We start from the raw sequence: 89,999 nt of genomic DNA, 5'->3' as shown, positions 1-89,999 counted from the left end.
GCGTCGCTTTCGCGGCCAAGGGTTTTGGTCTCATCTTCGTTCCTTCGTCACTACGATGAGACCAAAACCCTCCTCTAAACGGAACCCTCAATCTGTCTCAAAGGCGCTGACGGCGGACAGCGTATGCGGCGCATCGACAATCTCTCGGTCGGCATCGGGTTCCCTCGCTCAAAAACGAGGTTCTCCGTAGCCCGGTCAGACTGTCGGTCGAGGCTCCATCATCCCCTCAGCAGGGGCGCCCACGATGCCGTGGAATCCGTGCCCACCATCGCGTGGAAATCGTGCCCATGATGCCGTGGAATACGCGCCCACGATGCCGTGGAATGCGCACAAATCGATCCGCAAACCTCTCAAATATGAGCAATCCTCAGATAAAAATGCGTCGAGGGAGACAATAGCGAGACTGGCGCGGCGTAACGCTGATCTGATGAAACATCGGCAAAAAGCATCGGCAAAAACGCGGCTTGGCGCCGCGAGAACATCATGTTCGCCGTCACTTATCCCGGTGGAAAGATCGGCAAAAAGATCGGCAACGAGGCCAAAGTTTACTCCCAAGCCGGGACTGCAGCCTTTGGACGGAAATGACGACATCCATGGCCCGCTCCGCTCCATCACGACTGTGCCGGTTCGGCGGCTCGTGGAGCCAACTCGCGCCTTAGCTCTTCGCCTAGCCCGAACCGAGCCGCGCTCCCCTCAAGCATAGCCATTCCGCGGCTGACCACCCTTTCATCGAAGCTTGCGAAGCCTAGAGGGACCGGAATACCGGATGAACCTCCGACAGGTGCGTGGACTACAGCGACCACGAAACTGCCCGGTGAGAGCAGCATCTCAAATCTCCCCGGGAACACGGCGCCCTGGCATTCCCGCCTGATGTTGAAGGCCTGCTTCACCCACGACTCCGCAGGCCCGGCGGTTAGGGCTACAGCCTCCACAGAAGGGAGGCCATCGCGAGTGCGAATAACAAGGTCTCGGAGCTGGTCCACCGCCTCGGCCATGATCGATGTGCTCCCCCAAAGGGACACCTGCGGCACCAGCCAGAACATAGCAGGGGAGGGATGCTTGGCGCGTCGCAGGCCATAGTTCGCGACCTCGACCAATCGGCGAGCGTTCTCTGGTGTAAAGAGACTACCGAGTATTGGGGTAGTTTTCCTGTCGGCCCGTACATCACCGTGACTGGTAAAGGCGTGCCGGTAATAGCGTTGAACGTTGAGACCGTCGCGCCGAAGCCATTCGCCGAGATACTCCGGCGCCATTTCTGCAAGCAAATTGTAGGCGTCGTGGTCGTCGTCGCGGTGGGAACAACTAAGCTTTTCGATGACCTTGAGAACCGAGCGGCCCACGGCTTCGCGATCGCTCAACTCGTGTTCAGAGCGCCAATCAGACAGGTCTATTTCTACCTGCATTGGCTTCATACCCGAGGAGATGAGCTTCACTCGAACTACGCTCGAAAAACGATCTTCAGCGCTAACCCCATCTATTGAATAAAGGGACCGTCGGGCGGCTGCGATTGAATCCATACGGGGGGCCAACTCGCGAAAGTGTCGTCGGAACTGAGCTGGCACCCTTTCGGTTGCGGCACTGACCTGCGCCGGGTCCGCAAGCGGTAGCTCCGGAAGGCACCGTTCGAAGATGCTGGTAGATCGCGTGTCGGCGGGCGCTAGAGAGATCAAGTCTAGGCCGATGCGAGCATTCTTACGCTCGACCTCAAAAATAACTGGATCGTCGCTACCGGGCTTGAAGAGCCCAAGTCCGTTCGCTGTGAGCGCTAGTCGCCCATCTGTGCGGTTCACATAATCCGCCTCTTCAACTTCGGCGAGGACGTAAGCCATCTCCCTACGGCTGTAGCCGAAAAACGCCTGCACCGCTTCCTCTGTGCAGCTTCCAAGTACTTTGACCAAACGCAGGAGGAACTCTGCGGTGACCGAGATCTTGCCAACCTCGGCGACGGTATGGTCCACCAGGAAGCGTCGGCATGGTAACGCCAAATCCAACAGCCCGAGTGTCAGTGGGCCGTCCTCGTCGTCGTCGATGAGCGTCGCTCGCTGCGGACGCAATGTTAGTTTGCTGCGGGGTTTTTCACTCACTTGCAGCTCTCCGCCGGCAGGTCCATCGGTTGCGCCGCAGTGGCGGCTACAGGAGACGGGTTTAGCAGTGCATTGGCGTCGATCACCCTGCCGTCGCCCGCTTCCACGCACTGCGCAAAAGCCTGGGCGATCTTGTCCATTGGACCTCCGGCCGCCCATCTGCTGCGGCTGCCTACAATCACTAGTCGATCCATGGCTCGGCTCATCGCAACGTTAATGCGGTTGGGCTTGGCTAGGAAACCCGGCCTGATGACTGCAGATCCATTGGCGCGAGTGCCCAGCCAATTGTTGCGGACGAGCGAGACGATGACGATCGGGTTCTCCTTGCCCTGGTAGCTGTCGATCGTGTCGACCTTGAGCGCCTCCCGAACCGTTTGGTGGACGGACGACAGTGCCAGCTTTCTTCTCACGAGATCTCGCTGCGCGGAGTACGCGCAGATGACGCCGATCGCATGGGCGTGGGCCGTCTGTGCGCTTAGCCAGATGACAAACTCTTCGCTGTCACCCAGTCGCTTTAGCAAGGCTACGATGGCATCAGCCTCGACGGTGTTGCTGAGGCTCTTTCGATGGTTTGGATCGCCCTGCCTTCCCCGTTCGCCGACCGGAGCCGTGTCGATCCAAACGACAGGGCTACTAAGTTCCAATGGCAAAATTGCGGGATCGATGATCGGCTTGTGCCTGCCATGCTCAAGCTTCCTTTCGTAGAAGGATCTTGAGACAATCTCTCCGATAGCTGGGAGCATTCGGTATTGTCGTCGCAATGTGTGGCCAGCCTCGCGGCCGTAGGCGGATTCAAAAACGCGCTCAAAATCGCTCCTCGCGACTTCCGCCTCGCTCACATGCAACTGCTTGGCCACCTTTTCGACAACTGACTCAGGGTGTTGTGGTTGAAGCTGTTCCTGATCGCCTACTAGAACGATCCAACTGCCGGCCTGCGCAGGCACGGCAAGTTCGCTGGCTGTGCATCTGGCTGCTTCGTCGACAATTACCAAGTCGAACGGCGTTGAGGTAAGCCCGAGTGACGAGCGGCCGAGGCCCACACACGTACCAGCCACGATTTGCCGGGTGCCGGCCAGGAAGGTTTCGAAGCTACGGTGTTCGGTAGAGACGCTACCAATGAAATCGCGGGCGATTGCAGCGACTGATTGATAGCGCGCGACCCGGTCTAGACTCGGCCGCTCGTCTGGCGGCATCTGCATGATGCAGGCGGAGACGATGTCACCGATAATCTGGTCGGCCTGCATTGCGGAGCCGACGGACGCATCCACCTGCAATGGCAAGAGTTGCTGGCAAATCGTTTCGCGCAAGGCAGCGACACGCTGTGCGTTAGCAGTATCGCCGTCGAGCTCCGAGATGCGAATAGCGACGGGCCGTATGGCATGTTCCACGTGCGCGAGCTTGTCCGCGAGTTCAGCCGGGATACCAAGAGCATTCGCGGCGACCCCGAGCCTTTCGCGCAGCTCCGCCCGGAACCGGTCCTTCTGAAGCTTTTCTACTCGTTCTACGTGGAACGGCAGGAGGCGGTCAGAGACTACTCCTTCGTTGCCTACTCGCAGGATGCTGGGCGCGTCTCCTGCCTTAGCGAACAGCTTCAGTACCGCTTCTGCGGCATTGTTGACCGCCTCGTGCGCTTGGCTTGAGAGCAACACATTGCGGGCGAGCCCATGTGTGAGCGCGGCGTGAACGAGGGCAGCGATGAAGACCGTCTTGCCCGTGCCCGGCGGCCCCTGAACGAGTGCTAGCGGGCGTGTGGCTAGCACCGCTGACAGAGCGGCGGCCTGCTTGTCGTTTAGTCCGTAGTTCTCCTTCAGAAGCTCGGGCGCTAAGCGGTTCAGAAGCATTCGTGGCTTCGCATCCGACCGGGGGTCGATCACGTGGATGAGATCGCGCGTTCGTGACGCCTTGCCGACGACGCGCTTGACCGCAGCCTGCCGTCGATCGAGGCTCTTCTGTTCCATGCGACTACGGAAACGCAGTTCCTCACCTTGCTCCACGAGCGGCGGCGCTCCTCGCGGATGCGGTCTAAAACTCTCTATGAAGATGAAGTCCGGCTTAGATCGCTGCAGGTCTAGGTGACCAATCGGTCGCCAATTTCCGTGCCGATCCTCGCGCTCCACCATCACGCTGTCGTTGCGATTGTAATCGAACGAACCGCTCAGCAGATCAAAGTGTGCCTTGTGCCGTGTTGTAGATGTGTCGAAACCGCTGTCCTCTGCGACCTGGCCGTAGGTCACAAGCTCTTCCTCTGCGTCGATCAGTGACTGCCATAGCCGGCCAACGTCGACTTGACCGGTCGGAACCGGTGCCGCAGCGATCGCTTCGATCAGGTCGTCTTCGGGTGGCTCTCCAGGCGTGCTTTCACGCTCGGCTGTCCGCTCCTCCTGGGCATCGGCCTCACTTGGAACAGCCGATCGGGGTGAAAGTGCCGCAACAACCTCTTCCCGCTTAAGCACTGCCGCTAGCTGGGCGAAGTCTACCGCAGGTGCCGCTTCAAAGAAAATCGTTCCCTCGAAATGGCCGAATTCGAAACGTGTCACAAAGCGGATGCGACTCTGATCCACCGCTCTGCGGAGGACGGAGACAGGCAAGTTGTCCGACCCCAACTTGACTTCAACCTCTTCGCAGGCACCGCGGATGATAATCCCCCGCCCCCATGGTGACTTCCGAAGATAATACCTTCCTTCGTCCGCAAGCACTGGCCCCGAGTCAACTTCCAATGTTCGCAGCACAATTCGTTCCATATTGGACGCGTTGCTGTCAGGTGCCCGTAGTGCATCTAATATTGGTAGTAAGGTCGCGTTCGGCGCGTCGGCCTTCCTTATCTCCTGGATCGCGTCCCTTACTCGCAGCGAGGCGATCGAATCGTCCGAGCTAAGCAGCTCCTCTGCGATAGCCGTGATCGCGAACCGGTCCCGTTCATAGCGGCCGCCTGACTCGGGAGCATATCTCTTGTTGGCGATCTCACCATCTGCTGCGGCCGTGAAATCAACCAGATCCACCACCATGGGGTTGTTCGGTGCCGAGGGGTCAACCAAGATATTGGCTGGCTTGAGATCGCCGTGGGCGATCCGGAGCGCGTGAAGCTTCTCGACCCGATCCGCTAACGCCCCTACCAACGTGAGACGTGCATTCACATCGTCAAGACCGCCGTCGGCAAGGACCGCTTCGAGATTGGGAAGGTCCACCCATTGCTGAACGAGCACTATTGCGTCGCCAAGCCAAATCCCCTGCAACACCGTCGGGCAGCCTTCGGGCTGCACGGAGGCTAGCTCCGACGTGCGGTCCAAGAAGGCGAGGATTTTGGGACCTTCGCGTTGCTGGTCTCCCCAAGTTGCCCGCTTCCACACCTTGATCATGACGTCGCCATCGCCGCAGCGAGAACGCCAGCGCATGCCAGCCTCATCGTCGCGCAGCATCCCGCCTTCCGGTGGGTAAGCCGTAAACAGCTGGTACTGACTCTTGATCGCATCCGTATGCCGTTGCAGGCCCTCGACGACCTCTGCCGGCGTAGGGCGCACAGCTGTCGCGGCGTTGAAGGCGGCAAGGGCCTCGCCAGCATCGCCATGCCTGAGTTGAGGGTCCCAAGCGAGTGCCTTCTCGAACCATTCATGCAACTCGATGAAGTCGGTAGCAACGTCTGCGGAGCTGCTCCATTCAGGGCAACCATCAGTTGCCTTGGGACCAGTTCCGAAAAGGATCCGGTGCGCGGCCGCCGCGGTGAGGAACACGTCGCGGCGCTTAGGGCTTCCCTCGTCGCCGAACACGTCTTCGGGTAGGCGTCCAGTCGATAGGAATTGAAAGCGTGACTCGCCGAGCGATCGAATGTCCGGGTAGCTTGCTGCCATGAGATGAGACAGCTTCACAGTCGAGGGCCGTTGCAGCCATATACTGTGTTGCCCTAGGTCGAGGTGAGTAGCTTCAGCCAAGTGAAGCGAATTGACTGCGGTGATAAGTTGTCTCGCAAGCTCGATGCGGTCAGCACGTCCAAGCTCGTTTAGTTCCGTTCCTGCGAAGTCTAGAAGGCGGTGTAGCCTGCGTCGCCGATCATAGACCTCCCAGTATTGAACGCTATATTCTGGATCGCGCACGCGACCATCGACGATTACGTTCTCGCAGTCGTCCGACCGATCCTGCAGGTATGCGATAACCTCCTGTTCTCGACCGGCGATCTCTCCGCGCCCAGACTCGGTCTGAAACCTGGTCTCAGCCATTGTAAAGTCCCAGAGCCGCAGGACGCCCAGCGTGGGTGACTGGCGCTCGTCGCTCGCCTCGAATTCGGCATAGACGCCGTTCGGGTGTTTAAACACAGGCTGGGGCGAACTCGCGTAGAAGCCGCCATACATCCGCCTTCCGGGGGTGAAGACGCCCTTTGAGACGTTGAAAAACTTTGAGAGCTGGGCCTTCCATTCGGGGTCGGTAAGGGGGACGTCGGGAGGCGCGGCACCAAACGTCGCGATGCGCGCGGGTACGCTCTTCAGCGTCGCCGTGAACGCGGCGACTGGCATGACACTCTTCACCTCGCTCTCTGCAATGCCGGCGAGGTCGCCTGTCTGTGTTAGAACCACCAGGCCCTGAACCTTCGGAATTTTATAAGGCTTGCCCTTGAGGTGCTTTTTCAGGTGGGCCTCGAGCTGGATGAAGATGTCACGCGAGTTCTGCGCGATCTTTTTTACAGGCGAGGGGCCATGATCATGGCCATTGTTGTACCAGCGTCCCTCCCGGCTTTCGATTGGTCCCTTCCAATCCTTGAGATCGACCACAAGGATGCGGTCCTCAGCAACGATGATTACGTCGATCTCCCGGCTGGCACCCGTCGCGATGGCGAGATCGAGATTTGTATAGGCAAACCAGTGCGACGGCAGACCCGCGAGAAGAGAAATACCGGTAATCTCGCGAGCGTGAATGCCCGTTCCGCAGTTGATGATCTTCAAGTAATGCCGCCCCCGTTATACCCACCCTTGGGCTAGATTTGACTGAAGTCTCTCCGGACACAATAGCGATCGAGCAGCCAGTTTTACTCGATAGGAGAGCCGGATGTCCTGAAGTTCCGGGCCGACAGGCCAAAGCTCGCACTGGCAGCTCACCAATAAATCGCGCTGGATCCGCGCCAGCGAGCCGCTTGTCCGTGGCGGACCGTCACTCTGCGGACGTAAACGGCGGAGCCACCAATCCAGCGGATTCAAATATTTCGAAGACCGGTCGGAACTGAGCACGGCGATTTCGTGTGCTGGCATCCGTCATGGAAACGAGCGCCAATAGGTTTTGTTGGGTGAGCTGCGCACGGCGACCAACTCGCCCCACGAAGTCGGCAAGCTGGAAGGGTAGTTCGGCGGCGTGATAGATCTGGCTGCTGCCTCCAACTACCTCGAATACCTGCTCCAACTGCTCGAGCAGTGCGGTATCCTGATATGGCGCGATATATCGCTCGAACCGAAACTCGGCACTCCGGTACGATCCCGATTGCGAGAAGATCGACAGGGCGGAGTCCCAGAATTCAGGAGCGGCAAGTTTCGCCAGCACAGCCGCCTGTGTGCCTTCGTCACTCGCGATAAATTTCTCAATCATCAGTGTGCGGAATGTGCTTAAGCGAACAGCCTCGAAGGCCCTTACGTCTTCTTCCGATGGCTCGAGGTTCTGCAGATACGCCGCGAGCCTTTCTAGAGCGTGCCCAGGCAAGGCGGCGTGCACATCCGAAAAGCTTGCCAAAAGGGCATAGCTATTGGGCAGGTGGATGTCGTCGGAGGTATCAATCAGCGTCACGAGGTTTGGGACGACCGTATCGCGCCAGGCCTCTCCATCAACTTCTCTGACCGCTTGCAAGGCCGGCGGTAGCAAGCCAACTTTGGACTCCCAACCAGTGGGGGCCCCCCTCAGCATTGCTTTCCCCAAGACCGTCGCCAGCGTCGCTGCGGCGCCTCGCCTTGCGTGTGCGAGATATCGTTCCCGCACAAATCGGGTGATCGCGACAGGCTGGGTCGGAAAAGAGAGGCTTCTGAAGTCGGAGTCGAATAAAGCCAGAAGCGTCTTGCCCTGTACTGGCCGTTGAGAAAGTAAGTTGCGGATCGCTTCTACGACATAGAGGCGGACGAGCTCGGGTTCAGGGGCAAAGAGCTCTCCGTCCGACGTGAATGCGGGGTGCGCACATAAATGGCGGTCTGCCTGCAGGCGCTCGAAGTGACGCTTGGTAATGGAGTCGATGAACCCGAAGTCGGTTTCTGCCTTGGTCAGCAGATCTCGCTCCATCGCGAGGAGCTTATCAATATTGTTGGCCTGAACATTTGTGTCCCAGGCGGTGATAAACGTTATGGCCTGTGGCTCGTTTTGACCCGCGAGCTCGCGGACCTTCGCAATGATGTCGAAAGTGAGCGCGACCCAAATAGCGACGATGGCTGCCTTGTAGCTGCCTGCGCGATAGGCCTTGATCGCCTCGTCCATATAGCTTCGACTGAGCGGGTTGCGCACTGTTAGCGCGAGGGCATCCAAGTCCGTCAGGCGTCCGTCCATTTGGTCCCCGCCCCCTGTAGCAACCACCGATGGTGGAGCTTTGCGCTTGTTAAAGCTGTTTATGGGCGTCGCATCAACCGGACGGCGGACAGCGGGGACAATTTGGCCCGGATACCTTCACGTCTTTGGCGAATGCCTAACCCAGTAGCATTGGCGGATCTCGTATCGAGTTAGCAATCCGCAGCGCCGTCTCACGGGCGCGCACCCCTGAGCTCAAGTCACACTCCCAAGCCACTAATACACGCCAGCCTAATCTCGTGAGGCTGGTAATAACTCGCTCGTCCCTATCCACATTTCGCTGGAACTTATCGAGCCAAAATTGTGTGTTGCTCTTTGGGGTGCTCGCGACTTTGCAGCTCTGGTGACGGTGCCAAAAGCAACCATGGACGAACACGATTGCATTGTGACGTGGAAAAACGAGGTCGGGCTTGCCGGGTAGTCTCTTGTTGTTGAGCGTGAAGCGCAGCCCGAGCTTGTGTAGTTCACGCCTCAAGATGCGTTCCGGAGAGGTATTTGACGATCGTATCTGCGCCATACGCTTCGAGCGTTCTTCTGGCGACAAGAAATCGGCCATTGTATCGTACTATGTATCTTCAACAATCTGATAGAATGGAAGGCCCCTTACAACTTGACCTGGGGAGTCGAAAGACTTGTAGAGGCACTGGTGGTTAGCCAGAGTCTTTATGCGCTCTGCCACTTCGGATGCGCCGTTGGCCAGACCTAAAGCCGAGAGTTCAGATGAGGTCAGGTTGGGGACCTTATGCACAAACCACGTTAGCAAGGGCTCCCTGTAATCAGTCGCATTCACTTTGAAATGCCTCAGGTACTGGGATGCCAAAATAACGCCGCAACCAAACTCTCTTCCTTGAAGAAGGAGTTTTCGCAGCACGTCAAATTCATACCGCATGATATTGTCGGCTTCGTCGACGAGTAGATATGAATCGATTGCCCGAAGTTGGGGGGCCTCGCCAAGGAATGGTCGCTTTGGCGTCTTCAACATATTCTCGTAAAACATGTTGAGCATGACCGCCACGAGCATGTTCTTGCTCCGGTCGTCTTGGCCAAAGGCGTCGAGCGAAACGACTACCACACCGTCCAGAAACTGGTTGAAGGGGATGCATTTCCCCGGGTCGCGCTCGAAAATCTCCATGTCGACCAAATCGTCGATGATAGCCATGGGTGAGTCAGACTTGCCCTCGAGCAAGTCTGAATAGGCCGCGTGGACGTCGTATATAGTCGGAGCTGCGCCGCCGGCGCCCTCGTACGCGCTGCGTACTGCCCGCTTGAGCTTGTCGCGCTGGACCGGACCGATCCCGCTGTAAATCTTGTCCAGCACGTCGGCAAAGAAACGGAAGCGATCAAGCCAAGGCGACATGGATTCTTCCATGTCACTGACATCAAACAAATTTAGGGGGAGCCGTTGCGGCTTTACGACTTTTGCCCCAGTCGCCGCGACAAAGTCGGCGCTGCTATAGTCCTTCTTGTAATCAAAGATCAACACGCGTGGACGAATGCCGCGATTCACCGGGGCGGAAGAGGCGATTTGATAGATTAGTGACTTTAGAAGTTGCGTTTTGCCGGTGCCGAGATCGCCAACTACACCCATATTGAGTTGATTTAGGCGTGTATCGGAGAGAACCAGCTCAAGCTCACGCTTTTCGAAGCCATCGATAGTTGTGCCCACGCGCAGGACGATTCCATCTGAAGCCTCGCCAGGATTCGAAACCGGCGGTTCTTCTTCGACCAATCGAGCTAGGTCGCCGGCGGCGGGACCCCGGGCTTCCCCTTGCAGGGCGTCGCTTAGAGAAGGATCTGGCTCGCTCCCTCGCGCTGCAACGTCGGCAGCGCCGGGCTTTGGCATAAGGTCCCAATCGCCGACCCTAGCTCTCACGCTATCGTAGAACGCGTGTGCATCGTTCCCGGCGATGAGGCCTGCGTCCTTCATTCTGATCACTATGGTTTCGGCAAATCCGTCACCGTCGCGGTCGATCGCATCGCTCATAGTCGAGTCATCGATCACGACGAGACGGCCGCGCTTGTCGATCGAAACGCATGCGTCGTCCGCTAGAATAGCCGACGCGATCCGCTCGTGGAGCAAAGACCAGTCGGCAGCGGATCCAGCGAGGTCTTCATGCTGGCTATAGACCCGCATCGCGAACCCGATGATCGAGAGCAAGAGATGCTGATAGGCCAAGCGCCACGCGGACAGGCGCCCTTCCTGTGCCGCCAGATTCTCGAGAAGGCGCGATAAGGAATTTGCTTGCCCTAGCGCGTCACGCGAATCCGACGCGGAGAAAACAGACCCGAGCCGGCATTTTACTTCGATGGGCGTAAGCTGGAGGCGGACCCCTGTTGGTGCGAGGGAGATGCCGACCACCAGCAGGTCTGGCCTGGAAAGTCCCGCATCGGACGTGTCCCTGCTCATGGAACGGGAAAGGTCGTCGATGTAACCTCTGAATGGATCAACTGGTACTACCAACGAAATGGTTGGCTCGCCAGAAGATCCACCGACGACGGGCAAGAGGCTGCCGGGACTGCCCGTTATGCGGAAGCGATCCTGAAGCATGCGCCCGGCTAGAAACAGCCCAAGGTCTCCCGTCGCGCCGGAATCGGCTCCAGAAAGTCCTCTGATAGTCGGGATGCCCCGGCGCGCTACTTCCAGCAATATTCCCTCGACCTGCTCGTCGGAGAGGCTCTCGCATCCAGGCAGTTTCGAGAGCACCCGCTTTAAGCCGTCGCGGTCTGAGGGTTTGACGCGCGAAAGCAAATAGTAGCCGTTGGTGTCACCAGCGCGCTGCGAATAGGACGGCAGGTCGTAGTCCCAAAGATAAGATTGCGGCAGCCAACCGCCAAGGAAACACGCGGGGTCGATCGCGGATGACGATACAGCGACGAAGTCTGCCTTCCGATCCTCGAGCATGTCGCCTATGGCGTGGACGTTCGGCGCGAAGCGAAGTCCGACAGGTTGAGATGCCGAACTCTCGAGCTGTGCTATGCAAGCGGAGACCTTGTCTGCAAGGGGATCACCCGTCGGCTCCGCCGGCCGCGATTGTCTGGATTCGCTGAGGAATCCTTCTGGGAGCTGGCGGCGGATACGATGTCGGATCAATCCGCCAGCTCCGAGCGCTGACATAGCTGGAGTTTCGGATGTATCAGGTTCAGACGAGTCGAGCTGGGCGATAATGCCGAGGTCAATCCCCTTGCCAGCTGGGGGCTGCGCAAACCAGCGCACGTGGTTTTGGGTGTCCTCAGACAGGTTGGCGATCATCGCGTCATCTGGCCATGAGGGCGTATCCCTCATGTCGAAAACGTCGAGCCGGCGAGGCCCCGTGGTGCTCAGACGAGCAGGCTTGTCAGGTTCCGAATAATTAGCGGACGACCACTGGACCAAGCCCTCATTGCAAGAATCCGTAGTTCCGCCGGCGCTACTAATGGCAACGCTCAGCGCTGGCTTGGCGCATAGGACATTGGAAACGTCATCGAGCGCCCGGCCAACCTGCCCCGCGCTAAATCCAGCGGAAATCCCACCGACGGTAATGCCGAACGTGGCGCCAAATGGCGCTTGGCAAGATCGGTTCGCCAGTTCCCGCAACCGGCGACCATTCCACATGACAGACCAGTAGTCCGTGTTCGACTCTACGGCGAGGAACGGGACCCAGTCGATCCCTTCGGGCGCAACTAGCGGCATGTGCAGGACGTCTGGGATCACCCCGGGATCAAGTATACCTGCAGCAGGGCAGGGCTTAGCGCTTAAAGCTGCATCATCGAGGATCCGTTGTGCGAGCGAATGCCACGCCAACCGCAAGGGATGGAGCGGGGAAAGCAAGATCGCATCAGGCGTCCGGGCGAGCGTTCGCTTTCCGGGCTCAAGGGTCGCAATCGCTACGACGTCACTCCATGTCGCTATTTCCGGGCTTGCTCGCAACCATGTGGAATACCCATCGAGATACTCCTCCAAGAGGCCCTGGAAAGCGGCGTCCTGCCGTAGCCACTCGCCCAGAGGGGCCGCCTCGATCAATCGCGACTGGTCATCGCCACCGCGGATGAGGCGACAAATTTCCTTGCGGGCAGATAGGAACGCCGCCGGCGGGTCGAATTGGCTTGCAGGCGGCCGAGGATCCTTAAGGTACCGTCCGGCGGAAATGACGCGACCGGCGTCTTCCTTCCAATTGGGTTGAACCCAATGGTCAGCGTAGTCGTCCGCCAAGACGAGTGGCAAAAAGGAATGAGCGACGTTTTCCTGTTGCAAGATCCACCCCTGAAGGGTGGTCGTACGTGCGTTCCGGTTCAGCTGGACTACGGGCTTTGCGCCCGAAGGGTCGATCTGGCGACGATTGACCATAATTAGTCGTTCGAATTCGCTACTGCAGCCCTCTTCGGCGACATCATCACATGAGATGAAAATACGGCAGGTCTCAGTGGCCGTGCCGCGGGCCGTTGGACGCGTGAAGGGAAGGTCGACCTGATAGGACCCATCAACTTCCACCTCTAACTGGTATAGTCCAGTCTGGACGTCGCGGACTTGCAGTTGCTGTTGCTCTTCACCGTGGCCATCGCCGCTAGCGATTCCGGTTGCCGGGCTGTCAATCGTCGAACCGGGAGAGACGAAGGCTAGGAGCTCGTAACGACCAGGGCCTGGCAGCGTGATCGCGGTTTCCCAATTTGCTCCCTTTGTGACCCGCGAGGGCGCTTTGGGAGGGGTTACCTTGCGTGCAGTCCGGCACACGATGAAGATCCCTGGCCCCCAAGTCGCGAGCGAAATGACCTTGAGCGATGCAGTGCGAAAACCTTCCGCGCTGGCCTTGTATTGGATCGGCGACCTGTGCTGCGGCGGCGCTTCGTCCGAAAGTTCCAGGCGGCCTTCCACCGGCTCGACGCGCGGAAAATCGGCACCGGACCGGCCTGGCGATCGCGCCAAACTGACGACAACTGGGTCACCGTTCTCCTGACTTACGCTTACCGCAATCTCGACCACGTCCTGGACGATCAGTGGTACTCCCCTGGATGGTGGAAGGAGAGGGTTTGCACATTCGACCCGGATGTCGCCGACAATCTCTGGCTCGTCGTCCAGCAGTTCGGCCCACACCTCTGCGGTTAGGCCAAGCCACCACGCAGGGGGAACGGGAAGCTTGGCACCACTTGCTGGCGCGTAAAAAGGTTCAGGGGAGCGGTCAAGCGCAGTGGGAATCTGGCAGCTGGACCGGATGTGGACGAGAAACGCGTCTATCCAGCCTTTCTGCGTGTCGTTTGCTTCGGCTCGAGCATGGGCGAGGCCGGTGGCGAAGCCGTCCGACAGGGCGCTTGCTACCCCGTCTAGGCTCGCGTGCTGCTCGTTGGATACAAGCTTTCCCGTCGCGCTTGGCGGCACGCCACAGGCTAGGCTGATAAGCTGAGCAGCCTGGCTCGTTTCGACAGTGCCCTCGAACACTCTCGCAACCAGCTGCCAGCCCGCCGTACGATTGCCTGCATCTGTATCGACGTCGTCAAAGGCCCTTGCTGCTCGCGCGACGATGGCGCGGGCTTCTTCAACTTGCTGCGTATCCAAGCCCGAGCCAAGCAAGGCATAGTCGAGCGCCATTTGCAGGAAGGGGTCAGCCCACCAGTCCTCGAAAGCAACGTTCGCTCCGTTGCTAGAGGAGGACATCCCAAACTCGTCCGTCGTGGACGTGACGGACCGAATTGCGTGTTGGCCCGGCGGAACGAGCGCAAGGTAGCTCGATGCTCGTGGTGAGTTGCGAAGGTCTAAGAGGTGACTTTCGTCGCAGAGCCCCGACACGCCCGTTCCCGGGTTAGCTGTTCCAGGAGGCAGCTCGGGCACTTGCAACAGTACCGGCAGGTCGGGTCCTTGGCCTGTTGTCAGCAGCGAAAAGACACCACGCAGTATATCTAGCGGCGGGCCATGAAAGATAAGTCGCGTCTCTGTTGGCAACCCCGCGGACGTCTCGGTTAGGCGGCTTTGCACGACCGATGCCAACCAAGATTCAAGCCGGCTCATGGTCTTGCGCCTTCTCGGACGGGCCGAACTTGTGGAAACGGGGGCACCAACAACATGCCACTCTCGGCGTCAGGGCTATCGAGAACTAGCCCAAGCATACGAAGCTGACTTCCAAGCTCGTTGGAGTCGATCTTTCGGTGGTCCACGACAATCCCATACGCCGCCATGTGTTGGGCGAGGCGGTGAACTGACCTTGGGCCAGCTAGCTTTGCGAGAGAGCAATGCACAAGCAAGAGGACGGCGACAGGCCCTGGGACGCAAACCCAGGGGCTGGACTTTGCGGCACTACGCTTTCGAAGCACGTAGCCCTGATCATATCCCCGCAGGATTGGGTTCGCGACCTGACGCTGATAGAGGACGTGCCGGGCGAACTCCATTAGGTTTGCGCCTACGCCTCTGCGACAGCGCAGTGTTCGAGCTTCGCGGTCCGATAGGTCCTCTATGACCGCGCCCATTCCCGCTAGGGCCGCGCGGTTCTCCTTCACAGTGTCGCACAACGCCTGCACGTCCGCTGCGGACGACAGCTTACCCGTGAAATCCTTGCCGCAATCCTGCAGCCCCCACAGGACGGCGTTGAGGCCCAGGCGAGCGGAGAGATATGTCGATGTCCTGTCGCGCAACTCGGAAATCGGTGCCATGCCGTAGGTGAGATACCCGAAGTCGCGTGGGTAGATTGTCTCACGAACGTTGGCAGGTTCCGCACCCGAGAGGGATTGCAGTACGCAGGCCCAAATTTGCCGATGGACCTCGCAAACCCAGGCGACATGCGCAACAGCCGCGATCCTGACCAACGCCTCGAGCAAGCTTGTCCATTGCCGGCGCGTCATCACGGACTTCGCCGCTAATACGGCATCGAGATCTTCGCAAAATTGTCTCGCCGGTGACGCGCGGCCAGCAAGCTCGCCCTCTGGCAAGCAGCTTGCATCGTCTTCTTCTGGAACCGTGAGACCTGCTCCCCATTGCGCCCCTGTCCAGGCGCAAATTTCGTCGCGGAGAAACCGCGCGAAGACATCGTCATCTTCGTGCACACCCAAGGCATGGAACAGCTTCCCCCATGTGTCTTGGGCCGCAGATGGATTCGGCGAACCTAGCCAGATCATCTGGCGGATTAGCGCACCTGCGGGCCATGGATTACCTGCCAGCCGTGCGGAACCCGAGAAAGACGCAGTTTCACCGACTAGTGGGGTGATCTGAAGGAAACGCTTTGCTGACTGGTTCGGAAGCTTGGGGCTTTCGAGTACGTTGTGCAGGAGGGCGTGCATGCTTTCACCGTCAAGCGCCGCGCCGACTGGTTTACGGCCCCTGTCGCGGTTCGCGACTACCGTGCCGTCAACCTTCCTCCCACGTATTGGAACGCGCCCCTCGCTGATCGAGGCGATTTCCCCTCCATCGTTGAAGGCGCTGATCGTGCGGTAAAGGCTCGCAACGAGCACCTCCGAGTTGGCGTACTCCGGAGCTGGGCTCATGGACAGTGCCGCACCCTTGTAGGCCGGATGCGAGCGGCTCCATGGCGAGGCCTTAAAATCCGTAAGGCTCAACGCCGGCCCCCGCGAGTGCTCGACACGAACTTGCCACGATGAAGCTCAATCGACATCGTGCCGCCAAGGAGAATGAGGGGGCGTTCCCGAGCGATGCGATCCCGTACGATCCAGCCAGACATTCGCGCACGTGTTGTGTCTAGGAGAGCCAGCACGGTTCGTGGAAGAGAGGCTGCCGAAAGTCCTGAATCAAGCTCCTTCACCGCCTTGAAGAGTTCATAGGTAAGCGCAACCGGCTGCTCGGCCTCGCCTACTTCGACCTGTAGGAAACAAATAGAGGGACGGGGCCGACCTTCATGCGTTGAAAAACGCGGTGCAACTCGCCGACGAGAGACTACTAGTATAGCCTTTCGGCGAATTGGTGGTTGAGGCTGACCAAAGGTCGTCGTTAGTGACACATCGAAGTTGTGCTCATTGTTCAGCAGGTCCTCGACCTGATTTGCTATCTCCCTTAGGTCGTGCCCATGCCCGTCTGCGTCAGCGACGACACGCTGGAAAGCGTCCAGCGTGTCGGCCGAAGGTACGGCGGCCTGGCTGGCCCCGATGCTTCGGCGCGATAGGCGGCAGGCAAAGTCGCGCACAAACCGCTGGATTCGCGTAGCGGCCGATGGTCTCTTAACCCTTACCTTTGGATCGGAAAGTTCTTCGTCAAGGTTCGCTAGACGCTCCAGCAGCACCCGCTCATTCGGTAGGAGCGCGCGCCGCGAAACAAGAAAGTCTAAACCTTCGCGGACTGACCTGCTGAAGCGAATATCAAGTTCACCGAGCCGCACCACTCCGCTCCATAGGGTGACCTCGGCATCGGGCGATGCCATGGCAGGATCTAGGAGATCGACGAAGCTTTCTAGCAACGGCGCGATCATGGCGGGGATTTGGCTGGCGCTACGGGACGCCAGGAAATAGTGGAGACCCATAGCGGTGTGACTATGGTCTTGCAGTCCAAGCTCGCGAATGTCGCGCAATAGCGACGAGGCGGCACGCTTATCCCATCGGTGGAACAGCGCATGCTGATACTGTGCGGCAACCAGCCAGAAGATCGCGCCGGACGCCTCTCGTTTTGGCCTTCCGCCTAACGCGGCATCCTTGTCTGCAGCCTGCATTTTGGCGGCCCACGCACAAGGGTCGGACGATAGGCTGCCTTGGCCTGCGCCGCTTCCTGCGAGCAAATAGGACATCAGCGAGAAGAGATCGCGAAACGCCCATCGTTTGCTGGTACCCAATTCGAACCAGCGCAGCATTTTCAGAAAGGCGTCGGCTGTCCTTTGGCTTGCGAGCGCCTTGCGGCTAGAGCAAAAAGGGCAAGCTGAACTGGCGGGACAGCCCCCGTCAGCATGCCAAAGACGTGCTTCAGTCGCGCGCGCCAGTATCATCTTCGCTGCGGCCTCGTCTCCTTGGTCGGTTTTTTCGATCAAGGATTCGGCATCCATCGGCCAAACCGCGACTTGAGGTGATCCGAGCAGCGGCCAGCAGGGCGGAGCGTCCGGCGCTAGGCTTACGGCGCGGGCAATTTCTTCTAGAAGGTCTTGCGCACCCTCAATCTTCGAATCGATCGCATGGATCATGGCGTCGTCGAGAACGCCTCGATTGACGCAGCAAAGGTAGGCGGATCCTGACGCCGCCATGGCCTGATCCAACTCTTCCACCAAAAGCATGGCGGCTGTGCGCTGGACGGACCCGCCCACGGACGCATCTTGGACAATTCGCAGGTTGAGCTCGCGGGCAGGTGCCGCCAGTTCACCTGCATCAACCTCTATGACACGCGGCACGATGCCGGAAGTCGGATGATAAGCCTCTGATAGTGAAGCGGTCAGACGTCCTTGGCAGCCGAGCGCGACATCCAAGTGCTCTACGGTAGCCTCGACCGCCTCGGTTTTGCCATTCCCTGGTCCGCCGACCAGCAGTACTACGCGTGGAACGTCAAGGTCACCAGCTGCGAGGCGATCAGCCCAATGGCGCAGCTTGTGTAGTAGATTAGTTTCGAAGACCTTCTCGCCGGGCCGCCCACTATGCAAATCGAACAGGCGCCTAACCCCACCCCCTCGGTTGCCGGCCCAGTCGAGTAGCCCAGCTGGGTAGATTGGCTTTGGCTCACTGATTAAAGCGCCTGATGCATCGGACATATGCCGCTACGCCGCGATCTTGTCTGGTCGGCGCACGGTTGCGCGAGCTTTGTTGTACCTCATCAAGACTTCGCCCCACATCTCGGCAATTAGTGGGGGGACCGCATTCGCCACCTGCGTAAAGCGCGGAACCTCTCGCGCCCGGCGCTCGCCGCCAGTCGTGTATTTGCCTTTGAAAACGAACCAATCGGGGAAGGTCTGCAGTCGCGCGTTTTCTCGTACGGTGAGCGTCCTGGGTTCACTATAGTGAATAAGATCATCCGGCATACTTGTAATCGTAGGTGCTGGGAGTGCGGGGTCTAGTACTCGCGTCGCCATCTTCTTGATGCCGTGGCGCTCACGCATCTCACGGTTCAGCTGGACGTTCAGGCGTCCAGCTTCGCGGCACTCCTCAATAATTTTGCCAAATCGTTCGACGATATGCGGGCGATGCTTTGCAAGACGGGTGTCCGAGACGGCCCCCACGAAACCATCGCGCATCAAATTCTGGAAGTTTGTCCGCGTCGCCCCCGTCAAGATCGCATCATAGCCTTTAGAATCCGCACAGGGACCGGTGCCGGCGCGGTCGCGTTCCAAGTCCGATATGGCTTGCTTTGAAGACACACGCGTTTTCAGGCCGCGCTTTTCGAGAAATCTTGTCCGCGACGCCCTCATCCTCGCGAATGGATTGTCGGCAGCAGTAACGCGCTTGTAGTCAGACTTGAGCATCCCCACCAGGAAGAAGCGCGGCCTTTGTTGAGGTATTCCGAAAGCCGAGCAACGAAGTGTATCAGTGTAGACATGATAATGGATGCTAAGTTTGGAAATAACGTCATCGGCGAAATTTTGCCGGACCGTGTCGTCGTTATCGTCTACGAAGTCGTAGGTGATCCCGCGCACGTTCTCGATCAAGACCATCCGTGGAAGGACGATATCGACAAATTCGAGGTATCTTTTCACAAGCTCGTTCCTCGGGTCGCCTGGCTTTCGGCGCCCGGCGCTCGAGAAGCCCTGACAGGGGGGGCCGCCGGCGAGCAGGTCCACCGTACCCCTCAGGCCCTTGAGCTCCGCTCCATGCGCCTCCATCAATGACTCGATTGTCCATGGCTTTCGTTCAAGCCATGCGGGCCAGATGTAGTTGAATCTGGGGCCGTCGATCAGGTTTGCCCGCAAGGTTTCGAATGCAAACGCATCTTTCTCGATCGCGAAAAGGCCTTTCCAGCCCGCACGCATGAGGCCTAGGCTCAGACCGCCGCAGCCCGCGAAAGCGTCAACGAAGATTGGATCCTGACCACTACCTTGCAAAACGCGTCCCCAGTTCGACCCCGCACTGATTCGAGCCGCGAAGCATTTTGATCACCTTGGCCCATGCCTCCAACCTAGAAGGTGCCGAAGCTTGTTGCCGGTGCCATTCTGCGTCGCCACCTTGGGTGTTGGCAATAGATCGCCTGAGCGACAGTTTCGGTCGCATCGCTTCCATGATGTCTTCGGAGCTTTGACTCGGCCCTTCGGCGACTGATGTGAGAGAGGGATCTGAGGGCCGATCTAGAACAAATCCATTTTTCAGTGGGCTGTCTCTTCTACGGCATCGCTAACCCCGCGCCAGACACTTTGACCAGGCAGCGCTTTCCGCCCTTGGCCTTCTGAGCTGCCGCCACACACCGAGCCAGCACGTCGCGGTTTTGCTCGACGATCCGCCGCGCGGTTTGCGTCTCCCGCCAACGCTTGGGGTCAGCAACAGCCAGCATTCGCTCACCGGCCGGCCACATATCTCGGTGAAGCACGCGCGCTGCCCGCTTCTCCGGCCAAGCCCACTGTTCTGGAGCCGCCTGCGCCACGATGACCGGAAAGCTCGCGCCTAGAACAGCCCCGCCAATCACACCGGCCAACGCCGCTTGTAAAAGCCGGCAATTTTGCACGCTGGCCAAACGCGCCGTATCGACCCAGCCGCGAAGATCACCGGCCGCCCGCTGGAGTATCTCCTGGGCCTGATGCAACGTCGCGCGGTCCTGCCGGCGAGCCTCATCGCCGGCCGCCGTGATCTGATGCGCCATCTCAGCGGGCGTAGCCGCCAACGCCGGACTGGCCGCCAGTTTTCCCATGCGCCCGACCGCGACCCTCACGCCTTGAGCGATCTCCCCTAGTGTCTCGCTGTAGTCCGGGGCCGACGCGCGTTCGGCGGCTAGCCCCGACAGAGCGACGTTCAACAAGGCCACTTCTCGCCGCAACGCCTCGAACGCCACCGCCGCCGGATCTACCGGCGCTTCTGATCCAATGTCTTGATCCATCCCATCCTCCTACAAGCCAAGTCCTCGACCACGACCGATGCCGAGGTAGTCGGAGAGGCCCTGTCCCACGCTGCGGCCCATCTCGGCCGGAAGCCCAAGTTCGCGCCGCCGGGCGCGCAGCAGCGAGTCCACCTGTGGGTCGCGCTCCAGGCTCTTGGCCATCGCGCCCATGCGGTCGCTGACCTGGCCGGCGCCGGTCATGTCGCCCGCGCGATGAAGCGCTGAGCGCTGGCGCTCCAGGCCCTGCCAGCGCTCAACGAAGCGGTCGGCGCGCAGCCGTGGATCGGCGCGAACCTCGGCCTCAAGCTGAAGGACGCGGATCGCCTGCTGCGCGCGGCCTGAAGCCGTCTCGCCAGCCAAGGCCGGATCGCGGACATAGGCCCGCTCCAGGTCCTTGGCGGCGTGCGGGCCGATCTTCCCCATCGCCTCGCGCGCCTGCTCCAGCGCCTGCCGTTGATGCGCGAGCACCGGCAAGCCGCGGTCGTTCATGCGCATGACGTCGGCCGCGGCGCGCGCATGGCGCTCGATCGCCCGGCGCTGAACAACCTGGTCGTCATCGCGCGCCGGCGCCGTTGGCTGACGCGCCGGGCTGGCCGGCTTGAACCCGGCGAACATCCCGCGCTCGCGCTGCGGCGGCTCCTTGGGCCGCATCGACGCCGGCACATGAATGTCGCGCCGTTCGGCGAAGTCGCTGGCCATGTCCTTGGCCCGCTCGCGCGACAGCACGCGCGTGAGCTTGCCCAGATCCTCGAACTCGTCCCGGCCGTAGTGGAGCTGAACGCTGTCACGATGCCGCGACAGGGCGACATAGGCGCCGTGGCGGTCCATCCCCGGCGTCGCCAGCACATGAGTGCGATCGACAGTGACGCCCTGGCTCTTATGGATGGTGGCCGCATAGCCGTGATCGACCTGGGCGTAATCCTTCAAATCGAAGGCGACCGAGCGCCCCGCGTCGAGACGCACGGTCATCTGGGTGGGCGAGACCTGCTCGATCTCGCCGAGCATGCCGTTCTTCACGCCCAGCCCACGATCGTTCTTCAGGAACATCATCCGATCACCGGCCGCGAACGCGCGCTCGCCGCGCTCGGCCTTGACCGTCACGTCCTCGCCCAAGGCACCGGCCTGACGTAGCCGATCTCGCGCCGTCAGATTGAGATCGCGCACCTCGTCATTGGTGTGGGTCAGGATGATCCGGCTCTTACCCGGCTCGGCGATCCGGTCGCGGTCCCAACGCGCGACCAGATCCTCGCGCGCCTGGTCGCGGGTCTCGGCCACATGGACCATGCCCCGCGCCTCATAGGACGCAAGCGCTTCGCCCGTGCGGCCCGTGGCCAACTGCCGGGTAGCGTCGCGATGCCAGTCTTCATGCTGCCGGCGAACCTGAGTGATCTCGACGTGGTTATGGCGCTCGGCGATCGACCGAAACGCCGCGCCGGCCTCGATGGCCTGGAGTTGCTCGGGATCGCCGACCAACACCACCTTGGCCCCGGCCTTCTCGGCGGCCGACAACAGCCGCTCCATCTGCCGCGAGCCGATCATCCCGGCCTCGTCGATCACCAGCACGTCCCGCGCGTCCAGCAGTTCGCGGCCCTGCGACCACTGGTGCTCCAGACTGGCGATGGTACGCGAGGCGATGCCCGATCCGCCCTCCAGGTTCTCGGCGGCGATGCCCGACAGCGCCAGACCCTGGACGCGATAGCCGGCGTCCTCCCAAGCCTCGCGCGCCACGCCCAGCAGCGCCGACTTGCCGGTGCCGGCGTAGCCAACCACCACGCCCAGATCGCGGGTCGCGGTGACATGCTCGAACGCCGCCTTTTGCTCACCGGAGAGGACAAGACCGCGTTGCTCAGCCCCCGTCAGGGCGCGGCGCTGATCCAACTCACTGACCCGATGCGCGCGGCGCTCGGCCATCACGGCGGAGGCCCGATGCAGGCGATCCTCGACCGCGATCATCTCGCGGCTGGTGAACCGGTCCTGGCCGCGTCCGTCCTGGCCCAAGGCAACGAGATCGGGCGAGGCCTGCACCGCGCTCATGGCGCGGTCGAACTGTTCCTTGCCGTCTGAATGGCGGTGAATGAACATCGCCAGATCCCGGCGCGTGAAGGTCGCCTGCTGCTTGGTGATGGCGTCCAGCGCGATGCGGGGATCGGCGATAATCCGCTCGCCATTGGCTCGCGCGATCTCGTGGTGCTCGTCGAGCCGCTCGGCCTCCAGGCCTTCATCGGCCCGACGTCCAGCGGCCGGCCCGATCTTGTTCTGCGGCTCAAGGTCGATGCCCTGGTCTTCCAGGCTGCGATGATCGATCCGCGCGTCGATGTCGAGCTGGGCCAGGCGCTCGTTGACGTGGTCGGCCCAGGCCTCCCGCCAATGCTCGACCAACTCGGTGCGGTTCCAGTCGCGGACCTTGGCGCCGAACCCGTCTTCGCCGACCTCGCGCATCGACAGCATGACGTGGGCGTGCGGCTTGGCCAAGCCATCGGGGCCGATATCCCAATGCACATTGAGATCGGCGACCATGCCGCGATCGACCATCTCGCGCTGGACGAAGTCGCGGGCCAGTTCGATCCCTTGGGCCTGGTCCATCTCGCGCGGTATGGCGAACTCGACCTCGCGGGAGAGTTGGGCGTCCTTGCGCTTCTCGCCAGCCTCGACCGTGTTCCACAGCGCCGCGCGGTCGGCCAGATGCTCGGGCGCGCCGTCCGGCAGCAGGACCTCCGAATGGACGACGCCGCTCTTGTTGGTGAAGTCATGATCGCGATCCAGCCGCTCGTCGTGGAGCCGCGAGGCCGAGCGATAGGCGGCCGAGGCCACGGCGCTGGCCCCGGTGGCGCGGCTGATGACTTTGACGGAGAAGTGGTAGATCGCCATGGCGACAGACCACTTACTATCCTGAGCGCACGTCGGCACGACGTATAAGCGCGCCCTCCAAGATTAGAATCTCGGGAGGGACCGGGCTGTCCCAGTGTGTTCCGCCGACTTTACAGCCTTTCGAGACCGGATGTTTTATCCTGAGCGCATTCCGCAATCATGGAGACTGCAATGCGCAAACTCAGGGACTTCGATGCCGAACTGAAGACGCTAGAGGACAAGGCCAGGACGTTGAGGGAGCGGAAGATCAAACAACTTGGCGAGTTGGTGATCGCCACCGGGGCCGACGCACTGGATGTCGAGACCTTGGCCGGCGGACTGCTTGGCCTGGTCGAGACGAAGGACGCAGCTAGGAAGACGGAGTGGCGCAAACGCGGTGCGGGGTTCTTTCGCAGCGGGAAGGCAGACCCTGCGCGCGCTGCTGGCGGCGACCAATGACGCGACCCGGCGAACCACGGCGGCGCAACACCGGCTTGAGGCGGGGCGAGCCAGGACCGACACGCGGGCCTGGGTGATGCAGCGACGCGAGCGAACTCACCACCTGATCGAATTGGGCGGCTTGGTGCAAAAAGCCGGACTCGTCGAGCTGACCGGTGACGATCGAGCCGCGCTCTATGGCGCGTTCCTGACCCTGGCGATGATGGCTCAAGGCGAAGACCGCGAACACACGCTCGCCCTCTGGCGGCGCGGCGGGAAGCGGGCGTTCGAGAACGACAACCCGCCTGTCCGACCGCCAAGCCGCGCCAATCCCTAAGACGACTTTTGCTGACCCTGGTCGTCCGCCATCGCGCGAATCAGGTCGAGGATCTGGCGGCGAACACGACCCTTGCCAATCTTCGGGAAGATCGCGGCCAGCTCCAGGCCCTCGGGCGTATTCAGAAAGTCCGTGATGACCCGATTGGCGGCCTCGCCGACATCGTCGCTCTCATCGGTGACAGGGTCGGCGAGCCCATCGAAGAAGTATGACACCGGGAAGCGTTTTGGCGATCTCATAGAGCTTGCTGGCGCTGACGCGATTGGCGCCGCGCTCGTATTTCTGGACTTGCTGGAAGGTCAGCCCCAGCGCGTCGGCCAAATGCTCCTGGCTGATACCCAGCATCTTGCGGCGCATGCGCACACGACCGCCGACGTGGAGGTCAACGACATTGGGCGTGCGGGTTTCAGGCGTATCGGTCACGAAAGTCTCCATCGCATCGGTTGGCCGGCGAGGCGCCAACCGGAAAGGTTCTTGGCGGCGCAAGAAGACCTTGCGCGGCAGCGTTTCAAGGTCGTTCTCCAGTTACGCTAGCGCCCCTGGATTCGACGCATTCGGATCAATCGGCCATGCTGAGTAATGTCCAAATACGATCCCCTGTCGGGTCACCTGCGTCGCCAGCGTCAAGACGAACTCGAACTGACCTTCGCGGAGATCGAGCGCATCCTCGGCGCCACGCTCCCCAAGAGCGCGGCTCTGCCTCAGTGGTGGTCGAACGTCACCGACCCAAAGACAACCCACGTGCAGCGCAAGGCCTGGCGTGACGCCGGCTATGACGCCTTTTGCTGACCGGTAAGGATCGCGTGCGCTTCAAGCGGACCCGCTGAGGCGGCCGCCAGGCTGGGCCGGTCCGACCGGTCACCGTGCTTGAAGCCGCCGCCGATCTTCGCTCGGAGACAAGACGCCCTGGATCGCTTGGTGGAACAAGGGCCGGACGGGCTGGCGCGCGTCAAGGGGACGCCCTTCGGGCGTCTCGCGGAGCGACGGCGAAGCCGCCCTTGACCCGCACCATCCCGCCCGGCAAAGGCTCCCCAAGCGCTCCAGGGCGAGCACCGACCGTTCCGGTCCTGGCTCCCGCCGATTGGGATGGGCAAGGCGGGAACCGTTGAGAGCTGAGCGGTCAGCTCTTGCACACCGGTGACCCGCAGTGCGGACAGCGCGCGGTGCGCAACTCCTCCATCGTCGCCTTGAAGAGGTCATACCCGTCGCCCTGCTGATGGACCATGACCTGTAGCGCCACCTCCAGCTTGGCGGCGACGCCGTGCATGTCGCGCGCGCGAACCTTGGGCAGCGCTTCGAGCCATGCCTCGCGTTGGTCGAACAGCGGCTTCAACTGCTCGTCGATGGCGTCCATCTCTTCGGAGGGCAACAATTCCCCACGCTCCTCTGGCGTCATCCGCTCCCATCGCTTCTGACGCACGAGGATGGTCTCCAGGTCCGACCAGCGCAGACCAAGACGGTCGATCTCCGCGTCGAGCGCCAGCCACTCGGCGCAACGTGTCATGGCCTCGTTCGATGAAGCCGCAACGCCAGCGCCGGCGCCGGCGACCACTGGCGCGGCGCTGGCCGCGCCAATGACGACGCGCCGGGAAACGGCGAAGGGCTCCTTGTCGTCAGACATCGGGATGCTCCGCTTTGGAAGGGTTGATGGGCTTAGGGCGGGCGCGCTCGATCAGATCGACCGTGCGGGAAAGCTCGCAGAGTGCGTCGGCCAGGCGCGCCTGAACGTCGTCAATGGAGAGCCCCAGATGGCGAGCGATCAGCGCGTAGTCGAACGCCTCAATGCGGTTGAGCAGGAAGACGTCCCGTGTCTTCCGCCGAAGGCGGAGCACGGCGTAGGATATGACTTGCTGGGCGTTGTGCGGATCGAAGACACGGCCGCGCCAAAGATCGGGATGTCGCCAGCGCCACCACTGGCTGACCACAAGCGGCCAAGGCCTGCTGAGGCGCGCCATCACGCGGCGCCTTCATGATCTGAAGCTTCGCGCCCGGCGGCCTCGACAACGGCGTCGATCAGACCCCGAACCGTCGTGCAGGCCCGCGACCAGCGGACCGACGCGATGGCCTTCGGCGGCATCTGTGAAATGGCATGGACTTGGTAGTACGGGCCAAGAAGCGCGGCCAATTCAGGAAGGGCTGCTGGGGCGCCCTTGAACCCCGCGCGCCGCGCGAACCTCTGCGCTTTGGTGAGATCGTGCCGGAGATCGACACGGTTCCGGTCGTCGCTGATCCCCCGGTGCAGGAGGTGCGCCTTCAGCGCCAGTTCGATCGCGATGGCCAGGAAGTAGCGGGTGGCCTCAGGATGTCGGGGCAGCGCCGCCTCGGCCGCTTCGTGGAAGCCGGCCGCGCTACGGCGGAACGTCGCCGCCAGCGATTTGCCGGCGCCGTCGCGTCGCCGGGCAACCCGGCGTGTCACTTGCCACCGGAGGAGAAGGCGGCGAGGTCGCGGACCGCGCGGGTGATCAGGCCGTGGGCTTCGGGATGGTCTTCCACGAAGATCAGGCGGGCCGCCACCGCAAGGTTGGCGACGACCGCCTCAATGCTCTTTGCGGGCTTCGGCCGCATGGCCTTGAGGAGGGCGTGCCCTTCGACTTCCAGCACATCGAGCCTTACGTCGATCTCGGAAAGCCTGGCGCCTTCGGGGATCTCGGCCTGCTGGCCGGATGATAGCTGATACCAGTTGCGTTTGGTCATCAGCCAGCCTTCGAGCGTGCCCCACTCAAGTTGGAGCTGCCGCTGTTCGGCGTCGATAGCGAGCCAGCGGAGGCAGATAGCGACAGACGGGTCCGCTACGACCTGGGGCGCGGGCATAGCCGCAACCCCACAGGTGACGGCGCTGCCAACCATCATTGCTCGCCTGGACGGTTCATCCGCGCGCGCAGGCGCGCGCCCCGCCTTTCGACGTGACTCCATGGCCTCTGCTCTATAATCATGAGTGACGATTTTATTATCACCCGTCACTGGCGAGGGGTCCATTATAAAATGATTATGTACGATAATAAAATTATCGCCCAATGATTACGGCTGAGCAGATCAAGGCCGCTCGCGCTCTTTTGGGCTGGAGCCAGCCGCAACTTGTAGCGGTCTCAGGCGTCTCGTTACCGACCATAGTGCGTATGGAGAGTTCGGTTGGACCTGGCCGAAGCTCTGCCGCAAATGTCGATGCGGTTCGACAGTCGTTGGAGAACGCCGGCGTCATGTTTCTATCGGCTGACGACATCGGCGGGCCAGGCGTCCGCCTGAAGAAGTAGCGCGCGCCGCAACTGACCGCAGCCAAGCCCATCAAGGCACGCTGCCGCCGCTGCCAGGCGCGCCAGCCTACTCTTTTGACGCCGGGAGCCTGTCTTTGTTTCCCATAGTACGATCTGGTCTTGCTAGGCCTTGCCACTAGCGGCAGCCAATCCAATTCTGGCTCATCGAATGCCTTGAGATCCCAGTCTGTGGAGCTTGCAACGATGGCCGACCTCGACCGGATAGTCCGCCTCAAGACCGTGCTTGTGCGCACGGGCCTTAGTCGATCGACTCTCTACCGGAAGATCAGCGAGGGCTCTTTCCCTAAGCAGATCCCAATAAGCGCTCACGGTGCGGGATGGCGGGAGTCCGCGATCAATCGTTGGATCTCTGACCCAGCTGGATATCGACACGACGCCAGCTAGCTTTACCCCTTGGTAGAAGGGCACCTCTAGGCGGTGCTGGTGTGGGCAGCCGATGGCGTCTCCCGCGTGGGGGCGGGAGGCGTTCAAGGTTAGACAGGAACGAAGATGCCCCGGCGATTGCTGCGGTTGGACATCACCCAGGCGTTGCCTGTGGTGGCGCTGGATAGGAACGCCGAGCCCAGTCGCGGATTGAGGCCAGAGGTCACGGCGCGCTTCAATTGGGCGAAGGTAACCTCGCCGACCCGACGCTCGATCCGCAACAAGGTCTTATGCGGCAGCTTGATCACGACGAGCCCGCATCGTTCGAGATGGCGTATGAAGCGGCCGATGGCGTCGCCGAGGCAACGATTATATTCGACGTAGTAGACCATGATGATCGGTCTGAGCTTTTTGATCTTCTTCTTGGGTTTGGCCGCTGCGGGGGCGAGCCGGAGTCGCACGGGCATAGTGGGTCTCCTTTGTTGATGAGGGCACGCTTCACTATTCATCAGCGTCACCGTCGCTCTCGGCGTCGGTTGCGGGTGTCAGATATTCGGCGCGGGCGGCGTTGATGAGGGCCCGGAACCGAGCCTCGTCGTTGGCCTCCAGCGCCGCGACTTCTTCTTGCAGTCGCTCGCGGCCGGCGATCAGCGGCCAGCTCCCGACCGCCGTCGTTTCGATCATGCCATAGCCGCCGATCGGCAGCGGTATGATCGTGTAGCCGATAGTGGCCGCCTCCTCCTGCATGGCCTCGATAAACGCCTCCCGAAGAAGCATGCGCCCACTCACCCTCCTCAAGGTCTTTTCGGAGAAGCGCCAGCGCGATCCGGCCCCGCGCCTCCCGCCGACCCGCCGCACCATCGCCACGAGCATGACCGCCACGTCTTCTGGACTGGGTTTCATGGATTGCCCTACTTTATGATGTCTATACTTCCGGATAGGGAGCAGATTAAGAAGCATCGCTTGGGCTAGATTGCAAGAAAAACGAGTGCTATCCCCTCAAATTAGGAGTCTCTGAACTTCACCTTAGCACTGGGGTCGGTGGTGCGAGGGCGAGAGCGCGTGAGGGCTCGCGGGGCAAAAGTGCACCCGACGAGCGCGAAAGCCCGAAAGGCCTATTGACTGAGGCCTTGTTTGGCCGGTTGTTTCGTGGCTGCCAGCGTGCCGAGCGTCGTGGTCATGACCATCGCCGGCTGGCTGTTCGGGTCAACGCCGCCGGCCGCAGTGCTGGTGGTCTATGTGGCCCCGTCCACCTTCGGGGGCTCATGGAGCCTTGGTCGCTGCACTGAGGTGGCGTCCAGCGGTGGTCGATCGAAATCGGGGCTCGAGGACGGGCTCCTCATAAGGTTAGGGACGCGCGTGCTGGTTCTACATCCTCTCGTGGCGAGCATGGTCGGCGCGCTGCTGCAGGGCCCCGCCGCCGAGCTGGGGACAAGCGCGCTACGAGCCTTCGCCGATCCAGTTTGGGACGACCGGCTGGTCGGCCAGGACGAGGCGGGGGGCGGCGGCCTCGAGGATCTGCGCGAAGAGCAGGAGGCGACGTCTGCTTTTCGATCGGCGCGTGACGGAGAGTCGGGCGAGGCAGAACGCCTGACGGCCGCCCGCCAGCAACTGGATCGCCTCCAGCGGGTCATCGAGGGGCGCGCGCGCCTCGACATGGCGATTGACGCTGCCTTGGCGAGCCGGGCCCGAGAGCTTGGCGTCGACAGCATTCTCGTCGTGGGTCCAGAGGTTGGCGGTGCCGAGCTTGATCTGCTGCGCTCGCCGGGCGGCGAGGCGATGGGCCGCTTCAGCCAGGAGATGGGTGCGGTGATCGCCGAGGCGCGGGCCTTGCTCGACGAGGAGGAGGTCTCGTGAAGGGGCCCCAGACCGCCGCTCAGAAAGCGGCCAAGATCCTCGCCAAGGACATCGCCACCCAAGCGCTTTTGAAGCGCGCAAACGCTGCGGCCGCCTCGCTGGGAGCGACCACGGTCACCCTGGGTCTGGTCAGCGGCAAGGCCTATGAGGCCTGGGTTATGCTGGAGATCGCCACGGCCTTCCGGACCCATCCGAGCCATCCAGTCCGCGTCGAGGTCTGTGACAACATCGGCGGGAAGACCGCAACCTTGCGGATCGGCGATGGCCCTAGGCCGATGTCGGGAACCACCTTCAACGCCGACGCGGCGGGCTTTCTGCGCATCCACGCCCCGACGCCCATGGAGCTGCATAACAGTCTCCTGCACCGGGGGCGCAGCGGCGAAACCCACGAGCTGGACGTGGCCCTGATCGACGCGGCCAAGGCTAAGGCGCTTCGCGCAAGCGGCGGCGGGGCCTTCTTCGAGAAGCCCGAACTGGGGATGGAATTGAAGGACTATGCGCCGCCAAGCTCGCTGTCCAAGAACATTGCCCGAGCCCTGCTGGGCGTGGCCGTGGATTTGAAGGGCATCTACTATCGCGCGGGGCCGCCGTTCCACGGGCGCTGGCCGGGGCGTTTCGCGCTGGCCACGCCGACCGGCCTGTCGAAGCCGACAAGGAACATGCTCGACAAGGTCAACATAACCCCGATGACGGGGTTGACGCCGACGGGCGCGGGCAACCGGTTCGAGCGCATCGCCAGGAAATGGCTTGGCTAAGCGCGTCGCTGCTTGGATCGATACCGGACAGCACTAAAAACCTCGCGGTGGACGTCCAGTATGCTGCAGCCCTTTGTTCCGGCAGCGCGGAACGGCTTGGCCATCGCAGCTAGAGCGAGGCAGCGTGGGGTCGAAGGACATCGACGGTTTCGGTCAGCCCCTCGGCTTCCATGTCCAGGAGCAAGACCTCGGCGGTCTTCTCCGGTCGCTTGAAGCGCTCGCGCATCGTACGCACTGCGGCCACAGCACGACCGGGATCAAGCGCGATCGTATCGGCGATAAAATCGTCGGCTGAGCGCGCCTCAAGATTCAATGGCCCCAGAATGTCGGCCGGAAAGTCTTTCAGGTTATCGGTGACGATGATCGCCGCGCGCGTCTTCAGCGCGGCGGCAAGAACATGGGCGTCGCCGGGGTCGGGCAGGGTATCGCAGGCGCAAAGCATGCTCTGGTAGTCACCGACGTCGGCTTCCTCGAATGCCGTCTCCATCGCGTCGCGAGCGCGGCGCGCGCGCTCCGCCGCGTCCGCCACGCCTCGGCCGACGAGAATGCGTTCGATCGCTCTTTCCGTTTCGTCGAGAATGGCCTGCGACCAGCGCAGCCGAAAGAAGTCCGCTTCGGCAAGTGTCAGAAGCAGATTCCGCTTTAGCGTGCCTGCCAAACAGCATGCGTCGACAAGTGCGGTGAAGCGGTTGGCGAACACGGACTACAGAAGCTCCGCATCCAGGGCAGCCAGCTCCGAAAGCGCGGCGGCTCGTTTTCCGTCGCGCCCTTGCTTGTAGTCGAAGAGATGCTCAGCCTTGATCCGGCGATGCCGTCCAACGAGGGAATGGGCGATCTCGCCCTTGTCTAGGAGGCCGACAAGGTAAGGGCGCGACACATTCAAGATGTCAGCCGCCTGTTGCGTCGTCAGCATCTGGCTGACGGGCACGAGCGTCACCGCATCGCCACGCCCGACGTGACGAAGCACCTCCATCAGCAGGCGCGAAAGCGCCGGAGTGAGCACGACCTCAGAGGTCGTCTTATCTTCTTGGAGAAGACGTAGCGTGGATTCGGCTTCGCCGGTCGCTTGCGCCGCCAGGATCTTGCGAAGTTGGTTGGCGGCGGCGCGCTCATCGGCAGACGGAAGCCTATCGCCAAGCTCCTTGGCGAATGCAGGCATAGTCATTTTGGTGCTCCCGGTTGAGGACGGGTTATACGCCTTAATCGAATTAAACGCAATAAACGAAACGAACGAACGCCGGTCGAGATCCGTCCTGATCTATGAGGTAGGCCCTGCGAGCCGCCTGCGGCGCGGTCCACCAACGGTAGGCGCTTTTCGAGTGGATCGCCGCACAGGTATGGGTGCCCAGCGTGTCATTGCCATTATGAAAAGCGATGCGGCGCATGGCCTTTCACAAGGCGCGTAGCGATAACCCCACCTTTCACTAGATCGCTTGTGGTTCGCGGATGCCGGATACGCCTTTAGTAAGCGTGTGACCAACAGCCGGAGCTGATCAGGCGGAGTGGGTTTGAGGCATGCCTTGTGCGCCTGGGGCAGGCTTCGCCGCCCGGTGCGCGCGGCCAGCGGCGGCGGCCCAGTCGTCCATCAGCAGTTTGCGCTTTTCGAATAGATCGCCGCGTCGGTAAGCGGCCTCGACCTTGTTCCCGATCGTGTGAGCGAGCGCCATCTCGACAATCTCGCTTCGATACTCGGTGGTCTCGGCCGCCCAATCGCGGAAGGTGCTGCGAAAGCCATGGGCGGTGAGGTCTTCGCGCTTCATTCGCTTCAGCACCGCCAGCATCGCCATGTTGCTCAGCTTCTTGCCAAACAGCGTGCCCCAGAAGAGGGGGCCAACGGGCGGTATATCGTCTGGAATGGGCTGCCTTTTGGATTCGAGAACGCGCCGGATCACGGCGGCGTAGTCGGCCTTCCGCCCTTCAAGGATCTCTATCAAGGGCGCCGTGAGTGGAACGCGGTGTTCCTTGCGTCCCTTCATTCGGTCGGCCGGGACAATCCAGACGCGGCCGGCGAGATCAATCTCGTTCCATTCGGCGCCGATGACCTCTCCGGTGCGGGCGGCCGTGAGGATCGTGAACTCAAGAGCCCGCGCCCCGGCGCCGGGTTGGTCCTTCAGCGCGGCCATGAATGCGCTCAACTCGGCGTAGGGCAGGGCGGCGTGATGCTCGACCTTGTGGACGCGCGACTTCGCCGGCAGCAGCTTCTCAAGGTGCCCCTTCCAGCGCGCCGGGTTCTCGCCTTCGCGCAGCCCTCTGGCGGTCGCCCAATCGAGCACCGCCTCAACGCGCCCTCGCACGCGGCTGGCAGTTTCGGGCTTGGTGGACCAGATCGGCTCCAGGACGGCCAGCACCAGCCCGGTGTCGATGTCCGAGACGCCGCGACTTCCGAAGATCGGATCGGCGTAGGTCGTCAGGGTGCTCTCCCATTGCTGGGCGTGCTTCTCGTTGCGCCAACCGGCCTTGTTCGCGCGGATATAGGCGGACGCCGCCTGCTTGAACGTGAAGCCCTTGGCGGCTTCCAACGTGGAGCGTGTGCGAGCCAGTTGACGTTGCTCAATCGGGTCGATGCCGTCGAACTTCAGACGGCGGGCGTCGCGCGCCATCGCGCGCGCTTCCGACAAGCTGATCGTATGGGCCGGACCTAGCCCCATCTCGCGGGCGCGGCCCTGGAGCATGTAGCGATAGACCCAGGACTTACCGCCGCCCTTCTGGACCATCAGGTAGAGGCCGCCACCGTCCGGGTGCATTCCCGGCCGTGTCGTCCTTTTGACCTGCAGCGCCGTCAGGCGTTCCCAAAGTCGGGCCATTTTGTCCCACACTTCGTCCCACAAATGAGACTCGGAGCGTGTTGGATCGCGTGAGACGTGTCGAAACACGTTTTCGCGATTATCCCTTATGGTTCAGGGATTTGTGGGACGCCCGGGGGCGTTCTGGCACTGACTGGGATGGGGTGGTGGCGGAGAGGGTGGGATTCGAACCCACGGTGCCCTTCCAGGCACGCCGCATTTCGAGTGCGGTACATTCGACCACTCTGCCACCTCTCCAGGCGCTTTTTCGGGGGCTTTTGAGGGCCGCCCGAGGTCGAGGGCGCGATACCTAGCGGTGTCGTCGCGGTAACGCAAGTCCCTGTTCGAGGCTTTCTGTCGCGGTGACGCGCGGGGATACAAAACCATCTGGGTGCAGCGGAAAAGCGCGATGGTCTTGCCGGTCGCCTCGGCGGTGACAACGGCGTCCCAGACCTGGGTCGTGCGGCCGCCATGGGCCAGTTTGGCTTCGCACAGCACGCCGCCTTCGCGCACCGCGCCCAGAAAGTTCGACTTCAGTTCGATGGTCGTGAAGCCGTTGGCGCCCTCGGGCAGGGAGACGACGCAGCCCTAGCCGCTGGCGCTGTCGGCCAAACCGATGACGGTGGCGGCGTGCAGAAAACCGTTGGGGGCCATGTGATGCTTGGCCACCGTGAAGCGGCCTTTCACATAGCCGCTGCGGGCTTCCAGCCATTCCAGGCCCAGAAGGTCGGGCAAATTGCCGGCCTGACGCTCGGTCAGGGTTGCGCTGAAGTCCTCGGCCGTGATGGCCTCCACATGTTTCGCGTACGAAGCATGTGTCCCTCTATCGCGGCGCGCGCAAGTTGGTTTCTAAAAAGAACTGATATCGGTCGGCGGGAAGCGACGGCCGTGCTCGCCCTCGGGCGGCAGCTTGCCCGAGCGGATCGCGACGCGCAGGGCCTCGGCCGGATAGGGCGCAGGGCTCAAGGCGCTGTCGGCGGTGTGGCGCAGGGCGGTGAAGGTGGCCAGATCGACGCCGTCGCGAAGCTGGGTGTTAGCGGCGCGCTGCTGGGCGACGGTGGTCGTCTCGCGACCGGCGGCGTCTTCCCAGCCGGCCAGCAGGCGGGTGTCGTCGGGCAGGCAGAGAAGACGGCGGGCGGCGGCGTAGAGGCCTTCCGGGTCGGAGCCCGGCAGGTCGCAACGGCCGGAACCCAGATCCGGAGCCAGGATGGCGTCGCCTGTGAAGACCACCTCCCCGATCTGATAGGCCACGGCGCCGGGGAGGCGGCCAGTGACGGCGTGAGCGGTGATTTCCAACCCGCCCATCGGCAGAACTTCGCCGTCCTGGGCCAGCTTGTCGAAGTCCCAGCCGTCCAGATCGACGCCATGCTCGCCCATGGCCGGCGCCAGGCGCTTGAGGCTTTCGATCACGTCGGCCCCGATGCAGACCGAGGCGCCAGTTTCGTACTTCAGATGGCCGGCCGCCGACATGTGCGTGGCGTGCAGGCCGGTTTCCAGGACCCAGGTCGGGCCCATGTCGCGGGCGCGGATCTGCGCGATGATCGCATCGATGAAGCTGGTGTCGGTGGCTTGGGTTTCCGGATCGAAATCCAGAACCGGATCGACGATCGCACAAAGCAGCGTGGCTGGATCGACGACAAGATAGGTCACCGTCCCCGTGGCGGGGTGATGGTGAGCAATAATTTCCGGCTGCATGCGAACGCCTGATAGATCCCGATACGGAACCATGACCGCAAGCCGTTAAGCATCAGCGAACGTCAGTGCTTCGCGCGAAGATTGTTTCCACACGCGGAAGGCGAGTTGGCCGGTCAGCGTGGTCCGTTGAAAGCGCAGGGGTTGGCCTCGCCGCGCATCCGGGTCGCCCAAAGCGGCTCTATGTAACGATCTCCGGCGCGAAAGGCGGGGGCGCAGCGTTCGGGCGGTCCCCTGCGGTCGCCGCCGAGCGCCAGCGAAACGGCTACGGACTGCTGCTTTCCGCCGCGGCCCCAGTAACCGGGCCGGCCCAGGCCGACGCTGTCGCCGTTCCAGCCGCCCCGGTCATAGCCGCCCTGATCGTAGCCATAACCGTAGCCGTCATGGGGATAGAAGGCGACGTTCTTGCCGTGATCGGTCCGGGAATAGGCCAGGCCCAGGGTCGAGGTCTCGCCGATCGGGATCAGGGTGGAGACATAGGCGCTGCGATAGCCGCCGGTGCCGACCGTGACGCCGGCCGAGCCATGAATCTTGCGCCTAGTCTCTTCGTCGGCTCGTCCCAGCCCGACCAGACCATCACGACTCTCAAGAGCCGGAGAGGTCGCCAGGAAATCGGCGATCTGCTCGTCGGTGGTCAGGATGCGGGGCGGGGGCGCCGTGACGGCGGGCGCGGCCTGAGCCTCGGCTGCGGCCTTGGCGTCGAGGCGGTGGGTGGCGGTCGAGACAGCCTGGTCCTCGCCCGCGGCGGTCTGGGCCAGGGCGGGTCCGGCCACGGCCAGACCGGCCAACAGAACGAGCAGTGATCGCGTCGAGGTCATCAGGTCTTCCGGGAAGCGGCGTCCGATAAGCTTTAGGCCGCTCCGTCAGCCGAATTAGGGCGCGTTTCTAGTGTCGCCGCAAGAGAGGCCGTTTCAGAGCGCCTTGAGGCCCGCTTCCAGGGCCGCCATGTCGGCGGGCCGGGGGGTCTCGAAACGCAGGGTCTCCCCCGTGATCGGGTGGACGAAACCCAGAACGGCGGCGTGCAGGGCCTGGCGTTTGAAGCCAATCTCATCGATCACTGCCTTCACCCCGGCCGCTGGCGGGCCGCCGCCATAGACCGGGTCGCCCAGGCAGGGCGCGACCTTGCTGGCCATGTGGACGCGGATCTGGTGGGTGCGGCCGGTTTCAAGCCGGCAGGCGACGCGGGCGGCCACTGGCTTGTCGGCCGGTCCGAAGGCTTCCTCGACACGGTAATGGGTGATGGCCTCGCGGCCGCCGTGCTTCAGGATCGCCATCTTCTTGCGGTCGTGGGGCGAGCGGCCCAGCTGGGTCTGGATCGTGCCGCTGGCGGGGTAGGGCGCGCCCCGGGTCAGGGCGATATAGAGGCGGTCGATGTCGTGGGTGGAGAACAGCGCCGACAGGCCCTGGTGGGCGGCATCGGTCTTGGCGGCGACCATCACGCCGGAGGTTTCCTTGTCCAGCCGATGAACGATACCGGGTCGCGCCACGCCGCCGACCCCCGACAGGCTGCCCCGGCAATGGTGCAGCAGGGCGTGGACCAGGGTGCCGGTATAGTTGCCCGGCGCCGGGTGGGCGGCCATGCCGGCCGGCTTGTCGACCACGATCAGGTGGGCGTCCTCATAGAGGACGTTGAGGGGAATGTCCTCGGGCGTGGGTTCGGCGGCGATCGGGGCGGGGATCAGCAACTGGTAGAGGCCTGCGCGGGCCTTGTGCGAGCCGTCGGTGACCGCAGCGCCGTCCAGGCTGAGCCGGCCCTCTGCGATCAGGGCCTGCAGGCGGGCTCGCGACAGGGTCTCGAATCGGCTCGCCAATATCTTGTCGAGGCGTTCCCCAACGTCATCGGCCGACAGCGTAACCTCAAGCCTGGCCTCGTTTTGTGGCGCCTGTGCCTCGGTCTCGATGTCGTCTGTATCATCGTCCAGCGGGTTCAACGGCGTTTCACGCCTCCGTCACAATCTCGTCGCGCGACCGACATCGCCGGTCCCTATCGGCCGGACCCAGTCCAGCTAGTCGTCGAAGGGGATAATCGATGCGCGCGATCCACACCACCTTGCTCATGTCTGCCGCCAGTGTTCTGGCCCTGAGCCTTGCTTCGGCCGCAGGGGCCGCCGACGTCGACGCCGCTCAGGTCGAGCAGATCATCGTCACCGCTCAGAAGCGTGAACAGAAGGCCCTAGACGTTCCAGTGTCCCTGACCGCCTATTCGGGCTCGATGCTCGATATGCTGGGCGTCCAGGAATTCGAGGAACTGTCGCTGTTCGTTCCGGGCTTCGAGGTCCAAAACCAATCGCCCAACAATCCCGGCTTCGTGATGCGCGGCATCACGTCGGACTCCGGTGAGGCCACCAACGAACCGCGTGTTTCGGTCTATCAGGATGGCGTGTCGATCTCCAAGTCGCGCGGCTCGTATGTCGAACTGTTCGACCTTGAGCGCGTCGAAGTGGCCAAGGGTCCGCAATCGACCCTCTATGGCCGCGGCGCGCTGATCGGCGCCGTCAATGTCATCCAGGCCAAGGCACGGCCCGAGTTGGCTGGTTCGGCCAAGCTGGAGCTGGGTAATTTCGGCTACCTGATGGCCGAGGGCATGCTCAATGCCCCGATCACTGACACCCTGTCGGTGCGCGTCGCCACCCGCCTAAAGCTTCGCGACGGCTATGTCGAAAACCTGCTGGGCGGCGATGACTTCAATTCCACCGAGACCATGGCCGTCCGCCTGGCCTTCAACTGGCGCCCCAATGAGCGCCTGAATGCCGACCTGCTGCTGAACCATCAGTCCGACAGCCCCTCGGGCACGTCGTTCAAGTCGCTGACCTATCTGCCGACCGACCCGAACACGGGTGCGATTCTGGGGGATCTGGGCCGCAATTCGGGAGCCGCCCTGTCCACCGTCGCCGGCTTCGAGAATGGCCAGAAACTGGGTCTGGAGCGCGACGTGTTCAGCGCCACTGCCTTGGTCGACTACAAGATTAACGACGCCTTCTCGCTGAACTCGACGACCGCCTTCCGGCGCTTCGCTGGCGAGGAAATTTTCGACGCCGACGGTTTCTCCCTGCCGCTGTTCACCTTCGCCGAAGACGCCACGGGCAGGTCGGCCAGCCAAGACCTGCGCCTGAACTATGACGCCGGCGGCACGATCACGGCGTTCGGTGGTCTCAGCTACTTCTGGGAAGACGGCAATCAGCGCGTGCCGCTGCTGTTTAATGAAAAGGTGTTCGCGGCCCGCGCGGGCGCCATCCCCGGCTTTGTGCGTCCCAACGTGGCCGGCATGAACCTGATCAACGTCATCCCCAACTTCGCGGCCCTGAAGAGCCAGCACCTCGAAACTTACACCAACTACGGCACGACCAAGTCGTACGACGCCTATGCCGACGTCACCTGGAAGCCGGTCGAGAAGCTCGAGCTGGCCGCTGGCCTGCGCTATACCTATGACGACAAGGAAAGCGGCTACGGCGTCGTCCTGGGCAATGGCGGCTCGGTGCTGGGCGGCAGCACGGCCACTGTGGCGCGCGGCCTCTTCCTGCAGCCCACCACGGGCGGAAAGCCCCAATACAAGAGCTTTACCGACAACGGCGTGACTTATCGAGTCGTCGGCCGCTATGCCTTGACCCCCAACGCCAACCTCTACGCCTCGGTCGCCACGGGCCGTCGTCCCAAGGTGGTTTCGGGTGGCAGCCCGGCGGCCCCCGGTGGCCCGGCGCGCTTCACCGAGATCCCGGCTGAAGAAGTCATCTCCTACGAGATCGGCTCGAAGTTGGCCCTGCTGGATCGGCGCCTGACCCTCGAAGGCGCGCTGTATCGCTACGACTACGAAAACTTCCAGACCTCGATCCGTAATACCGCGGGCCAGATCGTTTCGACCAATGCCGGCGAGGCATCGGCGACCGGTTTCGAAGGCCAGGCGACCTTCCAGATCACGGGCAACGCCACGGTGTTTGGCACCTACGCCCACAGCGAAGCGCGCTTTGGCAACGGCCTGTTCAAGGACAACAGCTTCCGTCTGTCGCCCGATGACAGCTTCTCGCTGGGCGCCAACCTGGCCTTTGACGCTTCGATTGGCCGCTTCACCATCACCCCGACCTACACCTGGCAGTCAGAAGTGTTCTTCGACAACAACAACGACCGTGCGGTGCTGCAGACCACGGGCGACGTGATCCAGGACGAAAAGCAGAAGGCCTATGGCCTGATGAACCTGCGAATCGGGTATCAGCCCAGCAAGGACAGCGCCCTGAAGTTCGAAGCCTTCGCGACCAACCTGCTTGAGCAGGATTATATCAAGGACGCCGGCAACACCGGGGACGGCTTCGGCATCCCAACCTTCATCGCTGGCGAGCCGCGCTTCTTCGGCGTCTCGATGTCGATCAAGCGCTAGAGCCCTTTCCGACCTGATGGCTTCATCAGGGTCGGGCGAAAACGGCTCTAAATCAGAAGTTTAGAGCATTTTTCGATCCGATAACCGTTTCACACTTATCGGAAAATGCTCTAGAAAACGATCTCCGCTCTTCCCCGCTTTGGCCAGGAAGGGCGGAGTTTTTTTGCGACCTACTTCGTCGCCTCTTCCTCATGGCCGGTTATCGAGCCGTCCTTGAACAGGTACTCGCGCAGTTGCTCGTCGGTCTCGGGATCGTCGCGCCGCAGCCATTCCAGCACCATGGCGGCGTGTTCCAGCTCCTCGCGGGCGTTGTGCAGCAGGATCTTCTTCAGCTCGACGTCGTCGCAATCGTCGGCGCGCTGGCGATACCAGTCCACTGCCTCGAACTCCTCGATCAGCGAGGTGATGGCGTAGTGCCGGTTCAGGGTTTTGCGGCTGAGTTTTTCGCGGGGGACGTGAAGGTCTTCGCTCGACATACTTTAGGGTCCTTGGCGTCATCTTCTTGTTGTGGTCTGGCGCTAACGCACGAAACGCCGAAGCGGCGCCGTGTTCAGGAGAGTCCAATGCAGATCGATCGCCGCAAAGCGCTGGCTTTCCTGGGACTGGGCGGCGCGGCCAGCGCCGGGAGCGCCGTCTCGGCCGCTCCGCTGAACATCTATCAGGGTGAGGTGGCCTTCGAGCACGGCGTTGCCAGCGGCGATCCCGAACCGACCTGCGCGATCTTCTGGACCCGCGTGACGCCGAAGGCGGCGACCGAGGGGGACGTCCTGGTCGAGCTCGAAGTGGCGGCCGATCCAGCGTTCAGGACCGTGATTGGCTCCAGCAAGGTACTTCGCGCCCGCGCCAGCCGCGACTGGACGGTCAAGCATGACCTCGACGGCAAGGGCCTGAAGCCGGGCACGGAGTACTGGTACCGCTTCGTCGCCAACGGCGTCACCTCACCGGTCGGCCGGACCAAAACCCTGCCGGTCGGATCGACCCGGGACGTGGTGCTGGCGGTGGCCTCGTGCACCCTCTACCCGAACGGCTACTTCAACGCCTATGACGCGATCGCCAGACTGCCGCGCGTCGACGCGGTGCTGCACCTGGGCGACTACATCTACGAATATGGAGCGGGTCCCAAGGACTACGGCATGGGCTCGCCCACGGCCACGACGCGCGTGCCCGATCCGCCGCACGAGATCGTCACCCTGGCCGACTATCGCCGCCGCCACGCCCAGTACAAGAGCGACCCTGCGGCCCAGGCGGCCCACGCCCGCGCGCCATGGATCGTGGTCTGGGACGATCACGAGACCGCCAATGACGGCTGGATCGGTGGGGCCGAAAACCATGACCCCGACAAGGGTGAGGGCGACTGGGCCACGCGCAAGGCCAACGCCTTGAAGGCCTATTACGAATGGATGCCGATCCGCGAAGCCGCGCCCGGCGCCCTGCCCGAGGCGACCTGGCGCGACTTCCAGTTCGGCGATGTCGCCACCCTGCTGATGACCGAGACCCGTCTGACGGCCCGTTCAGAACAGCTGACCTATGACCGCGACCTGCCGATGGTTGATGGCAAACCCGACCTCGCCGCCTTCACTGCCAAGTTGAAGGATCCTGCGCGCCGCCTGATGGGCGAGGGGCAGGAGGCTTGGCTTTCCCGCCAGATCTCGGCCTCCGTGAAGGCCGGCAAGGCCTGGCAGGTGCTGGGCAACCAGGTGGTGATGGGGCGGGTGTCGGCGCCCGATCTCAAGACGGTGATGGAGCCGGCGAAATACGCCGCCCTGATCGAGGGCCTGCCGGACTACGCAAAGCGCCGGGTCGAGCGCAGCATCGCCATGTCGGCCCACGACATCCCGTCCAATCTCGACGCCTGGGACGGGTACCCGGCCGACCGCGAGCGGCTCTACGACATCTTCAAGGCAGCCAAGGCCAAGCCGATCGTGCTGGCCGGCGACAGCCACATGTTCTGGGCCAACGAGCTGTGGGACGGCGTGGGCAAGACGCGCGTGGCGGCCGAGTTCGGGGCGACCTCGGTCACCTCGCCCGGCTATGGCGACCTGATGCCCGGCGCGCCTCTGGGCGAGGCCTTCGTGGCGCGCAACAAGGAGGTCAAGTACGCCCACCCCAGCGCCAAGGGCTTCATCCTGCTGACCCTGGAGCACGGGAAGGCGACCAGCGAGCTGATAGCCGTCTCGACCATCCTGGAGACGACCTATACGACCAGCGTGCTCAAGCGCTTTGTCGTGACGCCGGGCAAGGGCGGTGGCGTGGAGGCGCTGGCCGAGGGCTAACGCCGCTCCAGCGCCAGGCGCAGGCCAAAGGCGACGAAGACGCCGCCGGTCATCCGGTCCAGCCAGCGGATCACGGTCGCTTCACGTAGCAGGCCGGCCAGGGGTGCGGTGGCGGCGATCAGCAGGCCGGCCCAGATCAGGCCCATGACCACGTGCAGCCCGGCCAGCAATATGCCGAAGGTGGCCGGATTAGCGCCCGCCGGCACGAACTGCGGCAGGAACGAGATGTAGAACACCCCGACCTTGGGATTGAGCAGGTTGGTCAGCAGGCCCCGTCGCAACGAGGCCAATGCGCCGCCGCCGGTGAGGGCCACGGCGCCGGGCTCGAAGGCGTTGCGGGGCTTGGCGATCAGCATCACGCCCATCCAGACCAGATAGGCCGCGCCGGCCCATTTCAGGGCGGTATAGGCGACCTCCGAGGCAGTCAGCAGGGCTCCGGCCCCGCAGGCCGCCGCCACGCCCCAGACCAGGCAGCCGATCCCGATGCCCAGCGCCGCCGCGAAGGTCCGGCGGGGGCCCTCGGTCGCGGCAGTGCGCAGCACCAGGGCCGTGTCGAGACCCGGGGTAATAGTCAGCAGGAAGGCGGCGAAGCTGAAGGCCAGCAGGGCCTGGAGGGTGGTCATGGAAGGGTCTCCTCGCGCTCGACCAGCTTGCCGTTTTCCCAGACCCGGTAGAAGCACGAGCGGAACCCGACATGGCAGGCCCCGCCATCGCCTTGCGGCCGCACCTTGATCAGCACCGCGTCCTGGTCGCAGTCGACCCGCAGCTCGGCGACGATCTGCAGCTGGCCGCTGGTCTCGCCCTTCTTCCAGAGCTCATTGCGCGAGCGGCTGAAATAGTGGGCGATACCGGTTTCTGCGGTCAGCTTGAGGGCTTCGTCGTTCATCCAGGCCAGCATCAGGATCTCGCCGGTGTCGGCGTGCTGGGCCACGGCGACGACCAGGCCGTCGGCGTTGAAGCGCGGGGCCAATTGGTTGCCCCGTTCCAGGGCGTGCTTGTCGGGGGCGGCGGAAAACAGCGGCGTGCTCATGGCGGCGTATATGGCGCCGTCACGGGCGCCTGGGCTAGCCTGACCTTGGGAGAATCGATGAACCTCAAGGATCGCATCAAGGGCCAGGTCGCCGCGCTGGACGTTCGCGCGCGGCCCTGGGCGCAGCGTTCGCGCTGGCATGGCTATGCTTACGAGTTCCTGCTGTTCGGGCTCAAGCAGGCCTGGGCCTGCCTGTTCGGCGGCCTGATGCTGGCCCTGCTGGTCGGCACCTTCCTGTTCTGGCCCAGGGACGCGGGCTTGGCGCGCTACGATTTCCTGGTCGTCGCCTCGCTGGTCATCCAGGCTTCGCTGCTGGCCTTGAAACTTGAGCGCCGGGACGAGGCGCTGGTGATCTTCATCTTCCATCTGGTCGGCACGGTCATGGAGGTGTTCAAGACCGCCCACGGCTCGTGGATCTATCCCGAGCCCAGCTTCTTGCGCATCGGCGGCGTCCCGCTGTTCACCGGCTTCATGTACGCTTGTGTCGGCAGCTATATCGCGCGGATCTGGCGATTGTTCGACATCACCTTCATCCGCTATCCGCCGTTCTGGAGCACCTGGATCCTCGCAGGCCTGGCCTATCTGAACTTCTTCACCCACCACTATGGGCCGGACATCCGGCTCCCCCTGTTCGCCCTGTCGGCGGTCCTGTTCGGGCGCTCGTGGTTCGTGTTCACGCCAGACGAGAAGCCTCGCCGCATGCCGATGATCGTCGGTCTGCTGCTGGTGGCGCTGTTCATCTGGTTCGCCGAAAACCTGGGCACGGCGGCCAATGCCTGGATCTATCCCAGCCAGAAGGACGGCTGGTCGATGGTCGGGCTCGAGAAGATGGGGGCCTGGTACCTGCTGTTGCTGATCAGCTTCGTGCTGGTGTCGGTCGTTCACCGGCCGGTGGATGCGTGTGTGGTCAGGATCCGCGAGGGGATCAAGGGGGCGGCCTGAGAATAGAGCTCCCCCTCCTGAAGGGGGAGGCGACCGAAGGTCGGAGGGGGAAGGCCGCACCGAGTTAGCAGGACTTCCCCCTCCGTCGCCTGCGGCGTCACCTCCCCCGCTAGGGGGAGGACCTTCAAACTACTTCCGCACCACCAGATCCATGAACCGCTGCTGCAGCACCTTGTCGGTCCTGAACACGCCGCGGAACTGGGTGGTGATGGTCGAGACATCGTGGTGGCGAACGCCGCGAGTGCTCATGCACTGGTGCTCGGCGTCGATCAGCACGGCCACGCCGGCGGCCGAGAGGTGGTCCTCGATGGCGTCGGCGATCTGCATGGTCATGGTCTCCTGGGTCTGGAGACGCTTGGCGAAGATCTCGACCAGACGGGCCAGCTTGGAGAGGCCGACCACCTTGCCGGTCGGCATATAGGCGATCCAGGCCTTGCCCAGGAACGGGGCCATGTGGTGCTCGCAGTGGCTTTGCACGTCGATGCCGCGCAGCATGACCATGTCGTCATAGCCCTGCACGTCCTCGAAGGTGCGGCTCAGCTCGTGGGCCGGGTCGCCTTCATAGCCGGCGAACCATTCGCCATAGGCATCGACCACGCGCTTGGGCGTGTCGAGCAGGCCTTCCCGGTCGGGATTGTCGCCGGCCCAGGCCAGCAAGGTCCGGACAGCGGCCATCGCCTCGTCTCGGGTGGGGCGATCTTCGCGGCCCTGTTGGATGTCGTCGGCAGCGCAGGAGCAGCACTCGGCCGAAGCGGTTTGGAGCGTGACAGCGTCCATGTCGGAGGTGTCTTTCCACGGGCTGAGTTGCGCCGGAGCGCCTCTCGCTCCGGAATGACGCGTACCACCCGTTTCACAGCTACGGTCGGGCTCGCCAAAAGATGACGTGTCGTCCGCGCGTTCAATAGCTATATGGGACCCTCCCGAACCTCCGCAACACCCTCCCGCTACGTCAGGCAGACGCGTTTCTCATGACCTTGAAGCTCCACGACACCCTGACGCGCGAAAAGCGCGCCTTCGTCCCCGCCGATCCGAGCCGGGTGACGATGTATGTCTGCGGACCCACGGTCTATAACCACGCGCACATCGGCAACTTCCGGCCGGTGGTGGTCTTCGACGTGCTGTACCGGATGCTGCGCCACATCTATGGCGAAGACGCGGTGGTCTACGCCCGCAACGTCACCGACGTGGACGACAAGATCAACAAGAAGGCCTTCGACGAAGGCGTGCCGATCAAGACGATCACCGATCGCTATCTGGCCGCCTATCATGCCGACGCCGCCGGCCTGCTGACCTTGCCGCCGACTCTCGAGCCCAAGGCCACCGAGCACATGGCCGAGATCATCGCGATGATCGAAAAGCTGATCGACAACGGCAAGGCCTACGCCGCCGAAAGCCATGTGCTGTTCGACACACAGGCGTATCCCGACTACGGCCAGCTGTCGGGCCGCAACATGGACGACATGATCGCCGGAGCCCGGGTCGAGGTCGCGCCCTACAAGCGCCACCCCGCCGATTTCGTGCTGTGGAAGCCGTCCAAGGAAAACGAGCCCGAGTGGGACAGCCCCTGGGGCGCGGGCCGTCCGGGCTGGCACATCGAATGTTCGGCCATGATCGACAAGCAACTGGGCCAGACCATCGACATCCATGGCGGCGGCATCGATCTCGCCTTCCCCCACCATGAGAACGAGATGGCCCAGAGCCGCTGCGCCCACGGCCAGCCGGTCCTGGCCAATTACTGGCTGCACAACGGCTTCCTGGATATGTCCGGCGAGAAGATGTCCAAGAGCCTGGGCAACGTGATCCTGCCGCACGAGCTGCTGCAGACCACCCCCGGCGAGGTGATCCGCTGGGCGCTGCTCAGCGCCCATTACCGCCAGCCGCTGGACTGGACGCCGGAACTGCTGGAGCAGTCCCGCAAGGCGCTGGACCGTCTGTACGGCGCCCTGCGTCGCGCCAAGGACGTGCCGATGGACCAGGCGATGGAGGCCCCCGAAGAGGTGATCGCCGCTCTGGAGGACGATCTCAACACGCCCCTGGCGATCTCGTGCTTCTTCGAGGTCTCCAGCGCCATCGAGCGCGCCGTGACGGCTGGCGACACCGTCGCCATCGCCGCCAACAAGGCCCGCCTGATCGAGGCCGGAGCCCTGCTGGGCTTCCTGCAGGCCGACCCCGACAGCTGGTTCGAAGGTGACGCCTCCGACGATCTGAAGGCCCAGGTCGAGGACCTGCTGAAGCGCCGCGTCGAGGCCCGGACCGCCAAGGACTGGACCGCCGCCGACGCCATCCGTGCGGAGCTGGACGCTCTGGGCGTGGTGGTCATGGACGGTCCGGCCGGCGCGACCTGGCGGATGAAGGACTAGGCCCGCCATGCAGCGAGCCGTCGAACACCGCATTGGCATCCAGGCTCCGGCCGAACTGATCTGGGAGCTGATCTCGGACTTCTCGACCTGGGGGACGTGGAATCCGGTCCATCCCAAGGCCGAAGGCCAGCTTAAGATCGGCACGGCCCTGACCGTGCATCAGGCCCTGCCAGGCGAGCCCGTGCGCGTGATCCAACCTGTCGTCCAAGACTGGGTGCCCTTCGAGCAACTTCACTGGCGCTCCAGCCGCCTGGGCGGCTTCGTCACGGCGGTCCGCTATATCGAGATCGAAAACATGGGTCCCCACAACTCGACCTTCTCGAACGGCGAGCTCTTCATGGGCATGCTGGTGCGCTGGGTCGGCAAGGAGGACCGGCGCAAGCTGCGCGCGGCCTATGCGCAGATGGGCGAGGCCCTGCGCGATCATGCCGAGGCGCTCTGGTCGCAACGCCAGCAAAGCCCCACCTAAGCCTGATGATCGACGAGCTCTACAGCGCCAAGATCCTGACCCTGGTCGCCAACATTCCGCGCGCCGGGCGGCTGGCCGCGCCTGACGCTTCTTCCGAGAAGGTCGCCAAGCTGTGCGGCAGCAAGATTATGGTCGATGTCACGCTGACGGACGGCAAGGTCAGCGACTTCGCTCAGGACGTTTCGGCCTGCGCCCTCGGCCAGGCCTCTGCCGCCATCTTGGGCGCGAACATCATTGGCTCGGATCTTTCCGAGATCGAGTTGGCGCGCGATTCCCTACGCGCTATGCTGAAAACGAACGGTTTGCCTCCTGCGGGCCGGTTTTCGGAGCTCGCTGTGCTGGAGCCGGTCAAGGCCTATCCTGCCCGTCACGCCTCAACGCTACTGGCGTTCGAGGCCGCGGTGGAGGCTGTCTCCCGGGCCACAGCCCTGGCGGAAACGCGAACTAGCAGCGCCGGCGCCGCTTGATTGCGGCTTTTCGCGGGTGCGATAACCACTCCCGAAACAATTGCGCGCTGGCATGACCTTTTACGACCGCACCGTCGACCTTGGCCTTCGGGTCTACAAGTTGACGCTCTCGCCCCTCATCGGGCGTCAGTGCCGTTTCATGCCGAGTTGTTCGGAGTATGCGGCTCAGGCGCTCAAGGATCACGGACCCGCCAAGGGGTCCTGGCTGGCGTTGCGACGGATTTGCCGATGCAATCCGTTAGGAGGATCGGGGTACGACCCGCCTCCGCCGCGCGCCAAGCCACGCAAGTGGACATGTGAAGAATGATCGATCTGGTTTTCCCCGACGGTTCGTCCCGTCAGTATCCCGCGGGTTCGAGCGGGCGCGACGTTGCGGCCGCCATTTCTAAGTCGCTTGAGAAGAAAGCGCTGCTGATCAAGCTGGATGGCGTGCTGCTGGACCTTGATCGGCCCCTGACCCCCGACCTGCTGACGGGCGAGCGCAAGATCGAGATCGTCACGCGGGAGTCGCCGGACGCCCTGGAAATCATCCGCCACGACACGGCTCACGTGCTGGCCGAGGCGGTGCAGGAGCTATTCCCCGGCACCCAGGTGACGATCGGCCCCAATGTCGAGGACGGTTTCTATTACGACTTCGCCCGCGACGAGCCGTTCAGCCTGGACGATCTGCCGAAGATCGAAGAGCGGATGCGCCAGATCGTCGACCGCGACGAGAAGATCCGCCGCGAGGAAGTCGACCGCGACGCCGCCATCGCCGATTTCGAGGCCCTGGGCGAAAGCTACAAGGCCCAGATCATCCGCGACCTGCCGGCCAGCGACACGATCACGGTCTATCACCAGGGCGAGAAGTGGAAGGACCTGTGCCGCGGACCTCATCTTCCGTCGACCAAGGCGGTGGGCAAGGCCTTCAAGCTGACCAAGCTGGCCGGCGCCTATTGGCGCGGTGATCAGAACAACGCCCAGCTGCAGCGCATCTATGGCACCTCATGGGCCAGCGAAGCCGATCTCGCGGCCTATCTGCTGCGTATCGAGGAGGCCGAGCGGCGCGATCACCGCAAGCTGGGCCGCACGATGGACCTCTTCCACATCCAGGAAGAGGGCAAGGGCATGGTGTTCTGGCACCCCAAGGGCTGGACGCTCTACCGGGCGCTCGAGGACTATATGCGCCGCCGCCTGGACGCCGTCGGCTATGTCGAGGTCAAGACGCCGCAGATCCTCGACAAGAGCCTGTGGGAAAAGTCGGGCCACGCCGAAAAGTTCGGCCACGCCATGTTCATGTGCGAAAGCGCCGAGGGCGAGGTGCTGGCCGTCAAGCCGATGAACTGCCCCGGCCATATCCAGATCTTCAATGTCGGCCAGCGGTCCTATCGCGAACTGCCGCTGCGCATGGCCGAATTCGGCGCCTGCCACCGCTACGAGCCTTCGGGCGCCATGCACGGCATCATGCGGGTGCGGGCCTTCACCCAGGACGATGGCCACATCTTCTGTCGCGAAGAGCAGGTCACGGAAGAAAGCGCTAGGTTCATCGAGCTGTTGCGCAGCGTCTATAACGACTTGGGGATGGAACTGGCGGACGTGAAGTTCTCCACGCGCCCCGAAATGCGGGCGGGCTCGGACGAAGTCTGGGACAAGGCCGAACACGCTCTGGCCACGGCGGCCGAGGCCGCTGGCGAGCGCCTGACGGATCAGCCAGGTGAAGGCGCCTTCTATGGCCCCAAGTTGGAGTTCTCGCTGAAGGACGCCATCGGCCGCGTTTGGCAGTGCGGAACCCTGCAACTTGACTTTGTCTTGCCGGAACGACTGGACGCCGAGTACGTTTCGGAGGACGGTTCAAAAAAGCGTCCCGTTATGCTTCATAGGGCGATACTGGGGTCGTTCGAACGGTTTATCGGTATTCTGCTGGAGAACTACGCCGGCAACCTGCCGCTTTGGTTGGCGCCGACGCAGGTAGTCGTGGCGACGATCACCTCTGACGCCGACGACTATGCCCGTCAGGTCGTCGAGAGATTGACGTGTTTGGGGATGCGCGCGGAGGTGGATCTGCGTAATGAGAAGATCAACTACAAGATTCGCGAGCATAGCCTCGCAAAGGTTCCGGTGATCGCGGTGGTGGGGCGCAAGGAAGCAGAGACGGGGCAAGTTGCCCTACGTCGGCTGGGCGGAGAGGGGCAGAACATTCTGTCGCTCGACGAGGCCGTGCGCGTCCTGGTCGCCGAAGCCACCCCGCCGGACCTGGCCCGTGCGCGCGGCATCTCAAAGCCTGTGCAGGAGGCAGTGCTCGCCTGATGAACAGTATCCTCCCATCCTTCACGACCCTTGCCGCCGGCGCTCGCCCGGCCAGACCGAATATTTCGGTTGTGATGGTCGTGTATCGGACGGGTGGGGCGCTGCTTGAAAGCATCCGGCACGTGCTGGAGGAGCCTCTGGTCGACGAGTTCGTCATCGTCGACAACGGCTCGTCCCCGCGCGACGCCGAGATGCTGCGAGCCCTGGGTCTGACCGAGCCGCGCGTCGTGCTCCAGCAGGGTCACGGCAATGTGGGCTTTGCGCGCGGCGCCAATCTGGGCGCCACGACGGCGACGGGCGAATACATCATCTTCATCAACCCCGATGCCAACCTGCAGAATGGCTGCATCGCGGCGCTGGTCACGGCCTTCCGCGGGCAGCCGACCCCGACGGTGGTCGGCGCGCGGGTGATGAATACCGACGGCACCGAGCAGCGCGGCGGCCGGCGCGGCGAGGTGACGCCGATCACGACGCTGCTCAGCTTCGGTCATCTGACCCGTCGCTATGCCGGATTGTCGGGTTACGAGATTCATCGGGAAACCGAACCCTTGCCGCGCGCTCCGGTTCCCATGCCGACAATTTCGGGCGCGTGTTTTGCTTTGCGCCGGGCCGATTTCGACGCGCTGGACGGTTTTGACGAGGGCTATTTCCTGCACGTCGAGGACATCGACCTGTGCTGGCGCGCCCGTCAGGCCGGCGGCCAGGTGATCTTCCAGCCCAAGGCCCAAGTCGTGCACCTGGGGCATACCAGCCTGGAACACCCGGTAAAGGTCGAGTTTCACAAGGGCGTGGGCCTTAGCCGCTATTTCATCAAGCGCGCCGACACCGTGCAGCGCTACGCCCTGGCCGTGTTCCTGGCCCCGGCCATCATGCTGATGTCGGTCTGTCGCCCGTTGTTGTGGAAGATCACCGGCCGGCCTATCTAGTCGGCCGACGCCCTCGACGCCCCCTCCGTCACGATGCGTATTCGAATCGCGCCACCTCCCCCGTTTGGCTTCGCCGCCCTTCGGGTCACGGGGCAGGAGGGTTAAGCTGTTCTTCTCCTGCCCCGTAGCGAAGCGTGCGGGGGAGGTGGCGCGGCGCGGATACGCGATGTGACGGAGGGGGCGTCCTGCCTTTCCAGCAAAATCTACATGGGCGCGATCGTCTCGTACCTCAGACCATCCGGACCCTCGATAGAGGTCGGCGCCTTCAGCGCCCGGCCCGGCAGCATGGCGCGGTAGCGTTCGTAGATCGCCCGGGCGTCGCGGCCGGCCCTGGCCTGCAGGCAGAGGTCATATTCCCCCTCGCGACCCCAAGGCTTGCGCTCGACCCGGGCGATGTCGCGGTCGGCCTTCACCGCCGCGCCGACCCTGTCGGCCAGGGGGCGGTCGATGCCCATGCCATAGCTGCCGAACTTGACGGTGACGTCGCAGCGCGTGGCCGCCTCCACGGGCGGGGTGACGGCGCAGGCGCCAAGGATCAGCGCGGCTCCGGCGATCAGGCCAAGGGCAGAAAGGGGGCGGATCATGCGGGGAACCCTCCGGCGCGCGCCACCGAGGAGGTCGGCGCCTTGCCAAGGCGCTCGCTGATCGCGCGCCCGACCTGGATCAACGCGCCAAGATCGTATCCGGTCTCGAAGCCGGCCCGCTCCAGCATGTAGACCAGATCCTCGGTGCCGATATTGCCGGTGGCGTTCGGCGCAAAGGGACAGCCACCCAGTCCGCCGACCGAGGCGTCCAGCACGTCGATCCCCGCCTCCACGCTGGCGAAGGCGTTGGCCAAGCCCGTATTGCGGGTGTCGTGGAAGTGCATGCGCAGGCGGGCGTCCGGCGCGGCGGCGCGAACCGCCTCGATCCGCTTGCGGACGACCCACGGGTCGGCGACGCCGATGGTGTCGGCGATGACGATCTCGGGCACGCGCAGGGCGGCGGCCTCGCGGACGATGGCCACCACCTGATCCTCGGAAACCTCGCCGTCGAACGGACAGCCGAAGGCCACCGAAATCGTTGTCGAGATCGGCGGGCCGCCCTCGACCGCCTGACGCTCGACCATGGCGGCCAGGGCGTCGATCTGCTGGCTGGTGGTCGAGCCCTGGTTGCGGGTCGCAAAACCGTCGGAGGCGCAGACCACGACATTGGCCTCGTCGCACCGGGCCGCCACGCAGCGCTCCCAGCCACGCATGTTGAGCACCAGGCCGATGCGCGAATGCTTCAGGTCAGGCTCGCCTTGATCAGGAAGGAGCGCGGCCATGATCTCTTCCGCCCCCGCCATCTGGGGCACGCGGTTTGGATTGACGAAGGACACCACCTCCATCCGCCGGGCGCCGCAGGCGTCCAGTTGGCGGATCAGGTCCAGTTTTTCCTCGACCGACAGGGCCAGCTTCTCGTTCTGCAGGCCGTCGCGCGGCCCGACCTCGACGATCTCGATGAAGCGGCTCATGGGCGGTTCTCATTCATGGGCTGAGTATCGGACTCCATCTCGGTCTGGGGCTCGCCGCGATAGATGGTCAGGCGCTCGTCGTCGCCGTCGGAATAGTTCTGGCCCTCGATCGTCGCGACGGGACGCGGTGTCAGGCCGGCGGCGCTCAGGGCCTTGCGGAACACGCCATCCTCGCGCGCCTCGACCACGGCCGGGCGGCCCTGGACGATGGCGCGAGCAGCGTTCTCGCCATCGGTCAGTTCGGTGGCGGTACCCAGCAGGAAGACCAAGCTCGGCTCCGAATAGCCGGTCACGGCGACAGGCCCGGGCGCGCCGGAGCGCGGCGACAGCTTGGCGCGGTCCAGGGCGTTGGCGATGTCCTTGGACAGGAACAGCGGCTCAAGGTGCGGCAGCAATCCGCCGACCAGGCAGGCATGGGCCAGCACGCCCAGGCCGCCCGAGATCACCAGCGCGCGCGCCGACTGCCTGCGCAGCAGCAGGACCGAGCCCACCACCCCGGCGGCGAGCAAGAGCAGCACAGTCAGCACGGTCCAGACTAGGTCGGCGCCCTGGCCAAATTCCTTCATGCCGTACACAGCCACCGCCGCCAGCAGCAGGGAGACCAGCAGGGTCAGGCCCGAGCCGATCCGTCGGACCAGATCGCCCAGCGGCGCCCGCACGGCGGCGGCCAGCAGCATGGCCATGCCGCCCATGGCCGGCAGGGTGTAGTGGGCCAGCTTGGTCGGCAGGATCTCGAACATCAGCCAGGTCGGGACCAGCCAGCAGACGGCGAAGCGCACGCCCGGCTCCTTTCGGCCCGTCCAAGCCAGGACCAGGGCGGCCGGAAGCAGGAGAGTGGCCGGATAGACCAGCAGCGGCGTCAGCAGGGTGTGATAGCCGAACGGCCCCGAATGACCTTCCTGGCCGCCGATCAACTTGGGGGCCAGGTCGCCAGCGATGGCCGTACCCCAGAACGCGCCGTCGGTGGCTACGGTGATCATCATCGCCCAGGGCAGGACCACGGCCGCAAACAGCACCATCCCCCAGCCCCAGCCCAGGGTCTTTAGCCACGGCGCCTTGCGGTCCCAGGCCCAGAGGGCGAGGGCGGCGAAGATCACGGTCAGCAGGCCGACCGGTCCCTTGATCAGGGCGGCGACGGCCAGACCACCCCAGAAGGCGAGTTTGGTCCAATGGCTGGGCGCCCGTCCGGCCAGATGGTCGGCGTACATCTTCGCCAGAGCCGCCATGGCCAGGGTCGTCGATCCGCACAGCGCCGCGTCGGTCTTGGCGATGAAGGCTTCGCTGGACAGCAAAAAGGTCGAGCCCAGTATGGCCCCGGCCAGCAGGCCCGTGCGCGGGTCAAAAAGGGCCGCCGCCCCCCAGGCGCAGGCCGCCGCCGCCAGCATCGCGCCCAGCAGGGACGGGATGCGATAGGCCCAGATGCCGCGATCCTCCGGCGCCGAGACCAGCGACACCGTCGCCGCCTGCAGCCAGTGGATGCCGACCGGTTTCTTGAAGCGCGGCTGGTCCTGGAACTTGATGACGACCAGGTCGTCGGTTTCCAGCATCTGGGCGGTGGCCTGGGCGAAGCGCGACTCGTCGCGGTCCAGCGGCGGCATGGCCAGCAAACCCGGCAGCCCGGCCAGCAACGCCAGCAAGGCGGCGAACAGGGGTCCGCGCCAACCGCGGCTCCAGGCATCCAGGCGAGATTCAAGCGTCATAGGTCTTGGAATAGCACGATCCTTTCGTGTGGCGACTTTTGAGGTATTAGAGGGCAATGACCGCCAGCGCCGCCAAAGTTCCCGACTATTCGATCGTCGTTCCCGTCTTCGACGAGGGGGGCGCGGCGCCGGCCCTGGCGCGCGAGATCGCAGCCGCCTTCGCCGCCGAAAGCCACGAGATCATCTTCATCGACGACGCTAGCCGCGACGACACCCGCGCCCTGCTGGTGGCCCTGAAGGCCGAGATCCCGCAACTGCGCGTACTGAGCCACCGCAGGAATTCCGGCCAGAGCCGCGCGGTGCGCAGCGGCATTCTGGCGGCGCGCGGCCCGATCATCGTCACCCTGGACGGCGACGGCCAGAACGACCCGGCCGACGCCCCGCGCCTGGCCCGCGCCCTGGCCGCCGGTCCCGACACCCTGGCCTTGGTCGGCGGCGAGCGCGTCAAGCGGCAGGACAGTTCGGCCAAGCGCTTTGCCTCGAAATTCGGCAACGGCGTGCGCAAGCGCCTGCTGAAGGATACGGCCAACGACACCGGCTGCGGCCTGAAGGCCTTCCGCCGCGAGGCCTTCCTGCGGCTTCCCTATTTCGACCACATCCACCGCTACATCCCCGCCCTGATGCTGCGCGAGGGCTATGAGGTGGCGTTTCAGCCGGTGAACCATCGCCACCGCGAGAGCGGGGTGTCGAAATACACCAATTTTGGCCGGCTGAAGGCTTCGGTCAGCGACCTGCTGGGCGTGATGTGGCTGCAGACCCGCCTGCGCAATCCGCAAGGCGTCGACGAAGCTTAGAGCGTGACAGCCGAAAGTGGACGCCGGTTTCGGCGGCCGTCACGCCCCACTTTAGGAGGGTCGAGCCGCAGGCTCGGGCCCCTTGTGGGTTGAACAGCCTTCTCGCCATGCGAGAATGCAGTTAACCGTTACGGGCGCGACCCTGACGGCTGCGCATCTTGGGGGAGAGGCTGTCCATGTTCGCCGCGGTTCCGCTGCTGGCCTTGCCAGTGCTGGTCTATAATCTGATCGCTTTGACCCTGTCGGGGGCCTTCAAGTCGGCCGAAGCGCATGCGCGCATGACCGAGACCCTGTTCACCATCCACATGACCTCGCGCGTCGACTGGGCGGTCAGCCTGGGCGATCTTCTGCTGGCCGCATCCTTGGTGGTGCTGTTCGTCGAGCTTCTGAAATCCACCACCAGCCGCAAGATCGCGATCATCAATCACTCGCTGTCGCTGGTGCTATTCATCATCTGCCTGATCGAGTTCCTGCTCGCCCCGGCCTTTGCGACCTCGACCTTCTTCCTGATCACCGTGATGGTCCTGCTGGACGTGCTGGCCGGCTTCATCGTCACCATCGTCGCCGCGCGGCGCGACGTGGATTTCGGAGAGCACTGAAGGCGATTTACTGGGGCGTCGGCTTCCGCCGCTCGGCGAGCCGCCGCTTTTCAGCCGCGCGGACGCCGTGCCAATGGACCACATAGGGCTCGACGAACGTCCAGGCGACCATGACGATCAGGATCGCGACAAACAGGCCTGATAGAGTCAGAAGCACGGAATTCTCCCCGATGTGCGCGGGAGGAGTAGCGTTCAGCCATTAAGGGTTGCTCGACCGGCATGGTGAAGAACGCGTTAGGTCGAAAGGCGACTGGACCCTGGGTAGCCTGCGGGATTTCCAAACTGGATCAGGTCCGCAACAGGTGGCTATCCGCCTCGCCCCCTTCAACTAGAGCGTTTTTCGATCCGATAGCCGTTTCACACTTATCGGAGAATGCTCTAGTCGGCGCCAGTCTGCGCCAGTCTGCGCCAGTCTGCGCCAGTCTGCGCCATTGGCTGGCTTCATCACGCCTCCTGTTCGTAGCGGCGGAAGTCAGCCGCCCAGCGCCAGCAATCCAAACAGCGCGCCTTCGGTCTGGGACAGGCGCCAGCCGCGATGGATGAATACCGCGCCGTGGCGGAAGTCGTTGGCGGCGCGACAGCGCAGATCGGCGAGCGTTCCGGCGTTTCGGCCGCCCGGGAACAGCCGCATGGCCAGAGCCTTGGCGCTGGTCCCCGGGTTCTGTTCCAGCCAGGCCTTGCCGATCCGTTCAACGGCGGCGCGGTCGAGATCGCTGAAGGCGCCGGGTAGCTCATTGGCGCGGGTGAGGGTCGGCAGGGCGGCGCTGGCGCTCAGGGCCAGCAGGGTGGCCAGGAGGTCGCGGCGGGCGAGCATGGTCATCAGGCGGCTCCCATCTCTAGCTTGAGGTGATCGGCCAGCCGCAGGGTCAGGGCCAGCAGGGTCAGGGTCGGGTTGGCGATGCCGGAGGTCGGGAACACCGAGCTGCCGGCGACATAGAGATTGGCGGTGTCGTGAACGCGGGAATTGACGTCGACCACGCCCTGTTTGGGGTCGGCATGCATGCGGGTCGTGCCCATATGGTGGCGCGAGGCGTTGGAGATCGCGACGTAATCCTTGCGCTCGATCGGCCAGCAGAACCGGCCCTGGCCTGACGCGCCCAGGGCGTCGCCCATGGCCGCGGTGGTGCGTTCGAAACTGTCCCAGTCCGTTTTCGAGTAGACCCAGTCCAGCTTGATGCGCGGCACGCCAAGGGGGTCCAGATTGACCGTGTCGAGCGTGATGCGGCTGTCCGGGTCCGGAAAGTGCTCGGTCATGGCGAAACAGCCGAGAAGTTGGCCGTCGCCCTTGCCGCTGTCGACCCGGGTCGCCGTCTGGCGGATGACCCTGGTCTCGGCCTGGGTCGGCGTGCCCGAGCCGGGCTCGCCGCCATTGTAAAGGGTGAGGGTGAAGTTGCCGGTTTTCATCCGGGTCTGACCCGTCAGGCTGCTGCCGATCACGCAATGGGGCTGGGCGCGGCCAGGCGGGACATAGAGCGCCATCGACTCGGCGCGAGCGACATTGATCGCCGAGCCCTCGGTCTCGGCGTCGCCGTCCATCGCGTAGGTGACATGGCCCTGGAAGAACCGGCCGACCAGGTCGTGACGGTTGCCGACCCCTTCGGAGCGGACCTTGTTGGAGGCCAGCATCAAGCGGACATTCTCGATACCGCCGGTCGCCAGCACATAGGTCCTGGCCCTGGCGGTGTGGCGCTTGCCGCTCAGGCAGGCGACGTCGAGGCCCTCGACCTTGTCGCCTTTCGCATTCAGCCGCACCTGGGTGACATTGGCGTAGAGATAGACGGTGATGTTGGGCGCGCTGGCGAAGTCTGTGCGAAAGGCGTCGAACGCCGCCTTGTCGGCGCCGCCCGAAATCTTCGAGAAGTAACGGGGGGCGGGGAAGAAGCCGTCCTGCGGGTCCAGGTCCAGAGGCGTGCGGGTCGGATCCTTGAGGACCGGCGTGTCAGGGCCGAAATGCGGGATGCCCAGCAGGTCGCAGGCCCGGTCGTAAAACGGCTGAAGCTGCTCGCGGCTCATCGGCCAACCGCTGTAGGGCGCCCAGTCGCGCTGGGCGAAGTCGGCCGGATCGAGCGGCGCGCACTTGCCGCCCCAGACGTGGGCGGAGCCGCCGAGGGCCCGGACCCGCGACTGCACCGGATAGTCATTCAACGGACGGTCGGCATTGTCTGGCGCGCGGACTGTGGCCGAGCCGGCGTAGAGGGCCTGGTTTTCCATGTCGATCTCGCGACCGCCGCTCTCAAGGACGGCGATTCTCAGCGGGCCGCCGGCCAGTTCTCGGGCAAGGGCGATGCCGGCCATGCCACCGCCGACGATGATCAGATCGGCCTCGATCCGACTGGCGTCAGGCAAGGTTCGGGCGTCGATGAAAGCCATCGTGTTTCCTGTCTGAATGTGGGGGAGGGGTTAGGGCGCGCTGCTTAGGCGCGCGCGCCCTTGGCCCGGAGATAGTCGGCGACCGCGCGGTGTCCGCGCTTGACGGCCTCGCCCAGGGGCGAGCGGGTCTGGCCGGGATTGGACGGCACGGCGCGGTTCACGTCGGCGCCCTTCTCGACGAGATAGGTGACGGTCGCCAGGTCGCCGGACTGGGCGGCGTTGATCAGCGGGGTTTCGTCGCCGGGGACGAAGGACTCTACCGAGGCGCCGTGTTCGACCAGGGCCCTGACCATGTCGAGACGACCGGCCGAGGCGGCGGTGATCAGCGGGTTGCCGTCGCCGCGCACGGCCAGGTCGGCGTCGGCGCCCTTGGCCAGAAGCAGCCGCACCAGGTCGAGCCGGCCCGAGCGGGCGGCCTCGATCAGCGGCGTGCCGTCGCCGGGGGCCACGCGGTTCACATTGGCGCCCTTGTCGATGAGGTAGCCAACGGTCGCCACGTCCTGGGCGCGAATGGCGGTGATCAGCGGGGTGTCGTCGCCGGGCACGTGCATGTCGATCGAGGCGCCGCGCTCGACCAGGGCCTTGACGATGTCGAGGCGGCCGGTGTTGGCGGCCGCAATCAGCGGCGCGCCGTCGCCGCGCACCGCCAGGCTGGGATCCGCGCCGCTGGCGAGCAGCAGCTCGACCAGATCGGTTCGGCCAGAGCGGGCGGCTTCGATCAGCGGCGTGCCGTCTCCGGCGGCCTTGAAGTTGACGTCGGCGCCGGCGACGATCAGCTCCCGCGCCTTGGCGATGTCGCCGTCCAGCACCGCGCGATACAGCGGGCTGGCGATGTCGCGGGCCCGGTCGTGCTTCGTTACGCCGGGACGCTCCTGAACGGTGCGGGCGGGCTGGGCGGCCCAAGCGGCGAAGCCGACGCCGAGCGCCAGGACGGCGACCGAGGCGGCGCCGGTCACACGGCGAGCGCGACCCTGGCGGTGTTGCTTCAGCATGACGAACCTCTCCTTGAGCTGGCTATTGGCCGAGGCTGGCCAGTGGCAGCCGAGCGGCGGCGCGTGCGGCGCCAGTTGGGTCTTCAGCATCGCTTCGCCATAGGTGCGGCGGGCGACGGGGTAGCGGGTCAGGACGGCGGCGTCGCAGGCGATCTCCTGATCGACCCGCAGGCGGTTGGCGCCCAGGTGAACCAGCGGATTGAACCAGAACAGGCACTGGATCGCGGTGGTCAGGGCGTTGATCTGGGCGTCGCCCATCGACAGGTGATTGCGCTCGTGGGCCAGGATCAGGGCCTGCTCCTCGGGCGTGAAGCGCAGGGCGAAGTCGGCGGGCAACACGACCCGGGGCGCCAGGGCGCCGATCACGGCGGGACCGACCCCGGCATGCTCGGCGTGAAACAGATCCTTCTCGCCACGCAGGCGTCCCAGCGACTTCATGAACCGGCGCTGGCGTTCGGCCTGCACGCCGACGGCCAGCAGGGCGACCAAAGCCCAACCGATCGCCAAAGCGTTTCGCAGGCGATGCGAGTTTGCGGATGAAGATATGGCCATCGTCTCGACGCCGGGCATCGGTATCGGCGCGGGTCTCGGCGTGGGCGTGGGCGTGGGCGTGGGTTTCGGTGTCGGCGGGGTGCTCGCGACAGTCGACGGGGCGGGCGCGGCGATGCTGACGACCCTCGCCGGCAGCAGGACGGCCAGAACCGCCAGCGGCGCGATCAGCCAAAGGCCATAGGCGGCTCGGGCGCCGAACATCGACCGCACTGGCCGGCGCAGGACCAGCACCAGCAGGACAGCGGCGGCGATGGCCAGATTGGCGCGCAGCAGCAGGGCGAGGATGTCACTTGCCATCGTCGAGGCTCTCCAGCAGGCGGCGCAGGTCGGCGACGTCCTGGTCGCTCAGCTTTTCCCGTTGCGAGAAATGGGCCACCAGCGGGGCCAGGCGGCCATCGAACAGGCGGTCCAGCAGGCCTTGGCTTTCGGCGTGCACATAGTCGCCCTGGGCGACCAGCGGCCGATAGAGGAAGCGGCGGCCGTCGCGGTCGGCGGCGATGGCGTCCTTCTTCAGCAGGCGGTTGAGCAGGGTTTTCACCGTGGCGTCGGCCCAGTCCTGACCGGCAGGCAGGGCGGCGATGATCTCCTCGGCGCTGAGCGGGCTTTTGGCCCACAGCGCTTTCATCACCTGACTTTCGGCCGTGCTGATCCGCATGGAGCCTCTCCGTGTTGGCTCTATCGATTACATTCGTAATCGATCTGGTCAATCGGCGATTACAGACGTAAACGAAATGTAATCTCTGAGGACGGCTCGACGCTAGGCGACTCCCGCCCGCGCCGGCGATGGCCGCAGCGCGTCGATGTGACGGGGCATGGCCTCGGCGGTCTGGCGGATCTCGCGACGGATTTGCTCGAACTCGGCGGCGATGCGGCCGGTGTCATGCAGATCGACCAGCGGATCGTATGACCTGGGTCGCACCCCCTGGCCGTCAAGCACCGCCTGCCAGCTGGTGGCGGTGAACATCTCCTCGGGGTGCTGGGACAGCCTCCCGCAGGCCCGGAACAGCGCCAGACGCTCGGACAGGCTCTCGGGCAGCTCCATCTCGCGGCGCGAACGCCACAGCGGCTCGTCGCGCTGGTTGGCGTGGTAGTGCAGGACGATGAAGTCGCGGATGCGTTCGAAGTCCAGCTGGATGCGCCTGTTATAGTCGTCGGCCTGCACCGGCTCCCAGGTCTTGCCGGGGAAGGCGGACAGGAACTTCAGCAGGCCGGCCTGGATCATGTGGATGCTGGTCGATTCCAGCGGCTCGATGAAGCCGCTGGCCAGGCCTAGGCTCAGGACGTTCTTGTTCCAGGCCTTCTTGCGGCGCCCCGTCACGAAGCGTAGGCGGTTGGGTTCGGCCAAGGCGTCACCGCCCAGGCTGGCGCGCAGGGTCGCCTCGGCCTCGTCGTCGTCGATGAACGCGCTGGAATAGACGTAGCCGTTGCCGTCGCGATGCTGCAGCGGGATGTTCCACACCCAGCCGCCGGCCTGGGCTGTGGCGCGGGTGAAGGGGCGGGGGTCTTCCTTGCGCTCACACGGCATGGCGATGGCCCTGTCGCAGGGCAGCCAGCGCGACCAGTCCTCATAGCCGGTCTTCAGGGTCTGCTCGATCAGCAGGCCTCGGAAGCCCGAGCAGTCGATGAAGAAGTCGCCCTCGATCCGGCGGTCGCCTTCCAGCACCAAGGCCTCGACGAAGCCGTCTGTGCCCCGTTGGGTCACGTGGGCGACCTTGCCCTCGATGCGCGTGACGCCCAGCCGCTCGGCATAGGTCCGCAGATAGCGGGCATAGAGCGAAGCGTCGAAGTGGAAGGCTGAGCCGAAGGTCGCGAGCGGCGAGTTTTGATTCTTGCTTTGCTGGCCGAACCGCCCGCGTCGGGCGGCTTGGTCGCACAGCGAATAGTCGCCCAGCGGTCCGGCCTTGTTCAGGGCCGACAACTTCAGCCAGTACTGGTGGAAATAGCCGGGGTCCGGCGCGACGCCGTAGACTCCAAAGGGATGGAAATAGGTCTCGCCGGGACGGGTCCAGCCGTGAAACTCAATGCCCAGCTTGTAGCTGCCTTTCGTTTCGCGGACGAACTCGGCCTCGTCCAGGCCCAGGGTCTGGTTGAAGCCGCGGATCGGCGGAATGGTGGCCTCGCCGACGCCGATCGTGCCGATCTCGGCCGACTCGACCAGGGTGATCCTGCAGCGCCGTCCGAGGGCGCGAGAGAACAGGGCCGCGGCCATCCAGCCGGCCGTGCCACCGCCCAGGATGACGATCGAGCCGGGCAGGTTGTCGCTTTGGGGATCGATCACGGAGCGCTCCTTGAGCTCCGCCGATCATGACTTGTCGGCGGCTAGAGACAAGTCCGGGACCGCCCTCGCAGGATGGCGGTCCCGGTAAAGTTTAAACGGCGGGAGGGGATGAACCCGCCGTCAGGTCAGGGTGGCTACATGCCGAACTTGAACCTTACGCCGGCCGAGAGGCGACGGTCGCCCCCGACGAAGCGGAACGGCAGGTTCGGGAACTGCAGGTAGGTCTTGGCGTCTTCCTTGGTGAGGTTGGAGCCTTCGAGGGTGAACTTGAGGGCCGGGGTCACCGCGAAGGCGATCTGGCCGTCCAGTTGTCCGTAGGCGTCGTTATAGATGCCAAGCGTATGGACATCGGCTCCAGCCCCGAAGCCATAGTTGCCGACAAAGGCCTTATCCCGCCAGGCATAGGAGAGACGCGCCGAGAACGGCCCGGTCTCATAATAGCCTTGCAGGTTATAGGCGCTCTTCGAGACGCCGGGGATCGGCAGGCTCTTGGAGTAGTCGTTGCTGTAGGGAGATTCCGAGTCCGAATAGGTGTAGTTGGCGGTGAAGCCGAACCCGAAGTCGAACGCGTATTGCGCCTGCAGTTCCACGCCCTTGATGGTGCCGCCCTCGCCGTTCACGACCGAGGCGAAGGGGCCGACAGAACTGCCGGCCACCGATTGGTCCTTCACGGTGACGCTGAAGGTGTTGGAGACGATGAACGTATCGACCGTCTTGTAGAAGAAGCCGGCCGACAGCAGGCCCTGGCTGCCGAAATAGCGCTCGTAGGCGATGTCGAACTGCGAGGCCCGGAAGGGGTCGAGGTTCGGATTGCCGCCGTTGCCGCTGGTGTAGAGGAACTTGTCGAGGTTCGGCCCCGGGTTCGACGAGCGCGTGAAGTTGTAGGACGCGCCCTGGCCCAGATCGAAGAGGTTTTGCGCCGAGACCACACGGGCCGCGCTGGCGCGGACCTTGTCGGTTTCGTTGATCTCGAACACGCCCGACAGGCTTGGCAGCACGTCGGTGTATTCGCGCACGGTGTTGGAGGCGTTCGGGTTTTTCAACACGCCGTTCCAGCTGTCAGTGCCCCACCACAGCGGCGTCACCGGCGTGTTGGACGAGTCGATGACCAGCTTGGTGTGGACGATCCGGACGCCGGCATTGATGTGATAGGCGTCGTCGGCATCGCCCAGATCGGCCATGGCGTAGGTCGAGGTGGTCTTGTCCTGGATCTTGAAGGACTCGATCGGGTCCTTGTAGAAGCCGAACTTGGTCGAGGGATACAGGCCCTGGATCCAGGCGACAGGGTTCTTCATCTGCCCGTAGTCCTGGAAGATCGCGGCCACGCCGTGGACAGTGTCGACGACACCGCGTTCCGGGTTCGACGCCGCTGTCTGGTAGGGCGTAACCACCGCCGGCGAATTGCCGAAGCGACCGCAACCGTAGAAGGCGATGTCGCACTTCTTCAGGCCGATGGCGCCGTCCTGGAAGTAGCCGAGCGGCGTCCAGTCCACGAAGACGCCGTGGTCAGTCGTGCCCTGAGCGCTGGCCGGCAGTTCGCCCTTGGCCGAGTAGTCGGCCAGGTAGCGGCCATAGGTCGAATCGATCTCCCGATTCGAGTAACGCGCGCCAAAGCTGAAGACCAGATTGGCCTCCTCGGCGAACGACGGCTTGTACTTGAAGTCGCCGGTCACGGCCGTGTCGTCGATGGTGGTCTCGTCGCCGAAGGCCCAGTGCGATTTGTAGAAGACCGAAGACGGGGTCACCATCGCTGCGGCCAGGTTGGCGGCCGGAGTGAACTTTGGATAGGCGCCGTTGGTGTAGCCGTAGGTGGCGACCAGCGGCGCGGTGCTGTTCGGGGCGAAGCCCGCGCCGCCGTTACGCACGCCGTACTGGGTGTAGCGCGTATCGACCTGGGCCGAGGTCGAAGCGTAGTCGGACTTGGACACCGCCACGCGGAACTTGCCGCTCAACGGGCCGCCATTGTCCCAGTCGGCCGAGAACTGGACGTTGTCGGTCTTGGCTTCGGCGTCCTTGGCGAAGGTGTCGCCTTCCGACGAGTTGGCAGTGATGAAGCCCGATTGCAGGACGCCGTCGCTGTCTTTGGACAGGCCTTGGGCGTTGTAGGTCGCGTTTTCGTTGGCGTAGGCCCATTTCAGGGAGTGTTCGCCCGTGAAGATCTTTAGGTCCGAGTGGAACCAGTCGGCGCGCACGGTCAGCGAGTCGGAGACGTGCAGGTCGGCGTTCAGCGAGAACGCCATGCGCTCGCGTTCCTGGTGGCGGTTGTTTGTGTAGCGATATTCCGGCGACCAGACATTGGTCGTCCCGGTGGCGACCTGATTGTTGCCGGTGGCGGTGTTGCGGTTCAGGAACGCCCAGTTGCCGCGATTTTCACCGCTTAGAATCTCGGTGTCGATATTGTTCTTGTCCCAGGTGAAGCTGCCCAGGAGACCGAAATTATCCGAGAACTTGTGGCCCAGGACCACGGAGACCTGCGGCTTGGCCTTGCCGTTGAACGAGCCCTGGCTGTAGCGCACGTCGGCCGACATGGTGGTGGTGTCGCGCAGGTCCAGAGCGTTGCGAGTCTTCAGGTTGACCGTGCCGCCGAGGCCGCCCTCGATGACGTCGGCGCGGGGCGACTTGATGACATCGACGCCGGCCAACAGGTCGGACGGGATGCCTTCCAGCGAGTTGGTCTGCTTGTTGTTGCCCTCGCCGAGACGGAAGGCTTCAAGGCCCGACAGGAAGGTGTCGCCGTTTAGCAGGGTGACGTTCTGGTCCAGGCCCCGGATGCGGACCTTGGTGCCCTGGCCGTTCTCGCGGTCGATCTGCACGCCCGGCAGGCGCTGCAGCGACTCGGAGATGTTCTGATCGGGGAACTTCCCCATGTCCTCGGCCGTGACCGACTCGATGATCAGGTTGGAGTTCTTCTTGACGTTCAGCGCGTTGGCCAGCGAAGCGCGGAAGCCGGTGACGACAACCTCCTCGACCTCGGTAGCGGCCGCTTGCTGGGCGTGAACCTGGCCGGCGATCATGGCGAGCGCCGAAGTTGCGGTCAGCAACGTGATGCGAGACCGATGTAATGACTTTCTCAAGACCCAATACCCCTCTGCTAAGTTGACGCGCGGAGGCTCACGCCCGGAGGGGGACCTCCAGGGTGGAACCGCGCTGGCTTTCGGGATGCCTGATGCATCCTCCCCTTGCTGATCCCGGCTCTGTTGGGCCGGTAACTGAGAGCCGGTGGGCTCAAAGGCAGCGCTGTCAATTCTAAGCGACAGCGCTGTCAGCGGCGGTCAGATAATAGTGGTTCATTATTTATGGCAAGTTTTTTAATTGGTCAGACGACGAGGTGGACGCGGTCAGACGAAAAGGTTGGGGCGATCGGGGTTGGCTCTGTCCACGCAGAAGAATGCGTTTTGGCCGGCCATTGGGCGCTCAGCCTGGGCGAGCCTCGGAAGCGGCGACGTCACCCTTATTTCCGGCGCCCCTGCGTCAGACGTCGCCGCGTGGCCGCCCGGCGCGCTTTCCAATGCACGACATAGGGCGCGGCGAAGGTCCAGACGAGCGTGGCCGCCAGGATCAGGACGACGGGAATCGCCAGCTTCAGGTTCACATCGACCTCCCCAGGCTCTTTTGCCCGAGACTAGCGCTGATGGCCGCGACGCTCAATTCCACAAACCGGATGAAGGTAGGGCCCGACCAGAGACAGTAGTCCGGCCGGGGGAGGGTCGCTCACGCGTAGGGTGGTCTCGACTGGAACGGAGCGTTGCTCTTCCCCGCCAGACTTACAAAGCCAGACCCTGTGTCGTTGGCGTTTTGAACTGTCCAGCGCGCCAGGCCATCCCGGTCACCACGACGCCGACGGCCGTGCAGACGACCAGAGCCGGTAGCGAGGCCTCGGGGCCGAATGCGCCGCCAGTCAGCCATTCAGGGAAGCCAGGACGCGCCGAACTCGAGGCGATCGCCGGGCCGAAATCGCCGCCGGACACGGCTGCGCCGAACAGATAGCCCTGAGTGAAGTTCCACGCGGCGTGTACCCCGATCGACATCCAGACCCGCCCCGTGAGCGCGTAGAAGGCACCCAGCATGATCCCGGCCTCCAGCGCGATGGCGACGGCCGCGAACACGGTCGCGTTTGGATTGGGCAGATGGCCGAAACCGAATAGCGCGGCCGACAGGGCAAAGGCCGCCCAGGGACCGAACGCTCTCCAGATCAGGCGCAGCAGGACGGCGCGGATCATGATTTCCTCGACCACGCCCGATTGAATAGCCTTGCCGACGGCAATCCAGGCCGGGGCGGCGCCAAGGCCTCGGATCTCATAGAGACCGAACGCCGCCATGACGGCCATCACGGCGCCGAACATCGCCGCTCCGATCAGCAGGCCCGCGCCAAGTTGGGGCAGCAAGGGACGCCACGCGATCTCGGAGGGCCAGCGCCCCTCGGCCAATCGCACCGCCACCGCGTAGACGCCCAGTCCGACGAGAGCTCCAACGATGTGGGCCGCGAGTTGCGCCGCGCCGGACGTCTTCGGCAGCGCCTTGCCCAGGACCTCCGCCGTCGTCATTGACGTCAGGGCGACCAGGAAGAACAGCCCCAGGGCCCAGCCGATCGCTCTCAGCCAGCGCAACGGTCCCGGATGCAGCAACCGCCGCTCGCCAAGCTGAAGCGGATGCACCCAACGCGTCATATCGATCATCGTGATCCTCGGTTCTAAATGGCAAAAGCCTGGGGGCGGCGACGCGCCGCGGGCGCGCATCAGCGCTCCCGGCGAGCAACCGCATTAGTGTCTTCAGGGGTGTTCAGGAGTGGAAAGCGCCTCGGCCTCAGCCATGATGCGCTCGCCGAAGGGCCGCCGGTTCAAGGCGTCGATCGCTTCTCCGACGATGCCGGAGAGCGGGGTGGAAAGCTCGGCGTCCAACGTGTCGGAGGCAGCGTTGACCGCAGCCCACTGGCGTTGAAGGGCAGGAACCATCGCTTGGGCCTTTGGTGTCAGAATCACGATGCGCTCGCGTGCGTCGGTTCCTGGCTGCAGCTCAACCAAGGCGTCCTTGGTCATCTGCGCGACCGTCTGACTCACAGCCGAATGGCTAATGCCGATCGTTCCGGCCATCGCCTTGATCGACGCCGGGCCCAGGCTCAACAGCCCTCGAAGGACTGGCGTGTAGCGTGGCCGCCAAGCTAGACCACCAGCCTCGTAAGCGGCCTGGACATCGCCATCGAGGAGTTCGATCAGGTGACGGATCAGTGTGCCTAGCGAGGGTTTGGCTGACGACATGGGGACGATATATAAGTGCTGTTATATATCGTCAATGGCTAAGCTGATAACGTCCTGCACGCGGCGCTGAGGTGGCTTTCGACCTGGCTCGGACGAATGCGAGGCCCCGGTGCAGGGCGACAGCCCGGCTGTGGTGGCTACCGGCAACAGCGATGCGGACCGTGTATGCCTCAGCCCCTTCTGCGTCCGCGCTTGAGCGGATTTGCCAATCGGCGCAAATCACCGTGGGAAAGGAATACAGGATGTTGAGGTTTGGACCATGCCGACGGCCAAGGTGCGACGGTGCGACCTGACGATGCTGGCCCTCGCGGCAAGCCTGTTTACCGGCGGGTCCGTTCTGGCTGCGCCCGAACCTACCCCCGAGGCCAGGACCGCGGCGCGGTTCGATGCCGTCGTCCATGATCACGCTCAACTGCGTCTATTCCTGAAGGCCATGCCCAAGGGCGGAAACCTGCACAACCATCTGTGGGGCGCGCCCTATGCAGAGGACTTTCTGGCCTGGGCTGCGGCCGCTGGACAGTGTGTCACCACCACTTCAAAGCCAGAGATCGTCGATGGTCCCTGTGAAGGCGCCGGCAAGGTCGCGGCCAAGAATCTGGGCCGTCGCGACCCCGCTCACTACGGTCGAGCGATCGACGCGCTGTCGGTGCGCAACTACGCGCCCGGCGCGAATGGCGCGGCGGCGTCCGGACACGACCAGTTCTTTTCCACGTTCGGCCGGTTCGCCGCCTCTGCGGTCAACACCATGGGGCCGATGATCGCCGTTACCCGCGACCACGCCGCCGCCGATCACGTTGGCTATGTCGAGAGTTCGGCCAACGCCAATGCCATGCGAGCCTTCGCCGTGGCCGGGCAGGGGAGTTGGGGCGGCGATTTCGAGCACAGCCTGGCCCGCCTGACGCCCGGCCTGCCGGGCATGATCGCCGAGGTCCGACGCGAGATGGACGCCGCTCTCGCCGAGGCCGATCGTCAACAGGGATGCTCCCCCGGACCGAACGCGGCCGGGCCTTGCCAAGTGGTGCTGGGTTTCCAGCCGTTCGTCGAGCGGGCCCAGCCGCCAGGTTTCGTGTTCGCCCAAATGCTGGCTGCCTTCGCCCTTGTCGAAGCCGATCCACGCTTCGTGGGGGTCAACATCGTCAATCCTGAGGACGATCCAACCGCGCTGGCCGATTACTCGCTGCACATGCGGATGTTCAAGTTTCTGGCCGCGCGCTACCCCAAGGCGCCGCTAGCCCTGCACGCTGGCGAACTGACCCTGGGCCTGGTCCCGCCGCGTGACCTCGCCTTTCATATCCGGGAAGCCGTCGAGGTGGCCGGCGCCCGGCGTATCGGTCACGGAGTCGATATCGCCTACGAGGATGACGCCTGGGCGCTGCTGGCCCGGATGGCGCGCGATCGTGTGGCCGTTGAAATCAACCTGACCAGCAATGACATCATTCTGGGGGTGAAGGGTGCCGACCATCCGCTGGCCCTCTACCGCAAGGCCGGTGTGCCGGTGGTGCTGTCGACGGACGATGAGGGCGTGTCACGCATCGACATGACCTGGGAATTCATGCGCGCCGCCACCGAGCACGGCCTGCGCTACGCGGATCTGAAGGCCATGGCGCGCGACAGTCTGGAATACGCATTCCTGCCAGGCGACAGCCTGTGGACCGCAGAGCGCACCCGCCTGCCTGTCTGCATCAAGGCCAGCGCCGCCTGCGACGCCTTCTTGGCCAGGAGCCCAAGGGCCACGGCGCAGTGGAAACTCGAGCGGGATTTTACAGCCTTCGAGCTTTCCGCTGGGTCGATGCTGCCCAGTCCTCCCATCGCGTCGCGGTAGTGAACTAAACGGCCATCTCGACGCCTAGCCGCCTCTAGAGCCCTTTCCGACCTGATGACTTCATCAGAGTCGGGCGAAAAGAGCTCTAAATCAAAAGTTTAGAGCATTTTTCGATCCGATAACCGTTTCACACTTATCGGAAAATGCTCTAGCGCTCTGCTGGTTAGTGGAAGATCCAGTCCCTGGGCTCCAGGTCGTCAGGAGAGACCCCCTGCAGACGCGTGACCAGGCTCGACCAGCCTTGGCCTGCCCCGTCAGCGTCGAAATAGACCTCCGTATCAGCCCCTGCGCTGCGGAACTCCAGGTAGCGGTCAAGCTGTGGATCCTGACCGCGATAGCCGGAGGCCGAGAACAGGTCGCTTAGATCCAGCACATCAACGCCGCTTTCGAAGTCGACGATCACGCCGGCATTCCACGGGATCGCCTCGTAGACGAAGACGTCCGCGCCGGCTGCGCCTTTTAATGTGTCTGGTCCCTGACCGGCGATCAGTGTGTCGGCGCCGCTGGTCCCCGTGAGGTCGTCCCCGTAGCGGTCCGAACGGATCACGCTCCCGGACCCAGTCTGGACCGCGGGGGTCCCGCCTCCAGCCGGGGTTGCGCCGTTCAGCTTGGCCCAGGTCAGGCCGTTGGCAGCCACGTCGTCCAGCTGGATGATATAACTGGCCCATTGTTGGCCTGAGCCCGCGGCGTCGGAGTCGAACAGCAGCTTGGTCCCGCCCGCGCCGTCGTCGAGCAGGCTGACATAGCCGTCGGCGATTGGATCACTGCCGGTATAGCCCGCCTTCTGGAGCAGGGAGGCGATGTCCAGCCGATCGCTGCCCACAGTGAAGTCGGTGATCTGGGCCGGAGCCCAAGGGGCGTTGGCGAACGAGAAAACGTCCTTGCCCGCGCCGCCCGTCAGGACGTCCGAGCCCTGGCTGGCCTTGAGGGTGTCGTCGCCGGCGCCGCCGGTCAGGGTCGAGCCTGGACCGTCGGCGGTCAGCACCATACCGGTCGGAGCGGGCGGCGGTGGCGGATTGCCTGGACCACCCGATCCGCCGAGGGCAGCCCAAGTCAGCGTCGAGGCCGACACCTTGTCCAGCTGGACGATGTAATTGCCCCACTGGGGTTCCGGGCCAGAGCCGTCGCGGTCGAACAGCAGCTTGGTCCCGCCGGCGCCATCGTCCAGCGCCACAAGGCGGCCATCGGCGAATGGATCGGTCCCCTTGTAGCCAGCCGCCTGGAACAGGCTGGACAGGTCCAGCTTGTCCGCGCCCACCGTGAAGTCCGTGATCCGGATCGGCGCCCAGGGCTCGGCGCCCAAGTGGAAGACGTCCTTGCCGCCGCCGCCCGTCAGGACATCCGAACCACGGCTGGCGTTGAGCGTGTCATCGAAAGCGCCGCCCGTCAGCGTCGATCCCGGGCCCGCAGCGGTCAGCACCGCGCCGCTCGATCCGCCGGTTGAGGTCGTCATCGTCTGGTAGAGCGCGAAGAACTTCTCGCCAGCGCCGGCCAGGCCGGCCGCCGAAAAGTGCAGGCCGTCGGCCTGTACCTGCAGACTGGCGGCGTCGAAGCTGATGGCGTTCGGATCGGCCGCATCGACACGTTGTTCGCCCTCGCGCACCTGCGCCGCATAGACCGGCGAGGTTCCGATCTGGGAGAAGCCGATCTTGCCCGCTGGATCGTTCATCCACTGGGCGCGGATGGCGGTGAAAAGTGTGGCCAGATTGTCGCCATAGGCCAGGGCCGCCTGTTGGTGGTTGGCGTCCTCTTCACCTTGGCCGAACAACACGACATCGGGCTTGTCGCCCCCGGCCGCCGCACTGGCTCGATCGATCAGTTGAGTGGTCTGGGCGAACAGTTCCGCAGAGCTGCTCGGCGACCAGTCGGCGTGATAGGCCTGATTGTCCTGGGCGAGCTGGGTGCCGCCATGAACCGATTTTACGATACGCAGGGTCTCGCCCGGATGCGCCGCCCGGAATTGGATGGCGAACTCGACCTCGGGTCCCCACCCGTTCGGCTGACCGCCGTAGCCCGTATTGACGCCGGGATTAATTGCTTCCCAGCGCTGTCCCGCGTCGTTCCAGATCTGCAGATGAGGGTCGGGAACCCAGCGGCTGGTTACGGTGGAGGCGTCCTGGTAAGGCGCGCCCATGTTCGACTGTCCGGCAAACACCACGAAGGCGCCCGCTCCCGTCGGCGGTGTAGTCGGGGTCCCGCCTCCAGCCGGGGTTGCGCCGTTCAGCTTGGCCCAGGTCAGGCCGTTGGCGGCCACGTCGTCCAGCTGGATGATATAACTGGCCCATTGTTGGCCCGAGCCCGCGGCGTCGGAGTCGAATAGCAGCTTGGTCCCGCCCGCGCCGTCGTCGAGCAGGCTGACATAGCCGTCGGCGATTGGATCATTGCCGGTATAGCCCGCCTTCTGGAGCAGGGAGGCGATGTCCAGCCGATCGCTGCCCACAGTGAAGTCGGTGATCTGGGCCGGAGCCCAAGGGGCGTTGGCGAACGAGAAAACGTCCTTGCCCGCGCCGCCCGTCAGGACGTCCGAGCCCTGGCTGGCCTTGAGGGTGTCGTCGCCGGCGCCGCCGGTCAGGGTCGAGCCCGGACCACTGGCGGTCAGCACCACCCCGGTCGAACTGGGGGGAGGCGGAGGCGGGGGCGGTGGTGGCGGCGGTGGGTCGCCGGAGCCACCCGAGCCGCCGAGGGCCGTCCAAGTCACGGTCGATGCCGACACCTTGTCCAGCTGGACAATGTAGTTGGCCCATTGGGGTTCTGGGCCGGAGCCATCGCGGTCGAACAGCAGCTTGGTGCCGCCCGCGCCGTCATCCAGTGCGATCAAACGGCCGTCAGCAAAGGGGTCGGTCCCCTTGTAGCCAGCCGACTGCAACAGGCTCGACAGGTTCAGCTTGTCCGCGCCCACCGTGAAATCCATGATGTGGATCGGCGCCCAAGGCTCGGAGCCCAGGTGGAAGATGTCCTTGCCGCCGCCGCCCGTCAGGACGTCCGAGCCCTGGCTGGCCTTGAGGGTGTCGTCGCCGGCGCCGCCGGTCAGGGTCGAGCCCGGACCACTGGCGGTCAGCACCACCCCGGTCGAACTGGGGGGAGGCGGAGGGGACGGCGGCGGATCGCCTGCTCCACCCGAGCCGCTGAGAGCCGGCCAGGTCACTGACGAGGCCGACACCTTGTCCAGTTGGACGATGTAGTTGGCCCATTGGGGTTCTGGTCCGGAGCCATCACGGTCGAACAGCAGCTTGGTCCCGCCCGCGCCATCGTCCAGCGCGATCAAGCGGCCGTCGGCAAAGGGATCGGTCCCCTTGTAGCCAGCCGTCTGGAACAGGCTGGACAGGTCCAGCTTGTCCGCGCCCACGGTGAAGTCGGTGATCCGGATCGGCGCCCAGGGCTCCGAGCCCAGATGGAAGATATCCTTGCCGCCGCCGCCCGTCAAAACATCCGAGCCCTGGCTGGCGTTGAGCGTGTCATCAGCCGCTCCGCCCGTCAGCGTCGAGCCCGGCCCGGTAGCGTTCAGAACCTGCCCTTGGGCAGGCCCGGTGCCGGCATTGACGTCGTCGTTGACAATGGTCCCGCGGACGGTGGCCCCGCCAACAGTCATGCCCACAGGATTGGAAAGGCTGACAACGAATTGCTCGTTGGCCTCGACCACGCGATCGCCGGCGACGGAAATGGTCACCGTCTTGCTGGCCTCGCCCACCGCAAAGTTGACGACGCCGCTGGGCAAGGCCCCGCCGACGAAGTCCGCGGCCGATGCGGGGTTGTCGCCAGTTCCAGCCACGGACCAGACAACGCTTCCGGCAGTGTCGGTGGGACCCACCCGGGCCAGAGTATAGGTAAAGACAGCCGCGCCTTCGCCGCCCTCCGACAGGCTCACGGGTCCAGTGGCGAAGGAAACCACCGGAGCGGTGGTGGCCGATGCCTGGTGCAGGCTGTAGATTTGTTGACCGGAGCCGTTCTGCGCGATCACCTGGCCTTGGGCGTACACGCCGATCAGGTCGCCGGTAATCTCGCGCGTCGGGCCATACCAGCCCGGTACGTCGCCGCCGTAGGCGTACTCGTCATAGCCTCGGGCCATCACATCGCCGTCGGGCGACCGCCAGCTGACGGCGAACCCGCCCACATCGGTGGCGATGAACACCGCTTGAGCATCCGCGGCGGCCGGTCCCAGGTTCTGGCGGACAAAGGCGCCTTTACCGGGATCGAGCACCATATCCCAAAGGTCGACGCCGCCCGCGTCGTTGGGCTGGGTGTAGGAGAACACCACCTTGCCGTTGGTCAGCCAGGTTCCGTCACCGGTAAACTGGCTGATCTTGCCGGCCATCAGCACCGTGGAACGTCCCAACTGACCATCGTCGGACACGGCGGCGAACACCGCTCCAGCGTCTTCCCAGATCAGCAGGTTCTTGCCATCCGGCAGGGCGGAGGCTTGTGGCGGCCCCGCCAACAACTTGATGTGGGCGCTGGAAACCAGCTCACCGTCGGCCCTGAACACCATGGCCTGAGTGTCGCGGGTCGCGGCGGCGCCCTGGTCTAGAAGCGTATCGACCGGGAGCTCGGGCCGTTCGTGGACCACCTGGCTCGACCCGTCAGCCAGGGCATAGGCGCGGATATAGTCGATGTTGAGTTCTGTCGGGAAGGCGTTCATGTCTGCCGCCCCGCCCCAGCCGCCGACCGCCAGATTGGCGATGATCGCCATAGGGTTGGTCCAGTTGCTGGGCGTAGCCCCCTGCAGAACGGCGACTCCGTCATAGTAGAACGTCACCGTGGTGGCGGTCCAAAGCATGCCGTAGGAGTGGAAACCGTCGGTGTCGGCCTTGTAGATCTGGTCGTACATGCCTTCCGAGCCGTCCGCTCCGCCCGAGGCGTGACGATGGTCGACGTGGGGCGTGGCCGCCAGAGCCTCCATAATGTCGGCCTCGACATTAGGCAGATAGGGTTGAGGCACCATCCAGAACGCCGGCCAGGCGCCCGCCGCCTCCGGCAGATCCGCCCGCATTTCGAAATAGCCGTACTTCTGCTCGAAGGTCCCGAGCGTGTTCAGCATGCCCGAGGTGTAATCGCGACCCCAGGCCGCGTAGGAGAACTCCGCCTCGACGGGCTTGGCGGTGATGGTCAGGACGCCGTCGGCGATCGAGAACGGGTTGACGCCCAGATCCTCTTCGCCGCGTCCCTGGAAGCCGGGGGCGACATAGGCCTGGGTCTCGCCGTTCGAGACCAGGGTGTAAGCCCACTGGTCCTTGAGATTGCCGCCGAAATTGGTGAGCCATTGACCCTGGCCCGTTGCCGGGTTGAACAGCTGAAGGGTGTTGAATTCGTCGTGGAAGGTCAGTTCGCCGAGCTTGCTCCTGTCGAGGGGCAGCAGGAACTGGCGGTCGGTAAAGTCCTCAGGGGAAACACCGCGCACGGTGATGCTGTCGGTATCCGACAGGTGCAGAACGATATCGTCGCCGACCTGTGTCATGGCCGAACGGATCGCCGCGGCGCTGTTAAGGCCATAGCCCGTCAACTGCAGCTGGGAATTGCCGTTCCAGTTGTAGATCACGTCGTGGTCGTCGCCGCGTTCCATGGCGAAAGTGGTGCGCTGGGTCTCGGAGCCCACCAGCACGTCATTGCCGCCGCCGCCCACCACCCACTGGCTTCCGTCGACGATGATCAGGTTGTCCAGCCTGTTGCCGACGGCGTAGTTGAAGTCCTGATGGACGATCAGGTTCTCGACATTGTCGGCTAGGATGATCGAGGTCCAGCCGATCTGGGTGTCGATTCCCTTGCCAAAACCTTCGATCACCACATCGCGGGGGTCGGTGATGAAGATGTGATTGTCACCGGCCGAACCGATCAGCGTGTCGCCGCCGCCATTGCCAGCCAGGGAGATATGGCCCGGCCCGGCCTGGATGATTTCGCCGCCTGCTGGCGTGCCCAGTAGATTGCCGGTCTCAGGTACGCTCTCGGGCATAGGGGCGCCCAGATAGTTCAGATAGGGCACGATCGTGCCTCCCGTAACGAAATCACGCTAAAATTTACTGTGCCCAGTGGGCGCGGGCTTACTGCTTTCAGTAAGAACCGCGGCGCAGCAGTACGGCCGGGATCGTCGCAAACAGGATCCACAGGTCGAAGGGCACGCTCTTGGCCCGCGCATAGGCGCAGTCCATGGCCACACGCGTGCGGTAGCTGACGTCATTGCGACCGCTGACCTGCCAAAGACCGGTAATGCCGGGCTTGACGCCGCAATAGCGTGCGAACCGGCGGCCATAGCGCGGCACTTCGGCGTCCACGATCGGACGCGGACCGACCAGACTCATTTCGCCACGTAGCACATTGAACAGCTGCGGAAGCTCATCAAGGCTCGAACGACGCAGGAAATGACCCAGCCTGGTGATGCGCGGATCATTCTTCAGCTTGTGATCTCGGGCCCACTCTTCACGGGCTGCAGGATCATTCGCCAGGACTTGAGCCAGGCGGGCCTCGGCGTCCGAAGCCATCGAACGGAATTTCAGGCAATAGAAGTGTTGCCCCGAACGACCGACTCTGCGGTGAGCGAACACCACCGGACCACCGTCCTGCAGATAGATCGCGGCGGCGATCAGCGCCATCAGCGGCGCGATAAAGATCAACGCGGCAATCGCGATAACGATGTCGATAATGTCACCTAGGGACGATTCCCCAGCGCTACGCGCAGGGGTTATGGAAACAGCCGCGTTAGCGCGAACTGCACTGTAGGAAATTTGCGTCATAGCCCTCTTACCCAATAACCGTCCGACGAGCTAGCGAACCGGGTAATAGTTAGTTCCAACTTAACCATTCGGCCGGAGCATTTTTTGTCCCCAAGCCGACATAATTTTGACCCCGATGCAGAGAAGTCGCACACGAGGCCAATGGTGCTTGAGGTTAAAGCGAATTTACGGCAGCGCTTTATTCAAGATCTGCAGAAACACTAACCATTGCACTTAAAATTGCGAATGGCGGCAGATCCACTCCCGGGCGCGCGTTCGGCGTCCGCCGCGCATGCCCTGGTGGCCCCGGCTGCGCAAAGGGTGTCCGTCCAATACTGTGTCGATTTTCGGAGGTCGCAACAGACGTCGAAAGTGGCGATCAACGGCCGTCCAGCAGTTGCCTCGCCAGGAAAAACAGACCCCAAAGCCCGCCAGAAGCGCCAATGATAGCAAGCAAGGTCTGGCCTGGACCCCATTTACCCTCGACGGGAATGTCGTCCGACTGTTCTGCGGCTCGGAGCGATTCTGGTGACAAGGCGGACCGGTGGGCGCTGTTTTGTGAATCTTCCTGAGGGCTCAGGCCTGCAGCAGGCGGATTGTCCCGGGTCGCCATGCGCATTCCCATCCCTACTTCTTAGCCGACACCCTGACAGTCGGCAGTATCCACGGCAAATTAACTGACTCCATTATGCATGAAAAGATGAGTGACGTGAAGAGTCGAGATTAGGTCGCAATTGCACTCAACAACTCAACCTTTGCTTGGTGCTATGGTTACGCTTGTCGGTCGGCGATGTAACAGTTTGCTGACGGGACGCTCGACCAGACCAAAACAGAGCAGACCCCCGATCAATCCTGCGGCGATCGACCCGACAATGGTCAAGCCGGTTGACAAACCAAGCCATGACGCAAGACGCAGCGCCACTGCGATCGCCAGACCGTGGACAAGATAGATCGAGTAAGAAGCATCGCCCAGCAACCTGGCAACAGGCCAGTCCGGCGTCTTTCCCGCGCGCTCCAATCCCAGCGCGCCCCAGACGATAGCGACCGCCGGCGCGCCCCAGAGGAAAGCCCTCAGCGGGGCGACATCGACCGCCGTCAATTCCAGAGCGACCAGAGCGAAAATGCCGGCCACCAGCAGCACTGAGGCCAGGCGAGGCCCCGGACAGAGGCCGCGTTGCCAGGCCCAGCCGATCCAAACGCCTGCCAGGAACTCGAGAAGCAGCGGACTGGTATAGGTCTGGGCGATAGGCCCTTTGGGCGCCAGCACCGCGCCGAGCAGCGTCAGCCCTACAAGGACGCCGCTGAGCACGCCCAGGCGCAGCGCACGTGGAGCAGCGAGGCAAGCAGCGAACACCACGTAGAAGAACACCTCGAAATTAAGCGTCCAACCGGGTTCGACCAGAGGCGCGACATGGCCTCGCGGGTCGGCGTGCGGCACGAAGGCCAGGGACAGCGCCACGTGTCCGGGCGTCGGCTGAAGATGGCGAAACACGCCGGGCGCAACGAGGAAGGCCCCGACGAGGCCCAGGGTGACCAGCCAATAGAGAGGCGCAATGCGCTGCGCCCGCCGTCGCAGGAAATCCAGCGGCGTCGGGGCGCCACGCGCGCCGATCACCCACATGATGAAACCGCTGATCACGAAGAAGACGTCGACGCCCGCAGCTCCCGCGCCAAATCGAAGGCCCGCACGATCGGCGGCGTGAAACACCAGGACCGCCAAAGCCGCCGCCGCGCGCAGGTACTGGATGGAAGCCAGATCGCCGCGGCTCGGATTGGATGATGACGCCGCGCTTTGCAGACCCCAGCCCGTTTTTCGATCCATGTCGGCCCTTGATTTGTTGGCGAGGCGCAAGCGTCGCTGCGTCCAAACGGGCGTCCGTGCGTTTGGCTCCCGAGCGTGACGCTTGAGGGAACCCGTCAGCATGAAGATCGCCTATTTCGTGCATAATCTGGAGGACCCTGCGGTCGCCAAGAGGGTCGCCATGTTGCGGGCCGGCGGCGCCGACGTGACCTTGCTCGGCTTCTATCGAGGCGAGGCGGCGTCGGCTCCCCATCCCGACGTGAAGACGTTCAGCCTTGGTCGCACCTATGACGCCCGTTTCGCCCAGCGGATTGGCAAGGTCTTGCAGAACTTGGCGCGCGTCGGGCGGCTCAAGCCCGCTCTGGCGGGCGTCGATGTGATCCTGGCCCGCAACCTCGAAATGCTGGCCTTGGCCAGCGCGGCGCGCCGGCTGGTCGCGCCCGCTGCGAGCCTGGTTTACGAATGCCTGGATGTGCATCAGCTAATGCTCGCCGGCGGGCGGGTCGGAACCGTCATGCGGAGCCTCGAGCGGCGGCTGATGGCGGGGGTGGCCCTGCTCGTCGTAAGCTCCCCTGCCTTCATCCGTGAATATTTCAAGCCTCGGCAGGATCTGGGTGGTCGGCTGCAAACGCCATGGCGCCTGGTCGAGAACAAGGTCTATGGCGGCGCGGATGCTGACCGTGTGAACCGGCCTGCGCCGGGGCCGCCATGGAAGATCGGCTGGTTCGGCGCCATTCGATGCGCGCGGAGTCTCGATATCCTCACCGACTTGGCGCGGCGGCGCCCGGATCTCGCCGACGTCACTGTGCGCGGCCGACCAAGCTATACCGAGTTTGAGGATTTCGACGCCCAGACCCGCGCCACGACGGCGCTGCGATTCGGCGGCCCCTATCGCCCGGAAGCGCTGCCCGCGCTTTATGGAAACATGCACTTCACCTGGGCGATCGACTATTTCGAGGCGGGCGCGAATTCGTCCTGGTTGCTGCCCAATCGCATCTACGAGGGCGGACTGCATGGCTGCGTGCCGGTGGCCGTGGCGGGTGTGGAGACCAGCGCATGGCTGGCGCGTCATGACCTGGGCGTGATTCTCGACAAGCCGACCGACATCGAGGCGATGTTGGAAGGGATGACGACGGCTCGTTACGAAGCCCTTTCGGCCCGAGCCGGCAGCGCCCCGGCGAGCCTGTTTCGCGCCGACCAGGAGGAATGCCGAGGCTTGGTCGCAGCCTTGGCCGAGGCGGGTCGCACGACCGCCAAGCGCGGCCTGGCTCTGAACGTCGAGGCGGCTGGCTGACGACCGTGGCGAGCGGCGTCCGGAACCTTGAGCGCCGAGGGTTGTTGAAGGCCCGTCCCTTCTCAGGATGTTCCGATGACGCCCGACGCCGCTTTTCCCAACAGCGCCATGCAACCGGGTGGAGCGCCGTTCAACGCCGCGCGTCGCACCCTGATCGTAATCCCCTGTCTCAATGAGCAGCGGTTCATCGGCGGTTTGCTGAAGCAACTTCTGGCGGATGAGGCTCTGGTCGATCCTCTGATCGTGGTGGCCGATGGCGGCAGCCGCGACGCCAGCCGGTCGATCGTGCAGGCCCTCGCTCGCGAGGCGCCGCAGATCCGTCTTCTGGACAATCCCGCGCGATTGCAGAGTGCGGGCGTCAACCTTGCCGCCCGCCTTTACGGGCAGGATCGCCCCTGGCTCATCCGCATCGACGCGCACGCCACCTATCCGGATGGCTACGCCTCGGCGCTGGTAGAGCAGGCCCTGAGTCGCGAGGCGGCTTCGATTGTGGTCGCCATGGACACCGTAGGCGCGCCCGGTTTCCAACGGGGTGTCGCGATTGCGCAGACCTCGGCCCTGGGCACGGGTGGGTCGGCCCATCGCGTCGCTGGCGCCACCGGCTGGGTCGATCACGGCCATCATGCGCTGTTTTCGACGCCGGCCTTCCTGGCCAGCGGCGGTTACGATGAAAGCTTCAGCCATAACGAGGACGCCGAACTGGATCTGCGCCTCGCCCAGGCCGGCGGGAAGATCTGGCTGACCGACCAGCCTCGCGTCACCTACTACCCGCGCGACAATCCTGCCGCCCTGTGGCGGCAATATTTCGCCTATGGCCGGGGGCGCATGCGCACCGTGCTCAAGCACCGCGCCCGGCTTCGCCCGCGCCAGACTCTGCCGCTCCTGGTGGCCCCGGCCCTCGTTCTGGCGGCGGTCAGTCCCTGGTTCGGGCTGGCGGCCGCGCCTGCCACCTTGTGGGGCATAGCCTGCCTCGGCTTTGGTCTTCTGCTGGCGGTCAGACGTCGCGACCCGTGGGGGGTGTTGGCCGGCCCGGCCGCCATGATCATGCATGCAGCCTGGTCGTTCGGCGCGTGGCGGCAGAGACTGACCCACGGTTTTGCGGTTCACGCGCCTGCGGTAGCGACCGAAAGTCCAGTCCTGTGAGTGTCGGACATCCCGTCGTCAGCGTCGTCATGGCCAATTACAATGGCGCGCGTCACTTGAACGCCGCGCTGGATTCGGTCCTGAACCAGACCCTGTCCGACCTGGAGCTGATCGTTGTCGACGACGTTTCGACCGATGAGAGTGTGGCGGTGCTGCAAACCCGCGCTCGCCTCGACTCCCGCCTGACCGTGTTGCCGCAGCCGCGCAATCAGGGGCCGGCGGCGGCGCGCAACCGTGGCCTGGACGCGGCGCGAGGCCGGTGGATCGCAATCGTCGACAGCGACGATGAGCTGGCTCCCGACCGGCTGGCTTGTCTGGTTGCGCGCGCCGCCGCCGATGGCGCGCGGATCGTCGCCGACAATCAGATGGTGTTCACGGAGACGGGAGCTTTCGAGCCCTATCCGATGCTGCCGCCAGATCGCTTTGCCGCGCCGGTCTGGATAACGCCCGCCCAGTTCATCGAAGGCGGCGTGATGTATGGCCCGGGTCCGGACTTTGGCTATCTCAAGCCGCTTATCGAGCGCTCCCTGCTGGCCGAGCTACGATACGATGAAAGCCTGCGGATCGGCGAAGACTACGATCTCCTGCTACGACTTATGCTGCGCGCAGGCCGTCTGCGGCTCGAGCCTGCCGCCTTATACCGCTATCGCAAACACCCGCAGTCGATCTCTCACCGGCTGACGCCGGCCGCCCTGACCGACATGCTGACCGCCCAAGACCGCTTCCGCGCGGAGTTCCCAAACCGGGCGCCAGAGCTTCGCGAGGCCTTGACGCGCCGCGCACGCTCGCTCGAAAAAGCCAGGGCCTACGAGACCGTCATCTCCGGGTTGAAGGAGGGCGCGATTGTCTCGAGCTTGATGTCGGCCGTGGGACAGCCGCAGATTTGGGCGCTGCTTACCCAGCCGCTACGCGCTCGCCTGGACCGCTTTGCCGCGGCCCGCCGTCAGTCGACAGTCCGGGCCTGATCCTCGTCGGCGCGATTGAACGCCTGCAGATCGGCGCGAAAGCTTCGACGCGCCAGTAGCGCGACTACCGCGCCATAGACCGCTGCGCCCGACAGAATAGCCGCGCCAAGCCCCAGGGCGGGCGGCCAGGCGGCCCAGATCGGTCGGCTCAGGAGGAGCGCCGTCCCCATGCACACACCGCCAACGGCGGCCGGCGCCAGGGCGCTCAGTAGACTGCGAACTGGCGCGTGCAGAGCTCGCGCCAAGACCACCATATAGGTCGCCGCCGCACAGAGCGTCACCACGGCGACTGTCGCGCCTACCGCTGCCAAGCCAAAGCGAACGCTGAGGGCCACGCCCGCGACGGTGCACAGTCCCGACGCCATGGCCATCCGGAACTGCAGTTCTGATCGCCCCAGTCCCATCAGCACTGCGGCCGCAACCGAGCAGAGCGAAAATCCAAGCCCCGCCGCGCTCAGCCAGGTCAGGGTTCGCACTGCCCCTGTCCATTGGTCGCCCAGCACCAGGCTCACGGCTGGTCCGGCGACAATGCCAAGCCCGACGAACAGCGGGGTCAGGACGATGGCGGCCAGCCTCAGCGCCGCCGTGGCGATCTGCACCGGAGCGGGCCCGTCAGGCCTCGTCGTTGCTCTCGCCACCGCGGAGAAGATCAGCAGGTAAAGCGGGCCGGAAATGATCAGGTCGGGGATGCGGATGATCTGGTAGGCCATGGCGTAGTAGCCGAGCGACAAGGCCCCCAGCGTCGCCCCGACAATGATGTTGTCCAGGTTGCGCGCCAGGAAGTCACCCAGGGTCGCACCCAGACTGTGAGCGCCGAAGCGCAGCAGATCGAGCGCCTGGCTTGGACGGCAATGCCGGCGGATCGGCAGGCGCGAGGCGCTGACCACCCAGGCGAACTTGCAGGTCCACAGCACCAGTTGCTGCACCGCCAGGCTCCAGGCGCCCCAGCCGTGCAGAGCGGCTGTCAGGGCCGCGGCGCCGCTGGCGAAGGTCGAGATCAGGTCGCCGGCAGCAAACACGGTGAACCGCCGCTCGCGAATGACGCGGGCGTTCGCCGCCGCCGTAAAGCCGCTGAGCACCAGGATCGGCGACAGGCCCAGGATCAGCAGCGGCAGGCGGGGCTGGTTCATCGCCGCGCCCAGCGGCCAGGCCGCCAGGCAGGCCAGCATCGCCAGGCTGGTCCCGATAGCCCCCGCCAACCAGAAGACCGTGGACTCCAGCTCGACCGATGGTGACTGACGCCGGGCCAAGGCGGTGGATAATCCCCCGTCGGCTAGGGCGTTGCAGAACAGCACAAAGGGCATCGCCAGCGACACCAGGCCATAGTCGCTGGGCCCGACCAGGCGGGCAAGGACCGGCAACAGCGCCAGTTGCGCGGCCAAACGCACCAGGTTGGCCCCGCTCAGCACCAGGGCGCCCATCGCCCCGCGCGGTGCGCCGGTCGACGTCGGCGCCGACGCAGCCGTCATGGCTGCTCCACGGGCGGGGCCAGGAGGCGGCGAGTCGGAACGGTCGCCGGTTCAAGCAGCCTGTGCGAACGGTCCGGCGCTCGCGGGCTGCGACGGCGGCTGCTGCGGCGATCATCGGACTCCGGCCCGGGAGAAGCCTCGTGCTGGCTAGAGCCCAGGGCCGCAGCGAGCGCCGCAAAGGTCAGTATGGTCGAGAAATAGAACGGGGCCATGCCGACAGCCTCGATCGGGGTGCGCACCAGCTCATACAGAAGGATGCTCATCCAGATGCACAGGGCCAGGTTGGGACGGAGCACGAAACGTCGCAGCAAAAGCCCGAGGCCGATCAGAACAGTCAGCAGAACGGTGACTAGGCCCAGCCATCCCAGCTGCACAAGGATTTCCACGCCGGTATTGTGGAAGGAAAAGCCGCCCCGACTTGTGATGCCGGCATAGCGCCACAAGCCTTCGGCGTCGGTGTCGCCCTGCAGCCAGAACGCATAGAAGCCTCGGCCCAGCAGCGGCCGCTCGGCGATAAGCTGATCGGCGCGGTACCACAGATAGGTTCGTCCGGTGAGGGTGGGATCCTTGTCGAACAGGTCCGCGCCCAGCTCGATCAGCTGGGTGGATAGCCATTCATAGCTCGCGGCTCCGACCACCAAGCAGACGCACAGGAAGCCGACCAGGATGGCGCGAAGTCCCATGCCCGCCCGATAGACCGCCAATAGGCCGGCCAGGGCGATCAGGCCAAAGCCCAGCCCCAGCAAGGCGCCAGCCGAATGGGCCGCGGCCACCGCATAAAACTGGACAAGAGCGGCGAAGAACCCGGCCAACGCCCAACCGGGACGGCTGTGCTGCAGGGCGTGTACTGCGACGCCCAGAGAGAGCAGCAGGCCGGTCGCGGCGATGTCGGCCAGCAGGTTTTTGCCGTCGCTCAGGCCTGAAAAGGCCTGGTCGCCGTAGGCTCCGACAGCGGTCTGGTGGCCGAAGGCGATCGCCGCGCAGACATAGATGAAGAAGGCCGTCGCCATGCCGCGGAACACCGCATGGGGGTTCTTCGCCGCCGACAGCAGCAAACCCGCCAGAACGGTCAGCACGAATTCCAAGGCGAACTTGGCGCTGTCTCCAGGGGCCTGTGACCAGAACACCGACAGAACGGCGAAACCCGGCACGACCAGCAGGAAGGCGCGGGGGGCAAGCACCGACCAAAGGCGCCGCCACATGGCGGCGCCATAGGCCAAGATCAACAGGCTCAGCAGAGCCGCGCCCAGAGTGCCAAGCTGCAGGCTGAAGAGCAGCAGCAAGAACATCAGCAGGCTGAAACCGCCGTCGAGGTCCAGGCCCGTCAAGGTCGCGCTGACCGGATGCGACCGCCGAGCCGGTCTTGCGGGACGGGGCGACGGCGGCGCGTTAATGGCCTCACCGGGCGCCACCAGCCTCAAACGAGGCGACATGCGTCGGGGGCCAAGCTGCTCAAACTGGGTCACGGGTGAACCTGTAGGCGCGAATGTAATCGATCCGCAGCTTTGCGGGCCAACGGGTCTGGGCGTTCGGCGGTCCAGCCCAGCCGCCGCCTATGGCGAGATTGGCGACGAGATACATCGGCTTGTGCATGTCGCTCGGGGTGGGCTGGCGGCCAACCTCGGCCCCGTCGACAAACCAGACCAGGGTTTGAGGATCCCAAGCGACGGCGAAGGTGTGAAAGTCCTGATTGCTGAGCGCGACCTCAATACCCTCAGCCTTTCGTGTGCTGGAATGGGCCGTGACATAGGCCCGGCGCGGATCGCCGATATTCTCCATCACATCGATTTCCGGAGGCCAGCTATTGTCAGCCGCCAGCATCCAGAAGGCGGGCCAAAGGCCCTTGCCGGCGGGAAGCGCCGCGCGCATTTCGAAATAGCCGTAGCGCTGCGAGAAGCTGGGCTGAGTGGTGATCAGGCCTGAACTGAAGCCATAGCCGCCCAGATGGGCGCTCTGTTCGGGCGCCAAGGTGTTGGCGGTGATTTCCAGAACGCCGTCCGAGACCGAAAACGGATCCAGGCCCACCGTCTTGCCGGAGTGACGCATGGCCGGATCGACATAGAGCTGCAACTCACCGTTCTTGCGGATCGTCCGCTGGTCGAGGTCGTCGACCCGCCCGTCGCCAAAGGTGGTGCGCCACACGCCGCCGCCTGCGGCATGGAGCGGCCGAAAGCGCTCGAACTCATCCGAAAAGGCCAGGGTCAATGGTCTGCCATCCGGGGTCTGGATCAAGACCGCGCCCGGCTTCGCGGAGCGCGCCGCACGTCCCGCAGCGCCGGCCAGTGGAATGGCGGCGGCCACGGCCAGCACGGCCGCGACCAGCGCCCCTCGACGCACAATAGTGTTCATGGCTCGCCCCTAGGCTGCGGCGATGTAGTACTTGCGGTACTCGTGGAAGTAGTCGCTCTGGTCCTTGAAGCCGAACCGCGACTGGGCCTTGATGTCCACGCGGGTCAGGAGCGCGCCGGCCACGTCCGCGCCGCACTCCGTCAGAATGTCTATGGCCGACTGCGCCGTACGCAGGGGCGTCTTGTTCCACCGGACCACATACAGGACCTTGTCGACCTTGGCCGCCAGGATGCGCGCGTCCGCAACGCCCAGGATCGGAGGCGTATCAAGGATCACATAGTCATATTGCTCGGCCAGGCGGCGCAGCAGGGCGTCACACTGCGGGGAGCCGAACAGGTCGTAGGGGATAGGATGACCGCCGGCGGCCGGCAGCACAGTCAGGCCCGTGCGAGCGTCATAAACCAAGGCCTGTTCCAGGCTCACCTCGCCGTCGATCACCTGAACCAGACCCACGGGCTGATCGCCTACAAGCTTGGTCAGGCCACGCATCCGCAGATCGCAATCGACCACCACGACCCGCGAGCCCGACAGCGCCATAGCCTGGGCTAGGCACAGCGAGGTCATGCTCTTCCCCTCCTTCGGCACTGCCGAGGTCAGGGCCAGGATCTTGGCCGGCGCGCCGCCTGACAGCATCAGGAAGGCGCGAAGGTTACGCAGCGACTCTGCGAAGGCCGACAGGGGATTGTTCAGCAGATATTCGGCCGGCGCACTCTTGCCGCGTCGGCGACGGCGGCCGGCTACAGAGGCGTAGTCGGGCAGAATGCCGGCGAAGGGCACGCCCAGTTCGCGCTCGATGTCGTCACCGCTGCGCAGGCTACGGCTCCAAAGCTCCGCCATCAGCATGGTGACCGCTCCGGCCAGCAGGCCAAGCAGCGCTGCCGCCAGACCGATCAGCGGCAGGTTGGGTGAGCTGGCTTGGGCCGGCGCGGTGGCCAACGAGGCAATGGTGGCGTCGGTCTGTTGCAGACTGCCCTCGGCCGCCACCTGCTTGGCGCGATCGAGATAGGCTTCGTAGATCTGTTTGGCGGAGTCCGCGCGCTGGCGCAGCATCAGGAGGCCGACCTGGGCCTGACCATTGGCGGCGAGGCCGCCTTGGGCCGTGCCACGGCTTCCCAGCAGCGATCCCTGGCGCTGCGACGCCGCTGAGGCCTCGGCCTGAAGGCTGGAGAGGATGCGGTTGATTTCGAGCTGGATCTGGCTGCGGATGTCGTTGAGCTGAGCCTGGGTGCGCTTGACCTCCGGGTAGTCCGGCTTGAAGTCGGCCTGCAGCTGCGCCAGCGCCACGCTGGTTTCGGCTTCCTTCTTGCGAAGCTCGCGGATGGTGTCCGAACCCAGAGCCGCGCCGACGTCGGCGCCGCCGCCGCCACGTCGCACCTGGGTAGCGGCCGCGGCCAGCCTGGCCTGCTTCTCGGCGGTGTCGGCCTTGGCCTGGGCGATCTGCTGGTTGAGGGTCGAGACCTCTTGCTCGGCCATAGTGGCGCCTTCGGCGCTGAACAGGCCATGGACGTTCTTGTATTCCTGGACGCGGGCCTCGGTGGCCTCGGCCTCCTGGCGCATGGATTCCAGGCTGACGCCGAGCTCGCGGTTCGCCTTTTTCACCGCGCTGATTTTCTCGTCCAGCTGCCGTTGGAGATAGGTCTCCATCACACCGTTGGAGACCATGGCCGCCTTCTGGGGCGAACTGGAAGTGACGCCGACGTCGATGACATAGGTCAGCCCGGCCCTGCGCACGCTGGTGCGGTCCTGCAGGCGATCAGCCACCTGGGCGACGGTCTGGGCGTCGCCAACCGGCGTCGCGGCCGCTGTGCGGGCCTTGGGGTTGAACTCGGGATCCTTGTAAAGCTCGAGCTTGCGGACCACGGCCTCGGCCAACGCATGCGAGCGCACCAGTTCCACCTGGGTGTCGATCGCGCTCATGTCCGGCGGTCCGCCGCCTTGAGGCGCCTGCGTACGGGCCAGGTTCTCGCGGTTTGGGTCCACGAGGATGGAGCCGTGAGCGGTGTAGCGGGATGGCAGGGTCGCAGCGAAAGCCATGATCGCTACGAAAATCCCGACGGCCACGGCAAGACCAAGCGGCGCGCGCTGGAGGATGGCGCCTGTCATGCGCCGCAACTCGGGCGGGCGCGAAGCCTGGGCGCCGTAGCCGCCGCGCGCCCGGACCGGCCCCACGGCGTCGTTGGAGAGCGGAATGAGGTTGCTCATGTTGATTTCCACTGGCGCGGCCAGGCCCCAGCCCAAGCGCGTGACAAAAAGATGGTTGTGATCGCGCTCGCCGCGTAGATTACAGGATCGGAATTAGCGACAGCACCGGGAAGGCCTGACTGAAATTGCTCAGGAACGACTTGCTGGCGGAAGTGTCGACGATGATGATGTCCTGGCCGTAGATCTGCGGATCGACGGCCTTGCCTTGCCGAATGGCGCCAAGGTCGAAGACGGCCGTCGTCCTCTCGTTTTGCACGGTGCGAATAACAGCCACGCGGCGCAGATTGGCCAGGCGCGGATCGGCGCCCCGCGCCAAGGCCACGGCCTGCATGAGGGTGGTGGGCCCGGTCAGAGCGTAGACGCCCGGCTGGCTCACGGCGCCGTCGACGGTGATCTTCTGGCTCGAGGCTTCCTTGACCGAAACAACAACCTGCGGGTTCTTCATATAGGACTTGCCGAGGGACGCAGCGATGTCGCTCGAAAGCTCGCCCGGCGTGCGGCCAGCAGCAGTGATCTGTCCGACCAGCGGAAGGATGATCTTGCCGCCCGTATCGACCTGGGCCGTACGGGTCAGATCCGCCACCTGAAAGACATTGATGTCCAGGGTGTCCTTGGGTCCAATCCGGTACTCGGCATCGCCGGGGCGGATGGCCACGGCGGAATCGGGCGGCGGCAAGCTCGCCGTTTTAGGACCCGCCATAGCGGTGCCGAGAAACAATAGTGAAGCCGCAAGCGCGGCGGCGCAGACTCGCGTGATCATGTAAAGCCCTTCCCGCATGCCCTGTGCGTCGACTAAATGTTGCCCTGCACAACAACACGAGCGAAGCGAAGCAGTTCCGAAACCTTGAAATGTTTCGGACGTCCGGAGAAAAGCTTAACCATTAATGATCCAAAGGCCCTGTGGTCGCCAGCTTTGCTTTGGCGGGCGATTCTTGATCGCGTGACCAAGGCCTCGCGCCAGGCTTGAACAGCCGCGCCAGCGGAAGCTCGACCCAATAGTGGACGGCCAAACCCGCCAGAATGACAAGCCCGAAGGCGAGCATCATCAGCCCTGCCAGCTCAGGCCAGCTGGTCATTCCCAGCTTGGCGGCAAGCTTGGTGACCGCGGCGGTTACGAAGAAGTGGGTCAGATAGATCGAGTAGCTGGCGTCTCCGATCCGGCGGGCCATTGGCCATTTCGCCACGTAGCCGCTTTTCTCGAGCATCAGGGCCGCGGCGACGATGACCAGGGCCGGCAGACCCGCCGCCACGGCGCGGTCGACGCCTGGCCAGAGTGTCGGCGCCGCGAGCATCAAGACGAGCGCGCAGGCTCCCGCGATGGCCGCCGCCAACGCCGCCACCCGGCCCTGTGGCAGGCGGCCCCGGCCAGCCCCCAGCAGCATTCCACCGGCGAACTCCAAGATGACAGGCGCCGTGTAAAACCTCGCCAAGGGCGTGGTCGGCGCGAAGATCAGGCCGGCGACTACGGCCAAGCCCAGGACGAAAAGCGGCAGGACAAGGCGGGCGCGGCCAGCGAGCAGCCCGACGGAAAACAGCAGATAGAAAGCCATCTCATAATTCAGCGTCCACCCCAGGAAGACCAGCGGGTGCAACTCGCCATCAGGACGCTGGTACGGAATGAAAGCGAGGGACTTGGCCAGCTTGATCGGATCGGCGTCCGTCGAACTGAACAGGCCCGGCCAAAGCCAGACGAGGGTAAATACGCCCAGCGTGACCAGCCAATATAACGGGACCACGCGCGTCAGACGCTGGCGCATAAAAAGCGCCGGCCCCACGGGTCGACGGGCCGTGGCCTGCACCATGATCAGACCACTGATGACAAAGAAGACGTCGACGCCGCTATTGCCCCAGGCGAATATGCCCTGAGACGCTCCGCCCAGACGAACAAGATCCTGCAGGTGGACAAAGACCACCAGCAATGCGGCCAAGCCGCGCAGAACCTGGATATTGGTCAGGATCGAGCCTTGGTCCGCGGGTCCGGGCGTGGACGGCGCCTCGCTCGGCTGGATCGCGGTCATCTAGTAGAGTTCCAGTTCGCGGCGGCCAGCCAGGCGCGAGGCGGCGCCCAGATGCATCGCGCCCCGTAACACCCAACCCGCTCGCCGGGCCGGGTCAGGAAAACTTGCCAGCGCGCAGCCGGCGCAGGCCAGCGCCTTGGTTGCCGCTACAAGCCCATGCCTGAGCCGTTGGCCGCGACTGCCGCCTTGCGCAAGATGGGCGCCGTGGGTCTGGCCGCTGCGGAAATTGCGCTTGAGCAGCCAGCCCCAGCGTGTGCGGGCCTCCGGTACAGGCTCGTAGACAACGGCGTTGGGAGCAAACCCGATACGGCCGCCGCGACCCGTCATCTGCAGGAAGAACCTGTCGTCCTCGCCGCCCGTGCGCCCCAGGGCTAGGTCGAAGGACAGGTCCGTGGCCTCGAGCGTCGAGCGCTTGAGCAGGACGTTACCCGCGTAACCCTTGAGGATTTTCCCGCCGACGAATACGGGCCGGGTGGAGTGGCTGTTCAGGCGCCGCAGCCAGACCGGCGCCGCCGGATCATAGATGGCGTCGACCGGCCCCAGGACAGCATCGACATCGCCGTCGGCGGCCCTGTCGAGCAGTGCGCTCAACCAATTCGGCGAAGCGAACTGGTCGTCGTCGATGAACGCCAGCCATGGCGCCCGCGCGGCGTTGAGGGCCGCATTGCGGGCCAGGGAGATGTTGCGGGCCGGCGCGTGGATGTAGACGACGGTCAGGCCGAGCAAGGCCGCCTCCGCCGAGACACGGCCGGCGGCTTCAGGCTCCTCGGCGTTGTCCACAACGATCACCCGGCTGGGCAGCCGAGTCTGGGCGGCGACGGAACGGAGGGTCTCGATCACTTCCGGCCGGTGGAAGGTGCAGATGCAGACATCCACCGGCGCCGGCTGAAGGCGAGGCGCGCCATCAGCGGCCTCTTTCGAGGCCGTCGGCGCCTTGTCGCTTACCTTGATCAAACGCTCAGCTCCCCAGCAGGCGATCACCACCCCGAGCGGTGACCGCTTGCTAAGCGCGCAGCGCCGAGGCGTGTTCCCGCTGCCCTAGAACAGCCAGTCCGCGCTCTGAGCCGCCGTCGCCGAGACATTGTCCAGCGTCGTGATCAGGAATGGCCAGGGCTTGCCCCAGGCCAGGCCATCGAGGTCGACATAGACCAAGGTGTCACCGTCTCCATTGTCGCGGAAGCTCAGATAGCCATCGGCGATCGGATCCGACCCGGTATAGCCGGTGAGCTCGCGCAGACCGGTCAGGTCCAGGCGATCGACTCCGACCGTGAAGTCGGTGACGTGTCCCGCTCTCCATGGGGTGACGTCGAAGAGAAAGACGTCAGCGCCGCCCCCGCCCGTGAGGACGTCGGCATTGTAATGGCCCTTGAGGGTGTCCGCTCCGGCCCCGCCGGTCAGGGTGGAGGCGCCCTTGTTCGTGCCGCTCAGGTACATGCCGGGCTCGGTCGATGGCTGCGGCGCTACCGTCGAAGGCGGAGGCAGGCTTGGCGACGGCGTGGGAACGACGCTGGGCGTCGAGGCGCCCAGCACCTTGGTCGCGGTAAGCGAGGCGGGATTTACGCCGTCCAAGGTCGTGATGGTCGTGGCCCACGGATTTGCGGAGCCGCGGCCGTCAATGTCGAACATCACCTTGGCGCCGCCTCGGCCGTCCGAAGCAAAGCTCAGATAGCCGTCGGCCATCGGGTCGGACCCGAAATAGCCGCTGTCCTTGAACAGGGTCGACAGGTCGAGCTTGTCGACCCCGACCACGAAGTCAGTGATGTGCCCGGCGTTCCAGGGCAGGACGTTGAACACGAAGGTATCGGAGCCCGCGCCGCCGGTAAGGGTGTCGGCCAGATGTGCGGCGGTCAGAAGGTCGGCTCCCGTTCCACCGGTCAGCCACGAGGCCGCCGTGTCGGAGCCATGCAGGCCGCCACCGGTCGTCGGCGGGGGTGTGGCCGGAGCGGGCGTACCCGGGGTAGGCGCTGGCGTCGGCGCCGGGCTTGATACAAACAACTGACCCGCTGTCAGGCCATGGGGGGAGACGCCGTCGAGGGTGACGATCGTGGTCGCCCAGGGATTGCCCGCGCCCTTGCCGTCGATGTCGAAGAGCAGCTTGGAGCCGCCTTGGCCGTCCGAGACGATGCTGAGGTAGCCGTCGGCGACGAGGTTGGAGCCCGTATAGCCGCTGGCGGCGATCAGGCCGGAGAAGTCCAGCTTGTCGACGCCGACGGTGAAGTCGGTGAT

71 protein-coding genes, 1 tRNA gene and 3 pseudogenes are annotated in these 89,999 nt (G+C 64.2%); 21 read left to right on the top strand and 54 right to left on the bottom strand.

Annotation, left to right across the window (positions count from 1 at the left end; translation table 11 throughout):
* Positions 1-611: 611 nt before the first annotated feature.
* From ACP69S_RS14210 to traA, 10 genes are all read right to left on the bottom strand, one after another.
* Positions 612-2,084, bottom strand: a complete 1,473-nt coding sequence (locus ACP69S_RS14210) for a hypothetical protein (protein WP_425998246.1) — start codon at positions 2,082-2,084, stop codon at positions 612-614.
* The gene (locus tag ACP69S_RS14205) at positions 2,081-7,015 is read right to left on the bottom strand and encodes an AAA domain-containing protein (RefSeq protein WP_425998245.1); all 4,935 of its coding nucleotides are present in this window, start codon (positions 7,013-7,015) and stop codon (positions 2,081-2,083) included. The genes ACP69S_RS14210 and ACP69S_RS14205 overlap by 4 nt, the downstream gene beginning before the upstream one ends.
* A 205-nt stretch (positions 7,016-7,220) precedes the next feature.
* The gene (locus ACP69S_RS14200; RefSeq protein ID WP_425998243.1) at positions 7,221-8,588 is read right to left on the bottom strand and encodes a hypothetical protein; all 1,368 of its coding nucleotides are present in this window, start codon (positions 8,586-8,588) and stop codon (positions 7,221-7,223) included.
* A 136-nt stretch (positions 8,589-8,724) separates the two neighbouring features.
* On the bottom strand, positions 8,725-9,162 hold the full coding sequence (locus ACP69S_RS14195) for a very short patch repair endonuclease (RefSeq protein WP_425998241.1): 438 nt from the start codon (positions 9,160-9,162) through the stop codon (positions 8,725-8,727).
* 9 nt (positions 9,163-9,171) lie between these two features.
* The gene (locus ACP69S_RS14190; protein WP_425998239.1) at positions 9,172-14,232 is read right to left on the bottom strand and encodes a hypothetical protein; all 5,061 of its coding nucleotides are present in this window, start codon (positions 14,230-14,232) and stop codon (positions 9,172-9,174) included.
* A 347-nt stretch (positions 14,233-14,579) separates the two neighbouring features.
* Positions 14,580-16,049 carry a hypothetical protein gene (locus ACP69S_RS14185; RefSeq protein ID WP_425998237.1) on the bottom strand — a complete coding sequence of 490 codons (1,470 nt, stop codon included), beginning with the start codon at positions 16,047-16,049 and terminating at the stop codon, positions 14,580-14,582.
* A gap of 68 nt (positions 16,050-16,117) precedes the next feature.
* Positions 16,118-17,962 (bottom strand): hypothetical protein, encoded by a 1,845-nt coding sequence (locus ACP69S_RS14180; RefSeq protein WP_425998235.1) that lies wholly within the window; start codon positions 17,960-17,962, stop codon positions 16,118-16,120.
* Between the two features lie 285 nt (positions 17,963-18,247).
* Positions 18,248-19,525 (bottom strand): DNA cytosine methyltransferase, encoded by a 1,278-nt coding sequence (locus tag ACP69S_RS14175; protein ID WP_425998233.1) that lies wholly within the window; start codon positions 19,523-19,525, stop codon positions 18,248-18,250.
* A gap of 275 nt (positions 19,526-19,800) precedes the next feature.
* Entirely contained in the window at positions 19,801-20,508 is a 708-nt protein-coding gene (locus ACP69S_RS14170; protein ID WP_425998231.1) for a DUF6118 family protein, read from the bottom strand.
* 9 nt (positions 20,509-20,517) lie between these two features.
* Complete coding sequence (gene traA, locus ACP69S_RS14165; protein WP_425998229.1) at positions 20,518-23,376, bottom strand: Ti-type conjugative transfer relaxase TraA; 2,859 nt, start codon at positions 23,374-23,376, stop codon at positions 20,518-20,520.
* Positions 23,377-23,547: 171 nt separating this feature from the next.
* Here traA and ACP69S_RS14160 point away from each other — a divergent pair, with 171 nt between their 5' ends.
* A complete protein-coding gene (locus ACP69S_RS14160; RefSeq protein ID WP_425998227.1) occupies positions 23,548-23,814 on the top strand; it encodes a conjugal transfer protein TraD in 267 nt (88 codons plus the stop codon).
* Complete coding sequence (gene traD / locus ACP69S_RS14155) at positions 23,753-24,130, top strand: conjugal transfer protein TraD (RefSeq protein WP_425998225.1); 378 nt, start codon at positions 23,753-23,755, stop codon at positions 24,128-24,130. Before ACP69S_RS14160 ends, traD begins: the two co-directional genes overlap by 62 nt.
* Here the strand turns inward: traD and ACP69S_RS14150 are convergent.
* A pseudogene (locus tag ACP69S_RS14150) lies at positions 24,127-24,565 on the bottom strand (helix-turn-helix domain-containing protein). The gene traD and the pseudogene ACP69S_RS14150 sit on opposite strands and share 4 nt — an antisense overlap.
* Positions 24,566-24,709: 144 nt before the next feature.
* Here ACP69S_RS14150 and ACP69S_RS14145 point away from each other — a divergent pair.
* Positions 24,710-24,919, top strand: a complete 210-nt coding sequence (locus ACP69S_RS14145; RefSeq protein ID WP_425998223.1) for a DUF7662 domain-containing protein — start codon at positions 24,710-24,712, stop codon at positions 24,917-24,919.
* Positions 24,920-25,250: 331 nt separating this feature from the next.
* Here the strand turns inward: ACP69S_RS14145 and ACP69S_RS14140 are convergent, their stop codons facing one another.
* The 4 genes from ACP69S_RS14140 to ACP69S_RS14125 are packed head-to-tail and all read right to left on the bottom strand — an operon-like array spanning position 25,251 to position 26,941.
* On the bottom strand, positions 25,251-25,751 hold the full coding sequence (locus ACP69S_RS14140; protein WP_425998222.1) for a hypothetical protein: 501 nt from the start codon (positions 25,749-25,751) through the stop codon (positions 25,251-25,253).
* Entirely contained in the window at positions 25,744-26,085 is a 342-nt protein-coding gene (locus tag ACP69S_RS14135) for a sigma factor-like helix-turn-helix DNA-binding protein (protein ID WP_425998252.1), read from the bottom strand. Before ACP69S_RS14135 ends, ACP69S_RS14140 begins: the two co-directional genes overlap by 8 nt.
* Positions 26,085-26,546, bottom strand: a complete 462-nt coding sequence (locus ACP69S_RS14130) for a hypothetical protein (protein WP_425998221.1) — start codon at positions 26,544-26,546, stop codon at positions 26,085-26,087. The genes ACP69S_RS14135 and ACP69S_RS14130 overlap by 1 nt, the downstream gene beginning before the upstream one ends.
* Positions 26,543-26,941 carry a hypothetical protein gene (locus ACP69S_RS14125; RefSeq protein ID WP_425998219.1) on the bottom strand — a complete coding sequence of 133 codons (399 nt, stop codon included), beginning with the start codon at positions 26,939-26,941 and terminating at the stop codon, positions 26,543-26,545. Before ACP69S_RS14125 ends, ACP69S_RS14130 begins: the two co-directional genes overlap by 4 nt.
* A gap of 644 nt (positions 26,942-27,585) precedes the next feature.
* Between ACP69S_RS14125 and ACP69S_RS14120 the strand changes: the two genes are divergently transcribed.
* Positions 27,586-27,786, top strand: a complete 201-nt coding sequence (locus ACP69S_RS14120; RefSeq protein WP_425998217.1) for a helix-turn-helix transcriptional regulator — start codon at positions 27,586-27,588, stop codon at positions 27,784-27,786.
* Positions 27,787-27,875: 89 nt separating this feature from the next.
* Here the strand turns inward: ACP69S_RS14120 and ACP69S_RS14115 are convergent, their stop codons facing one another.
* Together ACP69S_RS14115 and ACP69S_RS14110 are read right to left on the bottom strand one after the other, a co-directional pair.
* Entirely contained in the window at positions 27,876-28,232 is a 357-nt protein-coding gene (locus ACP69S_RS14115) for a hypothetical protein (protein WP_425998216.1), read from the bottom strand.
* A gap of 34 nt (positions 28,233-28,266) precedes the next feature.
* Positions 28,267-28,668 (bottom strand): hypothetical protein, encoded by a 402-nt coding sequence (locus tag ACP69S_RS14110; protein WP_425998214.1) that lies wholly within the window; start codon positions 28,666-28,668, stop codon positions 28,267-28,269.
* 276 nt (positions 28,669-28,944) lie between these two features.
* Between ACP69S_RS14110 and ACP69S_RS14105 the strand changes: the two genes are divergently transcribed.
* Complete coding sequence (locus ACP69S_RS14105) at positions 28,945-29,622, top strand: hypothetical protein (RefSeq protein WP_425998212.1); 678 nt, start codon at positions 28,945-28,947, stop codon at positions 29,620-29,622.
* Positions 29,619-30,377: a hypothetical protein gene (locus ACP69S_RS14100; protein WP_425998211.1), complete on the top strand. Its 759-nt coding sequence runs from the start codon at positions 29,619-29,621 to the stop codon at positions 30,375-30,377. Before ACP69S_RS14105 ends, ACP69S_RS14100 begins: the two co-directional genes overlap by 4 nt.
* 109 nt (positions 30,378-30,486) lie before the next feature.
* Here ACP69S_RS14100 and ACP69S_RS14095 read toward each other — a convergent pair whose 3' ends face one another.
* The 9 genes and pseudogenes from ACP69S_RS14095 to ACP69S_RS14055 form a co-directional block, all read right to left on the bottom strand.
* A complete protein-coding gene (locus ACP69S_RS14095; RefSeq protein WP_425998209.1) occupies positions 30,487-31,077 on the bottom strand; it encodes a PIN domain-containing protein in 591 nt (196 codons plus the stop codon).
* A 3-nt stretch (positions 31,078-31,080) separates the two neighbouring features.
* On the bottom strand, positions 31,081-31,542 hold the full coding sequence (locus tag ACP69S_RS14090) for a helix-turn-helix domain-containing protein (protein WP_012284432.1): 462 nt from the start codon (positions 31,540-31,542) through the stop codon (positions 31,081-31,083).
* 328 nt (positions 31,543-31,870) lie between these two features.
* Entirely contained in the window at positions 31,871-33,181 is a 1,311-nt protein-coding gene (locus ACP69S_RS14085; protein ID WP_425998207.1) for a tyrosine-type recombinase/integrase, read from the bottom strand.
* A gap of 147 nt (positions 33,182-33,328) precedes the next feature.
* Positions 33,329-33,418 (bottom strand) — tRNA-Ser (locus tag ACP69S_RS14080).
* Positions 33,419-33,589: 171 nt separating this feature from the next.
* Positions 33,590-33,733 (bottom strand): annotated as a pseudogene (locus ACP69S_RS14075) (PaaI family thioesterase); the annotation flags it as partial.
* A gap of 15 nt (positions 33,734-33,748) precedes the next feature.
* Positions 33,749-33,955, bottom strand: coding sequence for a PaaI family thioesterase (locus tag ACP69S_RS14070; RefSeq protein WP_425998205.1), 207 nt, complete (start codon positions 33,953-33,955; stop codon positions 33,749-33,751).
* Positions 33,956-34,009: 54 nt separating this feature from the next.
* Complete coding sequence (locus ACP69S_RS14065; protein WP_425998203.1) at positions 34,010-34,855, bottom strand: MBL fold metallo-hydrolase; 846 nt, start codon at positions 34,853-34,855, stop codon at positions 34,010-34,012.
* Between the two features lie 113 nt (positions 34,856-34,968).
* A complete protein-coding gene (locus ACP69S_RS14060) occupies positions 34,969-35,670 on the bottom strand; it encodes a hypothetical protein (RefSeq protein WP_425998201.1) in 702 nt (233 codons plus the stop codon).
* Positions 35,671-35,763: 93 nt separating this feature from the next.
* Positions 35,764-36,702, bottom strand: a complete 939-nt coding sequence (locus ACP69S_RS14055) for an RluA family pseudouridine synthase (protein ID WP_425998250.1) — start codon at positions 36,700-36,702, stop codon at positions 35,764-35,766.
* A gap of 179 nt (positions 36,703-36,881) precedes the next feature.
* Between ACP69S_RS14055 and ACP69S_RS14050 the strand changes: the two genes are divergently transcribed.
* Complete coding sequence (locus ACP69S_RS14050; RefSeq protein ID WP_425998199.1) at positions 36,882-39,221, top strand: TonB-dependent receptor; 2,340 nt, start codon at positions 36,882-36,884, stop codon at positions 39,219-39,221.
* A 170-nt stretch (positions 39,222-39,391) separates the two neighbouring features.
* On the opposite strand, the gene ACP69S_RS14045 is transcribed toward ACP69S_RS14050, so the two are convergent.
* Positions 39,392-39,697: a ferritin family protein gene (locus ACP69S_RS14045; RefSeq protein WP_425998197.1), complete on the bottom strand. Its 306-nt coding sequence runs from the start codon at positions 39,695-39,697 to the stop codon at positions 39,392-39,394.
* A gap of 87 nt (positions 39,698-39,784) precedes the next feature.
* Here ACP69S_RS14045 and ACP69S_RS14040 point away from each other — a divergent pair, with 87 nt between their 5' ends.
* Entirely contained in the window at positions 39,785-41,494 is a 1,710-nt protein-coding gene (locus tag ACP69S_RS14040; RefSeq protein WP_425998195.1) for an alkaline phosphatase D family protein, read from the top strand.
* On the opposite strand, the gene ACP69S_RS14035 is transcribed toward ACP69S_RS14040, so the two are convergent.
* Positions 41,491-42,117 (bottom strand): LysE family translocator, encoded by a 627-nt coding sequence (locus ACP69S_RS14035; protein ID WP_425998193.1) that lies wholly within the window; start codon positions 42,115-42,117, stop codon positions 41,491-41,493. The genes ACP69S_RS14040 and ACP69S_RS14035 overlap by 4 nt on opposite strands.
* A pseudogene (gene hisI, locus ACP69S_RS14030) lies at positions 42,110-42,524 on the bottom strand (phosphoribosyl-AMP cyclohydrolase); the annotation flags it as partial. The pseudogene hisI and the gene ACP69S_RS14035, both read right to left, overlap by 8 nt.
* A 57-nt stretch (positions 42,525-42,581) precedes the next feature.
* Here hisI and ACP69S_RS14025 point away from each other — a divergent pair.
* Positions 42,582-43,466 (top strand): DUF817 domain-containing protein, encoded by an 885-nt coding sequence (locus ACP69S_RS14025; RefSeq protein WP_425998248.1) that lies wholly within the window; start codon positions 42,582-42,584, stop codon positions 43,464-43,466.
* Positions 43,467-43,595: 129 nt separating this feature from the next.
* Here ACP69S_RS14025 and folE read toward each other — a convergent pair whose 3' ends face one another.
* Positions 43,596-44,243, bottom strand: a complete 648-nt coding sequence (folE, locus tag ACP69S_RS14020; protein WP_425998191.1) for a GTP cyclohydrolase I FolE — start codon at positions 44,241-44,243, stop codon at positions 43,596-43,598.
* A gap of 191 nt (positions 44,244-44,434) precedes the next feature.
* On the opposite strand from folE, the gene cysS reads away from it, so the two are divergent.
* Genes cysS through ACP69S_RS13990 form a run of 6 tightly spaced genes read left to right on the top strand, consistent with a single transcriptional unit; the run spans position 44,435 to position 49,974 of the window.
* Positions 44,435-45,826, top strand: coding sequence for a cysteine--tRNA ligase (gene cysS / locus ACP69S_RS14015; RefSeq protein WP_425998189.1), 1,392 nt, complete (start codon positions 44,435-44,437; stop codon positions 45,824-45,826).
* 7 nt (positions 45,827-45,833) lie between these two features.
* Positions 45,834-46,295 carry an SRPBCC family protein gene (locus ACP69S_RS14010; protein WP_425998187.1) on the top strand — a complete coding sequence of 154 codons (462 nt, stop codon included), beginning with the start codon at positions 45,834-45,836 and terminating at the stop codon, positions 46,293-46,295.
* Between the two features lie 5 nt (positions 46,296-46,300).
* Positions 46,301-46,762, top strand: coding sequence for an iron-sulfur cluster assembly scaffold protein (locus ACP69S_RS14005; RefSeq protein ID WP_425998185.1), 462 nt, complete (start codon positions 46,301-46,303; stop codon positions 46,760-46,762).
* Positions 46,763-46,814: 52 nt separating this feature from the next.
* Complete coding sequence (gene yidD, locus ACP69S_RS14000) at positions 46,815-47,069, top strand: membrane protein insertion efficiency factor YidD (protein ID WP_425998183.1); 255 nt, start codon at positions 46,815-46,817, stop codon at positions 47,067-47,069.
* Positions 47,066-49,048, top strand: a complete 1,983-nt coding sequence (gene thrS / locus ACP69S_RS13995; RefSeq protein ID WP_425998181.1) for a threonine--tRNA ligase — start codon at positions 47,066-47,068, stop codon at positions 49,046-49,048. Before yidD ends, thrS begins: the two co-directional genes overlap by 4 nt.
* Positions 49,048-49,974 (top strand): glycosyltransferase family 2 protein, encoded by a 927-nt coding sequence (locus tag ACP69S_RS13990; protein ID WP_425998179.1) that lies wholly within the window; start codon positions 49,048-49,050, stop codon positions 49,972-49,974. The genes thrS and ACP69S_RS13990 overlap by 1 nt, the downstream gene beginning before the upstream one ends.
* Positions 49,975-50,177: 203 nt before the next feature.
* Here the strand turns inward: ACP69S_RS13990 and ACP69S_RS13985 are convergent, their stop codons facing one another.
* Genes ACP69S_RS13985 through ACP69S_RS13975 form a run of 3 tightly spaced genes read right to left on the bottom strand, consistent with a single transcriptional unit; the run spans position 50,178 to position 53,169 of the window.
* A complete protein-coding gene (locus ACP69S_RS13985) occupies positions 50,178-50,558 on the bottom strand; it encodes a hypothetical protein (protein ID WP_425998177.1) in 381 nt (126 codons plus the stop codon).
* Complete coding sequence (locus tag ACP69S_RS13980; protein ID WP_425998176.1) at positions 50,555-51,469, bottom strand: hydroxymethylglutaryl-CoA lyase; 915 nt, start codon at positions 51,467-51,469, stop codon at positions 50,555-50,557. Before ACP69S_RS13980 ends, ACP69S_RS13985 begins: the two co-directional genes overlap by 4 nt.
* Entirely contained in the window at positions 51,466-53,169 is a 1,704-nt protein-coding gene (locus ACP69S_RS13975) for an ArnT family glycosyltransferase (protein WP_425998174.1), read from the bottom strand. The genes ACP69S_RS13980 and ACP69S_RS13975 overlap by 4 nt, the downstream gene beginning before the upstream one ends.
* A gap of 56 nt (positions 53,170-53,225) precedes the next feature.
* Here ACP69S_RS13975 and ACP69S_RS13970 point away from each other — a divergent pair, with 56 nt between their 5' ends.
* Together ACP69S_RS13970 and ACP69S_RS13965 are read left to right on the top strand one after the other, a co-directional pair.
* A complete protein-coding gene (locus tag ACP69S_RS13970) occupies positions 53,226-53,963 on the top strand; it encodes a glycosyltransferase (protein WP_425998172.1) in 738 nt (245 codons plus the stop codon).
* A gap of 176 nt (positions 53,964-54,139) precedes the next feature.
* On the top strand, positions 54,140-54,562 hold the full coding sequence (locus ACP69S_RS13965) for a hypothetical protein (protein ID WP_425998170.1): 423 nt from the start codon (positions 54,140-54,142) through the stop codon (positions 54,560-54,562).
* Positions 54,563-54,569: 7 nt separating this feature from the next.
* On the opposite strand, the gene ACP69S_RS13960 is transcribed toward ACP69S_RS13965, so the two are convergent.
* The 10 genes from ACP69S_RS13960 to ACP69S_RS13915 form a co-directional block, all read right to left on the bottom strand.
* Entirely contained in the window at positions 54,570-54,719 is a 150-nt protein-coding gene (locus tag ACP69S_RS13960; protein WP_425998168.1) for a hypothetical protein, read from the bottom strand.
* Positions 54,720-55,034: 315 nt separating this feature from the next.
* Positions 55,035-55,382 (bottom strand): hypothetical protein, encoded by a 348-nt coding sequence (locus tag ACP69S_RS13955; protein WP_425998166.1) that lies wholly within the window; start codon positions 55,380-55,382, stop codon positions 55,035-55,037.
* Positions 55,382-56,932 carry an FAD-dependent oxidoreductase gene (locus tag ACP69S_RS13950; protein ID WP_425998164.1) on the bottom strand — a complete coding sequence of 517 codons (1,551 nt, stop codon included), beginning with the start codon at positions 56,930-56,932 and terminating at the stop codon, positions 55,382-55,384. The genes ACP69S_RS13955 and ACP69S_RS13950 overlap by 1 nt, the downstream gene beginning before the upstream one ends.
* A gap of 44 nt (positions 56,933-56,976) precedes the next feature.
* Entirely contained in the window at positions 56,977-58,773 is a 1,797-nt protein-coding gene (locus ACP69S_RS13945) for a M56 family metallopeptidase (protein ID WP_425998163.1), read from the bottom strand.
* Positions 58,763-59,131 carry a BlaI/MecI/CopY family transcriptional regulator gene (locus ACP69S_RS13940; RefSeq protein WP_425998161.1) on the bottom strand — a complete coding sequence of 123 codons (369 nt, stop codon included), beginning with the start codon at positions 59,129-59,131 and terminating at the stop codon, positions 58,763-58,765. Before ACP69S_RS13940 ends, ACP69S_RS13945 begins: the two co-directional genes overlap by 11 nt.
* A 102-nt stretch (positions 59,132-59,233) precedes the next feature.
* Positions 59,234-60,754 carry a tryptophan halogenase family protein gene (locus tag ACP69S_RS13935; RefSeq protein ID WP_425998160.1) on the bottom strand — a complete coding sequence of 507 codons (1,521 nt, stop codon included), beginning with the start codon at positions 60,752-60,754 and terminating at the stop codon, positions 59,234-59,236.
* A gap of 134 nt (positions 60,755-60,888) precedes the next feature.
* Positions 60,889-63,768, bottom strand: coding sequence for a TonB-dependent receptor (locus ACP69S_RS13930; protein ID WP_425998159.1), 2,880 nt, complete (start codon positions 63,766-63,768; stop codon positions 60,889-60,891).
* A 437-nt stretch (positions 63,769-64,205) separates the two neighbouring features.
* Entirely contained in the window at positions 64,206-64,346 is a 141-nt protein-coding gene (locus ACP69S_RS13925; RefSeq protein WP_425998158.1) for a hypothetical protein, read from the bottom strand.
* Positions 64,347-64,518: 172 nt separating this feature from the next.
* A complete protein-coding gene (locus ACP69S_RS13920) occupies positions 64,519-65,490 on the bottom strand; it encodes a CPBP family intramembrane glutamic endopeptidase (RefSeq protein ID WP_425998156.1) in 972 nt (323 codons plus the stop codon).
* Between the two features lie 33 nt (positions 65,491-65,523).
* On the bottom strand, positions 65,524-66,009 hold the full coding sequence (locus ACP69S_RS13915; RefSeq protein ID WP_425998155.1) for a MarR family winged helix-turn-helix transcriptional regulator: 486 nt from the start codon (positions 66,007-66,009) through the stop codon (positions 65,524-65,526).
* Between the two features lie 259 nt (positions 66,010-66,268).
* Between ACP69S_RS13915 and ACP69S_RS13910 the strand changes: the two genes are divergently transcribed.
* Positions 66,269-67,831 carry an adenosine deaminase family protein gene (locus tag ACP69S_RS13910; RefSeq protein ID WP_425998154.1) on the top strand — a complete coding sequence of 521 codons (1,563 nt, stop codon included), beginning with the start codon at positions 66,269-66,271 and terminating at the stop codon, positions 67,829-67,831.
* A 163-nt stretch (positions 67,832-67,994) separates the two neighbouring features.
* On the opposite strand, the gene ACP69S_RS13905 is transcribed toward ACP69S_RS13910, so the two are convergent.
* The 3 genes from ACP69S_RS13905 to ACP69S_RS13895 all read right to left on the bottom strand — a co-directional run bounded on the left by ACP69S_RS13905 (position 67,995) and on the right by ACP69S_RS13895 (position 76,354).
* Entirely contained in the window at positions 67,995-73,805 is a 5,811-nt protein-coding gene (locus ACP69S_RS13905) for a type I secretion C-terminal target domain-containing protein (protein ID WP_425998153.1), read from the bottom strand.
* A 67-nt stretch (positions 73,806-73,872) separates the two neighbouring features.
* Positions 73,873-74,553, bottom strand: a complete 681-nt coding sequence (locus ACP69S_RS13900) for a sugar transferase (protein WP_425998152.1) — start codon at positions 74,551-74,553, stop codon at positions 73,873-73,875.
* 727 nt (positions 74,554-75,280) lie between these two features.
* A complete protein-coding gene (locus ACP69S_RS13895) occupies positions 75,281-76,354 on the bottom strand; it encodes an acyltransferase family protein (protein ID WP_425998151.1) in 1,074 nt (357 codons plus the stop codon).
* Between the two features lie 100 nt (positions 76,355-76,454).
* Here ACP69S_RS13895 and ACP69S_RS13890 point away from each other — a divergent pair, with 100 nt between their 5' ends.
* The 3 genes from ACP69S_RS13890 to ACP69S_RS13880 all read left to right on the top strand — a co-directional run bounded on the left by ACP69S_RS13890 (position 76,455) and on the right by ACP69S_RS13880 (position 79,735).
* A complete protein-coding gene (locus ACP69S_RS13890; RefSeq protein WP_425998149.1) occupies positions 76,455-77,627 on the top strand; it encodes a glycosyl transferase family 1 in 1,173 nt (390 codons plus the stop codon).
* Between the two features lie 75 nt (positions 77,628-77,702).
* The gene (locus ACP69S_RS13885; RefSeq protein WP_425998147.1) at positions 77,703-78,770 is read left to right on the top strand and encodes a glycosyltransferase family 2 protein; all 1,068 of its coding nucleotides are present in this window, start codon (positions 77,703-77,705) and stop codon (positions 78,768-78,770) included.
* Positions 78,767-79,735: a glycosyltransferase family 2 protein gene (locus tag ACP69S_RS13880; protein WP_425998145.1), complete on the top strand. Its 969-nt coding sequence runs from the start codon at positions 78,767-78,769 to the stop codon at positions 79,733-79,735. Before ACP69S_RS13885 ends, ACP69S_RS13880 begins: the two co-directional genes overlap by 4 nt.
* On the opposite strand, the gene ACP69S_RS13875 is transcribed toward ACP69S_RS13880, so the two are convergent.
* From ACP69S_RS13875 to ACP69S_RS13840, 8 genes are all read right to left on the bottom strand, one after another.
* Complete coding sequence (locus tag ACP69S_RS13875; protein ID WP_425998143.1) at positions 79,714-81,204, bottom strand: lipopolysaccharide biosynthesis protein; 1,491 nt, start codon at positions 81,202-81,204, stop codon at positions 79,714-79,716. The two genes, ACP69S_RS13880 and ACP69S_RS13875, sit on opposite strands and share 22 nt — an antisense overlap.
* Positions 81,201-82,532: an O-antigen ligase family protein gene (locus tag ACP69S_RS13870; protein WP_425998141.1), complete on the bottom strand. Its 1,332-nt coding sequence runs from the start codon at positions 82,530-82,532 to the stop codon at positions 81,201-81,203. Before ACP69S_RS13870 ends, ACP69S_RS13875 begins: the two co-directional genes overlap by 4 nt.
* Positions 82,533-82,656: 124 nt before the next feature.
* Positions 82,657-83,553, bottom strand: coding sequence for a glycoside hydrolase family 16 protein (locus tag ACP69S_RS13865; protein WP_425998139.1), 897 nt, complete (start codon positions 83,551-83,553; stop codon positions 82,657-82,659).
* A 9-nt stretch (positions 83,554-83,562) separates the two neighbouring features.
* Entirely contained in the window at positions 83,563-85,755 is a 2,193-nt protein-coding gene (locus ACP69S_RS13860; protein ID WP_425998137.1) for a GumC family protein, read from the bottom strand.
* A 79-nt stretch (positions 85,756-85,834) separates the two neighbouring features.
* Positions 85,835-86,515, bottom strand: coding sequence for a polysaccharide biosynthesis/export family protein (locus ACP69S_RS13855; protein ID WP_425998136.1), 681 nt, complete (start codon positions 86,513-86,515; stop codon positions 85,835-85,837).
* A gap of 121 nt (positions 86,516-86,636) precedes the next feature.
* A complete protein-coding gene (locus ACP69S_RS13850) occupies positions 86,637-87,773 on the bottom strand; it encodes an acyltransferase family protein (RefSeq protein ID WP_425998134.1) in 1,137 nt (378 codons plus the stop codon).
* Entirely contained in the window at positions 87,774-88,727 is a 954-nt protein-coding gene (locus tag ACP69S_RS13845; protein WP_425998132.1) for a glycosyltransferase, read from the bottom strand.
* An 84-nt stretch (positions 88,728-88,811) separates the two neighbouring features.
* A partial coding sequence (locus tag ACP69S_RS13840) for a type I secretion C-terminal target domain-containing protein (RefSeq protein WP_425998130.1) occupies positions 88,812-89,999 on the bottom strand: 1,188 nt, incomplete at its 5' end.

This window comes from Caulobacter sp. DWR1-3-2b1 (assembly GCF_049895765.1).
Lineage (GTDB): Bacteria > Pseudomonadota > Alphaproteobacteria > Caulobacterales > Caulobacteraceae > Caulobacter.
Note: the sequence above shows the minus strand (reverse complement) of the source record. Positions and strands in the feature narration are given on the sequence as shown.

What these genes read in the sequence shown, in the direction of transcription:
- ACP69S_RS14200 (WP_425998243.1), bottom strand. Translation starts at nt 8,588, where the DNA reads ATGGACGGACGCCTGACGGACTTGGATGCCCTCGCGCTAACAGTGCGC.
- ACP69S_RS14195 (WP_425998241.1), bottom strand. Translation starts at nt 9,162, where the DNA reads ATGGCCGATTTCTTGTCGCCAGAAGAACGCTCGAAGCGTATGGCGCAG.
- ACP69S_RS14190 (WP_425998239.1), bottom strand. Translation starts at nt 14,232, where the DNA reads ATGTCCTCCTCTAGCAACGGAGCGAACGTTGCTTTCGAGGACTGGTGG.
- ACP69S_RS14185 (WP_425998237.1), bottom strand. Translation starts at nt 16,049, where the DNA reads ATGAGCCCAGCTCCGGAGTACGCCAACTCGGAGGTGCTCGTTGCGAGC.
- ACP69S_RS14170 (WP_425998231.1), bottom strand. Translation starts at nt 20,508, where the DNA reads ATGGATCAAGACATTGGATCAGAAGCGCCGGTAGATCCGGCGGCGGTG.
- traA (WP_425998229.1), bottom strand. Translation starts at nt 23,376, where the DNA reads ATGGCGATCTACCACTTCTCCGTCAAAGTCATCAGCCGCGCCACCGGG.
- ACP69S_RS14160 (WP_425998227.1), top strand. Translation starts at nt 23,548, where the DNA reads ATGCGCAAACTCAGGGACTTCGATGCCGAACTGAAGACGCTAGAGGAC.
- ACP69S_RS14145 (WP_425998223.1), top strand. Translation starts at nt 24,710, where the DNA reads ATGTCCAAATACGATCCCCTGTCGGGTCACCTGCGTCGCCAGCGTCAA.
- ACP69S_RS14140 (WP_425998222.1), bottom strand. Translation starts at nt 25,751, where the DNA reads ATGTCTGACGACAAGGAGCCCTTCGCCGTTTCCCGGCGCGTCGTCATT.
- ACP69S_RS14135 (WP_425998252.1), bottom strand. Translation starts at nt 26,085, where the DNA reads ATGGCGCGCCTCAGCAGGCCTTGGCCGCTTGTGGTCAGCCAGTGGTGG.
- ACP69S_RS14125 (WP_425998219.1), bottom strand. Translation starts at nt 26,941, where the DNA reads ATGCCCGCGCCCCAGGTCGTAGCGGACCCGTCTGTCGCTATCTGCCTC.
- ACP69S_RS14120 (WP_425998217.1), top strand. Translation starts at nt 27,586, where the DNA reads ATGGCCGACCTCGACCGGATAGTCCGCCTCAAGACCGTGCTTGTGCGC.
- ACP69S_RS14115 (WP_425998216.1), bottom strand. Translation starts at nt 28,232, where the DNA reads ATGCCCGTGCGACTCCGGCTCGCCCCCGCAGCGGCCAAACCCAAGAAG.
- ACP69S_RS14110 (WP_425998214.1), bottom strand. Translation starts at nt 28,668, where the DNA reads ATGAAACCCAGTCCAGAAGACGTGGCGGTCATGCTCGTGGCGATGGTG.
- ACP69S_RS14105 (WP_425998212.1), top strand. Translation starts at nt 28,945, where the DNA reads ATGACCATCGCCGGCTGGCTGTTCGGGTCAACGCCGCCGGCCGCAGTG.
- ACP69S_RS14090 (WP_012284432.1), bottom strand. Translation starts at nt 31,542, where the DNA reads ATGACTATGCCTGCATTCGCCAAGGAGCTTGGCGATAGGCTTCCGTCT.
- ACP69S_RS14085 (WP_425998207.1), bottom strand. Translation starts at nt 33,181, where the DNA reads ATGGCCCGACTTTGGGAACGCCTGACGGCGCTGCAGGTCAAAAGGACG.
- ACP69S_RS14065 (WP_425998203.1), bottom strand. Translation starts at nt 34,855, where the DNA reads ATGCAGCCGGAAATTATTGCTCACCATCACCCCGCCACGGGGACGGTG.
- ACP69S_RS14060 (WP_425998201.1), bottom strand. Translation starts at nt 35,670, where the DNA reads ATGACCTCGACGCGATCACTGCTCGTTCTGTTGGCCGGTCTGGCCGTG.
- ACP69S_RS14050 (WP_425998199.1), top strand. Translation starts at nt 36,882, where the DNA reads ATGCGCGCGATCCACACCACCTTGCTCATGTCTGCCGCCAGTGTTCTG.
- ACP69S_RS14045 (WP_425998197.1), bottom strand. Translation starts at nt 39,697, where the DNA reads ATGTCGAGCGAAGACCTTCACGTCCCCCGCGAAAAACTCAGCCGCAAA.
- ACP69S_RS14040 (WP_425998195.1), top strand. Translation starts at nt 39,785, where the DNA reads ATGCAGATCGATCGCCGCAAAGCGCTGGCTTTCCTGGGACTGGGCGGC.
- ACP69S_RS14035 (WP_425998193.1), bottom strand. Translation starts at nt 42,117, where the DNA reads ATGACCACCCTCCAGGCCCTGCTGGCCTTCAGCTTCGCCGCCTTCCTG.
- ACP69S_RS14025 (WP_425998248.1), top strand. Translation starts at nt 42,582, where the DNA reads ATGAACCTCAAGGATCGCATCAAGGGCCAGGTCGCCGCGCTGGACGTT.
- folE (WP_425998191.1), bottom strand. Translation starts at nt 44,243, where the DNA reads ATGGACGCTGTCACGCTCCAAACCGCTTCGGCCGAGTGCTGCTCCTGC.
- cysS (WP_425998189.1), top strand. Translation starts at nt 44,435, where the DNA reads ATGACCTTGAAGCTCCACGACACCCTGACGCGCGAAAAGCGCGCCTTC.
- ACP69S_RS14010 (WP_425998187.1), top strand. Translation starts at nt 45,834, where the DNA reads ATGCAGCGAGCCGTCGAACACCGCATTGGCATCCAGGCTCCGGCCGAA.
- ACP69S_RS14005 (WP_425998185.1), top strand. Translation starts at nt 46,301, where the DNA reads ATGATCGACGAGCTCTACAGCGCCAAGATCCTGACCCTGGTCGCCAAC.
- yidD (WP_425998183.1), top strand. Translation starts at nt 46,815, where the DNA reads ATGACCTTTTACGACCGCACCGTCGACCTTGGCCTTCGGGTCTACAAG.
- thrS (WP_425998181.1), top strand. Translation starts at nt 47,066, where the DNA reads ATGATCGATCTGGTTTTCCCCGACGGTTCGTCCCGTCAGTATCCCGCG.
- ACP69S_RS13990 (WP_425998179.1), top strand. Translation starts at nt 49,048, where the DNA reads ATGAACAGTATCCTCCCATCCTTCACGACCCTTGCCGCCGGCGCTCGC.
- ACP69S_RS13985 (WP_425998177.1), bottom strand. Translation starts at nt 50,558, where the DNA reads ATGATCCGCCCCCTTTCTGCCCTTGGCCTGATCGCCGGAGCCGCGCTG.
- ACP69S_RS13980 (WP_425998176.1), bottom strand. Translation starts at nt 51,469, where the DNA reads ATGAGCCGCTTCATCGAGATCGTCGAGGTCGGGCCGCGCGACGGCCTG.
- ACP69S_RS13975 (WP_425998174.1), bottom strand. Translation starts at nt 53,169, where the DNA reads ATGACGCTTGAATCTCGCCTGGATGCCTGGAGCCGCGGTTGGCGCGGA.
- ACP69S_RS13970 (WP_425998172.1), top strand. Translation starts at nt 53,226, where the DNA reads ATGACCGCCAGCGCCGCCAAAGTTCCCGACTATTCGATCGTCGTTCCC.
- ACP69S_RS13965 (WP_425998170.1), top strand. Translation starts at nt 54,140, where the DNA reads ATGTTCGCCGCGGTTCCGCTGCTGGCCTTGCCAGTGCTGGTCTATAAT.
- ACP69S_RS13955 (WP_425998166.1), bottom strand. Translation starts at nt 55,382, where the DNA reads ATGACCATGCTCGCCCGCCGCGACCTCCTGGCCACCCTGCTGGCCCTG.
- ACP69S_RS13950 (WP_425998164.1), bottom strand. Translation starts at nt 56,932, where the DNA reads ATGGCTTTCATCGACGCCCGAACCTTGCCTGACGCCAGTCGGATCGAG.
- ACP69S_RS13945 (WP_425998163.1), bottom strand. Translation starts at nt 58,773, where the DNA reads ATGGCAAGTGACATCCTCGCCCTGCTGCTGCGCGCCAATCTGGCCATC.
- ACP69S_RS13940 (WP_425998161.1), bottom strand. Translation starts at nt 59,131, where the DNA reads ATGCGGATCAGCACGGCCGAAAGTCAGGTGATGAAAGCGCTGTGGGCC.
- ACP69S_RS13930 (WP_425998159.1), bottom strand. Translation starts at nt 63,768, where the DNA reads ATGATCGCCGGCCAGGTTCACGCCCAGCAAGCGGCCGCTACCGAGGTC.
- ACP69S_RS13920 (WP_425998156.1), bottom strand. Translation starts at nt 65,490, where the DNA reads ATGCGCGCCCGCGGCGCGTCGCCGCCCCCAGGCTTTTGCCATTTAGAA.
- ACP69S_RS13915 (WP_425998155.1), bottom strand. Translation starts at nt 66,009, where the DNA reads ATGTCGTCAGCCAAACCCTCGCTAGGCACACTGATCCGTCACCTGATC.
- ACP69S_RS13910 (WP_425998154.1), top strand. Translation starts at nt 66,269, where the DNA reads ATGCCGACGGCCAAGGTGCGACGGTGCGACCTGACGATGCTGGCCCTC.
- ACP69S_RS13900 (WP_425998152.1), bottom strand. Translation starts at nt 74,553, where the DNA reads ATGACGCAAATTTCCTACAGTGCAGTTCGCGCTAACGCGGCTGTTTCC.
- ACP69S_RS13895 (WP_425998151.1), bottom strand. Translation starts at nt 76,354, where the DNA reads ATGGATCGAAAAACGGGCTGGGGTCTGCAAAGCGCGGCGTCATCATCC.
- ACP69S_RS13890 (WP_425998149.1), top strand. Translation starts at nt 76,455, where the DNA reads ATGAAGATCGCCTATTTCGTGCATAATCTGGAGGACCCTGCGGTCGCC.
- ACP69S_RS13885 (WP_425998147.1), top strand. Translation starts at nt 77,703, where the DNA reads ATGACGCCCGACGCCGCTTTTCCCAACAGCGCCATGCAACCGGGTGGA.
- ACP69S_RS13875 (WP_425998143.1), bottom strand. Translation starts at nt 81,204, where the DNA reads ATGACGGCTGCGTCGGCGCCGACGTCGACCGGCGCACCGCGCGGGGCG.
- ACP69S_RS13865 (WP_425998139.1), bottom strand. Translation starts at nt 83,553, where the DNA reads ATGAACACTATTGTGCGTCGAGGGGCGCTGGTCGCGGCCGTGCTGGCC.
- ACP69S_RS13860 (WP_425998137.1), bottom strand. Translation starts at nt 85,755, where the DNA reads ATGAGCAACCTCATTCCGCTCTCCAACGACGCCGTGGGGCCGGTCCGG.
- ACP69S_RS13855 (WP_425998136.1), bottom strand. Translation starts at nt 86,515, where the DNA reads ATGATCACGCGAGTCTGCGCCGCCGCGCTTGCGGCTTCACTATTGTTT.
- ACP69S_RS13850 (WP_425998134.1), bottom strand. Translation starts at nt 87,773, where the DNA reads ATGACCGCGATCCAGCCGAGCGAGGCGCCGTCCACGCCCGGACCCGCG.